The sequence below is a fragment of the Brevundimonas aurifodinae genome, assembly GCF_040195595.1.
GTDB lineage: Bacteria > Pseudomonadota > Alphaproteobacteria > Caulobacterales > Caulobacteraceae > Brevundimonas > Brevundimonas aurifodinae.
In genome coordinates, this window is record NZ_JBEGDD010000006.1 from 55,668 (window position 1) to 167,315 (window position 111,648).

Consider the following 111,648-nt stretch of genomic DNA (forward strand, 5'->3'; position numbering starts at 1 on the left):
AACGGGTCGATCCGCGCGCGGTCAACAAGCGGGCGCTGGAGGGGCTGGCCAAATCGGGGGCCTTTGACAGCATCCACGCCAACCGTCGCCAGCTGTTCGAACAGGCCGACGTCTTGATGGCCTATTGCCAGAGCGTGGCGGCCGAGCGGGCCTCCTCGCAGGTCAGCCTGTTCGGCGCGGACCAGGCCAGCGCGGCGCGGCCCCGGCTGAAGGCGGTCGAACCCTGGGTCGGACCCGAGCGGCTGGACCACGAACTGTCGGCCGTCGGCTTCTATCTGTCCGGCCACCCGCTGGAGGACATGGAGGGGGCGCTGCGCCGGAAGCGCGTGACCTTCGCCGCCGAGGCGGTGCAGCGGGCCGAGCAGGGCGACACCGCCTTCCTGATGGCCGGGGTGGTTCGTCGTCGTCAGGAGCGGGCGAGCGCCAAGACCGGCGAGAAGTTCGCCTTCTGCGCCTTCTCCGACCCGACCGGCGAGTTCGAATGCCTGGTCGGAGCCGACCTGTTGAGGACCAGCCGCGAGATGCTGGAGGTCGGGGCGGCGCTCTTGGTGCGTGTCCGGGCCAAGTCGGCGGACGGTGAGGTCCGGTTCTTCGCCGACGAGATCCGGCCGCTGGACACCGTGGTCGATGACTCGGTGGCCGAGCTGCGCGTCCACGTCTCCTCGCGCGGCACGGACCCGGCGGCGATCCAGGCGCGGCTGTCGCGGGCCGAGGCGAAGGGCAAGGGCGGCGAGATCACCCTGGTCGCCTCGCTGGACGGCCGGCGAGAGATCGAACTGAGGCTGCCCGGCCGCTATCGGCTGGATGGCGCGTTGAGGGGCGCGCTGAAGTCCGCGCCGGGCGTGCTGATGCTGGAGGATGCCTGAGCGTCGCCGACGGCACGCCTTGGACGATGAGCCGTCTCCGGGAACCCAGGCCCGTTCTCGCCAGTTGGATCAGGGCTTGAAGGGAGAGCCACCATGCTGAGAACACTATTCGTCGGTGCCGCCTGCGCCGCCCTGCTGGCCGGATGCAATCAGGCCGAGGATCAGGACCCCGTGAACGCCGTGCAGGACGCCGCCTCGGCTCCCGTCGGCCAGATGTCGGCCGCGACCATGGGCGCGAACACCGTCGGCGGCTATGTGCCCAACGCCGCCATGGGCGACATGTACGAAATTCAGGCCGCCGAGATCGCCATGGAGCGGACCCAGAACGCTCAGGTGCGCGAACTGGCCCAGATGATCATGACGGACCACCGCGCGGCCAGCGAGAAGATGACAGCCCTCGCGCCCCAGGCCGCGCCGAACGTCACCCTGCCGACCGAACTGGACGAGCGACGCCAGGGCCTGATCGACAACCTGCGTACCGCCGACGCCGCGGCCTTCGACCAGGTCTATCTGGATCAGCAGGTCGCCGCCCACCAGGAGGCGCTGACGCTCCACCGCGGATTCGCCGACAACACCGACGCGCCGCAACTGGCCACCCACGCCCGCGAGGTGGTGCCCAAGATCGAGATGCATCTGGAACGCGCCCGCGCGCTGCAAGAGGCGATGTAGACCGCGACTCCAGCGGAAAACAGCCGGCGAGGCCACGGGCGACCGTGGCCTCGCTTGCGTTCGGGCCCGATCCGGCGTAAGGCGCGCCCCACTTCACACGCGAGGCGTGGCGCGGTTCGGGGAGACATCCCGGATCGCTCCGTTCCGAGGGGCTCAGCAGGGTCCTATTAGCGCCCGCGGCGGATCAATCGGATAAAGGACTGAACACAGATGGCTCTGCCTGAATTCTCCATGCGCACCCTGCTCGAAGCCGGCGCGCACTTCGGCCACCAGACGCACCGGTGGAACCCGAAGATGGAGCGCTACATCTTCGGATCGCGCTCGAACATCCACATCATCGACCTGTCGCAGACGATGCCGCTGTTCCACCAGGCGTTGGTGGCCGTGCGCGAAGTCGCCGCCAAGGGCGGTCGCGTGCTGTTCGTCGGCACCAAGCGCCAGGCCGCCGAGCCGGTCGCCGAGGCCGCCAAGCGCTGCGCCCAGTATTACATGAACAACCGCTGGCTGGGTGGAACGCTGACCAACTGGAAGACCGTTTCGGGCTCGATCGCCCGTCTGCGCGAGCTGGAAGGCATTCTGGAGCGCGGCGGCGAAGGCCGGGTCAAGAAGGAACTGGTCAACCTGGCCCGAGAGAAGGACAAGCTGGAACTGTCGCTGGGCGGCATCCGGGACATGGGCTCGATCCCCGACATCATGTTCGTGATCGACACCAACAAGGAGGCGATCGCCATCCTTGAGGCCCGCAAGCTGAACATCCCGATCATCGCCATCCTGGACACCAACTCCGATCCCGACGGCATCACCTATCCGATCCCGGGCAACGACGACGCCGCGCGCGCCATCCAGACCTATTGCGACCTGATCGCCGACGCGGTTCTGGACGGTCTCGCCGCCGGCGCCTCGGCCCAGGGCATCGACCTTGGGGCCATGGAGAACCCGGAAGAGCCGATGCTGCGCGAAGCCTCCGCTCCGGTCGCGGCCGACGCCGCTCCGGTCGCGGCCGACGCCGCTCCGGCGGGCGCCGAGGCCGTGGCCGAGGAAATGCTGGCCGCCTCGGGCGAAGAGGCTCCGGCCGTCGAAGAGACCGAACAGGCCAACGCCTGATCCTCTCCCTCCCCCGACGGGGGAGGGCAGGCGCGCAGCGCCGGGTGGGGGCGGCAAGGCGATACACAGGCGATCTGAGTCTGGCTTGCCTTGCCCGCCCCACCCGGTCTCCCCCCGGATCAAGTCCGGGGTCCGACCACCCTCCCCCGAGGGGGAGGGAGAATGGCGGAGTTGACCTGTCGAGAAACTGACATCAGGCCGGGCTAACCCCCGGCCTCAACCGCATCGAATACCCCAGGAGACCAGAAATGGCCGAGATCACCGCCGCCCTCGTCATGGAACTGCGCGCCAAGTCCGGCGTCGGCATGATGGACTGCAAGAAGGCGCTGCAGGAAACCGACGGCGACATCAACGCCGCCATCGACTGGCTGCGCGCCAAGGGCCTGTCCAAGGCCGCCAAGAAGGCCGACCGCGTCGCCGCCGAGGGCCTGGTCGCCGTCGCGTCCAAGGAAGTCGGAGCCGGCGAAGTCGGCGCCGCCATCGAGTTCAATGCCGAGACCGACTTCGTCGCGCGCAACGACCTGTTCCAGAACGCCGCCAAGTCGTTCGCCCAGCTGGGTCTGGAGCACCACACCGTCGAGGCCCTGCACGGCGCCGAGCTGGAGAACGGCAAGACCGTTCAGGACGAAGTGACCCAGATGATCGCCACCATCGGCGAGAACATGCAGCTGCGCCGCGCCGCCCGCCTGTCGGTCGACGAGGGCGTGGTCGCCTCCTACGTCCACAACGCGGTTTCGCCGGGCGTCGGCCGCATCGGCGTGCTGGTCGCCCTGCACGGCGGCGGCGACAAGGCCGCGCTGCGCGAGCTGGGCCGCAAGATCGCCATGCACGTCGCCGCGACCGCCCCGCTGTCGCTGAACACCGACGACCTGGACCCCGCCGCGATCGAGAAGGAGCGTCAGGTCCTGACCGAGAAGGCCAAGGAAGAAGGCCGTCCCGAGAACATGATCGACAAGATCGTGTCCGGTCAGATCGCCAAGTTCCAGAAGGACGTGGTTCTGACCAAACAGCCGTTCGTCATGAACCCGGACGTGACCATCGAGCAGCTGGTCGCCGACACCGGCAAGGAACTGGGCGCGCCCGGTCTGCATCTGGCCGGCTTCGTCCGGCTGGCGCTGGGCGAGGGCGTGGAGAAGGTCGAAGGACCGGACTTCGCAGCGGAAGTCGCCTCGATGATGGCCCCGCAACCCTGATCCGACCTCGGACGGAATACAAAGGGGCCGGCGAGCGATCGCCGGCCCCTTTCGCTTTTGAATTGCAGCCAAGTCGGTCTCGGGCCAAATGCCCGCCTGATTGTTTGTCCGGGGGCTTTTTCTTGATCCGTCTTCTCGCCGCTGTTTCCGCCGCCGCCGTCCTGATGGCGGGACCCGTCCAGGCCCAGGAGGTCGATCGGGCCGCCGTCAACCGGATCGTCGACCAGGGCTTCAACCATTCCGAGGTCATGCAGACCGCCGCCCATCTGACCGACCGGATCGGGGGCCGCATGACCAACTCGCCGCAGATGCGCGAGACCGAACGCTGGGCGCAGGAACGCTTTCGCGACTGGGGCCTGTCGAACGTTCGCACCGAAGGCTTCGAGTTCGGACGCGGCTGGTCGATCGTGCAATCGAGCGCCCGCATGACGAGCCCGCGTCCGATCGCTCTCAGGGCCATCCCGGTGGCCTGGACACCCGGCACGAACGGGACGGTGTCGGGCGAGGTCATCCTGGCCCCCATGGCGACGCCGGGTGATCTGGAGAAATGGCGCGGCAAGCTGGCGGGCAAGATCGTCCTGATCTCGGCCCCGACCGTGGCCCCGGATCCGACCGAGCCGGCGTTCCGACGCCTGACCGACGCGGAGCTGGCCGAGCGCAACGTCTATGGACAGCCGACACATAATCATGCGGCGACCGAACGCGGCGTGCAGAGCAGTTCGCGCGACGACTTCCCGCTGCGGCTGGACGCCTTCCTGGCCGAGGAGGGGGCACTGGGCTGGATCCGGATGGCGTACCGGGACGGCGGCCTGGTGCACGGCGCGGGCTATACACACCACGTCGGACGCACGCCGACCCTGCCGGGCATGGAGATCGCGGCCGAGGACTATCGCCGCCTCGTGCGGCTGTCCATCGCGGGGACGGCCCCGACCGTGGAGATGATGAGCGAGGTTCGTTTCCACGATGAGGACATCAACGCCTACAACGTGCTGGCCGACATCCCCGGCACGGACCGGTCGGGCGAATACGTCATGGCCGGCGCCCATTTCGACAGCTGGGTGGCGGCCGACGGGGCCGTCGACAACGCGGCGGGCACGGCCGTGGTCATGGAGGCGGCGCGCATCCTGCGGACGCTGAACGTCCGGCCCAAGCGCACCATTCGCTTCGCCCTGTGGAACGGCGAGGAGCAGGGGCTGTTCGGCTCGCTGGCCTATGTCGACCGGCACCTGGCCACGCGCGCCCCGCTGGAAGACCCGGCCCTGGCCGCCCTGCCCAACAACCGCACCTGGCGCGCCCGCTGGCCGATCCAGCCGCGCGAGGGCTATTCGGACCTGGTCGCCTATTTCAATCTCGACAACGGATCGGGCCGGATTCGCGGCATCAACGCCGAGGGCAATCTGGCCGCCGTGCCGGTGCTGGAAGACTGGCTGGAGCCGTTCGCCAGCATGGGGGCGACGACGGTGTCGCCGCGCTCGGCCGGCGGGACCGACCACGTCTATCTGCAGACCGTCGGCGTTCCGGGCTTCCAGTTCATTCAGGACCCGCTGGATTACAGCAGCCGGCTGCATCACAGCTCGCTCGACAGCTATGACCATCTGAAGCCCGAGGACCTGCGTCAGGCGGCGGTCATCCTGGCCAGTGTGCTGTTGAGCGCGGCCAACAGCGACGAGCCCCTGCCGCGAATGCCGCTGCCGACCCGTCCGACCGACACCGATCCCTTCCCGTTCCCGGGCGGAAACTGATGCCTCGCCCCGGCGCGGATCATCCAAATGCGTGATCGGCGCGTTCGGCTTTGAAGCCGGACGCGCCCTTCGTCTATGATGGCCCGCCCGATTCCGCTTTGAGACCGAGACAGCCATGCCCGCCGACAGCCCCTCCACGCGTTACAAGAAGGTGCTGCTGAAGGTGTCGGGCGAGGTCCTGATGGGGGATCAAGGCTATGGCATCGACATGAACACGGTCGACACCGTGGCCGCCGCCATCGCCCGCGTGATCGAGAGCGGCGTGCAGGTCTGCCTCGTGATCGGCGGCGGCAACATCTTTCGCGGCCTGTCGACCGCGGCCGCGGGGATGGAGCGGGCCAGCGCCGACTATATGGGCATGCTGGCCACGGTCATGAACGCCCTGGCCATGCAGAACGCTCTGGAAAAGATCGGCGTCGATACGCGGGTGCAGAGCGCCATCCCCATGGCCGCGATCGCCGAGCCCTATATCCGCAGGCGGGCCGTGCGCCATCTGGAGAAGGGGCGGGTGGTGATCTTCGCCGCCGGCACCGGCAACCCGTATTTCACGACCGACACCGCCGCCGCCCTGCGCGCCGCCGAGATGGGCTGCGACGCCCTGCTGAAGGGGACCTCGGTCGATGGCGTCTATTCGGCCGATCCCAAGAAGGACACGTCCGCGACCCGCTATGACACCCTGACCTATCAGGACGTGCTGAGCCGCGATCTGCGCGTCATGGACGCTTCGGCCATCGCCCTGATGCGCGAGTCGAAGATCCCGATCGTGGTCTTCTCGATCCGGGAGGAAGATTCGCTGCGCAAGGTGCTGAACGGCGAGGGGACCTTCACCATCATCGGCGATGCGCCCGCCGCCGCCGCCTGATAAGCCATAAGAAACGAACCGGAGACCCTGCCATGGCCAAGCCTGACCTGAAGACCTATCGCGACCGCATGGACAAGGCCGTCGACGCCCTGAAGGAGGAGTTCAGCGGCCTTCGCACCGGGCGCGCCAACGCCGGCCTGCTGGATCCGGTGCAGGTCCAGGCCTATGGCTCGACCTCGCCGTTGAACGCCGTGGCCGCCATCAGCGTGCCCGAGCCGCGCATGATCTCGGTCAGTGTCTGGGACAAGGGAATGGTGTCGGCGGTCGAAAAGGCCATTCGCAACGCCAACCTGGGGCTGAACCCTATCGTCGACGGCCAGACGCTGCGTATCCCGGTGCCACCCCTGACCGAGGAGCGTCGCAAGGATCTGGCCAAGCTGGCCGGCAAATACTCCGAGCAGCAGAAGATCGCCGTCCGCAACGTGCGCCGCGACGCCAACGACGACCTGAAGAAGGCCGAGAAGGCGGGCGATATCAGCCAGGACGAGCAGAAAAAGATGGAAACCGAGGTCCAGAAGGACACCGATGCGGCCATCAAGCGTATCGACGAAGCCTTGAAGACCAAGGAAGTTGAAATCATGCAGGTCTGAGCCGGGCTCGGACGCTGCGACAGGACTGGACAGACGGATGACGGCCCATCCCGTCGGCCTGCCGGACCCGGATGCGGGCCCCCGGCATGTCGCCCTGATCATGGACGGCAATGGGCGGTGGGCCGAGGCCCGCGCTCTGCCTCGGGCCATGGGTCATCGCGAGGGCGTCCAGGCCCTGAAGCGAACGGTGCAGGCCGCCCCGGATTTCGGCATCGAGTGCCTGACGGTCTTCGGCTTTTCCACCGAGAACTGGCGTCGGCCGGCCGAGGAGGTCTCGGACCTGATGGGGCTGGTCCGGTCCTATGTCGCCTCGGACCTGAACCGGCTGGAACGCGAGGGCGTGCGCGTCCGGGTCCTGGGCCGCCGCACGGGCCTGCCCGCCGACATCGCGGCCATCGTGGAGCGGGCCGAGCGGACCACGGCGCACAACAGCCGTTTCCTGCTGCAGGTGGCCTTCAACTACGGCGGTCGGGCCGACATCGTCGACGCGGCCCAGAGGTACGTCGATCAACTGCTGGCCGGGCAGGCGACGGGTCCGCTGGACGAGGCGGCGCTGGGCGCGGGCCTGTCGACGGCGGGAGGACCGCCGGTCGATCTGATCGTGCGCACCTCGGGCGAGCAGCGACTGTCGAACTTCCTGTTGTGGGAAGCGGCCTATGCCGAGTTGGTCTATCAGAACGTGCTGTGGCCCGATTACGGAGCCGAGGCCCTGGGCGACGCCGTGCGGCAGTTCCGGCAGCGGGACCGGCGCTTCGGCGCGATCGCGGCCCGGCCGGTGCTCGCGGCCGGCTGATGGTGTCTTTGCGCAATCTGGGCATTCGGGCGGCGTCGGCCCTGGTTCTGGCACCCCTGGCGGTGCTGGCCATCTGGGCGGGCAGCCTGTGGTTCCTGGCCATCATCCTGGCGGCTATCGTGCTGCTGGCGCGCGAATGGGCGGCGATGAGCGCGCCGGGACGGCGGGACCTGATCACCGGCGCAGTGGCCGTGGCCATCATGGCGGCGACCGTCACGGCCCATACGGGCGAGATGTCACCGGCGCTGGTGGTGCTGGTGTTCGGCGCGGCGGCGGTGGCCCTGTATGCCCGCAGGCTGGGCCTCGAAGGCGTCGACGCGGCCTATGGCGTGCTCTATCTCGGCTGGCCCGCCATCGTGCTGATCTGGCTGCGGGACGGCGATTCCGGCATCGGGCTGAGCTGGACGATCATGGTCTTCGTGGTGGCCTGGTCGTCCGACGTCATGGCCTTCCTGGTCGGCAGCGTCATCGGCGGTCCCAGGCTGTGGCCCCGCTACTCGCCCAACAAGACCTGGTCGGGGTTCGTCGGCGGCCTGATCGCCGGGTCGGCGGCCGGATGGCTGGTGGCCAGTTTCCTGCCGTTGGGCCTGTCCAGTCCGCTGTGGGGCGTTGCGCTGGGACTGGCCGGGGCCCTGGCGACCATGGCGGGCGACCTGTGGGAATCGGCCCTGAAGCGGCGTTTCGGGGTCAAGGACGCGGGCGGGCTGATCCCGGGGCACGGCGGCTTGCTGGATCGGGTCGATGGGTTGATGTTCGCCGCCGTCGTCATCGCGGCGGGGCGATTGGGAGCCATGATGCTGGACGGACCCGCATGATCGAGAAGCGCATCACAGTGCTGGGCTCGACCGGCTCGGTCGGGACCTCGACGCTGGACCTGATGGATCAGGCCGAAGCGGCGGGCACGGGACGGTTCCAGGTCGTGGCCCTGACGGGCGGGGCCAACATCGCCCGGCTGGCCGAGCAGGCGCGGCGCTGGCGACCGGCGGTGGCCGTGACGGCCGACGGGACGCGGCTGAACGAACTGACCGAGGCGCTGGCGGGCACGGGCATCGCGACGGTGGCGGGCGAGGCGGCCATCACCGAGGCGGCGACGCGGCCGACGGATCTGGTCATGGCCGCCATCGTGGGTGCGGCCGGGCTGAAGTCCGCCTGGGCGGCAGCGGCGACCGGCGCGACCCTGGCCCTCGCCAACAAGGAAAGCCTGGTCTGCTGCGGCTCCAGCCTGATCGGGCGGGTCACGGCGGCGGGCGGGCGGCTGATCCCGGTCGATTCCGAGCACTCGGCCATCTTCCAGGTGTTTCCGGCCGCCGCGCCCGAACAGGTCGCGCGGCTGGTACTGACGGCCTCCGGCGGTCCCTTCCGCCAGACCTCGCGCGAGGCCATGGCGGTCATGACGCCGGAACAGGCCGTCGCCCACCCCAACTGGAGCATGGGGGCCAAGATCAGCGTCGACAGCGCCACCATGGCCAACAAGGGCCTGGAGATGATCGAGGCGGCCTATCTGTTCGGCATGCCGGCCGGGAAGATCGACGTGGTCGTCCACCCGGAATCCATCATCCACAGCCTGGTCGAGTTCGTCGACGGTTCGACCCTGGCCCAGATGGGGCCGCCGGACATGAAGACGCCGATCGCCTGCGCCCTGGCCTGGCCTGACCGGATGGCCTGGCCCGCGCCCCGTCTGGACCTGGCGGCGCTGGGCCGGCTGACGTTCGAGGCCCCAGATCCGGTTCGGTTCCCGGCGTTGCGGCTGGCGCGCGAGGCGCTGGAGGCCGGCAAGGGCGCGCCGACCGTGTTCAACGCCGCCAACGAGGTTGGGGCGCTGGCGTTTCTTGACCGCCGTCTGGGCTTTCTCAATATTGCCGCAGTCGTCGCCGAAACGCTGGATCGGATGACGGCGACGGGGGCGGTTTCTCACGCGGGCGATGGCTGCGAGGGGGCTCTGGCGCTGGACGCCGAGGCCCGGCGCGTCGCGTCCGGCATCGTCCAGACCCTGGCCCTCGCCGCCTGACGGCGACGGTCCTGACGGAAACGGAGACGTGGACGACGCATGCTGGACGCCCTGACCCAGGTCCTGATCTACATCGTGCCCTTCCTGCTGGTGCTGACGGTGATCGTCACCATCCACGAACTGGGCCATTTCTGGGTCGCGCGGGCGTTTGGCGTGAAGGTCGACCGGTTCGCCATCGGCTTCGGCAAGGCGATCTTCAGCAAGACCGACAGGCACGGCATCGAGTGGCGCGTCGGCTGGATGCCGTTGGGCGGATATGTGAAGTTCTCGGGCGACATGGACGCCTCTAGCGTGCCTGACAGCCGAGGGCTGGATACACTGAAGCGCGAGATCGTGGCCCGGGACGGGGTCGGGGCCGAACGCGACTATTTCCATTTCAAGCCCGTCTGGCAGCGGATGCTGATCGTGGCGGCGGGGCCGTTCGCCAACTTCGTGCTGGCGATCGCCATCTTCACGGTGCTGTTCTCGCTGGTCGGCGTGGAACTGCGTCCGGCCCGGGTGGCCGAGGTCACGCCCGGATCGCCCGCAGCGGCGGCCGGCTTCCTGCCGGGCGATCTGATCACCGGCCTGGATGGGCGCGACATTTCCGATGCCGGCGAGGTGACCCGCAAGGTCAGCCTGTCGAGCGGCGATCCCGTCAGATTCACCGTCGAGCGTCAGGGCCGCCAGATCGAACTGGTCGCGACCCCGGTGCGCCAGGTGCAGGACGACCCGATCGCCGGTCGTGTCACGGTCGGCCGGATCGGCCTGGCCCTGGCCTCGTCGCGGGCGGAAGCGCGCCAGGTCCGCTACAACCCGATCCAGGCCGTCGGCCAGGGGTTCCGCGAAACCGGGGACATCCTGGGCACCACCCTGACCTATCTGGGACGCATCTTCACCGGCCGCGAGAGCGGCGATCAGCTGAGCGGACCGCTGGGCATCGCCAAGGCGTCGGGGGCCCTGACCAACGCCGCCGTCGCGGCCAATCCGGACCCGGTGGCCACGACGATCAACCTGCTTCTGACCCTCACCAGCTTCGCCGCCATACTTTCGATCGGAATCGGCTTTCTAAACCTGTTGCCCATCCCGGTTCTGGATGGCGGTCACCTGGTTTTCTACGCCTATGAGGCTGTGGCGAAGAAACCAGTCGCGGCCGCGGTTCAGGAGGCGGGGTATCGGGTCGGTCTTGCTTTGCTGGCGGGTTTGATGTTGTTCGCGACCTGGAACGACCTGCAAAAGTTGAACCTGTTCCAATTCCTCGGCGGGCTCGTCAGTTGAGCCAGCGCCAGCCCCCGATGGTTTCCCGAATGATCCTGACCGACACCCGCGACGCGACGACACCGGACGCCCGAGCCCTGCGTCGGACCTGTGCCGTGACCGCCAGCCTGTTGGCCCTGATGGCGGCCGCGCCCGCCCTGGCCCAGACCGCGCCCGCGCCGGATGTCCAGCCAGGCCAGATCGCTCCGTCTCAGGAGATCCCGGACGAGACGGGCGTCGTCAATCGCATCCTGGTCCAGGGCAATCAGCGCATCGATCAGACGACGGTTCTGTCCTATCTGCCGATCCAGCCGGGCGACACGATCGATCCGGTCATCCTGGACGTGGCCATCCGCACCCTGACCCGGACCCAGCTGTTCGCCGACGTCCAGATCGGCCTGGAGGCGGACGGCGACCTGGTCGTCAACATCGTCGAGAACCCGATCATCAACCAGGTCGTGTTCGAGGGGAACGGCGCTATCACCGAGGACAAGCTGCGCGAGGAGGTGACCATCTCGCCGCGCGGCATCTATACCCGCGCCCGCGTCCAGGAGGACGTCGGCTCGATCATCGAGCTTTATCGCCTGTCCGGCCGCATCTCGGCGACGGTGACGCCCAAGCTGGTGCAGCTGGACCAGAACCGTGTCGACGTCATCTTCGAGATCGACGAAGGCCCCGAGACCGGCGTTCGCGCCATCACCTTCCTGGGCAACCAGGCGTTCTCGGACAGCGAGCTGCGCGAGGTCATGGTGACCAAACAGTCGCAGTGGTGGCGGCTGTTCACCAAGAACGACAATTACGACCCGAACCGGCTGGATTACGACCGGGAGCAACTGCGCACCTTCTATACCAACCGGGGCTATTACGATTTCCGGATCATCTCGGCGGTGGCCGAGCTGGCGCCGGACGACAGCGCCTTCGGCATCACCCTGACCCTCGACGAAGGCGACCGCTACAATTTCGGCGAGATCAACGTCGTCACCGAGAATGACCGGCTGAACACCGACCTCTTGGAGGCCCTGCTGCCGATCCGCACGGGCCAGCTGTACGAGAGCGACAAGATCGAGAGCGCGGTCGACACGCTGACGTTCGCCGCCGGGTCCGCCGGCTATGCCTTTGTCGACATCAATCCGACCTATCGCCCTAACCCTGAAACCGACACTGTCGACGTCACGTTCAACATCGCCGAGGGCCAGAGGGTCTATGTCGAGCGGATCAATGTCGTCGGCAACACCCGCACCATCGATCCTGTCATCCGCCGGGAGCTGATGCTGACCGAGGGCGACGCCTTCAACCGCGCCCTGCTGGAGCGGTCGCGGAACAATCTGCGCGCGCTGGGCTACTTCAAGGACGTCACGATCGAGGAGACGCAGGGCGAGGCCCCCGACCGGTCGATCGTCAACGTCACCGTCGAGGAACAGCCGACCGGCGAACTGTCGGTCGGCGCCGGCTTCAGCTCGGTCGACAGCTTCGTCGTCAACCTGGGGATCACGGAGCGGAACTTCCGAGGTCGTGGCCAGAACGTGGTCGCCAGGGTCGAATGGGGCTCGCTGCGCCAGCAGATCGACTTCCGCTTCACCGAGCCCCGTTTCCTCGGCCGGGATATCGGCGCGGGCTTCGATCTTTTCCACTCGCGCTACGACTTCCAGGACGAATCTTCGTTCGACTATCGTTCGACCGGCGCTGGTCTGCGTCTGACCTATCCGCTGAACGGCTACAGCCGCCTGTCGACGCGCTACTTCATCAAGGACGACGAGATCATCGTCCCGCAGGGTTTCTGCTCGGGCCTGGGCGGCGGATCGCGCGCCCTTTGCGAGCAGGTTGGATCGTCCCTCAACTCTTCGGTCGGCTACACTCTGCTGATCGATCGCCGCAACGACCCGATCCGGCCCACGCGGGGATGGACGGGCTCGCTGCGCCAGGACTTCGCCGGTCTGGGCGGCGACGTGAACTATGTGAAGACCGAGGTCGACGTGACGGCCTACTACGGCATCACGCCCAGCTGGATCGTGTCGGTGACCGGGTCTTCGGGCTATGTCAGCGGCTGGAACGGCGACGCGGTGCGGATCAACGACCGCTTCTTCAAGGGCGGCAACTCGTTCCGCGGGTTCGAGAACGCGGGCATGGGGCCGCGTGACCTGAACACCAACGACGCCCTCGGGGGCAATTTCTATGCCGTCGCCAGCGCCGAGCTGACCCTGCCGAACGGCCTGCCCGAGGAATACGGCATCCGCACCTCGCTGTTCGCCGACGTCGGCACCCTGGGTGTGCTGGACAATCGTTTCACGCTGAACAGCAACGGTCTGCCCGACCCGACCATCGCCGACGACCTGTCGCTGCGCGCCTCGGCCGGTCTCAGCGTTCACTGGCGTTCGCCGATGGGGCCGATCCGTTTCGACTTCAGCAAGATCCTCAGCCAAGAGGACTATGATCGCACCGAGACCTTCCGCTTCTCGACTTCAACCCAGTTCTAAACGGGGGGCCGATCCGGTCCCGCAAAAGGTATCCAGAATGAAACTCCTCGCCATCGGCGCCGCCGCCTTCGTCACCCTCGTCGCCTCCACCGTCGCGCCCTCGATCGCGACCGCGCAGACGCAGGGCCCGCAGAATCCGGGTCCGGTCATCCCCGGCGTCTGCGTCTATTTCAACCAGCGTCTGCTGGCCCAGTCGACCGTCGGCCAGGCCGTCCAGACGCGCATGGAACAGCTCGCCACCGAGGTTCAGGGCGAACTGGCTCCCTATGCCACCAATATCCAGTCAGAGCTCACCCGGCTGCAGAACGGCGGCGCGGCCGTGACCGACGCCGACCGTCAGGCGCTCCAGGCCCGCATCCAGGAGGCCCAGCAACTGGAGCAGACCCGTGAGGCCGAGTTGCGCTATACGCTTTCCGAGCAGCGCCGCCTGATCTCCGAGGCGGTCGAGCCGATCCTGGTCGCCGTCTATCAGGAGCGCGGCTGCGGCATCCTGCTGGACCGCGAGAGCGTGTTCATCGTCAACCCGGCCATGGACGTGACGGACGTCACCATCCAGCGCCTGAACACCGCCCTGCCGACCCTCAGCTTCAACCGCCTGCCGGTCCCGGCGCAGACCGCGCAGTAAGGGGTGGGCGTGTCGCCCGACCCCCGCTTCTTCGATACGCTGAGCCCGCTCAGCGTCGCCGACCTCGCGGCCCTGACGGGTGGCGAGGTCGTTCGCGATTCCGGGCAGAGCATCGCCCGGGTCGCGCCCCTGTCCGTCGCGGGGCCGCACGCCGTCGGTTTCCTGGGCGACCGCAAGTTCGTCGATGCCCTGAGAGCGACCCGTGCCGGATGCGTGCTCGTGCCGGCCGGTGCCGTCAACGCCGCCCCGGCGGGATGCTCGGTGATAACGACCCGCACGCCCCAGGCGGCCTGGGCCGCGGCGTCGGTCGCGCTTCACCGCCCGGTGCGGCTGGACCCGATCAGCGCGGCGGCCGCGTGTGAGGACGAGACCGTCAGGCTCGCGCCGGGCGTGGTGATCGGCCAGGACGCCCGGATCGGGCGAGGCACGGAGATCGGCGCGAACACCGTCATCGGTCCTGGCGTCCAGATCGGTCGCGATTGCGTCGTGGGACCGAATGTCTCGATCGGATACGCCCTGATCGGGGACAGGGTGAAACTGTATGCCGGAGTGCGGATCGGCGAGGCCGGGTTCGGTGCCGCCGGCGGCGTGGCCGGACCCGTGGATGTGCCGCAGCTGGGCCGGGTGATCCTGCAGGACGGCGTGACTGTGGGAGCCAACACCTGCATCGATCGCGGCGCATTCGATGACACCGTCATCGGCGAGAACACCAAGATCGATAATCTGGTCATGATCGCCCACAACTGCGTCATCGGCAGGAACTGCCTGATCGCGGGACACGCGGGGATTTCGGGCTCGGTCGTCGTGGGCGACGGCGTGATCTTCGGCGGGAAGGCCGGGGTGGGCGACCACATCAGGATCGGCGAGGGCGCGCGTGTCGCGGCGGGGGCGGGGGTCCTGGCCGACATTCCGGCCGGCGAAACCTGGTCCGGCTATCCGGCGAAACCCATCCGCCAGTTCTTGCGCGAGACCATCTGGGTCTCCAGACAGGTGGCGAGAAAGGGAGCGCGGACGGATGACTGAGGCCAGCGTGGCACAACCGGGAACGGCGATCGACTATGCCGAGGTGATGCGACGGCTGCCGCACCGCTATCCCTTCCTGCTGGTCGACAAGGCCGAGGATTTCGTGGTCAACACCTCGATCACCGGCATCAAGAACGTCAGCCACAACGAGCCCTTCTTTCCCGGTCATTTCCCCATCGACCCGGTCATGCCGGGCGTCCTGATCGTCGAGGCCATGGCCCAGACCGGGGCGCTGCTGATGTCCAAGACGCTGGACGTCGCCGTGGCCGACAAGGTCATCATGTTCATGTCCATCGACGGCGTCCGCTTCAGAAAGCCCGCGCGGCCGGGGGATCAGCTGCGCATGCACGTCGTCGTCACGCGCGCTCGCGGCGACGCCTTCAAGTTCAGGGGCGAGACCTTCATCGACGGCAAGCTGGCCGCCGAGGCCGAGTTCATGGCCATGGCCGTGACGGTCGAACAGCCCGTGACGCCGTGAGCCAAATCCACCCCACCGCCATCGTCGATCCGTCGGCCTGGATTGCGGCCGATGTCGTGATCGGGCCCTGGTGCACGGTCGGGCCTGGCGTCGCCCTGGCCGAGGGCGTGCATCTGGTCAGCCATGTCGTGATCCAGCAGGACACGAGCGTCGGGGCGCGGACCGTGATCCACCCCTTCGCCGTCATCGGCGGCGACCCCCAGCACAACGGCTACAAGGGCGAACCCGTCCGGCTGGAGATCGGATCGGACAATTCGATCCGCGAGCACGCCACCTTCAACCGGGGCACGCCGCCCCATGCTGGAGGAGGAGGGGGGACCGGCGTCACGCGGGTGGGGTCGAATGGCCTGTTCATGACGGGAGCGCACGTCGGCCATGACGCCGTGGTCGGCGACAACGTCGTGATGGCCAACCAGGCGACCTTGGGCGGCCATGCGCGGATCGGGGACAAGGTCTTCCTGGGCGGACTGTGCGCCGTGCATCAGAACGGCCGGGTGGGGCAGGGGGCGATCGTCGGCGGTCTGGCGGCCGTGACGCGCGACGTCATTCCCTACGGCTCGGCCTGGGGCAACCACGCGCGGCTGCACGGGCTGAACCTGATCGGGCTGAAGCGGAAGGGATACGGCAAGGACGCCGTGCGACGGCTGCTGGCGGCCTATCGGGACCTGTTCGAGGGGCCGGGCGTGTTCGCTGACCGGCTGTCAAAGGTCGAGATCGAATACGGCGATCTGATCGAGATCATGGAGATCGTCGCCTTCATTCGTGAGAGTTCAAAACGGCCCCTGTGCCTGCCGGAGGCGTGACCGTGCCCGACCGGGGCCGGCTGGGGCTGATCGCGGGCGGCGGGGCCCTGCCGCTGGCCATCGCGGCGCGGTGCGAGGCCGAGGGACGGCCGGTGTTCGTGGTGCGGCTGACGTCCTTCGCCGATCCGCATCTGGCGCGATATCCGGGGATCGAGGCGGGCATGGCCGAGATCGGGCGCGTGTTGTCGGCCCTGAAGAAGGCCGGATGCGCGGCGGTGTGCTTCGCCGGGACCGTCAACCGGCCGGATTTCAAGGCGCTGAAGCCCGATCTGAAGGGCGCGACGGTGCTGCCCGGCATCATCGCGGCGGCGACGAAGGGCGACGACGCCCTGCTGAGGAAGATCCTGTCGGTATTCGAGGCCGAGGGCTACGCCATCGAGGGGGCCGACGACATCCTGGGCGGCGAGACCCTGCCGGCCGGGGCGCTCGGCCGGGTGACGCCTACGGCGGATCAGCTGGCGGACCTGAGGAAGGCGCTGCACGTCGCGGAAAAGGCCGGGGAACTGGATATCGGCCAGGGCGCGGTCGTGTGCGACGGCCTGGTCCTGGCGGTCGAGGCGCAGGAGGGGACCGACGCCATGCTGGCCCGCGTCGCCGGTCTGCCCGCCGATCTGCGCGGTTCGGCGGGGACGCTGAAAGGCGCGCTCGGCAAGGCGCCCAAGCCTATCCAGGACCTGCGGGTCGACATGCCGGTGATGGGCGCGCGAACGGTTGAGATGGCTGCGGCGGCCGGGCTGGCGGGCATCGGCGGGGTGGCGGAGCGGCTGATCCTGATCGACCGGGCGGCGATCATCGAAGCGGCGGACCGGCTGGGTCTGTTCGTCTGGGGCGAAGCGCGGCCGTGATCGGCTTGAACCGCAGTCGTAGTGGCTTGACCCTCTCTTGCCGCTCGTCCCTGCGAAAGCGGGGACCCAGTCCTGTCCGCGCCCCGATTTGGGCCACTCACCAGGATCTTTCGCCATACCGGCCTGCCTCGCAAAAGCACTGGGTCCCCGCTTTCGCGGGGATGAGCGGAAGAAAAACGGGTCGTGGCGCCGGAGGCCGATCGTGAAGATCCTGCTCGTTGCGGCGGAAGCGTCTGGAGATGCTCTTGGCGCAGGCTTGGCCAAGGCCTTGAAAGGTCAACAGCCAGACATTGCCTTGGTCGGCATCGGCGGGCCCAAGATGGCGGCCGAGGGCATCGTCAGCCCCTTCGACATCGCCGAGCTGTCGGTGCTGGGCTGGATCGAGGGCCTGCGCGCCTATGGCCGGGTCAAGGCGCGGGTGGCGGACACCGTGGCGTTCGCTGTGCGCGAGCGGCCGGACGCGGTCGTCCTGATCGACAGCTGGGGCTTCACCATCCGTGTGGCCAAGGCGATCCGGGCGGTTCTGCCGGACATCACGCTGATCAAATACGTCGGCCCCCAGGTCTGGGCGTCGCGGCCGGGGCGGGCGAAGACGCTGGCGGGGTCGGTCGATCACCTGCTGGCGCTGTACGCCTTCGACGCGCCCTGGTTCGAGAAGGAGGGCCTGCCGACGACGGTGGTGGGGTCCCAGGCCCTGCACGTCGACATGAGCGGGGCCGATCCGGCCGCCTTCCGCCGCACGCGAGGCATCGCGGCGGACGCGCCTCTGCTGCTGGTCCTGCCCGGCAGCCGGCCCAGCGAAATCCGGCTGATGACGCCCGTCTATGAGGCCGCGGTGGCTCAGGCGAAAGCCGGGCGGCCGGGGCTGGAGGTGGCGGTCGTCGCGGCCGGCACGGTGGCCGAGGACGTCGCCGCCCGCGTCGCCGCCTGGCCGTTCCGGGCGCACCTGGTTTCGGAGGCAGACAAGTACGCGGCCATGAAGGCGGCGACCGTGGCCCTGGCGACGTCCGGCACGGTCTCGACCGAGCTGGCCCTGGCGGGCGCGCCCATGGTCATCGGCTACCGCTTCCAGCCGCTCAGCTATGCGATCATGAAGCCCTTTTTCACCGGCAGATACGCGACCCTGTTCAATCATGCGGCGGACGCGGAGATCGCCAAGGAGCTGATCCAGACCGAGGCGACGCCGGAGCGGTTCGCCGCCGAGGTCGCGCGGCTGCTGGACGACCCGGCGGCGCGGGCCGATCAGGCGGCGCGCCAGACGGCGGCGCTGGACCGGATGGGGCGCGAGGGGCGCGACCCGTCGGAGATCGCGGCGGAGGCGGTCATCGAAACCCTCTCCCAGAGGGAGAGGGCCTGAGGCTCGGAGAGCGAAGCGATTCGCAAGCCGAAAGGGTGAGGGGTTGCTGTGCGAGTCGGTGAGTGCAGAACCCCTCACCCTTTCGCGCCAGGACGACGGTTTCGCCGCCGTGCGCTCAAGCCCTCTCCCTATGGGAGAGGGAGTTATCCCCGCTGCTGGATCGGAACGTAATCCCGCTCGGTCGGACCCGTGTACAGCTGCCTCGGGCGGCCGATCTTCTGCGACGGATCGGCCATCATTTCTTGCCACTGGGCGATCCAGCCGACGGTGCGGGCCAGCGAGAACAGCACAGTGAACATCGAGGTCGGGAAGCCCATCGCAGACAGGGTGATGCCCGAATAGAAGTCGACGTTCGGGAACAGCTTGCGCTCGATGAAATACTCGTCGTTCAGGGCGATGCGCTCCAGCTCCTTGGCGACCTGGAACAGGGGATCGTTGGGGTCGCCGACGGCGGCCAGCACCTCGTCGGCGCTCTCCTTCATCACCTTGGCGCGGGGGTCGTAGTTCTTGTAGACCCGGTGGCCGAAGCCCATCAGCTTGTATTTCTTGGCCTTCACGCCCTCGATGAACTCCGGGATCTTGTCCGGAGTGCCGATCTCCTTGAGCATGTTCAACGCCTCCTCGTTGGCGCCCCCGTGCGAGGGGCCCCACAGGCAGGCGATGCCTGCGGCGATACAGGCGAAGGGGTTGGCGCCCGACGACCCCGCCAGACGCACCGTCGAGGTCGAGGCGTTCTGCTCGTGGTCGGCGTGCAGGATGAAGATGCGGTCCATGGCCTTGGCCAGCACCGGATTGACCTCATAGTCCTCGGCCGGGACGGCGAAGCACATCCGCAGGAAGTTCTCGGAGTAGCTCAGCTCGTTCCGGGGCGTCACGAAGGGCTGGCCGATGTGATACTTGTAGGCGCGCGCGGCGATGGTCGGCATCTTGGCGATCAGGCGGATGGCCGAGATCTCGCGCTGGCGGGCGTCGTGGATGTCCAGGCTGTCGTGATAGAAGGCCGACAGGGCGCCGACCGTGCCGACCATGATGGCCATCGGGTGGGCGTCGCGGCGGAACCCCTCGAAGAAGCGATCGAACTGCGAATGCAGCATGGTGTGCCGCGTGACGATATTCTCGAACGCCGCGAACTCCGACGCGGTCGGCAGTTCTCCGTGCAGCAACAGGTGGCAGACCTCGAGGAAGCTGGACTTCGACGCCAGCTGGTCGATCGGATAGCCGCGGTGGAGCAGGGTGCCGACGTCGCCGTCGATATAGGTCAGGGCGCTCTCGCAGGCCGCCGTGGAGGTGAAGCCGGGGTCGAATGTGAAGGCGTCGGTGGCCGCGTACATCTTGCGGATGTCGATGACGTTCGGGCCAGTCGATCCGGCCATGACCGGCAGTTCGACCGACGTGTCGCCATAGGTCAGGGTCGCCGTTCCGGCGGACTTCGGAGCTTCGGTCATGAGGGCCCTTTTTCGGTTTGCGGCGGCTCGATCAAGGCCGAGCCACGAGGGTTATGGACGTTCACTTAGTCTGTTGCAGCGCATCATCCAAGCGCCCCAGCGCCTCTTCGCGCCCGAGCGCCGAAAGGATGCGGGCGATGTCGGGCGACACGAGCCCCCCGGTCAGGGCGGCGCGCATGGGGGGTCCGATCTTGCCGAAGCCGACGCCCTCTTCCTCTGCGAAGGCCTTGAGCTCGGCCTCAAGGGCGAAGACGTCCCACGACTGGAACAGGGCGAGCCGCGCGCGCAGGCGGGCCACTCGCTCGGCTGTCTCGCCGGACAGCATGGCGCGCGCCTTGTCGTCCAGCGCCAGCGGGCGGCGAGCGAGAACGAAGGCCGTCTGGTCGGCCAGCTCGACCAAGGTCCTGGCGCGGTCCTTCACGAAGGGAATGGCCTGCTGAAGCCGAGCCTCATCGCCCTCGTTCAGGTCGCGGCCGGCGGCCAGGTGGGCGTCGAGCGTCAGCTGGGCCAGGCGGTCGTCGGCGGCGAGGCGCAGCCAGTGGGCGTTGACGTGGGCCAGCTTGTCGAAGTCCAGCCGGGCCGGGGCCTTGCCGATGGCCGACAGGTCGAACCATTCCCGCGCCTGGTCATCTGAGAACAGCTCCTCGTCGCCCTTGGCCCAGCCCAGGCGCGCCAGATAGTTGCGCATCCCCTCCGGCAGATAGCCCATGGCGGCGTACTCGTGGACGGCCTGGGCGCCGTGGCGCTTGCTGAGCTTGGCACCGTCCGGGCCGTGGATCAGGGGGATGTGGGCGAAGACCGGGCGCGACCAACCCAGGGCGTCATAGATCAGGCTCTGGCGCGCGGCGTTGTTCAGGTGGTCGTCGCCCCGGATGACGTGGGTCACGCCCATGTCGTGGTCGTCGACGACCACGGCGAGATTGTAGGTGGGCGCGCCGTCTGACCTCAGGATCACGAGGTCGTCCAGCGAGGAGCTGTCCCAGCGAACCGTGCCCTGGACGGCGTCCTCGACCACCACGGCGGTATCGAGCGGCCGGCGGAAGCGCACCGTGTGGCGCTTCGACAGATCATCGACCGTCGGCTCGCGATCGCGCCAGGGCGAGACGAAGTCGCGGCCCTCGGATTTGGCCGCATCGCGAAGGGCACCGGTCTCCTCGGCGGAGAGAAAATCGCGATAGGCGTGGCCGGTCTCCAGCAGCTGATCGATCACCTCGCGGTGACGATCGGCGCGGGCGAACTGGAAGACGGGATTCTCGTCGGCGAACAGCTCCAGCCAGGACAGGCCGTCGAAGATCGCCTTGACCGCTTCGTCGGTGGACCGCTCGCGGTCGGTGTCCTCGACGCGGACCAGGAACTTGCCACCCCGACCCTTCGCGTAGAGGTAGTTGAACAACGCCGTTCTTGCGCCTCCTATGTGGAGGGAGCCGGTGGGCGAGGGGGCGAAGCGGGTGACGACCTGGGGGGAGGCTGAAGGCATGGGAAGGGGGTCCGATGGGGCCGCCCTTATACCGCCCGACGCCGCGAATCCCAGCCCGGGCGACCGCATCCGCGCCGGGCTGAGGACCGAGGTCGTCGCCCAGACCCTGCGCTGGCGGCTGTGGGCCCCTGTCGCGTTCGGCGGGGGTGCCGCGATCTATTTCGCCCTGAAGACCGAGCCGCCGCTGTGGCCGCTGGTGCTGGCGGCGGGGCTGGCGACGGCGGTGTGGCTGGGCGCGAAGGGACGCGGGGCGGGGCGGGCGGTGACACTGCCGCTGATGCTGGTGGCCTGTCTGGCGCTGGGGCTGGCGGTGGCCAAGGCGCGGACCGAGCGGGTCACGGCGCCGATCGCCCCGGCCATGGCCGAACCGACGACGGTCGAGGGTTGGGTCATGGACGTCGACAGCCCCGGCGACCGGGGTCACCGGGTGGTGATCGCGCCGGTCCGCGTCCGGGGGCTGGAGCCCGAGGCGACGCCGATCCGGCTGAGAGCCACGGTGCGAGGCGAGCCGCCGCGGCCGGGCGACGCGATCCGCCTGTTCGCCATCGTCAATCCGCCGCCGCCGCCGGCCAGCCCCGGGGCCTATGACTTCGGGCGCAACGCATTCTTCCTCGGCATGGGCGGGACGGCGTTCGGACTGGGGCCGACGCGCGAGGCGGTGCTGCCCGAGCCGCCGTGGCCGATCCGCCTGGCGATGCGGGTCAACTCTGTGCGCTTCGCCCTGGCCGAGCGGATCGTGGCGCGTCTGGGGGAGCGGACGGGCGGGATCGCGGCGGCCATGGTGACCGGGCACGAGACCTGGATCGCGCGCGCGGACCTGGACGCCATGCGCGACAGCGGTCTGGCGCATATCCTGTCGATCTCGGGCCTGCACATGGCGATCGTCGGTGGCTTCGTCTTCTTCGCGGTGCGGCTGGGCGTCGCCGCCTGGCCGTGGCTGGCGCTGAGGGTCTCGGGCAAGAAGGTGGCGGCGGTGGCTGGCCTGATCGCGGTCTGGAGCTACCTCGTGCTGTCGGGCGCGCCAGCCCCGGCGCAGAGGGCGGCGATCACGGCGTCGGTGGCCTTCGTCGCCATGCTGCTGGACCGGCCGGCGGTCACGATGCACGCCCTGGCGGTCGCGGCGATGATCGTGCTGGCGCTGCAGCCCGAGGCCATCGTGACGCCGGGGTTCCAGATGTCGTTCGCGGCGACCGCGGCCCTGGTCGCCCTGGCCGAGGCCTGGCCGCCCCGCGCCAGCGGCATGGGCGTGCCCTGGCCGATCGCGGCGGTTCAGGGAGCGGGGCACTGGCTGACGATCGCTGTGACGGCGAGCCTGGTCGCGGGGGCGGCGACGGGGCCGTTCGCGATCCAGCATTTCAACCGAGCGGCCGTCTATGGGCTGGTGGCCAATCTGGCGACCTCGCCGATCGCGGACTTCGTGATGATGCCGGCCCTGGCCCTGGGGGCGGTGTTGGAGCCGCTCGGGCTGGGCGGGCCGTTCCTGTGGGTCGCGGGCAAGGGGGTGGAGGCGATGCTGGCCATCGGCCACTGGACGGCAAGCCTGCCGGGCGCGGTGCGGACGGTGGCCAGCGCGCCGGACTACGTCCTGCCGATCGCTTTCGTGGGCGTGCTGTTCCTGTGTCTTTGGAAAGGGCGGCTACGATGGCTGGGGCTGCCGTTCGCCTGCGCGGTGCTGTTGTGGCCGAGGGCGGAGACGCCCACGCTGTGGATCGGGGACGCGGGCACGAACGCTGCCTGGAGCGAGGGGGATCAGGCCGTGGTCGTGCGGCCGGGGGTGCGCGAGTTCGCGGCCGACCTGTGGTCGCGACGGCGGGGGCTGGAGCTGACGCCGAGGCCGGAGGACGGCTGGGTCTGTCGGCGGACGTCCTGCGTGCCCGAGACCGCGACGGCTCCGGTGGCGCTGTGGTGGGGCCGGACCGAGCCGTCAGCGGCCCAGATGGCGGACCTGTGCCTGTCGGCCGAGGTGGTCAGCGTACGGGCCGTCGTGACAGGCTTGCCGGAGGCCTGCGCGTCACGGCTGGTGCTGGACGGCGTGGACTATGCCCGCGGCGGAGCGGTCGAGCTGTGGCGCGGCGACGACGGCTGGCGGGCGGTCTGGGCGGCCGATGTGCGGGGCGACCGGCCGTGGAGCCGGATCGGCGATCCGGATGGGGAGGGGTGAGCGGCCATCAACGCCGTCATCCTCGGACTTGATCCGAGGATCGGAATGTCCGCAGCACCGCAACTTGGAGCGGTCCCGAGACCTCACCTCACTCTTTCGACCGAGCGGCTCGACGTCCGGTCCTCGGATCAAGTCCGAGGATGACGGGGATTGATGAGGCGGGTCAGTGATACCGCCGGATGAGGCCCACCAGCTTGCCCTGGACCTCGATCTGGTCGGGGCCGAAGATGCGGGTCTCGTAGTTGCGGTTGGCGGGTTCCAGCGCGATGGAGCCGCCCTTCTTGCGCAGGCGCTTCAGCGTCGCCTCTTCGCCCTCGACCAGGGCGACGACGATTTCGCCGGATGACGCCGTGTCGGACTTCTTGATGACGACCAGGTCGCCGTCGAGGATGCCCGCCTCGATCATCGAATCGCCCTCGATCTCGAGCATGTAGTGCTCGCCCGCGCCCAGCATGGCCTCCGGCACCGAATAGCGACCGTTGTCGCCCTGGAGCGCGGCGATGGGGGCGCCGGCGGCGATCTTGCCGACCAGGACCAGTTCGCGGGTGTCGTTGGCGGGCTCGGCGGGCTGACTGCGTCCACCGCCCTCGATGACCGCCGGGGTGAAGCCGGCGCGGCCGCGCGGGGCACCCGCCGTGGCCTGTTCGGGCAGCTTCATGACCTCCAGGGCCCGGGCGCGGTGGGCGAGGCGGCGGATGAAGCCGCGCTCCTCCAGCGCCGTGATCAGGCGGTGGATGCCCGACTTGGACGCCAGATCCAGCGCCTCCTTCATCTCGTCGAACGAGGGGGAGACGCCGGTCTCCTTGATCCGCTCATGGATGAACATGAGGAGTTCGTGCTGCTTCTTGGTGAGCATGGCGGAGAGCCTTCAGAACAAGTCGTGAACCGTTGTCGATGTTCTGTAAGTGTTCTTGCCTAATGTCAACTTAACGGGAAACGGGCTCCAGAAGCGCCTCGGTCGCGGCCTCCACGTCGGCCTGACGCATCAGGCTTTCGCCCACCAGGATCGCGCTCGCGCCCGCCTCGGCGACCGCGGCCACGTCGGCGGGGGTGAAGATGCCGCTCTCGGCGACCAGCAAGGCGTTCGGCGGAGCCAGGTGGGCCATGCGGGCGGTGGTGGTCAGGTCGACCTCGAAGGTCCGCAGCGACCGGTTGTTGACCCCGATCAACTCGCCGCCCAGCGACGCGGCGCGGGCCATCTCGGCGTCGTCGTGGGTCTCGATCAGGGCGTCCATGCCGAATCGGCCGGCTTCGGCCAGCAGATCGGCGGCGAGCCCGTCATCGACCATCGACAGGATGATCAGGACGCAGTCGGCGCCCAGCGTCCGGCTCTCGGCCACCTGCCAGGGATCGACCAGGAAGTCCTTACGAAGGCAGGGGAGGGCGACGGCGGCGCGGGCGGCGACCAGATAGGCATCGTCGCCCTGGAAGCTGGGCCCGTCGGTCAGGATCGACAGGCAGGCGGCGCCGCCCCCCTCATAGGCGCGGGCCAGCGCCGGTGGGTCGAAGTCGGCGCGGATCAGGCCCTTGGACGGGCTCGCCTTCTTGACCTCGGCGATCAGGGCGGGGCGGCCGGGCTCAGCGCGCTTTCGCAGGGCGGCGGTGAAGCCGCGCGGCATGCCGGCGACGAGCGCCTCGGACTCGATCTCGGCGAAGGGGCGGGCGCGTTTGCGGGCGGCGACGTCCTCGCGTTTGTAGGCGGCGATCTGTTCGAGGATGTCGGTCATGCCTCGGTGGCCTCGGCAGGGGCGGAGGTGATGCGGGCCAGGGTCTCCAGCGAACGGGCGGCCGAGCCGTCGTCGATGGCGCGGGCGGCGAGGGTCACGCCGTCCTTCAGATCGGCGGCGCGGTCGGCGACGACCAGAGCAGCAGCGGCGTTAAGCAGGACGACGTCGCGATAGGGGCCGGGGGCGCCGGCCAGCAGGGCGCGAAGAGCCGCGGCGTTCTCCTCGGCGTCGCCGCCGCGCAGGTCGGCGAGGGCGGCACGGGGCAGGCCGGCGTCCTCGGGCGTGATCTGGAAGCGGCGGACGGCGCCGTCCTTCCATTCGGCCACCTCGGTCGGGCCGGTGGTGGTGAGCTCGTCCAGACCCTGGCCGTGGACGGTCCAGGCGCGGGTCGCGCCCAGCCGGCCCAGCACCTCAACGAGCGGCTCCAGCAGGCGGGGGTCATAGACGCCCATGACCTGGCGGCGCGCGCCCGCCGGGTTGGACAGCGGACCCAGCAGGTTGAACACGGTGCGGAACCCGATCTCGGCCCGGATCGGCGTCACATGGCGCATGGCCCCGTGATAGGCGGGGGCGAAGAGGAAGCAGATGCCCGCTTCGTCCAGCGCCTGTTTCTGGCGCTCGGCCGGGGCCATGAGGTCAACGCCGAGCGCCGCCAGCACATCGGACGACCCGGACTTGGAGCTCAGCGCCCGGTTGCCGTGCTTGGCGACCTTGAGGCCCGCGCCGGCCAGAACCAGCGCGGCGGCCGTCGAGATGTTGAAGGTGTGGGCCCCGTCGCCGCCGGTGCCGCAGGTGTCGATGACGTCGTGCGGCGTCTCGAACGGGGCGGCGGCCGAGCGCATGGCGCGGGCGAAGGCGGCGATCTCGGGCACGGTCTCGCCCCGGATGCGCAGGGCCGTGACGGCGGCTGCGACCTGGGCGGGCGTGGGCTCGCCGCGCAGGCAGGCGGCGAAGAAGTCGCCGGCCTCGGCCTCGGTCAGGACCGCGCCGTCGACCAGCTTGGCCAGCAGGGGCTTGATCGTGTCGCTCACCTTAGTTGCCGCTCATCCCCGCGAACGCGGGGACCCAGTTCTGAAATGAGGCACAGTGTCCGGGATGAGCCAGCGAGCGCGGTCGGTGACAGCCATCGCCCAAAGCACTGGGTCCCCGCTTTCGCGGGGATGAGCGGAGAAGGGAGGTCATACGACCGCCAGACGCCGCACGTTGGCCAGGTCCAGGAAGTTGGCGATCAGGTCGTGGCCGTGTTCGGTAGCGATCGATTCGGGGTGGAACTGGACGCCGTGGATGGGGCGGTCGTGATGCTGGACGCCCATGATCTCGCCGTCTTCGGTCCAGGCGGTGACGTCCAGCGTGTTGGGCAGGGTCGCGCGGCTGACCGCCAGGCTGTGATAGCGGGTGGCGGTGAAGGGGCTGGGCAGGCCCTTGAACAGGCCGAGACCGTCGTGGGTGATCGGCGAGGTCTTGCCGTGCATCAGGGTCTTGGCGCGGATGACGTCGCCGCCGAAGGCCTGGCCGATGGCCTGATGGCCCAGGCAGACGCCCAGGATCGGCATGTCGTCGGGCGCGGTCATCAGTATGGGCAGGCAAATGCCCGCCTGATCCGGGGCGCAGGGGCCGGGCGACAGTAGGATGGCCTCGGGCTTCAGCGCCCAGGCCTCTTCGACCGTCAGGTCGTCATTGCGGATGACATGCGTCTCCGCGCCCAGCTCCGCGAGGTAGTGGACGAGGTTGTAGGTGAAGCTGTCGTAGTTATCGACGACGAGGATCATGACAGGGCTTCTAGGCTGTGGCTGGCGCATCGCCAAGCGAGGAGGGGCGGCAACCTTCGGTTAACCGAATGGGCGTGAGGTCGCAGCGTTCAAGCTGGAGACCCCGACATGGCCGACGCCCTGGTCCAGATCGAAGCCGCCCGAGGCCACCTCGGCACCCCGACGCGCAAGTCGAGCGCCCTGGCCCTGCTGGGCGCTGCCGCCTTGGCCGCCACCGCGACGGTGCTTCTGGCCGGCGTGATCGTGCTTGGACCGGGCGTCGTGATCGAGGATCCGACGGCGATCGAAGGTTAAGCGGAGCACGCGATCCCTTCTCCCCTTGCGGGAGAAGGTGGCACGCGAAGCGTGACGGATGAGGGGTGAAACTCGGTCCAGCCGATGAGCGTCCGACCGATCAGCGAATCCGTCTCGTCGTACCCCTCATCCGGCCCTCCGGGCCACCTTCTCCCGCAAGGGGAGAAGGAGCGCCTCCGAGGCAGCCGGCTCGAACCTAGACCAACTGACCGCACACGAAGGCCGTCTCACCCGCTTCCAGCAGACCCGCCAGCACATCCTCGGCGTCCGCCGGCGAGACGATCAGGATGAAGCCGACGCCACAGTTGAAGGTACGGCGCATCTCGTGGTCGCTGATGCCGCCGGTCTCGGCCAGCCAGCGGAACACGGGCGGAAGCGGCCAGGCGTCCCAGTCGAAGGACGCCGTCAGGTGATCGGCCAGGCAGCGGGGCGGGTTCTCGATCAGGCCACCGCCGGTGATGTGGGCCGCGCCCTTGATCTTGCCGGCCTTCATCAGGGGCAGGACCGACTTCACATAGATGCGGGTCGGTTCCATCAGGGCCTGGGCCAGGGACCGGTCGGTCGCGAAGGGCGCGTCATCGCCCCACGACAGGCCAGACCGCTCCACCACCTTGCGGATCAGGGAATAGCCGTTCGAGTGGGGTCCCGACGAGGCCAGGCCGATGATCAGGTCGCCGGTGTTCTGCAGGTCCAGCCGGGGCAGGGCGTGGCCGCGTTCCAGCGCGCCGACCGAAAAGCCGGCCAGATCATAGTCGCCGCCGGAATACATGCCGGGCATCTCGGCCGTCTCGCCGCCCACCAGGGCGCACCCGGCCTGGCGGCAGCCGTCGGCGATGCCGGACACGACGCGCCGCGCGGCGTCGATCTCAAGCCTGCCGGTCGCATAGTAGTCCAGGAACAGCAGGGGCTCCGCGCCTTGCGCCAGCAGATCGTTGACGCACATGGCGACCAGGTCGATGCCGACGCCGTCATGGCGGCCGGTCTCGATGGCGATCTTCAGCTTGGTGCCGACGCCGTCGGTGGTGGTGACGATCAGGGGATCGACGAAGCCCGCCGCCTTGAGGTCGAACAGGGCCCCGAAGCCGCCCAGCGACGGCTCAGAACCCGGGCGGGCGGTGGATTTCGCCAGGGGCTTGATGTGCTCGATCAGCATGTCGCCGGCGTCGATGTCGACACCCGCATCGGCATAGGTCAGGCCGTTCTGGATGGAATCAGAAGTGTCGCTCATCGCTCACGGGCCTGAAAACGGTGCGGAAAAAAGGCCGGGGCTATTGCCACGACGCGGTCGCGGGGGGCTATAGCATTTCAATGACGCCGATCACCACCAATGACGCGCTGGCTGAGTTCTGTTCGGCGGTTCGCAACGCTCCCTTCATCGCGGTCGATACCGAGTTCATGCGGGAGACGACCTACTGGCCCAAGCTGTGCCTGATCCAGGCCGCGACGGCCGATCACGAGGCGATCATCGATCCGCAGGCCGAGGGGCTGGACCTGGGGCCGTTCCTGAACATCCTGCGCGACCCGGCGGTGGTCAAGGTGTTCCATGCCGCGCGCCAGGACACCGAAATCTTCGTCAAGCTGGGGGCGATGCCCAAGCCGATGTTCGACACCCAGGTGGCGGCGATGGCGGCCGGCTTCGGCGACCAGGTCGCCTATGATTCGCTGGTGCGGCAGATGCTGCGCATCGACCTGGACAAGGGCAGCCGCTTCACCGACTGGTCGCGGAGGCCACTGTCGGACGCGCAGCTGCACTATGCGATGGGTGACGTGACCCATCTGGCGGCCCTGTATCCCAAGCTGCGCGACCGGCTGCTGAAGGAGGGCCGGCTGGACTGGGTGATGTCGGAGATGGAGGATCTGGTCGATCCCGACCTCTACGACACCGATCCGGAGAAGGCCTGGAAACGGCTGAAGCCCAAGAAATACAACGCGAAATATCTGGCGGCCTTCAAGGCGACGGCGGTCTGGCGCGAACAGGCGGCCCAGGACAGGGACCAGCCTCGGGGTCGTATCCTGAAGGACGAGGCCATCGACGAGGTCGCCACCCAGGCCCCGACCGACATCGAGGCCTTCAACCGGCTGCGCTCCGTGCCCAAGGGGTTCGGCGGCTCGCGCCTGGGGCTGGAGCTGATCGAGGTGCTAAAACGGGTCATGGCCGACCCTGAGGCCCATGCGCCCAAGATGGATCGGCCAGCGCACAACCAGCCGGCACCGCCTTCTGTGGTCGAGTTGTTGAAGGTGCTTCTGAAGGCCAAGAGCGACAATGCGGGCGTGGCCTCCAAGCTGATCGCCAATGTGGCCGATCTGGAGAAGATCGCCCTGTCCGACGCCGCCGACGTGGATGCGCTCAAGGGCTGGCGCCGCCAGCTCTTCGGCGAGGACGCGCTGAAGCTGAAGCGCGGCGAGATCGCGCTGGTGCTAAACGGGGCGCGGGTCGAGGTCGTCGAGATCGAGTAGTCGCCCGTCTGGCGGATTAAATCTCGAGCTTCAGCCCCAGCGCCTCGGCCAGCGCCTTGGCCCGGCGCTTCGTCTGTTCGCCCAGCAGGACGTCGGCATAGCCGGGCGCGGCGGTCAGGCGCAGAAGCCCGTTCTCGACCCCCACGGCGGCATTGGCCAGCAATTGCGGAGAGCGGCCCGACAGGTCGCAACCCAGACGCAGAGCCAGCCCCATGGCCCGGGCCCCCGCGCGGGCCTCCTCGCCCAGAAGACGCTCCACGGCAGCCGCGTCCGGGGTCGCGGCCCCGCCGCCGTAGCGGGCGTTCAGGGCACAGGCCAGCCAGACGCGCTCGGCATGGGTCTGGCCCGGAATGGGCGCGCGCAGGACCTGGTCGAACACCAGATCGACGCGGTGATCGGGGTGCAGCCGGGCCCCCAGGTCGGCGAGCCGGCAGGCGGCGGCGGCCAGAACCGGGTCGCGCTCCGGGCCGAAACTGACGGGCAGGGCGGCGATGACCTGAGACAGCCAGGCCTCCAGCGCCACCGGCAGGCCGGGCGAAATGCCCTGGCGCGCGCCCAGCGCCGCGCAGCCCGCGATCAGGGGATCGACCGGGCTCTCGTCGCGATCCAGCGTCTCGTACAGCAGGCCTTCGCGCAGCCCCCAGGCGGAAAACACGATGCTCTTGACCCCCAGGGCCTCGATCAACCCGTCCAGCACCAGGGCGGCATAGGGCAGGGTCTCGGCGCGGCGCTTGGACACCCCGGGCAGGCGATCCAGCGAGGCCTTCGACTGCTGGGCCACGAACCGGGCGACGTCGCGAGCGTCCCCGGCCGTCATGGCGTACTGATGGACGATCCGCAGGGGATAGCCGCTGATCTCCATGTGCAACTGGGCCAGTGACCGCCAGCCGCCGCCGACCGCGTGGAGTTCCTGGGTGGAGAACCGCGCGGCGACGGGCTTCAGCCGTTCGGCGATCTTGGCGCGCAGGCGGTCGGCGTCGAAACCCCTGGGGTCGGCGAGGCTGAAGGGACCAAGCGGCAGGGTGACGCCGGCCTCGGGGCGGCCCTGACCGATGCGGATCAGCTCCAGGCTGGAGCCGCCCATGTCGGCGGCCAGGCCCTGGGCGCGGGGATCGCCGGCGACGACGCCGAGGGCGGCATAGAGCGCCTCCTCCTCTCCGGTCAGGACGCGGACGCGCAGGCCGGTCTCGGCGGCGACGCGATCGCAGAAGCTGGGTCCGTCCTCGGCCTCGCGCACCGCCGCGGTGGCGGCGACGAAGACATAGGCGGGCTTGACCCCGTCCAGAACGGCCGCGAACCGACGAAGGGCGGTCATCGCCAGGGCCACCCCGGGCTCCGACAGCCGTCGGGTCTCGGGCAGGTCGCGGCCCAGGCCGGCCAGCACTTTTTCGTTGAACACGGTCCAGATGGCCCGGCCTTCCAGCCGGTACAGGACCATCCGCACGGAGTTCGAGCCGATGTCGACGACGGCGGCCTCGCGCGGGGCGGGGTAGGGCTCGCTCACGCGCGCAAACTCATTTGCCGGGCCGTTCGTAGCGCAGCCGACCGGGCAGGGTCTTCACCTTGCGGCCCCGGCCCGACAGGCTGGGGTTGGTCATGAAATACTGGTGCGCCGAGAAGGGCCGCGCCGGATCGATCGGCGTGACCCGGGTGTAGTCGCCGTCCGGGCCCAGGACCCAGCTCTGGGCGTCGTCCTTGAGGTTGGCGACCATGATCTGATCCAGGATCTGGTCGTGGACGGTGGCGTTGGTGACGGGGGTCATGACCTCGACGCGGCGGTTCAGGTTGCGGGTCATCCAGTCGGCCGAGGAGATATAGACCTTGGCCCTGTCATGCGGCAGGTCGCGCCCGTTGGCGAAACAGATGATGCGGCTGTGTTCCAGGAATCGGCCGACGATCGACTTGACCCGGATGTTCTCCGAAAGGCCCGGAACGCCCGGACGCAGGCAGCAGATCCCGCGCACCACCAGTTCGATACGCACGCCCCACTGGCTGGCGCGGTACAGGGCGTCGATGATCTCGGGGTCGACCAGGGCGTTCAGCTTGACCCAGATGGCGGCGGGCCGGCCCTTGGCGGCGGCGGACATCTCCTTGCCGATCAGTTCGATCAGCGTCGACTTCATGTTGAGCGGCGAGACGACCAGCGCCTCGAGGTCCTCCGGCTGCGCATAGCCGGTGATGTAGTTGAACACGCGCGAGGCGTCGCGGGCCAAAACGGGATCGGAGCTGAACAGGCTGAGGTCAGTGTAGATCCTGGCCGTGATCGGATGATAGTTGCCCGTGCCGAAGTGGCAGTAGGTCTTCAGCCCGTCGCCCTCGCGCCGTACGACGACGCTCAGCTTGGCGTGGGTCTTGTACTCCACGAAGCCGAAGACGACGTGGACGCCCGCCCGCTCCATGGCCCGCGCCCAGCGCAGATTGGCCTCCTCGTCGAAACGAGCCTTCAGCTCGACCAGGGCGACCACGTTCTTGCCGTTCTCGGCCGCCTCGATCAAGGCGGCGACGATCGGGCTGTCCTTGGAGGTGCGGTACAGCGTCTGCTTGATGGCGATGACGTTGGGGTCGCGCGCGGCCTGGCGCAGGAACTGCACCACCACGTCGAAGCTCTCGAATGGGTGGTGGATCAGGATGTCCTTCTCGCGCACGGCGGCGAAGACGTCACCGCCCTGGTCGCGGACTCGCTCGGGATAGCGCGGCTCATAGCCGGGGAACTTCAGGTCCGGATGGCCGGGCGGGATCAGCTCGGACAGCTGGGCCAGGCCCAGCATGCCGTCGACCAGCACCACGTCCTGGGGCGCGGCGGCCAGCTCTCCGACGATGAAGTCGCGCAGGTCGTCGGGCATCGAGGCCTCGATCTTGACCCGGACGACCGAGCCCAGGCGACGCTGCTTCAGCGCCTCCTCAAACTCCATGACCAGGTCCTCGGCCTCTTCCTCGATCTCGATGTCCGAGTCGCGGATCAGGCGCAGCACGCCTTTCTCCAGCACCTCGTGGCCGGGGAACAGGTGCTCGATGAACAGCAGGAGCACGGCCTCCAGCGTCACGAACCGGCGGCGCCCCTTCACCGAGCGGCCGTCGCCCGGCAGCTCCCAGAAGCGGCGGACCTGGGTCGGGACGGGGACCAGGGCATAGAGGGTCTTGTTGTCGCGCTGACGCCGCAGTTTCAGCGCCAGCGAGAAGCCGAGGTTCGGCAGGAATGGAAAGGGATGGGCCGGGTCGATGGCCAGGGGCGTCAGGACGGCGAACAGCTGGTTCAGGAACTCCGGCTCCAGCCTGTCGCGGTCGGTCTTGGTGATCTTGGCCGGCCGCACGACCTCGATGCCGGCGGTGGTCAGCTCGTTCCTGAGCTGGCGCCACCGCTTCTGCTGCTCGGCCATCAGCTCGCCGGCGGCGACATTGACCTTTTCCAACTGCTCCGCGGCGGTCAGACCGTCGGCGGACAGGGTGCGGACCCGCTCGCGCACCTGGCCCTTCAGCCCGGCGACGCGGGTCATGAAGAACTCGTCCAGATTGTTGGCCGAGATGGACAGGAAGCGCAGGCGTTCCAGAAGGGGGTGAACCGGGTTGGCGGCTTCTTCCAGCACCCGGGCGTTGAACTTCAGCCAGCTGATCTCGCGGTTGAAGAAGCGCTCGGGCGAGGCCATCAGCGCCTCGTCCAGGTGCAGCTGGGGCGCGCGAGAGGAGGGGACCTCCTCTCCGGTCGTGGCGTCGGCGATGGCGGCGTCGGACATGGGCTGGTTGTGAGGCCGCTCTGTTACGGCTGCAACCCTTCCGGCGGCTCTTCGAACAGATCGGCGCTGGCCCCGAGGACCTGGCGGGCCAGGGCGCGGGTCACGGGCCGGTGTTCGGCGTCCAGCCGCTCGACGACATCAGCCGCCGCCGCCGCCGATCGGTCGATGCGCAGGACCAGGTAATCGATGACCCCGTCCGCCGGGGTGATGCTGCGCTCGGCGAAGCGGGCGGCGAGGATGGCCGACAGGACCGCGTCGTCCGGCGCCTCCATGGCCAGGACCCGGACGGCGTCCAGGCGGCTGCGCAGGTCCGGCACGGCCACCTGCCAGCGGCGGGGCGAGGGCCGCGACACCATCAGCAGGGCCCCGCCGTCCTGCTGGGCCAGGTTGATGAGGTGAAACAGGGTCTCGTCGTCGGCGTCCTGGGCGATGTCCAGCAGGACGGGCCGGCCCTCCAGCTCCAGAGGGTCGGCGAGCGCCGCTTCGGAGCCGTTCAGGGGCACCGCCCCGACGCGCTCGGCCCACAGGGCGGCGAGGTGGCTCTTGCCGCAGCCGGCGGGGCCGCACAGGGCCATGACGCGGCCGGTGTCGTTGGGCCAGGCCGACAGGGCGTCGAACGCAAAGGCGTTCGAGCCGGAGCGCACGAAGGCGCTGGCGCTGGTCGGCACATCCCGGGTGAGCGGGAGCCGGAGCTGGTCCTGAGAGGAACGCTTGGCGGACATGTTGCACAGCATAGCAGATGACCGTGACTGTCCGGGCGCGGTTCCTTTGTCCGCCGTGGACAGACGATCGGTGTTGTGGATGCCGTGAAATCCCTCCCTACGGGGAGGATTGCGAATCCTTGACTTTCGGGGCCTCGGATGCGCCTTACGCCGCTTCTCCCGGTCCGCTGTTTCGCAGCCGTTTCACAGACGAATTCCGCCCATGCACGCCTATCGCTCCCACACCTGCGGCGCCCTCCGTTCCACGGACGCGGGTGCCAATGTCCGCCTGTCGGGTTGGGTGCATCGCAAGCGCGATCACGGCGGCCTCTTGTTCATCGACCTGCGCGACCACTACGGCCTGACCCAACTGGTGCTGCACCCCGAGACGCCGGGCTTCGAGATCGTCGAGCGGCTGCGCGCCGAGAGCGTGATCCGCATCGACGGCGAAGTGGTTCTGCGCGAGGCGGGGACGGTCAACGCCACCCTGCCGACCGGCGAGGTCGAGGTGCGGGTCAAGGCGGTCGAAGTCCTGTCGGAAGCCGCCGAATTGCCTCTGCCGGTCTTCGGCGAGCCGGAGTATCCGGAGGAGATCCGGCTCAAGCACCGCTACCTCGATCTGCGCCGCGAGACCCTGCACAAGAACATCGTCCTGCGTTCGCGGGTGATTTCGTCGATCCGTCGCCGGATGGTCGATCAGGGCTTCCTGGAATACCAGACGCCGATCCTCACGGCTTCAAGCCCCGAGGGCGCCCGCGACTTCCTGGTGCCGTCGCGCCTGCATCCCGGCAAGTTCTACGCCCTGCCGCAGGCCCCGCAGCAGTTCAAGCAGCTGCTGATGGTCTCGGGCTTCGACCGCTATTTCCAGATCGCACCCTGCTTCCGCGACGAGGACCTGCGCGCCGACCGGTCGCTGGAGTTCTATCAGCTCGACGTCGAGATGAGCTTCGTCACCCAGGAGGACGTGTTCGCCGCGATCGAGCCCGTCATGCACGGCGTGTTCGAGGAGTTCGCCGACGGCAAGCGGGTCGATCCCTATCCCTTCGTCCGCATCCCCTATCGTGAGAGCATCGCCAAATACGGCACCGACAAGCCGGACCTGCGCAATCCCATCGAGATGCAGGACGTGTCCGACCACTTCCGCGACGGCGGGTTCGGCCTGTTCGCCAAGATTCTGGGCGCGGACGCCAGGAACGCCGTGTGGGGCATCCCCGCGCCCAAGGGTGGGTCGCGCGCCTTCTGCGACCGCATGAACAGCTGGGCCCAGGGCGAGGGCCAGCCGGGTCTCGGCTATATCTTCTGGTCCGAGGATCAGGGCGGCTGGGGCGGGCCGATCGCCAAGAACCTGGGCCCCGAGGCCACCGACGGCCTGATGAAGGCGCTGGGGATGGGCCAGGGCGACGCCGCCTTCTTCGCGGCCGGCGACCCGGCGGTGTTCTCCAAGTTCGCCGCCAACGCCCGAATCAAGCTGGGCCAGGACCTGAACCTGATCGCCGACGACGCCTTCCGCTTCTGCTGGATCGTCGACTTCCCGATGTTCGAATGGTCGGACGAGGAGAAGAAGGTCGATTTCAGCCACAACCCCTTCTCCATGCCGCAGGGCGAGCTGGAGGCGCTGACGACGAAGGACCCGCTGGACGTCCTGGCCTATCAGTACGACATCGTCTGCAACGGCTATGAGCTGTGCTCGGGCGCGATCCGGAACCACAAGGCCGAGATCATGCTCAAGGCCTTCGAGATCGCGGGCTACGATCCCTCGGTGGTCGAGGAACAGTTCGGCGGCATGTTGAACGCCTTCCGCTATGGGGCACCGCCGCACGGGGGCCTGGCCCCGGGCATCGACCGGATCGTCATGCTGCTGGCCGGCCAGACGGCCATCCGCGAGGTGATCGCCTTCCCGTTGAACCAGCAGGGCGAGGACCTGCTGATGAACGCCCCCACCGAGGCGGCCGAGCGTCAGCTGAAGGACGTCCACATCCGCACGGCCCCGCCGATCAAGGTCTGAGGCGTAAAATTGAGCCGTCATCCTCGGATCAAGTCCGAGGATGACGGAACGGGACGCCGGGCCCGGCCGTCAGTTGGCGTCGGCGATGACGATGTTGCGCCGGGGCTGGGGCGGGGCGGGCGGCGCCGGCGGGCGGGGCGCACGGACGATGATCCGGGTGCAGGCGCGGGCGCTGAGACGGCCGGGAAGGCGGGTTGAGCTGTCGCCACAGGCCGTGGAAATCTGGGCCTGGGTCAGGCCGGTGGCGCGCGACAGGTCGGCGCCCCGGATATCGGCCCGGTTCAGCGACGCTCCGCTGAAGTTGGCGCGGGCGAAGCTGGCGCCTGACAGACGAGCCCCGTCCATCTCGGCGTTGGCGAAACTGGCCGAGCCGAAGTCGCCGCCCGCCATATTGGCCGCGTTCATCTGGGCGTCGGAGAAGTTGGCGTTGCGCGCGCTGACGTTGGCGAGGGTGGTGCCGAACAGCTCGGCCCCCGACAGGTTGGCGCGGGTCAGGACGGCGGCGTTCATATTGGCCCCGACAAGCTCGGCGCCCGACAGATTGGCCTCCGACAGATCGGCGCGCGAGAAGTTGGACCCTTGCGCCTCGGCCCCGCTCAGGACCGCGCCGCTGAACAGGGAGGCGGTGAAGTTGGAGCCCTGGATTTCAGCCCCGTGCAGGTCGGCGCGGGTGAAGTCCGAGGACGAGAAGTTCGATCCGACCAGCTCTGCCCCGCGCAGATTGGCCCCGACCAGGGTGGCCGAAACGAAGGTCGCGCCGGTGAAGGTCGCGCCCGACAGGTTGCGTCCCGACAGCTCGCAGCGATTGCACGAGCCGCCCAGCGAGACCATGCGGGCGACGTCGCGGTCCTGGAACTCGAACTGCATTTCGGCCGAGCTCGAGCCTGCGCCGAGCAGGGCCCCCACGGAGGCCGTGGCGGCGAACAGGTTGCGAAGGAGGCGGCGGGACTGGGTCACGGTCTCTAGATGACGCCTGATGGCGGAAAACCCTACTTAAATCGCGGTAAGGTCGGAGGCGTTCAGCAGGCCGGGATGGACAGGCCGTGCGGCAGCACGGTGGAGGCGTCGCCGCAGGCGCCGTTCAGCTGGCGCTGGGTCAGTCCGGTGGCCCGGGCCAGGCGGGCGCCGGACAGGTTCGCCCCGGTCAGGGTCGCCCCGGCGAAGCTGGAGCCATCCAGATAGGCCCCGACCCAGCTGGAGTTGGTCAGATCGGCGCGGGCGAAGTTCGACGACGAGAAGACGCCCCCATAGGCCTCGACATCGCGCAGGTCGGCCCCGGTGAAGCGGGTGCGATTCATGACGGCCAGGCTGAGATCGGCCTGACGCACGCGCGCGCCCGACAGGTTCAGGCCGTTGGCTTCCAGCCCCGAGAACTCGCCCTGGAACAGGTTGCAGCCGGCGCAGGACGCGCCACCCCTTACCCGGGCGATCTGGCCGGCGTTCTGGGCCTGGGCGGGCAGGGCGGCGAGGAGGGCGGCACCCAAGGTGGAGGCGACGGCGAATGACTTCATGGCGGGCTCCGGAATCGACTCGCTCCAAGCAAGAATCGCGCCGCTCACCCCTGCATCGACGGGGCCACGCCGCAGGCGTCGCAGACGAAGGCCCCGCCGCGCTGCTGCAGGGTGAAATCGCCGCAGGCGGGGCAGGCGTCGGCGTCAGTGGTCCGGGGCGGCGACGGCTCCGGCTCGATGCGGCGGGCGAAGGGCAGGATGACGAGGTTGTCGGGCGCGGCACCCCGGGCGAAGCCGCGCGAGATGAAGTGCGACGCCGGCACCAGCTCGTCGGCCTGACCGCCGCCCAGGCCATCGGCGTCCAGAGGCTCGGCGTCGGCATTGGCCAGTTCGTGGCGACCGAGATAGGACACGCCCAGCTCGCGGAAGATGTAGTCCAGGATCGAGGTCGCCGAGCCGATCGAATCGTTGCCGGTCACCCGCCCTGCCGGCTCGAAGCGGGTGAAGACGAAGGCGTCCACGAACTCGTCCAGCGGCACGCCGTACTGAAGCCCGATCGAGATGGCGATGGCGAAGTTGTTCATCAGGCTGCGGAAAGCGGCCCCTTCCTTGTGCATGTCGATGAAGATCTCGCCGAGCTCTCCGTCGTCGTACTCGCCGGTGTGAACATAGACCTTGTGGCCGCCGACGGCCGCCTTCTGGATGTAGCCTTTTCGGCGATCCGGCAGTTTGCGCCGGGTCCGGTCGCGTTCGACGACGCGTTCGACGACGGTCTCGATCGTGCGGGACGGGGCGGGGTCCGGGGTTCGGCGCGCCTCGGACTCCGGCAGGACCAGGACCGGCTGGGAGGGCGGCGCGGTGGGAACGAGGGTGATCGGCCCGGTACCCACGGCTTTGGCGTCGCGGATCAGGTCTTCGACCTCGGCGGCGGTGGAGGTCCAGGGCAGGATCGTTATCGTGGGCAGGGGCGCGTCGCCGAAGCGGGCGAAGGCGAGCCACAGCTCCGTCTCGACGGCGGCGGGGTCTGACAACAGATCGCCGAGAGCCTCGGGCGCCTGAGGCCAGTCGGACAGGTCAGAGTGGCCGAAGACATGCGCGCGCGCGGCGTCCAGAGCGTCGACGGGGGCCAGGGCGGCGAGCAGGGCGGGGGCGTCGGTCGTTTCGGGGTCGAGGCCCAGAACGTCTCGGATGAAGCCGGCGTCCAGAACCGGCGGAGCGAAGGCGTCGTCCAGCGTCTGGACGATGGCGAGGGCGCGTTCGACGGCCTCCAGCTCCGCGTCCGTGAAGCCGAGGCCGCGCAGCCGGTCGTGGTCGAGGCCGGGCGCCCCGACGAGGGTCCGGCGGCCAAGGACCCAGCGTTCGGCGTCCTCCGGATCGCCGCCCTTGGCCGCGATCACCGCATGGATCGCGCAATGCAGCCGGCGCGTGGTCTCGCCGCCCTCCGTCTGGGCGACCTGCCGGGTCGTCAGGGCCCCCAGACCGAGGCGCAGGGTGGTCTCCGGACCGGGGGGGGTCACGGCGATCCGACCATGACGCCGCCCCGAGCGACCCGCGGCGGTCCGCGCCGCCTCGAGGGCGTTCCGCGCCCGACCCCCGAGGCCATCTTCGGCCAAGGATGACAGGCGAGCGTCCGTCTGCGCGTCCAGGCGGGAAGAGACGCCCGGCCAGATCGGGGTGGGATGGAGGGCCACGGCCAGTTCGCTGGAGGTCTGGGCGGCGGTGGCGGCCATCAGGGCGACGAGGGCCGTCATCTCCTCGGCCGCCTCCAGCCCCCGCCCGGCGGACAGGAAGCCCTCGAGCACGCCCTCGAGCCACAGATTGATCGGGCGGGCGGTATGGCGGCGCACGGCCGAAGCCCCGTCGGCGGAGAACCCGGAGGCGAGCTCGATCTCGAGCGCGGTGGTCCAGAGCCTGGACAGTGACTCAAGAGCCGAGACGGCGTCGCCGCCGAGGCCGCAAAGCGCCGGCCAGGACAGGGCGGCGGACGGGGCGTCGGCTGCCTCCGCCAGGGCCTCGGCCGTGTCGGGGTCGAAGGCGAGCGTCAACGGCCCCGCGAGCGCGGCGCGAATGGCGGCGTCGATCTCGGCCTGGCCTGCGTCAGGCCTCAGAACCGCCAGGCGGGTCGGTCGTTCCGGCTGGGCGTCGGGCGCGGCGAAGGTCTCGCCGGCCATGGCGCGCAGGATCGCGGCATCGTCAGCGCCGGCCTGACGCGCGGCCAGGGCGGCGCGGGCGAGGGCCGGATTGGCGGCTGGATCGGTACAATCGGCGGCCGGACCCTGGCAGCGCGCCACGGCGTCGGCAACGGCGTTCAGCGTGGCGCACAGGCGACCGAGCGAGGACGCGGCGAAGCGTTCGCCCTGAACGGCGCGCGTTTCGACCTCGAACGCCGCGCGGGCCAGATCGTCTTGCAGATCGGCGACAGGGCTGTGAGGCACGGCCGGGATCAGGTCGTCGGCGATCGGATGGACGCGGGCCCCCACCAGGCGGACCGGACCGGGAGCCGCCAGCCCGAGCAGAACGGATGCGGTCAGATCGTCGGCGAAGGCGCGTGCGTCCTTCTCGCCGGCGAACACGCCCATGGCCCGGCCCCAGGCAGCCAGGCGATGGGACCAGCGGTCCACGGCACCATCCAGAACCGGCGAGGGCATGGGCGGTGCTCCGTCGCCGAGCCGGGGCAGGTCCCTGGGAAGCGCAGCCGCCCAGTCCAGCCAGGCCTCGATCCGGGCATCCGTCCAGCCGGACGGAACGACGACGGTGACGTGGCCGCCCGGACGCTCGACCACGCGCCGCTCCAGCCGGAGGTCGCGAGGGAGGTCGGAAAAGCGGGGCGTGAAGCGCATACGCTGGGCTCGGGGTGCGGTTTCCTGATTCTATGCCCCGGTGATGGCGGGTCGCAATAGATATGGGGAGGAAGCGCGGGGTTACCCCCAAGATGTTGATCAAAGAGCCGTCGCGCGCGCGCTGGACGCGAGGCCTCCTGGTTTCTATGATCGCGGACAGTGGCCCGGCCTCTCCCGCCGGCGGATTTCTCGGACGGAACAGCCAGTGCTGGGCAGGATCTTCGGTTGGACCTCGGGCGCGACGCTCGGGACGTTCTTCACCATCGCCAAGCGCGGCGAACTGATCGGCTCCGACGAGCACGGGAACCGCTATTACCAGTCGCGCGACAACACCAGCTATGACGGTCGCCGTCGCCGCTGGGTCATCTACAACGGCTATGCCGATGCGTCGAAGGTGACACCGGACTGGCACGGATGGCTGCACTACACCTTCGACGAGCCGCCAACCGAGGCCCCCCTGCCGCGCCGCCGGTGGGAGAAGGATCACCGTCCGAACATGACCGGCACGCCCCTGGCCTGGCGTCCGCCGGGCTCGCTCGCGGCCGAGGGCGTGCGGCCCGCCGCCGTGGGCGACTACGAAGCCTGGAAGCCGGAATGAGCCGGACCCGTCTGCTGACCGTCGGCGCGGCGGCCGTGGCCCTGACGATCGCGGGCGGCGTCGTGGCGGGCGGGATGCAGGACGCTCCAGCCCAGGACGCGACGCCCGCCGCCGATCCGATCGCCGAGGCCCTGCGTGAGGACGCGAACGCCGACTCCGCGCCCGCCGGGGACCCCGCTCCGGCCAATCCTGTGGCGATCATACCCGCCGCGCCCAGCATCGAGACCGCCGCGCTCGAGGAAGAGGTCGCCGGGGAAGACGAGGAGACGGCGACCGACGAAGAGGACGACGAGGAGGGCGAGACCGATGAGGAGAAGGCCGAGCGCCTGGCTCCCGAGACGCCCACCCCGCGCCAGCGCCGCCGCGTGGCCATCGTCGAGGCCATCGACAAGATCACCGCCGAGAGCATGCGGTTCGAGGTCGAGGTCGGCGGTCGGCCGGTGCGGTTCAACCAATCGCTGATCTTCACCGCCCGCGCCTGCGAAGTCGCCGCCGAGAACGAACTGGTCGCGGACTCGATCGCCTATCTGGAGGTGACGCTGCAGCCGCGCGGGACGGTCCGGGCCGAGCCGCGCCAAATTTTCCGAGGCTGGATGTACGCCTCGACGCCGGCGCTGAGCGGGTTGCAGCACCCGATCTATGACGCCTGGGTCGTGGGCTGCAAGGAATAGGCGACGGCCTCGGTGCCCGTCAGCGGGCGTGACAGGGCGGTCGGACCGGGGCGGGCCTTCAGAGCGGCCTCCAGCATGCGCAGATAGACGACCTGCGGCGTCTCGATCAGGCCGAACTGATCGAGGTGCGGCGTGCGGAACTGGGCGTCCAGCAGGCGCCAGCCGCCGAGCTTCAGTCTCGCGACCAGATGGACCAGGGCAACCTTGGACGCGTCCGTGGCGCGGCTGAACATGCTCTCGCCGAAGAAGGCTGCGCCGAGGGTGACTCCATACAGGCCGCCGACGAGGGCCTCGTCTCGCCAGCACTCGATCGAATGGGCGCGGCCGAGCGCGTGGAGTTCCAGATAGAGCCGCCGGATGGGTCCGTTGATCCAGGTGTCCTCGCGGCCTGGGGCCGGTGAGGCGCAGGCGTCGATGACAGCCCCGAAGGCGGTGTCGACGCGGATGGCGAACGGCTCGCCACGGACGGTGCGGCGCAGGCGGGTGGGGATCCGGAAGGCGTCCAGCGGGATGATCCCGCGCATCTCGGGCTCGACCAGGAAGACGCGGGGGTCGTCGCGCGCCTCGCCCATGGGGAAGATGCCGCGGGCGTAGCAGCCGAGGAGGTCGTGGGCGGTGAAGGTAGGCGTCATCCTTCTCCCCCTGAGGGAGAAGGTGGCAGCCGGAGGCTGACGGATGAGGGGTGGAACTCGGTCTGCGAGATGGGGGCTATCCGAACAGGCGCGTACGCGTCGACATACCCCTCATCCGGCCCTCCGGGCCACCTTCTCCCGCAAGGGGAGAAGGGATCAGCCCGCCCGCTTCTTGGCCCACTGTTCCAGCCAGTGGATGTCGTAGTCGCCGGTCAGGATGTCGGGCTCGGCCAGCAGGCGCTGGAACAGGGGGATGGTCGTGTCGATGCCGCCGATGACCATCTCGTTCAGGCTGCGCTTCAGCCGGGCGATGCATTCCGGCCGGTCGCGACCGTGGACGATCAGCTTGCCGATCAGGCTGTCGTAGTAGGGCGGGATCGAATAGCCGGCGTAGATGGCGCTGTCCAAACGCACGCCAAGCCCGCCGGGCGCGTGGAAGTCGGTGACGGTACCCGGCGAGGGTGCGAAGGTCTCGGAGTTCTCGGCATTGATCCGGACCTCGATGGCGTGGCCTTCGAAGTGGATGTCTTCCTGGGTGAAGGACAGGGGCAGGCCCGCGGCGATGCGGATCTGTTCGCGCACCAGGTCGACGCCGGTGATGGCCTCGGTGACCGGGTGTTCGACCTGCAGGCGGGTGTTCATCTCGATGAAGAAGAACTGGCCGTCCTCCCACAGGAACTCGATGGTGCCGACGCCGAGGTAGCCGATCTTGCCGATGGCCTTGTTCACGACCTCGCCGATCTGGACGCGTTCGGCGGCAGACAGGGCGGGCGAGGGGGCCTCTTCCAGCACCTTCTGGTGGCGGCGCTGAAGGGAGCAGTCGCGCTCGCCCAGGTGGACGACGTTGCCGTGGCTGTCGGCCACGACCTGGATCTCGATGTGACGAGGCTTCTGGAGGTAGCGTTCCATATAGACTGCGCCGTTACCGAAGGCGGCTTTCGCTTCGGTCTGGGCGGTCTGGACGGCCTCGACCAGGTCGTCGGCGGTCAGGGCCACCTTCATGCCGCGCCCGCCGCCGCCGGCCGCCGCCTTGACGATCAGGGGAAAGCCGATGTCCTTCGAGGCCGCGATGGCCTCCTCGACGGTCTCGACCTCACCCGCCGAGCCGGGGACGCAGGGGATGCCGGCTTCCAGCACCGTCTGTTTGGCGGTGATCTTGTCGCCCATGACGCGGATGTGCTCCGGCGTCGGGCCAATGAAGGTCATGCCATGGGCATTCACGATCTCGGCGAAGCGGGCGTTCTCGGACAGGAAACCGTAGCCCGGGTGGATGGCCTGGGCCCCGGTGATCTCGGCCGCCGCGATGATCGAGGGGATGTTCAGATAGGATTTGGCGGCCGGGGCCGGGCCGATGCAGACGCTCTCGTCGGCCAGCCGCACCCACATGGCACCGCGATCGGCCTCGGAATGCACGGCGACGGTGGAGATACCCATCTCCTTGCACGCGCGGTGGATGCGCAGCGCGATCTCGCCGCGGTTGGCGATCAGGACCTTGGTGAACATGGCGGCCTCAGGCCTCGACGAGGACGACGAGGGCCTCACCGAACTCCACCGGCTGGGCGTCGCCGACCAGGATCTCCTGAACCACGCCGTCGCGCGGGGCCTGGATCGGGTTCATGGTCTTCATGGCCTCGATGATCAGCAGGGTCTGGCCCTTCTTGACCTTGTCGCCGGCCGCGACGAACGGATCGGCCTCGGGCGAGGGCTGCAGATAGACGGTGCCGACCATGGGCGACTTCACCTGTTCGCCCGACTTGGCGACGATCGTGGCGGGGTCCGACGGCATTGAGGCGGGCGCTGCCGGTGCGGGCGCGGCGGCCGGAGCCGGGGCGTGAGCGGCCGGCGGGGCGGCGTAGTGCATGACCGGGGCGGCCGTGACCTCGCGCGCGACGCGGATGCGCAGATCGCCGCGCTCGACCTCGATCTCGGTCAGGCTGGTGTCGTTGAGGATGTCGGCCAGCTGCCGCACCAGGGCCGCGTCGATGACCTCGGTCGGTTCGTTCTTCAGCGTCTTGTCGGTCGCCATGGAAAGCGTCGCCTTGTGATCGGGGTTCAACGGGCCGGCCGGGCGCTGCGTTCCCGCGCCAGCCGGAGAGCGGCCTGGACCGCCAGTTCATAGGAGTGGGCGCCGAAGCCCGAGACGATGCCGGTCGCCGCCAGGGAGACATAGCTGTGGGCCCGGAAATCCTCGCGCGCGGCGGGGTTGGACAGATGGCATTCGACGACCGGGATGGTCAGGGCCTTCAGCGCGTCCAAGAGGGCGATGGAGGTGTGACCGTAGCCGGCGGGGTTGAGGACGAGGGCGGACGCCTCGGTCCGCGCCTCCTGCACCCAGTCGATCAACTCGCCCTCGCGATTCGACTGACGGAAGACAACGGTTGCGCCTTCGGCCGCCCGCTCGCAGATCGCCTGGACGTCGGCCAGGGTCTCGCGCCCGTAGATGTGCGGCTCTCGCACCCCCAGGAGGTTGAGGTTGGGCCCGTTCAGGACGTAGAGGACGGGGGTTTCGGGCATTCGCTCCGGACGGCAGTGGCGGCGCTGTGAAGCGCGGCCTTTTAGCGGAACCGGGCGCGGCGTCAAAGCGGACGACCGCGCCGGTATGGACGGATTGACGTAGCGGCATGCGCATCCAAGTCAACGGAGATACGCGAGAGGTCGCCGCCCGGACGGTGTCGGCCCTGGTGGAAGAGCTGGGTTTCGACGTGCGCAAGGTCGCCGTGGAGCGCAACCTGGCCATTGTGCCGCGCTCGCTGCACGCCACGACCGCGCTGGAGGACGGGGACCGGATCGAGCTGGTCCAGTTCGTCGGCGGAGGGTGAGGGCCGGTTGGACTCGGGCGGTACCGGGTGCAACGAGTGCAAATGCTGCCGTTCAGCTTTATGTAAGCTATGCAAGATACTGATTGGTATGAATTGTTAGTGACTGACGCGTTCGGTCCTTGAGCTCCACCGAAGCCTTTCCATGCACTCCGTCATCCTCGGACTTGATCCGAGGATCGGATGTTCAGCAGCGAATTGCTGGCGATTGGCGCATCGACATGGCGGCACTTCCGACGCGTCTCGCCGCGGTTGGTCCGATCCTCGGATCAAGTCCGAGGATGACGGCAGGGGGGTGAGCAAGGCGAAGATGATCCCGGTCCAGGCGGGCGTCGCTTGCACCGGCAATGGGCGCGAACGGTTTCGTCCGGCTGTCCAAGCGCCTAAGTAGGGCCCATGAACGCGCCCTTCGCTCCGCCCGCCGTCGAGACCGCCGCTGACACCTGGACCGTCGCCGGGCGGACCTTCACCTCGCGCCTGATCGTCGGGACCGGCAAGTACAAGGATTACGCCCAGAACGCCGCCGCCGCAGAGGCCGCGGGGGCCGAGATCGTGACCGTGGCCGTGCGGCGGGTGAACCTGACCGATCCCAGCCAGCCCATGCTGGTCGATCATGTGAAGCCCGACCGATTTACCTTCCTGCCCAACACCGCCGGGTGCTTCACCGGCGAGGACGCGGTGCGGACGCTGCGGCTGGCGCGCGAGGCGGGGGGGTGGGACCTGGTCAAGCTGGAGGTGCTGTCGAACACGGCGCACCTGTATCCCGACATGGTCGAAACGCTGCGGGCGCTCGATCTGCTCATCAAGGACGGCTTCCAGGTCATGGTCTACTGCACCGACGACGTCGTCATGTGCCGCAGGCTGGAGGAGGCAGGAGCGGCGGCGATCATGCCGGCGGCGGCGCCGATCGGCTCGGGCCTGGGGCTGCAGAACCGGGTCAATATCCGACTGATCGTCGAACAGGCCAAGGTGCCGGTGCTGGTGGACGCGGGCGTCGGCACGCCGTCGGACGCCACCTTGGCGATGGAGCTGGGCTGCGACGCCGTGCTGATGAACACGGCCATCGCCGAGGCGAAGGATCCGATCCTGATGGCCTCGGCCATGAAACATGCGGTGATCGCCGGGCGTCAGGGCTATCTGGCCGGGCGGATGGCCAGGCGCATGTATGCCGATCCGTCGTCGCCGCTGGCGGGCCTGATCTGAGGCTCTTGGCGGCCTGAGCGGTCTGCCGCATGGTGTCGCCGGGCGGGAGACGACCGATGCGATCACGATTTCTGGCGTTCACGGCGGCGGCGATCTGTCTGAGCGCGCCGGCGGCGGTGGCGGACGCGTCGCAGGCGGCCGCCGATGCGGCGGCCAGCGCGGCCCTGATCCAGAACCCGCGGGGTTGCGGCACCGTCGGATCGGTGCTGGACGCGGCCTCGGCCACTGACATGGTGATGGTCGACGGCTTCGGTGAGGCCTCTTGGGCCGTCGATACGACCAACCCGGAGGCCCAGGCCTGGTTCGACCACGGCGTGCGGCTGCGCTGGGCGTTCGAGCACAAGGAATCGGTGCGGGCTTTCCGCCGGGCGCAGGCGCTGGACCCGAACTGTGGTCTGTGCGCCTGGGGCGAGGCCTGGGCGCTGGGGCCGAACCTGAACGGCGGCGGCAACGACGACGCCTCGATGAACGAGGGGCGGCGGCTGGCGCAGATGGCGCGGAGGAAGGCGCGGGACGCCACCCCGGTGCAGCGGCGCATGATCGACGCGATGATCCAGCGATACTCCGGATTCAAATCCAGCCGCGCCGTCCGTTTCGCCCGATCCATGGACCGGATCGCGGCGGATCACGCCGATGATCCGATGATCGTCGCCGTCACGGCGGACGCCTGGATGCTGAAAGCCGACGAGTGGTGGGACGAGGACGGTCAGGCCAAGGACCCCGGCATCACCCGCGCCATGAACCTGCTGGAGGCGTCGCTGGAACGCACGCCGAACGATCCGGGCACCATCCACCTGTATATCCATCTGACCGAGTGGTCGGACGATCCTCACAAGGCCATCCCCTATGGCGAGCGGCTGGCGGCCCTGACGCCGGGGGCCAGCCACCTGGTGCACATGCCGTCGCACACCTTCTATCGGGTGGGGCGCTATCGCGACGCGATGACGTCCAACGTCAACGCGGTGGCGCTGGATCAGCGGTACGATGAACTGGCCCGGCCTCCGGGCGGGGTGCCGGGGATGGCCCTGCATGCCCACAACGTCCATTTCGGCATGGGCGGGGCCTTGATGGCGGGCGGAGCCGAGGCGGGGCTGCTGCTGGGGCAGCGGTTCCTGGCGACCTATCCGGACATTCCGGCCGACAACGCCTGGCGTCAGATGATGGCCCACAACGCCTATGCCATCCACGGTCGGTTCGGGCCGGCGGAGCAGGTGGCGGCGCTGGTCGAGCCGCCCGAGGACCGGCCGATGCTGCGGGCCAGTTGGCGCTATGCCCGGGGCGAGGCTGCGGCGCGTGCGGGCGACGCCCGGGCCGCGCGCGCCGAAGCCGAGGCGATCCGGGCGATCCGCGACGGCGGGACCATCGGCGGTGGGCGGGGCAATGACGGCAACGACTTCGTCGAGGTGTTCCAGCGCGTGCTGGAAGGTCGGGCGGCCATGATCGAGGGGAATCCGGCGGCGGCGATGGTGGCTTTCGGCCGGGCGGCCGAGATCCAGGGCTCGGGGCCCGAGGGGGGCGATCCCCCGGTGATCTGGTATCCGACGCGCCGCAGCCTGGCGGCGGCCATGCTGGCGAGCGGCGACGCGGCGGGGGCCAGGGCCAAGATCGAGGAACTGCTGATCGACTGGCCGATGGATCCCTACAGCCTGTGGGTGCTCGCCGAGGCAGAGACGGCGCTGGGCAATGCCGAGGCCGCCGAGGCGGCGCGGGCTAGGGCGCGAGTGGAATGGATCGGCGGGGCGATGACGCTGGGGCTGGCTTAGGCGAAATCTTCTCCCTCCCCCTTGGGGGAGAGCAGGTCGCGAAGCGACCGGGTGGGGAGGGCCAGGCGATCCATGGCGATGTCGGAGTCTGGCTCACCCGGCCGCCCCCACCCGGTCTCCGCTGCGCTTCGACCACCCTCCCCTCGGGGGAGGGAGAAGGACGCTACCTCGCCTTCGCCGCCTCGATCGCGGCGGAGACCTCCACCGGGTTGATCGTCGAGGTGGTGCGACCGTTGATGAGGAAGGTCGGGGTGCCGACCAGACCGAGGGTCTGGCCGGTGCCGTTGATGTCGGCGATCAGGGCGTCGGTCTCGGGCGAGGCCATGGCGGCCCGGGCGCGGGCCAGGTCGACGCCGTTCTCGGTCAGAATCCGATCGACCGCCGCCGGGTCCAGCGCGGCCTCGGCCATCAGGGCCTGGTGGACGGGCAGGTAGCGACCCTGCGCATGGGCGGCGAGGGCGGCGCGGGCGGCGTATTGCGACGTCGTATCGTCGCCCCGGTCCAGAATCGGCCATTCCTTGAAGACGAAGCGGACATCAGGATGGCTGCGGATCAGGGCCAGATAGTCCTCCGACACCGCCTTGCACCCGGGGCAGCGGTAGTCGAAGAACTCGATGACCGTGACCTTGGCGTCAGCGGGGCCAACGGCCGGATCGCGGGGGTCAGGGGCCAGAAGGGACGCGTTGGCGGCGACGGTGGCGTTGATCGTCTCGACGCGGTTGGTCTCCTCGGCCGCCTGACGGGCCTGGACGGCCTCGTCCAGAACCTGGGGATTGGCGACCAGATAGGCGCGGACCTTCTCGCCGAAGCCGCCGCCTGTCGCATAGGGCGCGATCGAAAGGCCCAGGGCCAGGACCGAGATCGCCACGGCCAGGGCGCCGCCCCGGCCTGAGCCGAAGAAGGCGAGGGGGTCACGCGCGGGCGGAGGCGTCGGGGCGTCGGGGTCGGTCATTCGGCTCTCGGAAGGGAAGGTGGATCAGGCGCCGGGGGGCAGGATCGCGGGGCCGCGTTCGCGACGGCGCTCCTCGCGGGCGTCCAGATCGTCGATGTCGTCCATGGTGGCGCCGGACGCCAGGACGATGTCCATGGCGCGCCGCCATTCGATGGAGCCACGAGGCAGCATGTCGCGGGCGCGCAGGGCGAACTGGGTGGCCTGTTCCTCGCCGCCCGCCGCGAAATAGAGCTCGGCCGAGGCCAGACGCGCCTCGCCCTCCTTGCCCTGGCTGGAATAGGCCTGGGACAACAGCCGCCAGGCCAGGGTGTTGTCGCCCTCGCGCGCCGTGGCGGTCTTCAGGTGATCGACGGCCTCGTCCAGCCGGGTCGCGTCATTGGTCTCTATCAGGGCGTGGGCGAGGTTGATGCGGAGCAGGGGGGCGTCGGGCAGGAACTCGACAGCGCGGCGGTGGGCGGCGATGGCCTCTTCCGGGCGGCCTTCCTCGAACAGGATCTGGCCCCTCAGTTCCCAGAGATAGGGATTGTCCTGATCCTCGGCGATCAGGGCGTCCGTAGCGTCCAGCGCGCGCTGGGTCTGGCCGTCGCGATACCAGGCGATGGCCCTGGCATAGCGGGCCGGGAAGGAGGTGTCGGTCTCCAGATAGGTCCGCAGCGTCTGGGTCGGCGGGTTCATGAAGGCCTGGATCTTGGCGCGGATCAGGGCGTGCTGGGCCATGCGTTCCGGGCTGTCGACCTGGTCATAGTTGGACATGGCCTCGACGGGGCGTCGCAGGGCCTCGATGCGCTGGCCCGACAGCGGGTGGCTGCGGAAATAGGGATAGCGGCGGGCGTCGGAGAAGACTTCCTGGCTGCGGAAATTCTCGAAGAAGGACACCAGGCCCCGACCGGACTCGCCGGCGGCCTCGAGGCCGCGCGCGGCGGTGATATCGGCCTCGCCCTCCTGGCTCTGGAGATAGCGCAGGGCGCCCAGGGTGCCGAAATACTGGCCAGACCCCAGCAGGGCCGCTCCGGCACCCGGCTCTCCCGCCAGGATGGCGAGGGCACCCAGGGCCATGGACATGATCATCGGCTGCATGCCGGCACCCTGGGCCCCGTCGCGCAGGGTGTGACGGTTCTTGATGTGACCGGCCTCGTGCGCGATGACCCCCAGCAGCTGGTTGGGGTCTTCGGTCCGCAGGATCAGGCCGGTGTTGATGCCCATGATCCGCCCGCGCGTTGCGAAGGCGTTCAGGTCATTGTCGGCCACCAGCAGGACCTCGACTTCCGCCGGATCCAGCCCCATGGCGACGAAGACCGGGTCGGACCAGTCGCGGATGATGCCCTCGATCTCGGTGTCGCGGATCGTGGATTGGGCCGCGGCGGGGCCGGCCGTCGCCGCGAGGACGACGGCCATGACCGCAGCGACGGCCCCGGCGAGGGGTCGAAAGGCGACACGGGTCTGCCGGATCATGGCCAACTCCTGCGAACGACGCCCCCGCCTGTGATGCCTAGCCTAGGACCGATCGGTCACAGACGCCACCACCCGCGCTTGGGTTTGGGCGGGGGTGCGGTGATCTGCGCCGGATCGTTGGCGATGATCTCGGCCAGGTCAGGTACCGGGGCGGGCTCGGGAGCCGGCTCGAGCGCGGGCTCTGGCGCGACCTCGGTCTCGACCGGGGATGGGGCCTCGGCCTGAACCGCTTCGGGCTCGATCGCTTCGACGGCCGGTTCGGACGCGACTTCGGCGACGACAGTCTCGGCTTCGATCGAAGCCTCTTCGACCGGGGCGTCGGTCGCGGCGGCCGTCTTGCGGCGGACCCGGCGGCGCTGGGGCTGCGGCGCGATGTCCGGCGTCGGCTCGACGGCGACCGCGGTGTCATCCGCGGGCGCGGCTTCGGAGGCGGCTTCGGCGATCTCGGCCTGATCCGCGCCTTCGCCACCGACGCGGTCGCCGCCGCGACCCCGGCCGCGACGGCGGCGACGACGGCCACCCTCGCGTTCGCCCTGACCTTCGGCGTCCGAGCGTTCGAACGATCGGGGCTGGCGGTCCTCGCCGATAGCGGCCTCGGCCGCCGGCTCGGCGCGCGGTTGCGGGTTCAGCGGGTCGAACCAGACATAGGGGTCTTCCAGCGACGGCGTGCGGCCGCGCACCCAGAAGAAGGTCGACGACCCTTCGGTCTCGCCCTCCTCGCGCATGCGCCGACCGCCGCGACGGCCCCGACGGCGACGGCGACCATCGGCGTCCTCGTCGTCGCCGGAGACGCCCGGGATCTCGGCGTCGGCGGCCACGGGCGCGGCCTCCTCGTCGCGACGACCGCCCCGACGGCGGCGTCCCCGACCGCGACGGCCGTCGCCGTCCGGACGCTCGGCGCGCTCGGCCCGCTCGCGCGGCTCGTCGTCATCGGCGTCTTCGCGATCGAGCTGATCCTCGTCCTCGTCGTCGCCGAGGAAGAGGTCGTCGTCGAAGTCTTCCTCGTCGTCATAGGCGGCGTCGTCGAAGTCGTCGTCGAGGTCGGCCAGCGACAGGGTGGTCTCCGGCGGGCTGAAGTCCTCGTTGGTCTCGGTGCGCTCGATGGCGCTTTCGCCCTGACCCAGCCGGTCGTCGATCTGGATGACGACGGCCAGGCCGCGCGTCTGGAGCAGGTGCTGCAGGTAATCGCGCTTGTGGTTCAGGATGTAGAGCGCGACGGCCGAAGAGACCTTCAGGTTGATCGACCCGGCACCGTTCTTGCCGGCCTCGATGTCGACGGCGCGCAGGACCATCAGGGCGGCGCTCTCGGCGGAGCGGACGCGGCCGGCACCGGCGCAGTGCGGGCAGACCTCGGTGGCGCCCTCGATGACGCCGAGGCGTCGACGCTGGCGGCTGATCTCCATCAGGCCGAAGCCCGAGATGCGGCCCATCTGGATGCGCGCCCGGTCGCGCGACAGCTCGTCCTTCAGGATGCGTTCGACGGTCCGGTTGTTCTTGGACTCGTCCATGTCGATGAAGTCGATGACGATCAGACCGGCCAGGTCGCGCAGGCGCAGCTGGCGCGCGGCCTCTGCGGCGGCTTCGCAGTTGGTCTTGAAGGCCGTGGCCTCGACGTTGCGTTCCTTGGTGGCGCGGCCGGAGTTGACGTCGATGGCGACGAGGGCCTCGGTCTGGTTGATGACCAGATAGCCGCCGGACTTCAGCGGCACGACCGGCTGGTGGATCTGGGTCAGCAGCTCCTCGATGCCGTTGGCGGCGAACAGGGGCTTGGAGCCCTGGTACAGATGCACCTTCTTGGACTGCGACGGCATCAGCACGCGCATGAAGTCGCGCGCCTCCTTGAAGCCCTCGATACCCTCGACCTGGATGCCGTCGAAATCCTTGTCGAACATGTCGCGCACGGCGCGGCGGACCAGGTTCTCTTCCTCATAGATCAGCGAGGGGGCGTGGGAGGCGAGGGTCGTCTCGCGGATCGTCTCCCACAGGCGCAGCAGATACTCGTAGTCGCGCTTGATCTCGGCCTTGGTGCGCTTGGCGCCGGCGGTGCGGATGATCAGGCCCATGCCGCGCGGCACGTCCAGGGCGGCGGCGGCGGCCTTGAGGCGCTTCCTGTCCGTGGCCTGGGTGATCTTGCGGCTGATGCCGCCGCCCTTGCCGGTGTTGGGCATGAGCACGCAGTAGCGACCGGCCAGCGACAACCATGTGGTCAGGGCCGCGCCCTTGCCGCCGCGCTCGTCCTTGACGACCTGCACCAGCAGGATCTGGCGGCGCTTGATGACGTCCTGAATCTTGTAGCGGCGCATCAGGCGACGCTTCAGGCGCTCCTCTTCGGCCAGGCCGCCTTCGGATTCGCCGTCGTCGGATTCGCGGGCGGACTCATCGTCCTGATCGTCCTCGGCCGAATGGGCCTCGGCCATGATCGCGTCGCGGTCCGCCGCCGGGATCTGGTAGTAGTCCGGGTGGATCTCGTTGAAGGCCAGAAAGCCGTGGCGATTGCCGCCGTACTCGACGAAGGCGGCCTGCAGGCTGGGCTCTACGCGGGTGACCTTGGCGAGGTAGATATTGCCGCGCAGCTGGCGCTTGGTCTTCGACTCGAAGTCGAATTCCTCAACCTGGCGGCCGTCCACGATGGCGACGCGGGTTTCTTCCGCGTGCGCCGCATCGATAAGCATGGTCTTTGACATTGAAGGTTTCTCTCTGGCGCGCTCGGCCGGCCCGTGAGGGGGCATCAGCGGCTCGCCGAATGGGGGAGGGGGCGTCGGCGCGCGTCAGCCCCGCGTCCTGGCCTTGGCCGAGAACGGCGACCGGCCCGGCCCAGGAACATCCTGAAGCGGCTGGCGGTCGGGGGGTGACGAAGGCGTATGAGCCCATGGGTTATGGTCGGTCCTGGAGCCCTCTGCGCCACGAGGCGGGGTGAGGCTCCGGTTCGGGGGCCCGGCTCCGTCGATCCTCGGGCATTGCCGAAGGGGTCTCGAAAGGCGGGAAGTCAGCGCCGCGCCGGCACCGCGCCGACCCGATGAACCGGCGGCGCGATCGTTCGCGGACGGACGCAAGCATAGGCATGGTTGGTGTGAATGAAAAGGCGCGCATGTTTGTCGGGCGCGCTTAACCCAATCCACACGACGATCCGGCAGGATGATCCCAACAATAAAGGTGGGTCGCCGTCAGAATGCCGCGTCCGATACGTTTCAACCTGTCCGCCTGGTCTCTGCGCGAGTGGGGCCTGACCCTGCTGGCGCTGGGCGTGCTGGCGGCCGTCCTGGCGATCGCGAGTCACGGCCGCGCGACGGGCGTGACCGGCGATGTGCGCGGCGTGCGCTTCGGCGGTGACGCGGCGCGTACCCGGGTCGTCATCGATCTGGACCGCTCGGCGCGCGGCGAGGTCGTCGACGCGGGCGGGAGCGGCCAGGTTGTCCTGACCCTGTCGGGTGTCGGAGCCGGTCGTGGTGTCGACGGGCAGGGCAGGGGCCTGGTCAGGGACTGGCGGGTCAGCGCGTCCGGCACGGCCTCGCGCGTCCAACTGGGCCTGTCACGCACCGCGCGGATCGAGCGGCGTTTCCTGCTGCCGCCGGGCGACGGCGTGTCTCACTATCGCTATGTCATCGATATCGCCTCGACCGGCGGCGCGGTCACGGCCCCGCCTCGCCAGCCCCCCCGCGCGACGCCGCGCCGCGCCGAACGGCCCCTGGTCGTGATCGACGCCGGCCACGGCGGCCGTGATCCCGGCGCGACCGGGCAGGAACGATCCGAGAGCGAGATCACCCTGGCCGCCGCCCTGGCGCTGAGGGACGAGTTGAACCGCACCGGTCGCTACCGGGTCATGCTGACACGCGACAGCAACGTCTATGTTGGCCTGAACCAGAGGGTCCGGATCGCGCGTCAGGCGGACGCGGATCTGTTCATCTCGCTGCATGCCGATGCGGGCGCCGATCCGGCCACGCGGGGCGCCAGCGTCTATACCTTGTCCGAACAGGGGGCGTCGCGCGCCGTGCGCGAGGTCACGCGGTCCGAGGACTGGCACCGCGACCTGCACCTGCCCGGTCGCGATCCGTCGGTCGACCGTATCCTGCTGGACATGACCCAGAGGGCGACCCAGAACCGCTCGGCCCAGTTCGCGCGGGTGCTGCTGACCCATCTGGAGGCGGCCGACCATCCGCTGCTGCGCCGGAGCCATCGCGACGCCGGTCTGGCGGTGCTGCTGGCCCCCGACGTGCCCGCCGTGCTGCTGGAAATGGGCTTCATCACCAATCCGGACGACGAGCGCGCCCTGGCCGACAGCCGCCGACGTCAGCGCCTGATGCGCGCGGTGGCGGAAGGCATCGACCGCTATTTCAGCCAGCCGGCCGCCGGAACGATGATCGCCGGAATGCCCGGCAGGGCCGGCTGACCCGACAGACCGTTTCCGGCCTTTCCGGCGGACCCGGCGCGGGCTAAACCCAACACGGGCGTCAGTCGGAGAGTCCCTGAAGTGAAGGTTGCCGAGCGTTGGTTCGTGATGGCGGGGGTGGCCCTGCTGGGCGCGATCGCGCTCGCCGGGCTGCTGGTGGCCATCTATGCGGCGTGGCTGTTGCACGACCTGCCCGATGCGTCCGAACTGGCCGACTATCGTCCTCCGACCGCGACGCGGGTCTATGCCGGCGACGGCACCCTGATCGGCGAGTTCTCGGACGAGCGGCGCATCTATGTGCCCTATGAGCAGATCCCGACCAGCCTGGTGCAGGCGTTTCTGGCCGCCGAGGATCGCAGCTTCTTCCAGCACGGCGGCATCGACGTGTCGGGCCTGGGCCGTGCCATGTTCAAGAACGTCTTCAACGTCCTGACCGGGCGTCGGCTCGAGGGCGGATCGACGATCACCCAGCAGGTGGCCAAGAACGTCCTGCTGACCAATGAATCGACCATCGGCCGCAAGCTGAAGGAAGCCATCCTGTCCAGCCGGCTGGAGGCGACCCTGTCCAAGGAGCAGATTCTCGAACTCTATTTGAACGAGATCTTCCTGGGGTATCGCAGCTACGGCGTGGCGTCTGCGGCGTTCAACTATTTCGGCAAATCGCTTCAGGACCTGACGCCCGAAGAGGCGGCGTTTCTGGCGGCTCTACCCAAGGGTCCGAACAACTATCACCCCAAGCGCCACCCTGAAGCGGCCAAGGGTCGCCGCGACTGGGTCCTGGGTGAGATGCTGCAGAATCGGTTCCTGACCCAGGCGGCCTATCAGACGGCGGTCTCCGCGCCGCTCACGACGCGCGAGGCCCCGCGCCGGGCCGAGTATCAGGACGCCGATTTCTTCGTCGAGGAGGCGCGCCGCATCGCGCGGGCGAACCCCGACTTCGGCGAGCAGCTGAACGCCGGTGGCTTCTACATGCGCACGACGCTCGATCCGTCGCTGCAGACAACGGCGCGCGACGCCCTGATGCGCGGGCTGGAGAACTATGACCGTCGTCATGGCTGGCGGGGTGCCTGGGGGACGACGGACTTCGCGCCGGGCTGGCAGGCGGTCGCTTTGCGCGAACAGGCCCCGCCGGAACGCCGCGAATGGCGCGCCGCCGCCGTCGAGAGCGTCTCGGGCAACACCGTTCGTGTCCGCACGGCCCGCGACGACGCGACCGGCGCCCTGATCGCCGCCGACGTCGCCTGGGCCAACGCCAACCGGCCGCTCCAGCGTGGCGACCTGATCTTCGTGGAGCCGAGGAACGGCCAGTTCGCGCTGAAGCAGGTGCCCGCCGTGAACGGGGCCCTGGTCGCCATCGAACCCCAGTCCGGGCGGGTGCTGGCCATGGTGGGGGGGTATTCCTTCGCCCTGTCGAGCTTCAACCGGGCGACCCAGGCGTTTCGTCAGCCCGGTTCGGCTTTCAAGCCCTTCGTCTATGCCGCCGCGCTGGAAGGGGACTTTACCCCGGCCTCGATCGTCATCGACGGGCCGATCAGCTTCGCAGGCGGGCCGGGCGGGCGCCGCTGGACGCCCGAGAATTACAGTCGGCGCTACTATGGCCCCCAGACGCTGAGACGCGGGCTGGAGCTGTCGCGCAACGTCATGACGGTGCGCCTGGCCAATTCGATCGGCATGGACAAGGTCGTCGACCTGTCGCGGCGCATGGGCGTGGCCGAGAATCTGCAGCCAAACCTGTCGGTGTCGCTGGGGGCGGGCGAGGTGTCGGCCTTCGACATGACGGCCGCCTACGCCGCCTTCGTCAACGGCGGACGGCGGATCGATCCCTATCTGATCGAATATGTCCAGGACCGCGACGGCGAGACCATCTACCGGGCCGATCAGCGTCGGTGCCGGGATTGCGGTCGAGCCTTCACCGGCCAGGCCTCGCCCATGCTGGAACCGCGCGGCACCCAGGTGATCGACCCGATCACCGCCTATCAGATCAGCTCGATGCTGGAGGGCGTGGTTCAGCGCGGCACGGCGGCCAGCGCGCGGGGTCTGGGCGACTGGGTCGGCGGCAAGACCGGCACGACCAACGAATATCGCTCAGCCTGGTTCGTCGGCTTCACCACGGACATCGTGGTGGGCATCTACATCGGCTTCGACGACAATCGTCCCCTGGGATATGGAGAGACGGGGACGACAGCCGCCGTGCCGGTCTTCATCGACTTCATGGAGGACGCCCTCAGAGAGCGGCCGGCGCGGCCGTTCGTGCGTCCGCGCGGGGCCGTGTTCCGCACCGTGCGTGGGATCGAGGAGGCCTTCCGCCCCGGCACGGAGCGTCGCCGCGAGGAGGAGCAGGAGGATCGGGGTCCCGTGACCCCGACCGGTCCGCAGAACTACAACGACGTGATCCGGCGCGAGCAGGAAGCCGCCGCGGCCGCCGCCGCCGCGCCTCCGCCACAGGCGCCGCCGCCGCGGAAGCAGGAACCGGCGGACGATCTGGACGGGTTGTTCTAAGGGTCGAGGGACGAGGGGCGAGGGCCGGGAAAGTGACGATTCGTCGTCGCCGGTCCGCGGGTAGCCACATTCGACCCTCGACCCTCGACCCTCGACGCTTTATGTCCGCCCCTCACTTTGGACTCGCGGAGTTTGCGATGAGACCGGATGTCGAGGCCATGAAGGCCGACATCGAGCAGAGCGTCGCTCTGCTCAGGAGGCGTCTTTGACTGGGATGTCGCCCTACGAAAGCTGGATGAGCTGAACGCCCGGGTCGAGGACCCGACCCTGTGGGATAGACCCGACGAGGCCCAGGCGGTCAGCCGGGATCGCTCGCGCCTGGAAGCCCAGATCAACGCCGTCAAGGAGATGGAGCGTGAGCTGGAGGACGGCGTCATGCTGTCCGAGATGGCCGACGAGGAAGGCGACGAGGCCACCCTGGAAGAGGCGCGCGCCCAGCTGAAGGCCATCAAGGACCGTGCCGCGCGGGCCGAGCTGGAGGCGCTGCTGTCGGGCGAGGCGGACGGCAACGACGCCTATCTGGAGGTCAACTCCGGTGCCGGCGGCACCGAGTCCAACGACTGGGCCGGCATGCTGCTGCGGATGTATTCGCGCTGGGCCAAGGCGCATGGCTATGAGGTCGAGATCGAGGCCGAGGAATCCGGCGAGCAGGCCGGGATCAAGTCGGCGACCATCCAGATCAAGGGGCCCAACGCCTATGGCTGGCTGAAGTCCGAGTCCGGCGTCCATCGCCTGGTGCGGATCAGCCCTTATGACGCGGCGGCCAAGCGGCACACCAGCTTCGCCTCGATCGGCGTGTCGCCGGTGGTGGACGACACCATCGAGATCGACATCAACCCTTCGGATGTGCGCACCGACACCTATCGCGCGTCCGGAGCCGGTGGTCAGCACATCAACAAGACCGATTCGGCCGTGCGTCTGACGCATATCCCGACCAACACCGTCGTGGCCTGTCAGGCGGGCCGGTCGCAGCACCAGAACCGCGAACAGGCGTGGAAGATGCTGCGGGCGCGGCTGTACGAGCTGGAACTGCAGAAGCGCGAGGCGGCGGCCCAGGCGTTGGCGGACGCCAAGACCGACATCGGCTGGGGCCACCAGATCCGGTCCTACGTTCTGCAGCCCTATCAGATGGTCAAGGACCTGCGGACGGAGGTCGAGACCTCGGACACCGACGGGGTGCTGAACGGCGACCTGGATCGGTTCATGGGCGCGGCCCTGGCGCAAAGGGTCGGCGAGACGCGTGGGTCGACGGTGGAGTGACGGGTTCCTTCTCCCCTTGCGGGAGAAGGTGGCCCGAAGGGCCGGATGAGGGGGCTGTGTCATCAGACCGGGACGCGAGACGTCGCCCCCTTTTGGCTGGAGTGTTTCACCCCTCACCCGATCGCGCGAGAACGACGGGCTGCGCCCGCCGTGCGCGATCTCCCTCTCCCGCAAGGGGAGAGGGGACGGGTCAGATCGTCTTCATCTCGATGGTCTGGGGCGCTTCGGCCGCCGGAGCGGGCGCAGGCGCAGGAGCCTCGACCGGGGCGGGACGCGGCGCAGGGGCGACGGGGGCCGGGGCCTCGCGACGGCTTTGCAGGACGCGACCCTGGAAATAGGCACCGATGTCGATCGACAGCTGTTCGGCGGTGATGTCGCCGTCGACATAGGCGGTCGAGACCAGCTTGACCTGCTTGCCCGAGACCGCGCCGACGACGCGGCCGCGAACCTCGAGGTAGTCGGCGGTGACATTGCCTTCGATGGCGCCGGTCTCGCCGACGATCAGGCGGCCGACGCGGACGTCGCCCTTGATCGAGCCGTCGACCTGAAGGTCGCCGGCGCCCGAGACATGGCCTTCGAACTGCAGGTCCGACGACAGGGTCGACAGGCCGCGCGACGAGGCGACCGGCGAGGGCGCCGGCGCCGGGGCGGGGGCGCGTCCGGTATTGGACGACGGCAGGTCCGGCAGCGGCGGGATCGGGATCGCGCTGGAGGGGCGATCAGGCGTGACGGGGGGTTTGGCTTTATTGAACAAGGGTGTCTCCGGCTCTCATGAAGCGGGCGGGATTCTGGGGTCGTCCGTCCATCCAGACTTCGTAGTGCAGATGCACGCCGGTCGAGCGACCGGTCGTGCCCATGGCGCCGATCCGCTGGGTCAGCGCGACGCGCTGGCCCGGACGGACGGCCACGGAGTTCAGATGGGCGTAGCGGGTCTTGAAGCCTCGGCCATGGTCTATCTCAACGGTGTTGCCATAGCCTGAACGAACGCCGGCGAAAGACACGATCCCGGGAGCGGTGGCATAGATGGGCGTGTTCAGCGGCGCGGCAAAGTCCTGGCCCTGGTGAACGGCGGGGCGGCCGTTGAAGGGATCGAAGCGAACACCGAACCCCGAGGTGGTGCGCGCCTCGGTGGGACGGTCGAACGGCAGGCCCTCGGCGGCGTCGGCGAGACGGCGCATATCGGTCAGGTTGTCGGCGGCGTGACGGATGCGGACCGCGAAAGGCTCGTCCACATCCAGGATCGTCGCCAGGGCCTCGGGGTCGTTGGCTTCGACCAGCGGGCCGCCCAGGGCCGAGCCCGAGGCGGCATAGGCGGCGGGATTGAGGCCCGCGAGGCGGAAGGCGAGGCGGAGGCGTTCGGCGCGCGTCTGGGCGAAGTCGCCGGCCCGTTCGATCAGCCGCTCCTGGTCCATGCGGACCGCGACGATGCGCTGGACGGGCCCTGCGGCGCCTTCCGTGGGTATCGGCGCAGGGGCCATGACGGTCTCGGCGCCCTCGACGCCCCGGAACATGCCCATGACGTTCGACAGGGCGGCGTGACGGCGCTCGACCATCTGGGCCATTTCGTCCAGGCCGCCCGTCGTGGCCGACATGCGGACCACAGCGGTCTCCAGACGGGCCTGGAGATCGGCGTTGAGACGCTCCGAAGCGGCGCGGGCCCGAACGATCTCGTCGTCGGCGCTGCGCGAGACCACCATGTCGAAGAGAAAGCCGCCGGAGGCCACCAGGGTCCAGGCCGCGGCCACGGCGGCGACACCTGCCATCATCATCTGCCGGCCGCTGGTCAGAACATATCCGCGCGTCTCGCCGTGCTGGCGCAGATAAACGTGACGCTCGGGAAACCAGCGGTCGATCAAAGATCGACTGACCGTTCCCTGTTCTTCAGTCATGTAACACGCCCCCATGCACGAGCAGCGTTATCCGTGAACTGTTGCCGCTCGGCAATACCGTTCACGCAATCTTAACCACGTTGCCCGCGGGCTTTCGCCTCAACGAATCTGAACGGAGTCAAAGTTCGCCTCTCGGGCGATCTGTTACATCTGTCGGTTTCAACAACTGGACTGTCGAAACCATCCGCGACCGGACGAGCGTGCTTCACAGGGCCTGAGCGGCGGCCAGGACGTCCTCGGCGTGGCCCTTGACCGAGACCTTGCGCCAGACGCGGCGGACGACGCCCGCGCCGTCGATCAGGAAGGTGGCGCGCTCGATGCCCATATAGGTCTTGCCGTACATGCTCTTCTCGACCCAGACGCCGTAGGCCTCGGTCACGCCGGTCTCCTCGTCCGAGGCAAGTGTGACCTTGAGGTCGTATTTGGCCTTGAACCTGTCGAGCTTCTTCACCGGGTCCTTTGACACGCCGATGACGGTCACGCCGGCCTGGGCGAAGGCCTCGGCGTGCTCGGTGAAGTCCCTGGCCTCGTTGGTGCAGCCGGGCGTGTCGGCCTTGGGATAGAAGTAGAGGACGGTGGGACCCGAGAGGGACGCGCGACCGCCGCCGTCGGCGGGCATGTCGAACGCGGGGGCCTTGGAGCCTTCGGTGATCTCGGTCATGTCTTCCTCCTGCCGCTCATCCCGGCGAAAGCCGGGACCCAGTCCTTTCGCGAGACGGTCTCGGACCGGCAACGCGACCTATCGCCACCACGGATCGCCCAAAGCACTGGGTCCCCGCTTTCGCGGGGATGAGCGGATTAAATGGGGCGAACCAGCTTGATCGGTCCACTTTTTCCAATCTGCACCACGAACGCACCCGCATTGGGATCGACCTGTTCCCGCGCGAATGCTTGTTTTGGATTGTTCACCGGCACACCGTTGATCCGAACCCCACCGCCAGTGATTTTGAGGGCCGCTTGTTTGATCGACGGGACGAGCCCAGATGCCTTGAGTAGGGCCTCTGCGCGTCTTTCCGAGAATGGCTTGCCGTCATTGCGGGCGATCTCGTCTTCGGTGCCAGCCCACAGAAGATCGATTGGCGCGCCATCAACGATCTGCTCGCCAGCCTGAACTCGTTCGGCGCGGTTGCGAGCATCCTGAGCCGCCTCCACCCCATGCAGCATCGTCGTGGCGGCGTCGGCGAGGGCCTTCTTGGCCTCGTTGATCTCGGCGCCTTGCAGGGCCTCAAATCGGGCGATCTCGTCCAGCGGCAGGTCGGTGAACAGGCGCATGAAGCGGCCGACGTCGGCGTCTTCGGCGTTCCGCCAGAACTGCCAGTAGTCGAAGGGCGACAGCTGGTCGGCGTTGAGCCACACCGCCCCTTGCGCCGTCTTGCCCATCTTGCCGCCCGAGGCCGTGGTCAGCAGCGGCGTGGTCAGGCCGAAGGCGGCCTTCTGGTCAACGCGGCGGACCAGGTCGACGCCGGAGACGATGTTGCCCCACTGATCCGAGCCGCCCATCTGCAGGGTGACGTTGCGCGCGCGGTTCAGCTCCAGGAAATCCACCGACTGCATCAGCATGTAGTTGAACTCGAGAAAGGTCATCGGCTGCTCGCGCTCCAGCCGCAGCTTGACCGAGTCGAAGGCCAGCATGCGGTTGATCGTGAACTGGGTGCCGAAGTCGCGCAGGAACTGGATGTAGCCATAGCCGGACAGCCAGTCGTCGTTGTTGACCATGACAGCGTCCGTCGGGCCGTCTCCGAAGGTCAGGAATTTCTCGAACACCGTGCGGATCGAGGCCAGGTTCGAGGCGATGGTTTCGTCGGTCAGTTGGGGCCGCGAGGTGTCCTTGCCCGTAGGATCGCCCACCTTGGTCGTGGCCCCGCCCATCAGAACGACGGGCTTGTGGCCGGTCTGCTGCAGGCGGCGCAGCATCATGATCTGGATCAGACTGCCGACATGCAGGCTGGGCGCGGTCGCGTCGAAGCCGATGTAGCCTGAGACCACGCCGGCTTTCGCCACCGCGTCGAGCTCCGCTGGATGGGTGATCTGGTGGATGTAGCCGCGCGCTTGGAGCGTCTGCAGAAATTCGGACTGGAAAGAAGGGTCGGTCATCGTTCAGGCGGGCTTGGCTTTGGGAGGAGGGCGGGCTGTAGCATGTCCCAAGGACCGGGGCGAAGGGGCTGTTGGTGAGAGTCCGGCGATCGAGTGGGAGTGACTCTCACTTCTCTCATGGCCAGTGGATGCGCGCCGACCGGCGGAACGATCCGACTGTAACCGCCGCCTACGTCAGGATCGGACGCATCCCCTCGCTTGGCCATCGAGGCTCAGCGTGGCAGTCAGGCGGAATGTTCGAGCCAACCGACAGTCCGACGATGCTGGAAGTCCGGCTGAAGCCGCACCCGGCGTCGCCCGAGAGCCCGATCGACAGCCTGACGGTCCTGTTCGAGCGCGACGGGCTGGCGCTTTGGCTGCGTTTCATCGCCGAGGGTCAGATGCCGGAGGTGGTCTGGCCCGGACCGGCGGAGCCGGGGCGCGCCGACGACCTGTGGCGGCACAGCTGCTTCGAGGCCTTCGTTCAGACCGACGACGGCTATGTGGAATACAATCTGTCGCCTTCCGGTCAGTGGGCGACCTATCGGTTCGATTCCCCGCGTCAGGGGATGCGGAACGCCCTGGAGGTCGCGACGCCGGGGGAACTGGATCTCGCCTGGGACATGCTGGCGCTGGAGACGCGGATCGAACTGCCGAACGGCGCGACGCGGCTCGGGTTGTCCGCCGTGATCGAGGCCATCGACGGCTCCTTCTCCTACTGGGCCCTGGCCCATCCGTCGGATAAGCCCGACTTCCATCATCCCGACAGCTTCGTCCTGGACCTGCCATGACCTTCGGCATCGACCGCCTGCTCGCCGAACCGGCCCTGCTGGACCCGCTGAAGGGGCGCAGGGTGGCGCTGCTGGCGCATCCCGCGTCGGTGACGGCGGACCTGACGCACTCCATCGACGCCCTGATGGCGGCGGGCGTGCGGATCAGCGCCGCCTTCGGGCCCCAGCACGGGATGAAGGGCGACCTGCAGGACAATATGATGGAGAGCCCGGACGAGACCGATCCGGTCCACGGCTTTCCGGTGTTCAGCCTGTATGGCGAGGTGCGTCGGCCGACCGGCCAGATGCTGTCGACGTTCGACGTCATCCTGGTGGACCTGCAGGACCTGGGGTGTCGCATCTACACCTTCGTGACGACGCTGCTCTATGTGCTCGAAGCTGCCGCCGAGACGGGCAAGACGGTCTGGGTGCTGGACCGGCCCAACCCCGCCGGACGGCCGGTCGAGGGGACGACGCTGGTGGCGGGCTGGGAGAGCTTCGTCGGGGCCGGGCCCATGCCGATGCGGCACGGACTGACCCTGGGCGAGATGGGCCACTGGTTCATCGACCACTTCAAGCTGGACGTCGATTATCGCGTCATCGAGATGCAGGGTTACGACCCCGAGGCTGGGCCGGGGTTCGGCTGGCCGTTGAACCAGCGCGCCTGGATCAACCCCAGCCCCAACGCGCCGAACCTGTCGATGGCGCGGGCCTATCCCGGCACGGTGATGCTGGAGGGGGCGACCCTGTCGGAAGGGCGGGGCACGACCCGGCCGCTGGAGCTGTTCGGAGCCCCCGATATCGACGCCAAGGCCGTGATCGCCGAGATGCAGGCCTTCGCGCCCGACTGGGTCCGAGGCTGCGCCCTGAGACCGATGTGGTTCCAGCCAACCTTCCACAAGCATGTCGGCCAGCTGTGTTCCGGCGTTCAGATCCACGTCGAGGATCCGCATTACGATCACGCCGCCTTCCGGCCCTGGCGACTGCAGGCGGCCGGGTTCAAGGCGATCCGGCGGCTCTATCCCGATTACGACCTGTGGCGGGACTTTCCGTACGAGTACGCCTTTGGAAAGCTGCCGATCGACGTGATCAACGGGGGGCCGGCGCTGCGGGAATGGGTCGATGACGCGGCCGCGCAGCCGGGCGACCTGGACGCCATCGCGGGCCGGGACGAGGCCGCGTGGATCGAGGCTAGGCGGCCGTTCCTGATCTACTGAGGGATCAGAACCGGCGCGCCAGACCGACGCCGAACTCGATGTCCGGGGCGTCGTCGTTCAGTCCGAAGTTGAGCCCGAAATCCAGCTGGGCGTCGGGCAGGGACGGCGGGCTCCAGACGGCGATGAGGTCGAGGGTGGACGGCGTCGTTGAGCCCAGCGGGTCGTCGTCATGGCTGATCCAGACCTCGGCCCCCAGGGTCCAGTCGCCGAAGCCCCGGTCGGTGCCGATCACCAGGCTGTAGGCGGCGTGCGAACCCTCGCCGTCCGCGTCGCGGATCGCTTCGATGAAGGGCGAGACGCCCAGACTCCACTCAGAGCCGGTGTCGAAGGCCATGGGCAGGGCGACGCCGGCCTCGATGCCGCTGGCGCGGACCTCGTCGTCGCCGGTCGGGACCGTGCCGAACACGGTGACGGCCATGCCGAAGGGTTCGCCGTCGGGGTTGATGAGGCTGTGGCGCATGGCCAGGAACAGGTCGCCGATGCCCTCGGCGGTGCCGGCCAGACCGGTAGCGCGGTCGGTCGCCTCCTCGCGCGTGGCAAGGGACACGCCGGCCTGCACCTCTGTGCGCGGACCGACCCCGTAGCGGACGGTGACCGAGCCGGCGGCCCATCCCTCGACGCGGGTCGCGTCATCCTCCTGCTCGAAGCCGTCGAACAGGCCGACCTCGATCTGGATCACGCCGGGGTCGATGACGCAGGTCGAGTCGCCCTTGCCCGGCCGGTCGGGGCAGAAGGGGCGAAGATCGCGTTCCTGGGCCGCCACGCCGCCCGCGATGAGCGATGCCGCCAGCGCGAGCGCGCCGATGCGAAGTGCCATGGTCTTCCCCCTGATTCCCGAAGGCATCCTAGGGGCTAAGGTGGGCGAGGGAAGCGGCCGTCAGACGCCGTCAGGCCGGCTCGGCCTCGAGCCGCTTGTCCAGATAGGCCCCGACGCGGGTCTCGACCGCGCCGATGTGGTCCTGCCAGAAGTGGGTCGCGCCTTCTTCCAGCTCGTAGTCGATGACGATGCCCTTCTGGGTGCGCAGCTTGTTGACCACGCGCTCGACCTCGACCGGCGGGACGATGGTGTCGGCCGTGCCGTGCAGGAACAGGCCGGACGCCGGGCAGGGGGCCAGGAAGCTGAAGTCGTACATGTTGGACGGCGGCGAGACCGAGATGAAGCCGTCGGTCTCGGGCCGGCGCATCAACAGCTGCATGCCGATGTAGGCGCCGAACTGATAGCCGGCGACCCAGGTCTGGGTCGCGGCGGGGTTGTTGGACTGGAGCCAGTCCAGGGCCGTGGCCGCGTCGGCCAGTTCGCCGATGCCGGAGTCGAACTCGCCCTGGGACTTGCCGACGCCGCGCGAATTGTAGCGCAGGGTGGCGAAGCCGCGCTTCTGGAACAGCTGATAGAGGGTCACGGCGACCGGATTGTTCATGTGCCCACCCGCCTTGGGGTGGGGATGCAGGATCAGGGCGATGGGGGCGTTGGCGCGTTTGCCGGGGGAATAGCGGCCCTCGATGCGGCCGGAGGCGCCGGGCAGGATGACTTCAGGCATGGGGCTCTGGAATCCGTTCAACTGTCATTTCGCGGCCCTGAAATACTTGACCGCCGGGGTAGGACTTTCTAAGTCCAACCTGCGCCGGGCCGCCTCGCGAAGCGGCGGGTCATAGCACAGGACCCCTGAAAAGCGCGCGGTTTTTGAAGGACGACGATGCGCCTGTCGACCAAGGGACGATACGCCGTGATGGCGATGGCCGACCTGGCCCGGAACGGGCGAGGCGAGGCCGGTCAGGCGCGCGCCGTGTCCCTGGCCGAGATCGCCACGCGGCAGGAAATTTCATTGAGTTACCTCGAACAGCTGTTCGCGCGGCTGAGAAAAAGCGGCCTGGTTCAGAGCGTCCGCGGTCCGGGCGGTGGCTATCGCCTGGCCAAGACGGCGGGCGAGACCGTGGTGTCCGAGATCGTCCTGGCGGTCGATGAGCCGATCCGCGCGACGCGGTGCGCGGCCCATTCCTCGCCGCGCGGCTGTATGATGGCCGGCGAACGCTGCATCACCCACAATCTTTGGGAGGACCTGGGCGACGAGATCCATCGCTATCTGTCCAGCGTGTCGCTGGAGGACGTGGTTCTGAACCGGACGCGGCGGGCGCCGACCGTCGCCGATGTCGGGGTGGCGGCATGAGCCCGGTCTATCTGGACTACAACGCCTCGGCCCTGGTGCGGCCGGAGGTGCAGGCGGCGATGGCCGAGGCCCTGGCCGACAACGGCAATCCGTCGGCGGTCCATGCGGCCGGACGGCGGGCGCGGGCGCGGGTCGAGACGGCGCGGGCGCGGGTGGCCGATCTGGTCGGGGCGGATGCGCAGTCCGTGGTGTTTTCCTCAGGCGGGACGGAGTCCAATGCCCAGGCGATCGCCAGCGCGATCGCGGCGGGGTGCGAACGGCTGATCGTCTGCGCCTCCGAGCATCCTTGCGTCGCTGAGGCGGCCAAGGCGTCGGGCAAGCCGGTCAAGGTGCTGCCGGTCGATGGGCGCGGCGTGATCGACCTGGGCAAGCTGTCCAAGCTGCTGGCCGCGCCCGGCAAGGCGGTTGTCGCGATCCATCATGCCAACAACGAGAGCGGCGTGATCCAGCCGATCCGCGAGGCCGCGACCCTGGTGCGCGAGGCCGGCGGCTGGCTGCACGTCGACGCCATCCAGTCGGCGGGCAAGATTCCGGTGTCGATCGCGGGGCTGAAGGCCGATACCCTGACGCTTTCGGCGCACAAGCTGGGCGGACCGCAGGGCGTGGGCGCGCTGGTGCTGGGCGAAGGCCGGTCGGCGGTGCAGATCGTGCGGGGCGCCGGGCAGGAGCGGGGCCTGAGGGCCGGCACGGAGAACGTGCCGGGCATCCACGGCTTCGGCGTCGCGGCGGACTGCGCAGCGCGGGATCTGCCGACGGCGGAGGCCCATGCCGTCTGGCGCGATGCGGCCGAGGCGGCGGTCGAGAAGGCCGGGGCGACGATTATCGGCAAGGGCGCGCCGCGTCTGCCCAACACCCTGTTCCTGTCCGTGCCGGACTGGGAGAGCCCGCAGGCCCTGATCGTGCTGGATCTGGAGGGCGTCATGGTCTCGGCCGGCAGCGCCTGTTCGTCCGGCAAGACCAAGCCGAGCCGGACGATCGTGGCCATGGGGCGGATGGATCTGGCGACCGGAGGTGTGCGCGTCTCGGGCGGCTGGAGCACGACGAAAGACGATTGGTCGCGCTTCTCTGCGGCGTGGACGACCGCATATGCCCGGTACCGCGCCCGTCAGTCCGCGCGTGTAAAGGAAACCGCCTAAGTCATGGCCGCCGTTCAGGAAACCATCGACGCCGTCGCCGCGCTGGAGAAGTACGAGCACGGCTTCACCTCGGACATCGAGACGGAATACGCCCCGCGCGGGCTGAACGCCGACATCGTTCGCTTCATCTCCGAGAAGAAGGGCGAGCCGGAGTGGATGCTGGAGTGGCGCCTGGCCGCCTATGAGCGCTGGCTGGCGATGGAGGAGCCGACCTGGTCGTCGGTGAAATACACGCCGGTCGATTATCAGGAGCTGTTCTACTACGCCGCGCCCAAGAAGAAGGACGGGCCCAAGTCGCTGGACGAGGTCGATCCGGAAATTCTGGAAATCTACAAGAAGCTGGGCATCCCGCTGAAGGAGCAGGAGGTCCTGGCGGGCGTCGAGGGCGCCCCGCGCTATGCGGTGGACGCCGTGTTCGACAGCGTCAGCGTGGTCACAACCTTCAAGGCCGAGCTGGCCAAGGTCGGCGTGATTTTCATGCCGATTTCCGAGGCCTTGCGGGAATATCCGGATCTGGTGCGCCAATATCTGGGATCGGTGGTGCCGGTCTCCGACAACTATTTCGCGGCGCTGAACAGCGCGGTCTTCAGCGATGGATCCTTCGTCTACATCCCTCCGGGCGTGAAGTGCCCGATGGAACTGTCGACCTATTTCCGCATCAATGCGAGCCAGACGGGCCAGTTCGAACGCACCCTGATCATCGCCGACAAGGGCAGCTACGTCTCCTACCTGGAAGGCTGCACGGCCCCGATGCGCGACGAGAACCAGCTGCACGCGGCGGTGGTCGAGCTGGTCGCGCTGGACGACGCCGAGGTCAAATATTCGACGGTCCAGAACTGGTACCCCGGCGACGCCGAGGGCAAGGGCGGCATCTACAACTTCGTCACCAAGCGCGCCGACTGCCGGGGCGACCGGTCGAAGGTGTCATGGACCCAGGTCGAGACCGGCTCGGCCGTGACCTGGAAATACCCCTCCTGCGTTCTGCGCGGTGAAGAGAGCTCGGGCGAATTCTATTCCATCGCCATCACCAATGGACATCAGCAGGCCGACACCGGCACCAAGATGATCCACCTGGGCAAGAACTCGAAGTCGCGGATCATCGCCAAGGCGGTGTCGGCGGGACGGTCGGACTCGACCTATCGCGGGCTGGTGTCGGTGCATCCCAAGGCGACCGGGGTGAGGAACTTCACCCAGTGCGACAGCCTGCTGATCGGGGGCGACTGCGGGTCGCACACCGTGCCCTATATCGAGGCCCGCAACGGCTCGGCCCAGCTGGAGCACGAGGCGACGACGACCCGCCTGTCCGACGACCAGCTGTTCTACGCCCAGCAGCGCGGACTGTCGCAGGAGGAGGCGGTGGCCCTGCTGGTCAACGGCTTCGTCCGCGATGTGATGCAGAAGCTGCCGATGGAGTTCGCCGTCGAGGCGCAGAAGCTGGTGGCGATCTCGCTCGAGGGGAGCGTGGGGTGAGCGATCCGTTTGAAACCGCGATGGCAGCGGCAGAAGCGAAAGAGGCTGCCGTGCAAGCCTCGATAGACGCACGCAAAGCAGAAGAGGCGGCGAAAGAGCGGACGAAACACGCTGCACTCGAAGAACGGCTAGCCCACCTTAAATCGGTCGTTCTTCAAAAGGAGTCAGCTATCGCAGCGCGCGGCTTCAGCGTCACAGAGTCCATCGATAAGCAGCGCTTCAGCTACGGACTTTTGTTGAGCGGTGGTCGGAAGCGCATCGAAGTCGATCTCAAGGCTCCAGACGCTTACCGCCTTCACGTCTATTGGCACGGTGTCCGCGACGATGACGGTTGGCAGGTCGTGATCAAGAGCGAAGATGCTGCCACCACGGATGAGGTGATGGCCATCCTTGGCGAGTGGCTCATCACCTACGGACAAACCGAGATTAAATGACCATCTCCAACCTCCACGTCTCCTTCGGCGACAAGCCGATCCTCAAGGGGCTGACGCTCGACGTCCCGGCCGGCGAGGTGCGCGCGATCATCGGGTCGAAGGGCGAGGGCAGGGCGATGCTGTGGTATGCTCACCTCTGGAGGTCGCGATGAGCGCATTGCCGAAGCCACACACCCGGCTCCTGACCATCGAGGTCGAGGACGACATCGCGCAGCGGTTCAAGGATGCGGCGGATGAACGCGGCATTTCGCTGTCTGAACTGATGGTCGGCTTCACGGAGTGGGAACTGACACAGCAGGACTCGATGACGGCTGAGCCTTTCACGGCCGAACAGATCGCTGAGATCGAGGAAAGTCTTGCTCAGATCGAGCGGGGCGAGACGGTCAGCAACGAGGAGGTCTTCGCCAAGCTGAAGGAGCGGTATCCCGATCAGACCGGGCGGGAGATCATCGAGGAGGCCATCAAGGCCTACGCTGAACTGTCGAGCTATGCCGTCGACATGGTCGTGGTCGAAGAGGACGCCAGGGCTCTGATGGCTGCAGGGATCGCGGACATGGAAAGCGGCAACGAGATCGATCAGGAGGAGCTCTTCGCACGCTGGCAGGCGAAGTACGGGTGAGACCTGTCAGATGGACCGTCGCCGCACTCCGCTCAGCCGAGAGCTATCTCGACTATCTGGCCGAGCAGAATGCGTCAGCGGCGCGACGCGCCAGTCTCGAGATCAGGGCCGTCAGCCGCCAACTGACCTATGTGCTGACGCCGGGGCGGCCGTCCGTCCGCTGGGACGGTTTTCGAGAGTTCACCTTGCGGCGATGGAAGAAGCTGATCGTCTTCAAGATTCTGCCCGACCGCATCTCGGTCGTCGCCTTCTACGACATGCGTCAGGACCTCGACGCCTTGCCTCCTCCTTTTGAATGAAACCCATGCTCTCCATCTCCAACCTCCACGTTTCCATCGGCGACAAGCCGATCCTCAAGGGGCTGACGCTCGACGTTCCGGCGGGCGAGGTGCACGCCATAATGGGGCCGAACGGGGCGGGCAAGTCGACGCTGGGCTATGCCCTGTCGGGGCGACCCGGCTACGAGACGGTCGAGGGGTCGGTCGAATGGCGGGGCGAGAGCCTGCTGGACCTCGACCCGGCGGCGCGGGCGGCCAAGGGCGTGTTCCTCTCGTTCCAGTATCCGATCGAGATTCCTGGCGTGCCGGCCCTGACGTTCGTGCGGACGGCGCTGAATGCGCAGAAGCGGGCGCGCGGCGAGGAGGAGGTGTCGGCGCCGGCGTTCCTGAAGATGGTCCGGGCGGCGTCGGCGGCGCTGAAGATGGATTTCGACATGCTGAAGCGGCCGCTGAACGTCGGCTTTTCCGGCGGCGAGAAGAAGCGGATGGAGATCCTGCAGATGGCGCTGTTGGAGCCGTCGCTGCTGATTCTGGACGAGACCGATTCCGGCCTCGACATCGACGCCTTGCGGATCGTGTCGGAGGGGGTGAATGCGCTGCGGTCGCCGGACCGCGCGATGCTGGTGATCACCCACTATCAGCGGCTGCTGGACTACATCAAACCCGACCGGGTGCATGTGCTGGCGGCGGGGCGGATCGTGGCCTCAGGCGGGCCGGAGCTGGCGCACCAGCTGGAGGCGGAAGGGTACGACAAGTATCTGCCGGTCGCGGCATGAACCGCTCAATCCTCACCCGCATCGCGGGGGAGGAGACGATGAGCGCCGTCGATCTGCGCGACCCTTCGACCTTCCCGTCGCGGCGGGTCGAGGCGTGGAAATACACCGACCTGGCCCGCGTGCTGCGCCAGACGCCGCCGCCGTCTCCGGCCGTCGAGATCGCGCTCGGCGGGCCGTTCGCGGACCTGGGCGGAGAGGAGATCGCCTTCGCCAATGGCCGGGCGGTCGGGGCCGACGCCTTCGTCGCCTCGGGCGAGCAGACGCTGCGGCTGAGGTTCGTATCGGACGCGACGGGCACGGGGCACGGCGCCTCGGTACGGATCGCGGTCAAGCCGGGCGCGAAGCTGACGCTGCTGGAAAGCCATGAGGGCGCGGGCGCAGGGTATGTCGCCAACTATCGGATCGATCTCGATGTTCCGGCCGGGGCCGAGGTCACGCGGGTCGTCCTGATCGACGAGCCGGCGGACGCGATCTCGGTTTCGGTGGCGCATGTGAAGACGGCACCCGGCGCGGTCTATCGTCAGACGACGATCACGAGCGGCGCGAAGCTGCAGCGGCAGGAAACCCACCTGGCCCATGGCGGGGAGGCGACCGAGGTGACGCTGGACGGCCTCTACGCCCTGTCCGGCGAGCGCCACACCGATCTGACCAGCGTCGTGCGCCACGGCGGCCTGAACGGCCTCACCTCTCAGCTGACCAAGGGCGTCGTCCGCGACACCGCGCGCGGCGTGTTCCAGGGCAAGATCGTGGTCGAGCGCGGGGCCGATGGCACCGATGCGCGGATGGGGCACCATGCGCTCATTCTCGGCGAGCGGGCCGAGGTGGACGCGAAGCCGGAGCTGGAAATCTATGCCGACGACGTTCAGTGCGCGCACGGCAATACGGTCGGCAATCTGGACGAGAGCGCCCTGTTCTACATGCAGCAGCGCGGCATTCCGGCGGAAGAGGCGCGGGCCCTGCTGACCCAGGCGTTCCTGTTCGAGGTGATCGATCGCATCGCGCACGAAGGCGCGAGAGAGGTGGTGAGGTCATGGCTGACGGCTCGGCTGTAAATCGCTTCGACCCCTATGCCGCCCGCGCCCAGTTCCCGATCCTGTCGCGGACGGTGAACGGCAAGCCGCTGGTCTATCTGGACTCGGCCGCCTCGGCGCAGAAGCCGCGCGCGGTGATCGACGCCCTGACGGCGGCGATGGAGGGGTCCTATGCCAACGTCCATCGCGGCTTGCACACCCTGGCCAATGAGACGACCGAGGCGTTCGAACAGGCGAGGGAGACCGTCGCCCGGTTCCTGAACGCCGAGAGTCCGGACCAGATCGTCTGGACCAAGGGCGGGACCGAGGCCTTCAATCTGGTCGCGGCCGGTCTGGCGCAAAGCCTCAAGGCCGGCGACGAGATCGTCACGACCCAGATGGAGCACCACGCCAACATCGTGCCCTGGGCCATGCTGAGGGACCGGTTCGGCGTCGTGCTGAAATGGGCACCGGTGCTGGACGACGGATCGCTGGACATGGTGGCCCTGGCCGACCTGATCGGACCGAGGACCAGGCTGGTCGCGGTGACCCATATGTCGAACGTGCTGGGCACGGTGAACGACGTCCGCGTCGTCGCCGATCTGGCGCATGCGGCGGGCGCTCTGCTGCTGGTCGACGGGTGCCAGGGGGCGGTGCATTGCAGCCCGGACGTTCAGGCGCTGGACTGCGACTTCTACGTCTTCACCGGCCACAAGCTGTATGGCCCCACGGGCATAGGCGGGATGTACGGCAAGCGCGCCGCGCTGGAGGCTCTGCCGCCCTATCAGGGCGGGGGCGAGATGATCGCGACCGTGACCGAGGACGCGGTGACCTATGCCCCCATTCCGCACCGGTTCGAGGCGGGGACGCCGCCGATCCTGGAGGCGATCGGTCTGGGGGTCGCGCTGGAATGGTTCATGGGCTTCGACCGCCAGGCGATCGCGGCGCATGAGATGGCGGTCTATGACCACGCCGTGGCGCGGCTGTCGGGGCTGAACTGGCTGAGGATCATCGGCGAGGCACCCGGCAAGGGGGCAATCCTGACCTTCACGGTCGAGGGGGCCCATGCCCATGACGTGGCCCAGGTGATGGACCGATATGGCGTGGCCGTGCGGGCCGGACTGCACTGCGCCGAGCCTTTGTCGCGCCGATTTGGACTGACTTCGAGCGCGCGGGCCAGTTTCGCCCTATATAACACCGTGGAAGACGCGGACGCCTTCGCGGACGCCCTCATCAAGGCTCGGGAATTCTTCGTGTGAGCGAGACGGACGAAAAGATCACCACCAGCGAGACCTTCGCCGAGACCTGGGCGGAGCCGCAGGCGGCTGCGATGGATCAGGCCGAGATCGACCGGCTGACCGACGACCTGATCGCGGCGCTTAAGACGGTGTTCGACCCGGAGATCCCGGTCGACGTCTATGAATTGGGCCTGATCTACAAGGTCGACCTGTCGGACGATCGCGATGTCCTGATCGACATGACCCTGACGGCGCCCGGCTGTCCGGTGGCCGGCGAAATGCCGGGCTGGATCGAGGACGCGGTGAAAAAGGTCGAGGGCGTGCGCTCGGCCCGTGCCAACCTGGTGTTCGAGCCGCCATGGGATCCGTCCAAGATGAGCGATGAGGCCAAGCTCGCCCTGAACATGTTCTGATGACGCACGCTGTTTTCACATCGTCGTCCTCGGACTTGATCCGAGGACCGGATCGTCCTCACGCAAGACAGGAGTCAGGTCGCGTTGGCTGCACCGCGTCCTCCGTCTTCGTACGAGCCGCTGGAAATCCGATCCTCGGGTCAAGCCCGAGGATGACGAACGGGGTGGTGCAATGACCGACCTGCAGACCACAGACCGCCCCCGCCGCCCGCGCCCCAAGGTCGTCACCCTGACCGAGGCCGCGGCGGCGCGCGTGCGCGAGATCATGGAGGGGGCCGACAAGCCCTATGTCGCCCTGCGCGTCGGGGTGAAGAACGGCGGCTGCGCGGGGCAGGAATACACCTTCGCCTATGCCGAGACGATCGAGCCGATGGACGAGCTGGTCGAGGACAAGGGCGTGACCATCCTGATCGAGCCCAAGGCCATCCTGTTCCTGATCGGGTCGGAGATCGACTACGAGACGACCAAGCTGGCGTCCAAGTTCGTGTTCCGCAATCCGAACCAGACCGACGCCTGCGGGTGCGGCGAGAGCGTGACCATCATCCCCGCAGCGGCGCTCGAGACCGACTGACATGATCCGGCTGGAAGGCGTGACCAAGCGCTATCGCAGCGCCGCGGGCGAGCGCGTGGCGCTGGACGCCATCGACCTGACGGTGGGCCGGGGCCAGGTGTTCGGCGTGGTCGGGCGCTCGGGCGCGGGCAAGTCGACGCTGGTCCGAACCATCAACCGCCTGGAAACGCCGAACGCGGGCAAGGTCTTCGTCGGCGATCAGGAGATCACGGCGCTGAAGCCCGCCGCCCTGCGCGCGGCACGGCGGCGGATCGGGATGATCTTCCAGCATTTCAACCTGCTGAACGCCAAGACCATAGAAGAGAACGTGGCCTTCCCGCTTCGGCTGGAGGGGCGGCCGGACGTGGAGGTTCGAGCGAGGACGACCGAGCTGCTGGCGCGGCTGGGGTTGGCTGAGCATGCGAAGAAGCATCCGGCCCAGCTGTCGGGCGGGCAGAAGCAGAGGGTGGGTATCGCGCGGGCGCTCGCCTGCGGGCCCGAGGTCCTGCTGTGCGACGAGGCGACCAGCGCGCTGGACCCCGAGACGACGGACGAGATCCTGAGCCTGCTGGACGAGCTGAACCGCGAACTGGGCCTGACCATCGTGCTGATCACCCACCAGATGGAGGTGGTCCGCCGCGTCTGCGACCGGGTCGCGGTGTTGAAGGACGGGCGCGTGGTGGAGGAGGGGGCGACGGCCGACGTCTTCCTGCATCCGAAGTCGCCCGTGACCCGATCCATGCTGGCGGAAGGCGAGGGGGGCGAGAGCTTCGACGCCTCCATCGTGCCGGTCGGCGGGCGGCTGGCGAAGCTGACGTTCCGGGGCACGGCGACCTATGAGCCCGAACTGAGCCGCGTCGCGCGGTCCGTCGGCGTGGATTATTCGATCCTGTCGGGACGGATCAGCCGCATCCGGGGCGAGCCCTATGGCCAGATGGTCGTGGCCTTCACCGGCGGCGACGCCGAGGCCGCGGTGGCGCGGCTGAGCGAACGGGGCGTGGTGGTGGAGGCGGTGTCGTGAGCCTCCTGTTCGTCGTTCAATCCAGTCTCGTCATCCTCGGGCTTGACCCGAGGATCGGACGCTCAGCGGACTGTGCTTTGGTTCCGTCGCACGAGCAGACGGACAATCCGGTCCTCGGGTCAAGCCCGAGGATGACGGAGTAAGGGTATGGAGTTCTTCCAGAACGTCGATTGGCCCGAGATCGCGCGGGCCACGCGCGACACCCTGCTGATGCTCGGCGGGTCGATGGCCCTGACCGTGCTGTTCGGCATCCCGCTGGGCGTGCTGCTGTATCTGTCCGGCAAGGGGCGACTGGCGGCCAATCCGGTGCTGAACGGGGTGTTGTCGCTGATCGTCAACATCCTGAGGTCCGTGCCCTTCATCATCCTGCTGATCGTCATGCTGCCGTTGACGGTGATCCTGGTCGGGACGTCGCTGGGCGTGGCCGGGGCGATCCCGCCGCTGGTGGTCGGAGCCGCGCCCTTCTACGCGCGCCTGGTCGAGACGGCGCTGCGGGAGGTCGACAAGGGCGTGGTCGAAGCCACCCAGGCCATGGGCGGCTCGACGTTCCAGATCGTGACCCGGGCCCTGCTGCCGGAGGCCATGTCGGGGATCGTCGCAGGCGCGACGGTCACGGCGATCGCCCTGGTCAGCTATACGGCCATGGCGGGCGTGGTGGGCGCGGGCGGTCTCGGCGACCTGGCTGTGCGGTTCGGCTATCAGCGGTTCCAGACCGACGTCATGGTCGTGACCGTAGTTTTGCTGCTGGTGCTCGTACAAATTCTGCAGATGCTCGGCGACGCCCTGGTCGCTAGGGTCTCGCACCGCTGATGTCCTAGCTCAAAGGCCCGCCCATGCTTCGCCGCTCGCTCCTGATCGCCGCCGCTTCGATGATTCTCGCCGCCTGCGGGCAGGGGGCCGAGAAGGCCGACGGCACGGGGCCGCTGGTCGTGGGCGCGACGGCCGTCCCCCACGCGGAAATCCTGGAGTTCCTGGCTCCGTCTCTGGCCGAGGCCGGGACGCCGATCGAGGTGCGGGTGTTCAACGACTACGTCCAGCCCAATACCCAGCTGGTCGAGGGCGGGCTGGACGCCAACTACTTCCAGACCAAGCCCTATCTGGACGAGTTCAACGCGGCGCGCGGCGCCACCCTGGTGACTGTGGCCGGCATCCACGTCGAGCCGCTGGGGGCCTACTCGCGGCGGTTCCAGACGCTGGCGGCCCTGCCGGACGGGGCCGATGTGGCCATTCCCAACGATGCGTCGTCGGTTGGGCGCTCGTTGATCCTGCTGCAGACGGCGGGACTGATCCGGCTGGCGGACCCGACGAACCCGTCTCAGAGTCTGCGCGACATCACCGAGAACCCCAAGAACCTGCGCTTCCGCGAGCTGGAATCCGCGACCCTGCCGCGCGTGCTGGACCAGGTCGACATGGCCGTCATCAACACGAACTACGCCCTGGATGCCGGGCTGAACCCGCGCGAGGACGCGCTGACGATCGAGGGCGGCGACAGTCCCTATGTGAACTATCTGGTCACCCGCGCGGAGAACCAGAACGACCCGCGCGTTCAGGCGCTGGCCACGGCGCTGCGCAGTCAGGCGGTCAAGGACTTCATCGCCGAAAAGTATGATGGCGCGGTGATCCCGGCGAACTGACCGCCTGATGTCCCGGGCAAGAGCGCCGGCCTAGCCGACCATGGCTTCCAGGCAGGCGGCCTTCTTGGCCTCGAGCGCGGGATCGCTGACCGCGTCGACCGAGGGTCTCAGGGCCGCAACGGTTTCCGCCTCGTCGCTGGCGCAGACGGCCTGGGGCGACAGACGCTGACGGGCGGGCTCGAGCACCCGCAGGGTGGCGGTGGCGTCGGCGGCCAGGGCGGCCTTCAGCACCCCGTCCAGGGAGTCTGCGCTCGGTCCGGTGACTCCGGGCTCCAGGGCGGCGGCGACGCCCAGCCATGCCGGGTCTGCGGAGGCGATGCCTGACATGACCGTATTCCAGCGGGACCGGGGCTGGTCGGAGCCAAGTTCCTCGATCGCGCCCGCCGGGCCGTTCAGCCCGACCAGATTGATCACCTCCTCCGCCGTCACGGCCGCGCCGCCTGACCAATAGTCCTGAACCTCGGCGACATAGGCCTGGCTGATCGGCGATGGCGCAGCCGGCGCGGCGGGCTCGATCGAAGCGGCGGGCTCCTCCGGCTGGGAGCAGGCGGCGGCGATGGCGGCAATGGCGACGATGGACAGGCGACGGATCATGGACGGGTCTCTTGCGACGACGACCCGTGGTCTGCCGGGCCGGACATAAAGGTCCAGCCTTGCCGGACCCCACCGGGCAGTTCTATCCCCGCTTCATGACACCGACACTGTATGGCATCCCCAACTGCGACACGGTCAAGAAGGCCCGGACCTGGCTGGACCAGAACGGCCGCGCCTTTGTCTTTCACGACTACAAGAAGGCTGGCATCGACCGGCCGACGCTGGAGGGCTGGGTCCAGACCCATGGCTGGGAGACGGTGCTGAACCGTGCCGGCACCACCTTCCGCGCCCTGCCCGAGGCCGACCGCGCCGGGCTGGACGCCGACAAGGCCATCGCCCTGATGCTGGTCCAGCCCTCGATGATCAAGCGGCCGGTGCTCGACCTGGGCGTTCGCACGGTCGTCGGATTCAAGCCGGAGATCTATGCTGTGGCTTTCGGCTAGCCTTGGACGTCGGTGTCCGGCCGGTCGTGGCCGTCGGCGCGCTCGGTGATCCAGCTACCCTCCCTGTCCTCATATTCGATGTAGGCCGTCTGATCGGCGACCCGCTGTTCGCGGCTGGCTGCGACGGCGGCGGCGCGCGCGGCGTCGTGATTGGGGAAGGTCTCCGAGAAGGTGTCGCCGACCTTGTAGGCCCAGCCGCCGTCGTGCTCGACGATGCGATAGGTGACGTGGCTCATCGGGGCGCTCCTGAAGGGATGTTTCTCAGTCATAGATCGCACGTTCCGCCCCGCCGTGCACCCGCGAGCGACGGTGGGGCGCAGGCGCTCGCCTATCGGATCGCGCGCAGACGCCCGGCCTCGGCCAACTGCTGCATCCGGGGGGCGGGCAGGGCGCGGTAGGCGAGGCGGCGCATCTCGGCCCGGCAGACCGAGACTTCACCCAGCCGATCGGGCGTGACGATCTCTATGCGGTCGCGGCAATAGTCGCGGCTGGCGGCATGGACGCGGCGGACGAACTCGTCCTGGCCGCTGTCGCGGGTGAAATCCAGATCGCCGATGGCGACACGCATTTCGGGCGCGGGGGCGGCCGCCTGGGCGGGGGACGAGGCCACAAGGGTGGTGGCCAGGATCAGGGACGGGGACATAAGGAAACTCCGATGACTATGGGCGGGATCGCCAATGCGTCAGAGCCGCCCGCCGTCGTCGCCGGATGCGAAGCGTCGCATTAAGTTTCGTCCATCCACGACGGGCGTCGCCTTACGAAGAATTCATGTGCATCCGCGCATCCGCCGGGGCCCGTCGCCGCCTCTTGTGGTCATGAGGCCCGGGCATCAGGCTCGCGCCGTCAGGACAAACGAGGGGACCACCCATGGAAGACTTCATTCCGATCTTCGCCATCTTCGCCGTGTTCGGCACCATCACGGCCATCATCGTCGGCCCCACCTATTTCAAATCGCGCGAGCGCCGCGAGATGCAGGCGACCGTTCGCGCCGCCATCGACAAGGGTCAGCCCCTGCCGCCCGAGGTCATCGAGGCCCTGAGCACCGAGGCGAGCAAGGGCGTTCCCAGCCGCACCCGCGACATCCGCCGGGGCATCATCTGGCTGGCGGTCGGTATTGGCATGGCGGCGTTCAGCCTCGTCAACGAGACCCTGGGACACCATGGCGACGACTGGAGCGACGGCCCCAACTTCGACGGCAGCCTGCTGGGCCTGTCGGCGATCCCGATCACGATCGGCCTGGCCTTCATCGTTTTGAGCTTCTTCAACAAGAACAAGGACTGAGCCGCGGCTGGCCAAATCTCTCAGAAGAGTTGGGGGAATATCTGTCATGGCCCAGTCCCTATTGGCCAAATCGCTGAAGGATCGGCACGACGTGGAGCTGGCGGCCCTGGCGGCCGCCGGCGGCCGGCGCGAGTTCGGCGAGCTGGCGCGTCGCCACGGCTCCGCGGTGCGCGGCCTGCTGCGGCGGATGGGGGCGCAACCCTCGGAAGCCGATGACGTGGCCCAGGACGCCTTCCTGCAGGCGTTCGAGAAATGCGCCGAGTTCCGGGGCGAGGGTACCTTCGCCGCCTGGGTCAAGCGCATCGCCGCGCGCCTGTATCTGAAGCGCAAGGCCAGGAACGCCCGCTATGTCGCCGAGCTGGAGCCCGAACAGGCCGAAGGCGTGGCGGCTCCGGACACGGCGGGTCACGTCGACCTGGACGAGGCGCTGAAAAGCCTCAGCGAAGTCGAGCGTCTGTGTGTCTCCCTGTGTCACGGCGCGGGGCTGTCTCATCCCGAGATCGCCTCCGCCATGAATCTGCCGCTTGGAACGGTGAAGTCTCATGTCAAACGTGGTCTGGATAAACTCCGCGCCCGGCTTTCGCCGGATGGGGAACGATCGGGGAGGGCGGCCCATGTCTTCTGACGAATTCGATCCGATGATCGAGCGGCTGTTCGCCCGCTCGCCGCAGATGGCCGACGCCCCGCTGTTCGCGGCGGGCGTGGAGGCCAAACTCCAGTCGTCCAGCCGGGTCCGGACCGTCGCCCTGACGGTCGCGGGTCTGATCGGGGGCGTCATCGCCGTGCGCGAATCGACCAATGTCAGCTTCACCCTGTCCGACGCCCAGGCCCCCGTGGCCGGTCGCGCCATCGGCCAGGGCATCCAGAGCGCCAGCCTGAACGTTCAGGAAGCGGTCGGCTCGGGCCTGGCGCAGTTCGGTCTGGCCGATCTGTCGCTTGGGTCGATGGGCGGGATGCAGCTGTTCTGGCTGGCCGCCGGGGCGTTGATCGCGCTCGCCGCCGCGGGCGTGATGAAGTTGTCCCAGGAGGTCTGATCGTGTCGAGGGGGTTCTTTCCCTCTCCGCTCATCCCCGCTTTCGCGGGGATGAGCGGAAATGATAGAAGACCCGGCTGATCGGCAGCCGAGTATTGAATCATGTCCAAGCAGACGAACGATGCCACACGTCGGTTGGCCGCCCCCGACATCATGAAGCGGAAAGGCGGGGAGCCGATCGTCTGCCTGACCGCCTATGACGCGCCCACGGCCGCGCTTCTGGACGATCATTGCGACCTGCTGCTGGTCGGCGACAGCGTCGGCATGGTGGTGCACGGCCTGCCCAACACCGTGGGCGTCACGCTGGAGATGATGATCCTGCACGGGCAAGCGGTCATGCGCGGGTCCCGCCGGGCCATGGTCGTCATCGACATGCCGTTCGGCAGCTATGAGGGCGGCAAGGAAATCGCCTATGAGAACTGCGCGCGGGTGATGAAGGAGACCGGGGCGCAGGCGGTGAAACTGGAGAGCGGACCCACCGTGCCCCAGACCATCGAATATCTGGTCCAGCGCGGTATTCCGGTGATGGGCCACGTTGGCTTGCGTCCCCAGGCGGTGCTGACCGAGGGGGCGTTCAAGGCCAAGGGCAAGACCGACGACGAGCGCCTGCGCGTCATCGCCGAGGCCGAGGCCACCGCCGACGCGGGCGCCTTCGCCATCGTGGTCGAGGGCACGGCCGAGCCGGTCGCGGCCGAGATCACCCGATCCATCGACAAGCCGACCATCGGCATCGGGGCCTCGGCCGCCTGCGACGGCCAGATTCTGGTGACGCCCGACATGCTGGGCCTGTTCGACTGGACGCCAAAATTCGTGCGTCGCTACGCCGACCTGAGGGGCGAGATCGACCGGGCGGTCGCGGGCTATGCCGCCGATGTTCGCGCCCGCCGTTTTCCTGCCGAAGTCGAGACCTACTTCTCGAAAAAGCCCGCCGCGACCTGAGGTCCGTCTTCCTGACGGACAGCGTTGCGGGCGCGGGGTCGAACCTCTAGGGTCCGCGCCGATTGGCTTTTCAGCGTTTTTTCCGGGGCGGCGTTTCACGTGACTGATGTCTTCGAAGAGGTCGAGGAGGAGATTCGCTCCGAACGCCTCAAGCGCCTCGCGCGCCAGTGGCTGCCCATCGTCGGCGGCATCCTCGCCGTCGCCCTGATCGCGGCCCTGGCCTGGTGGGGCTGGCAGGCGATGCAGACCGGCCGCGCCCATGACGCCTCGGTCGCCTATCAGCGCGGGCTCGAGGCCCTGCAGACCGGCAATCAGGCGGGGGCCGAGAGCGCCTTCACCGAAGCCGCCGAAAAGGGCAATGGCGCCTACAAGGCCCTGGCCCTGCAGCAGCGCGCCGGCATCGCCGTCGCCGCCAACCGCATCCCCGACGCCATCGCCCTGTTCGATCAAGCGGCAGACGCCGCGGGCGATCCGATTCTGGCCGACCCGGCCCGGTTCAAGGCGGCGTTGCTGGTAATGGACACCGGCACGCTGGACGAGATCGAGACCCGGCTGGAGCCCCTGACCGAGGAGGGCCGTCCGATGCGCCCCTTCGCCCAGGAGGCCCTGGGTCTGGCGCGCCTCCAGTTTGGCCAGCCCGCCGAGGCGCGCGAGCTGTTCACCCTGCTGACCCTCGGCCAGGACGTGCCCGAAGCCGTGCGCCAGCGCGCCCAGGCGGCCATCGGCCTGATCGACAGCGAGACGGCCGCCGGCATCGCTGCCATCGTCGCCGCCCAGCAGGTCAACCCGCCAGCGCCGGTTCTGCAAGGTCCGCCCGTCGGCGAAACGGCCCCGGCTCAGGCCCCGGCCGAGGCGCCTGCCCCGTGAGTTTCGAGACCGGAGTTCGGATGACGACCGTGACGCGCGCCTTAAAGATCGTGGCCGTGGTCGGCCTGGCGGCCGCCCTGGCCTCCTGCGCCTCGGCGCGCCGCATCCTGCCGTTCGGCCTGGGCCAGGACGACGCCCCCCAGGCGACGGCCAGCGCGGGGGACCGGGTCTCGATCCTGTCGTTCGAGCAGTCGCTGACGCCGTCCGCAGCCCTGTCGGGACGTGACTTCTTCCTGCCCGGCCCGGTGTCCCGGACGGCCTGGCCGATGGCCGGCGGCACGCCCGAGAACCTGGTCGAGCACAGTATCGCGGCCCCGAGCTTCGAGGTCGCCTGGCGTCGCGGCATCGGTCGCGGTTCCAGCCGCACGACGCAGGTCATGGCCCCGCCGGTCGCGGCGGACGGCCGAATCTACGCCATGGACGGCGACTCGACCGTGACGGCCGTGGACGCCACCTCTGGCGAGGTGGTCTGGCGCCAGAATATCAAGCCGGACGGGCGCGAAGCCTCGGGCGGCGCGGCGGTGTTCGGCCTGCCGGTCCCGTTCGTCAGTTCGGGTGGTGGCGCGCTGGAAGGCGGCTTCGGCGGCGGTCTGGCGGTCGCGGGCAATCGCCTGTTCGTGGCCTCGGGTTATCGCACCATGTCGGCGCTGGACGCCGCGACGGGCGATGTCGTGTGGAGCCAGAACGTGGACGTGCCTCTGCGCGGCGCCCCCACGGTCGCGGCCAACCGGATCTATGTCGTCGATGTCGACAACCAGATCATCGCCTTCAATGCCGAGACGGGGGCCCAGGAGTGGTCCTATCGCGGCATCGCCGAACCGGCTCGGGTGATGCGGGCGTCCAGCCCGGCGGTCAGCGGCGACACGGTGATCGCGCCCTTCTCGTCCGGCGAGGTCGTGGCTCTGCGCGCTTCCAACGGCCAACCGGTCTGGACCCAGGTGCTGTCGCGCACCAGCCGCACCAGCGCCCTGTCCGAGATCCGTGACGTCGCCGGTCGCCCCGTCATTTCGCGTGGCTTCGTCTATGCCGTCGGTCACTCGGGCGTCATGCAGGCCATGGACCTGCGGACCGGTCAGCCGCGCTGGTCCGTGCCGATCGCGGGCGTCAACGCGCCGCTGCCGGCCGGAGACGTCGTTTATGTCGTGTCCAAGTCCGGTGAACTCACCGTGGTCAATCGCGACACGGGCGCCGTCTACTGGACCCGGGACCTCAACGAGGGCCGTGTACGTCAGGAGGGTGGGTTCTTCGGTCTCGGCGACCGCACGGTCAGGCCGGAGTGGTCGGGCCCAGTCCTGGCCTCCAACCGGCTGGTGCTGGTCAACTCCGACGGCGAGGCGGTGGCGTTCGACCCCAAGACCGGAGCCGAGACCGCGACGATCCGACTGGGCGGCGCGGCCTATCTGGCGCCGATCGCCTACAACGGGGCGCTCTATGTCCTGACCGACGAAGGCGATCTGGTCAGCATTCGCTGACGACCCCACCAAACTGCGTTAGAAGGCCGGCATGGCATTGAAGGTCGCCATCGTCGGCCGCCCCAACGTGGGCAAGTCGACCCTGTTCAACAGGCTGGTGGGCAAGCGCCTGGCCCTTGTCGACGATCGCCCGGGCGTGACCCGCGACCGTCGCTATGCCGACGGCAACATCGGCGACATGGACCTGACGCTGATCGACACGGCGGGGTACGAGGACGTCACCGACGAGAGCCTCGAGGCCCGGATGCGCGAGCAGACCGAGGCCGCGATCGAGGACGCCGACCTTATCCTGTTCATGATGGACGCGCGCGAAGGCGTGACCTCGCTGGACCGCATCTTCGCAGACCGTCTGAGGAAGCAGCACAAGCCGGTCATCATCCTGGCCAACAAGGCCGAAAGCCGGGAATCCGGCGGCGGCGTCGGCGAAGCGCACGCGCTGGGCTTCGGCGAGCCGGTGGCCATCTCCGCCGAGCACGGCGAAGGCATGGCGGACCTGTATCAGGCCATCCGCGAAGCTTCGGTCGACATCTTCATCGAAGAGGTGGACGAGCCGGACAAGCCGATCCGCATCGCCATCATCGGCCGTCCGAACGCCGGCAAATCGACCCTGGTCAACCGCCTGATCGGCGAGGATCGCCTGCTGGTCGGGCCCGAGGCCGGGATCACCCGCGACTCGATCTCGGTCGACTGGGAATACGAGGGCCGCAACATCCGTCTGGTCGACACGGCCGGGATGCGCAGGAAGGCCCGCGTTCAGGAAAAGCTGGAGAAGCTGTCGGTCGCCGACACCATCCGCGCCATCACCTTCGCCGAGGTGGTCGTTCTGGTGATGGACAAGGACAACGCCTTCGACGTCCAGGACCTGCAGTTGGCCGATCTGGTCGAGCGCGAGGGCCGGGCCCTGGTCTATGTCGCCGCCAAATGGGATCTGGAAGAGGAACCCCAGGCCAAGCTGGCCGAACTGAGCCGCATGGCCGAGGACAAGCTGCCCCAGCTGAAGGGATCGCCGTTCGTGGCCCTGTCGTCCCACTCCGGGCGCGGCATCGAGCGGCTGATGCCCGCCATCCTGAAGGCGCACGACACCTGGTCGGTCAAGGTCAAGACCAAGGACCTGAACGACTGGCTGGCTCTGGCCACCCAGCGGCACCCGCCGCCCGCCGTCGACGGCAAGCGGATCAAGACGAAGTACATGGCGCAGACCAAGGCCCGGCCGCCGACCTTCGTGCTGTTCGCCAGCCGGGGCGGGGCCCTGCCGGACCACTACATCCGTTACCTGACCAATTCGCTGCGCGAGAGCTTCGATCTGCCGGGCGTGCCCCTGCGGCTGACCATCAAGGGCGGCTCGGAGAACCCCTATGCGGCCGGCGGCGCCAAGTCCGGGCCCGAGCGCTACAAGGGCGACGCCAAGACCGCGCCGCGAAAGGTCCGCAAGAAGGACGAGGAAGAGAGCCGCCTGCCCGGCAAGGCGCTGGAGCAGAAGAAGACGCGCGTGGCCAAACCGCGTGTCATCGGGGCGGTGAAATCCAGCGCGTCGAAGAAGGCCGGGTCCTCGGTCGCGATCCAGAAGGGCGCGCGCGGGGGGGCCCGTCAGGTCAGCCGCTCCGGCCGCGTCCGCACGGGCCAGAAACACGCGCCAAAGAAATAGGCGGCCCTACTCCGGGATGTCGCGGAAGTTTCCGTAGCGACCGCTGTGGGCCAGGTTGCCGAATTTGGTCGTATCGGAATCGAAGCTCAGCTTGACGATGCCGATCGGGCCATGCCGCTGCTTGCCGATGACGACCTCGGCGACGCCGCGCAGCAGGTCCATCTCCTCCTGCCACTTCAGATGCTCTTCGGAGCCCTCGCGCGGTTCGGCCCGTTCCTTGTAGTAGCTCTCGCGGTAGACGAACATAACGCAGTCGGCGTCCTGCTCGATCGATCCGGACTCGCGCAGGTCCGACAGCTGGGGCCGCTTGTCCTCGCGGTTCTCCACCTGACGCGACAGCTGCGACAGGGCGACGATCGGAACGTTCAGCTCCTTGGCCAGGGCCTTCAGGCCGCCGGTGATCTCCGACACCTCCTGCACCCGGTTCTTCTGGCCGTTGCCCTCGCCCACGGTGATCAGCTGCAGGTAGTCGACGATGATCAGATCGAGCCCCTGTTCAGCGCGTTTCAGGCGGCGCGCGCGGGCGGCGAGCTTGGAGATCGCCAGGCCGCCGGTGGCGTCGATGTAGAGAGGGCTCTCGCCGATCTCGATAGCGGCGTCGCGCACCTTGCCGAAGTCGGCGGCGTCGATCTCGCCCTTCCTCAGCCGATCGGACGAGACGCCCGATGCGTCGGCCAGGATCCGCATCGCCAGCTGTTCGGCGCTCATTTCCAGGCTGAAGAAGGCGACGACCCCGCCCGAAACCGTCTTTCGCCCGTCCGGCGTCGGCTCCCAGCGATAGTTGCGGGCCACGTTGAAGGCGATGTTGGTCGCCAGCGCCGTCTTGCCCATCGACGGACGGCCCGCGAGGATCAAGAGGTCGGAAGGATAGAGGCCGCCCAGCTTCTGATCCAGGTCGTCCAGATGGGTGGCCAGGCCCGCCAGCTTGCCGTCACGCTGATAGGCCTCTCCGGCCATCTGGACGGCGCCGGCCAGCGCCGTCGAGAAGCTGACGAAGCCGGAGGAGGGGGCCCCGGTCTCAGCCAGCGAATACAGCGTCAGCTCCGCCTGTTCGATCTGTTCGATGGCGGGCGTCTCGGGATCGGGCGCCTCCTTGATGATGTCGCCGCCGATACGGATCAGGTCGCGACGCAGCGCCAGGTCATAGACGACGCGCGCATAGTCCGGGGCGTTCGCCCCGGGCGGGGCGCGGTCCATCAGGTCGGCGAGATAGCGCAGGCCGCCGAACTCGGCGAAGGCCGGGTCCTGCTTGAACCTTTCCATCAGGATCGTCGGCTCGGCCAGCAGGCCCTGGCGGATGTGATCCTCGATCGCGTCGTACAGGCGCTGGTGGAAGGGCTCGTAGAAATGCGAGCCGCGCAGCCTATCGGACAGTCTTTCGAAGACCGCGTTGTCGAACATCAGCGCGCCCAGCAGCGCCTGCTCGGCCTCCAGGTTGTGAGGCAGGGACGGGATCGAGACGGTGTCGGCGGAGATGGGGGCGTAGGCGTTCATCGGGTTAACGCTTACCTGTCGCAGCCCCCTGCGACAGTCCCGGACGCACCCTTGGCCGGGGATCGAATCGGTCGTGCTGTGGACCGCTGGAAAATCCCTAGGCGGATCAGTTGCGGAGGCGCGTCAGGCCGCCGGGCAGGGATAGCGGGACGCCAGCCAGCCGCGGATCCCGTCCGTCGGGGTCATCTGACGGCGGCGGGTTTGGGGAATGGCGTTCAGGTAATCCAATAGCTGGCGCGGGTTCATCTGGATGCGCTCGGGCGGGCAGGCAGGCGGGGTTCGGCCGGCCGCGCGGGCGGTGCGGACTTCGATGCTGACGGCGGACATGGAGGCGTTGAACTCCCGCACCAGTCTTCGGGCGTCCGAGCGGATGGCCGAGGTCGGGTTCAGCGGAATGCGATTCGCCTCGGTGACGAAGGTGTCCAGGGTCCGCGTCTGCGCGCTCGCCGATACGGCGCACGCGAGCAGGGACGCCGTCGCGACGGCGGCAAGAATGAGTTTCATGGGTCCCCCGGGGTTCTGACCCGACCTTTGCAGCGGCGCACCACGGCGAATCCAAGGCGCGACCATGAAAACGGCGCGAGGATCGCTCCCCGCGCCGTCGTCAGTCGGTTGTTCGCCTGGTCAGAAGCTGTAGCTCAGGCGGCCGTAAACGAAGCGCCCGTTGAAGCCGTAGGGCGAGAACTGCGGGAAGCCGACCGATCCCGTAGGCGGGTTCAGGTTCGCCGGGGTGAAGTTCGGATATTCGTCGAACAGGTTGTTCACGCCGAACGCGGCGGTCACGCCGATCGGGAACTCATAGCGGCCTTCCACATCGACCAGGGTGTCGTCGCCGGTCTCATAGTCCAGGGCGGACGCGTTGTTGGCGATCAGCACGCTGTCGTAATAGGTCGCCCGCGCCGTGGCGGAGAAGTCGCCCAGGGACCAGTCCACCGAACCGACGATCTTGGACGACGGCGTCCCTTCCTCGAAGGCGAGGATGTTGGACCGGTCGAACAGGAAGTTCGGCGAGACGGGGATCGACACGACCGGCACGCCCGGCACCGAGTCGACCGAGGTGTCGTTGAAGTTCCCGGCCAGCGTCAGGTCGAAGCGGCCCGCGGTGTCGGTGTCGAGCCGATAGCGGCCGACGATGTCGATGCCCTGGGTGGTCGTCTCCAGGCCGTTGGTGAAGAAGCGGGCCGAGGACACGCCCAGAGGCTGGATGATGCCCAGGACCGCCGCGGTGGTCGCCGCCGACTGGCTGGGGCGGGTCGGGCCGAGGTTCTCGGACAGGATGATCCGGTCCTCGATCTCGATCTGATAGGCGTCGATGGTCAGCTCGAACGGCCCGCTGCGGAAGACGGCTCCCAGCGAGTAGTTGACCGACTCTTCCGGCTCCAGGTCCCGGGCCCCCAGGGCGATCGACACCGGATCGTCGACGCGGAAAGTGCCCGACTGGATCAGGTTGGTCACCGGCACGCCGCCCACGACCGTCGTGACCAGATTGGTCGCGATGTAGCTGAAGTACTGCTGCTGGAGCGCCGGGGCCCGGAAGCCGGTCGAGACCGCGCCACGCAGGGCGAAGGCCGGCGAGAAGTCATAGCGCGCCGAGACCTTGCCGGTCAGGGTGTCGCCGAAGTCGCTGTAGTCCTCGTAGCGCGCGGCCACGCCGAACGTCAGGGCCTCGGTCAGATTGCCCTCGATGTCGACATAGGCCCCGATGTTGCTGCGATCGCGCTGGGTCGCGTTGGCAGGGCTGAACCCGGGGAAGCCTTGGGAACCGCCCGTCGCGCTGCTTCCCGGCACACGGATGTAGGACGCCTGCTGGCCCGCGGTCTGCTGGAAGTCCTCGTTGCGGTACTCCACGCCGAAGGCGAGGTTGACCGGCTCGGCCAGGCCGATGTCGAGGGGGCGGACGCCATCGACGGCGAAGGTCGCCTGTTCGTACACCAGCCCCCCGGCGCGGAAGCTGCGGAGCGAGGCCGCGCCGAAAGAGGCGTTGATGGAGTTCTCGACCCGGTAATCCAGGGCGTTGCGACCCCAGCTGGCCGAGATATCCCAGTCAATACCCCAGGCCGGACCGCGGAAGCCGCCAAACAGGTTGTAGTCGTTGATGTGGGTCTCGATCAGCGGCAGGAAGCCGTTGGGGTAGACCGACAGCACGTTGTTGGAATTGTTGAAGGCGCGCGCCGTCGCCGCCGACGAGCTGTCCTTGTCCACCACGCCGCCGAAAGCATAGACCTCCCAGCCCGCATCGAGCGGGTTGCCGAGGTTGAACCACAAGGAGCGCGACTCGACCTCGGGATCGCCGAAGCGACCCAGGACCGTCGTGGTCGAGCCGGTCGGCGTGGCGGCGGGCGTGGCATAGTCGGATCGGTTGGTCGGATCGCGCCGCTGCAACTCGCCCGAGAGGGTCAGGAAGCCGTCGTCGTAGAACGGAAGGCCGATCCAGCCGGCGACCGAGACCTGCTCGCCGTCGCTCCGGCTGTGCGAGCCTCGCGCTGTGTCGAAATCGGTTTCATAGCGGCCGTAGTTCACGGTGACGTTCCCGCCACTGTTCGCTTCGCGCAGGCGCAGGTTCACGACGCCGGCGATGGCGTCGGAACCATACTGCGCCGAGGCACCGTCACGCAGCACCTCGACCGAGCCGAGTGTCACCGACGGAATGGTGTTCAGGTCGAAGGCGGCGGCGCCACGACCCAGGCTTCCGTTGACATTGACCAGGGCGCTGATGTGGCCGCGCTGGCCGTTGATCAGCACGAGGGTCTGATCAGGCGCGAGGCCACGCAGGGTGGCGGGGCGAACGTGGTCCGAGCCGTCCGAAATGGCCGGGCGCGGGAAATTGATCGAGGGCGCAGAGGCGGACAGTGCGGCGGCCAGTTCGGTGCCTGTGCCCTGGCGGGTCAGGACCTCGCCAGAGATCACGTCGACCGGCGCGATGGTGTCCAGCCGCGTCCGGCCGACGGTGCGGGTGCCGGTGACGACGATCTCGTCGACCGTGGTCGCGTCGTCCTGGGGCGCGCTCTGCGCGAAGGCGGGCGCGGCCATGCAACTGAGGGCGACCACCGAGGCGAAGCCGAGGAGGTGGGCGCGGGACGTTCTGTGGGTCATGTTCAATCCTGATGCCGTGAGCCAACGCACATGCGCTGGCGTGCCGTATGTCGGCCCCCAGCCGGAGCCGACGATTGGCGCGCGTTTGGCGACGCAAGAATCTTGCGTCCTGCGTCGCGGTCGCGCGTCCGATTGGAAGCTGTGTCGTCCGATGAGCATGCGCAAGCAAGCGACATGCGAACACGGCTCGTTCGTTGCATTTTTGACATAGTTCAGATCGAGCGCGCCGGCATCGGTGTCTCACCGGCCCGAGTGCCCGGACGCCCGGACATCGAAAAGGGCGCGCCCCGCTGGAGCGCGCCCTTCAAGATTTCGACGTGGCGGCCGAAGCCGTCGCGCGTCCCCGGATCAGGCCTCGGAGCCGAGACCGTCCTGCTGGCCGGCGCCGCCCTCGACCATGTCGCGGGCCTGTTCGGCGGCGGCGTTGCGATCTTCGTCGTAGGCCGACTTGATCACGTCCTCGCCCTTGGCCTGACGCTCGGCCTCGTCGGCCGAACGGGCGATGTTGATCTTGACCGTGGCCGAGACCTCGGCGTGCAGGCGCACGACGACTTCGTGGACGCCCAACGTCTTGATCGCGGTGTTGAGCGCGATCTGGCTGCGCTCGACCTTGCCGCCTTCGGCCTGGATGGCCTCGGAGACGTCGCGACCGGCGACCGATCCGTAGAGCTGACCGGTTTCGCCGGCCTGGCGGATCATGACGTAGGTCTGGCCGTCGATCTTGTCGGCGACCTTCTGGGCCTCGGCCTTGTTCTTCTCGTTGCGGGCCTCGATGGCGGCGCGGTCGAGTTCGAACTTCTCCAGGTTCTTGGAGGTGGCGCGAAGGGCCTTTTCCCGCGGCAGCAGGAAGTTGCGGGCGAAGCCGTCCTTGACGGTGACGACGTCGCCGATGGCGCCGAGGTTCTCGACGCGTTCGAGCAGAACGACCTTCATCTTACTTCACCACATAAGGCAGGAGGGCCAGATAGCGGGCGCGCTTGATGGCCTTGGCCAGTTCGCGCTGCTTGATCTGGGACACGGCGGTGATGCGCGAGGGCACGATCTTGCCGCGTTCGGAAATGTAACGCTGGAGCAGCTTGACGTCCTTGTAGTCGATCTTCGGCGCGCCTTCGCCCGAGAACGGGCAGGTCTTGCGACGACGATTGAAGGGACGACGGCCACCGCCGGAGGCGTTGACGGGTGTGCCGGGCGTGTTGCCCGAGGCGGATGCGGAATAGGTGTCGGACATATCTGTGATCCCTTCTTACGCGGCCACTTCGGCGTCTTCACGCGGCGTGCGCTCGCGATCGCGCTCACGCTCGCGCTCGCGGCGGGCCAAGAGCGGCGACAGCTCCAGGTCCAGCTCCTCGACGCGGACGGTCAGCCAGCGCAGAACGTCCTCATTGATGCCCAGCTGACGCTCGACCTCAGCCATGGCGGCGGGCGGGCAGTCGATGGCCAGCAGCGAATAGTGCGCCTTGCGGTTCTTCTTGACCCGATAGGTCAGGTTCCTGAGACCCCAGTACTCGATCTTGGCGACGGTGCCGCCGCCGGCCACGATCAGGTCCTTGATGGTGTCGTTCAGGGCTTCGGCCTGTTGCGCGCTGATATCCTGGCGCGACATGACCGTGTGCTCGTAAAGAGCCATAGAGCAGTCTCCCTTGTGGGGCGTCGGCGCGGACGGACCGGGTTAAAGTCCAAATCCACGATGGATCCCGAGGCGGCGGCCGGGAGGACTTCCCGAACCCTTTGGAGTTCCGCTCCGGGACCGAAGCCCTGGAAAGCGGGCGCATATAGGGGAAAAGGGGGCCAGTAGCAACCGGTGGGCCGTCCAGCTTGCCGAGGTCCTTCAACCGGCCTACCCCTCCGCGCTTCTGACAACCCTTTACGGACCCACTCATGACCCTCGCCCTCCTGTTCCCCGGCCAAGGCAGCCAGGCGGTCGGCATGGGGGCGGCGCTGGCCGACGCCTTCGCCTCGGCGCGCGAGGTGTTCGCCGAAGTGGATCAGTCGCTGGGGCAGGACCTGTCGGGCCTGATGCGGAACGGGCCCGAGGATCAGCTGACCCTGACCGAGAACGCCCAGCCGGCCCTGATGGCGGTGTCGCTGGCGGTGATTCGCGTGCTGGACAAGGAGTTCGGGGTCGGCTTGGACCGAGCGGGCTTCGTCGCCGGACATTCGCTGGGCGAGTATTCGGCGCTGGCGGCCGTGGGCGCGCTGTCGCTGAGCGACACGGCGCGTCTGCTGAAGCTGCGCGGTCAGGCCATGCAGCGGGCGGTGCCGGTCGGACAGGGGGCGATGGCCTCGCTGATCGGGCCCAAGACGGATCTGGCCCTGGCCGAGGCCGCCGCTGCGGCGGGTGCCGAAGTCGGGGTCTGCGTCGTGGCCAACGACAATAACAACGGCAATGTGGTCATCTCCGGCGAGAAGGCCGCTGTGGATCGCGCCATCGAGAAGGCCAAGGAACTTGGGGCGCGGGCGATCCCGCTGAACGTCTCGGCGCCCTTCCACTGTCCGCTGATGCAACCGGCCGCAGACGAGATGGCGACGGCCCTGGCAGCGGCGGCGCTGAATGCGCCGTTTGTGCCAGTGGTGGCCAACGTCACCGCTCGGCCCGAGCGGGACGCCGACACGATCCGCCGCCTGCTGGTCGAACAGGTCACGGGCCGGGTGCGCTGGCGCGAATCGATGGAATGGATGGCGACGCAGGGAGGCGTCACCCGCTTCGTCGAGATCGGCTCGGGCAAGGTGCTGACCGGCATGGCCAAGCGGATCGCGCCCGACGCCGAAAGCCTGGCGCTCAACACGCCCGAAGACATCGCGGCGTTTGCCGCCTCGCTGGCGCAGTAAGGAGAAAGCCATGTTCGACCTGACGGGCAAGACCGCCCTTGTGACCGGGGCCACCGGCGGCATCGGTGGTGCCATCGCCCGCGCTCTTCATGCTCAGGGCGCGACCGTCGTCCTGTCCGGCACGCGCGAGGCGGTGCTGGCCGAGATCGCCGGCGAACTGGGCGAGCGGGCCTTCGTCGCCGCCGCCAACCTGTCGGATGCCGCCTCGGTCGACGGTCTGGTGGGCCGGGCCGAAGAGGTCGCGGGCGCGCCGCTGGACATCCTGGTGGCCAACGCCGGGATCACCAGGGACGGCCTGCTGCTGCGCATGAAAGACGAGGATTTCCAGTCGGTGCTGACTGTCAATCTGGAGAGCTATTTCCGTCTGAGCCGCGCCGCGCTGAAGGGCATGATGAAACGCCGGGTCGGGCGGATCATCGGCATCACCTCCGTCGTCGGGGTGACCGGCAACGGCGGCCAGACCAACTACGCGGCGTCCAAGGCCGGCATGATCGGATTCTCCAAATCGCTGGCCCAGGAAGTCGGCAGCCGAGGCGTGACGGTCAACTGCATCGCCCCGGGTTTCATCGCTTCGCCCATGACCGACGTGCTGAACGAGCAGCAGCGCGAGGGCATCCTGAGGAACATCCCCGCCGGGCGCCTGGGCGAGGGACCGGAGATCGCTGCCGCCGCCGTCTATCTGGCCTCCGACGAGGCCGCCTACGTCACCGGGCAAACGCTGCACGTCAACGGCGGGATGGCGATGATCTGATGATCGTCCTTCGTTATCTGGCCACGATCCTCTGCGGCCCGCTGTTGCTGGTCGGAATCATCTGGGTGTTGCAGGGGCTGAATATCCTCCCCGGCAGTTTCATGACCGGCCAGATCATCTGGGCCATCTACGGCGCGCCGATGGCCCTGGCGGGGGCAGGCCTGCTTTGGTGGGTCAATCGCCGACCGACCGGGCTCAAGTAGCGCGACCGCGCGATAGCCCATCAACAGTCTATTTCCCCCCGCGAGGGGTGTGCTAAAGGCTCGGCAACCGGTTGGGTCATGCGGGCGTTGCCCCTTGCGCAAGCGGGGCCGTCGTGAGACGGCAGACAATCACTACGCCGCCCCGGGCGGCCCCATAAGGCAGAGACACCCATGTCCGACACCCTGGAACGCGTCCGCAAGATCGTCATCGACCACCTGGACGCCGATCCGGACAAGGTCACCGAAAAGGCCAGCTTCATCGACGACCTGGGCGCCGACTCGCTCGACAACGTCGAACTGGTCATGGCTTTCGAGGAAGAGTTCGACATCGAGATCCCCGACGACGCCGCCGAGCACATCCAGACCGTCGGCGACGCGGTCAAGTTCATCGACGAGAAGACCGCGGGCTGAACCGCGCTTCACTCGGCAGCCGATGGCCGCCCGGCGCTCCTAGCGGAGAGGCCCGGCGGCCATTACTGTTTCTGAATCACGCTTGAAGGTGCCGGAGGTCGAATCCATGCGTCGCGTCGTCGTCACCGGTCTCGGCCTTGTCACGCCCCTCGGCACGGGCGTCGAACACAGCTGGCAGGGGATCGTCGAAGGTCGCTCGGGCATTCGTCCGATCACCGCCTTCGATACCGAAGGCTTTGGCTGCACCATCGCGGGCGAGGTGCCCAGCGTGGATGGGCGCGGCGGCGGCGGAGCGGACGTGCCCGGCAGCTTCGATCCCGACGCCATCATGTCGCCGAAGGAGCGCAAGCGGGTCGACGACTTCATCCTGTTCGGCATCGCCGCAGCGGATGAGGCGCTAAACGACGCGAACTGGCATCCCGAGAGCGACGAGGACAAGGAACGCACCGGCGTCATGATGGGCGCCGGGATCGGCGGTCTGGGCCCCATCGCTGACAGCGCCCAGATACTGGCCGAGAGTGGCCCCCGGCGGATCAGCCCCTTCTTCATCCCCTCGGCCCTGATCAATCTGGTCTCGGGCCAGATTTCGATCCGGCATCAGTTGAAGGGCCCGAACCACGCGGTCGTGACGGCCTGCGCCTCGGGCGTCCACGCCATCGGCGACGCGGCCCGGATGATCGCCTTCGACGACGCCGACGTGATGGTGGCGGGTGGGGCCGAGAGTTCCATCGTGCCGATCGGCATCGCCGGCTTCCTGGCCTGCAAGGCCCTGTGCACCGCCTACAACGACACGCCGGAGAAGGCGTCGCGCCCCTATGACCGGGGCCACGCCGGCTTCGTCATGGGCGAGGGGGCGGGCGTCCTGGTCCTGGAGGAGTACGAGCACGCCAGGGCGCGCGGGGCCAAGATCTATGCCGAGGTGATCGGATACGGCATGAGTGGCGACGCCTATCATATCACCGCTCCGTCCGAGGACGGCGACGGGGCCTACCGGGCCATGAAGGCGGCCGTGAAGCGGGCGGGCATCGACGTGACCGACATCGACTACGTCAACGCCCACGGCACCTCGACCATGGCCGACTGGATCGAGTTGCGCGCGGTCGAGCGGCTGATGGGCAACCATGCCGGCCATGTCGCCATGTCCTCGACCAAGTCCATGACCGGCCATCTGCTGGGCGCGGCCGGTGCCATCGAGGCGGTGTTCAGCGTGTTGGCCATTCGCGACCAGATCGCCCCGCCCACGATCAATCTGGATGACCCGGAACACGAAACCGCCATCGACCTCGTGCCACACAAGGGTAAGCCCATGGAGATCGACGTGGCCATGTCCAACAGCTTCGGGTTCGGCGGCACCAACGCCTCCATCCTGTTCCGCAAGGTGGCCTGATGGCGTCCGGGGGGGCGCCGGGGGCGAAGAAGCGTCCCGGCCTGATCGCGGCTCTGCTGGCGGCCTCGGCGACGTTCAGCCTGTTCCTGATCGCGGCCCTGGCCTGGGCCTGGAGCGTCTACTATTCGCCGGGCCCGCCTGCGCGCGACGGGGAGGCGACCGTCGTCACCCTGCCCAGCGGATCGGGCGTCTCGGCCATCGCGGCGCGTCTGAAGAACGCCGGCGTCATTCGGTCGGTCGACATGTTCAGGGCCGCCGCGACCCTCACCGGGGCGGACCGGCGGCTGAGGGCGGGCGAGTACGAGGTGCCCAGCCGGGCGTCGCTGAAGACGGTCATCGGCCTGCTGACCGACGGCCGGGTCGTTCGCCACTTCGTGACCATCCCCGAGGGCTGGTCCTCGGCCCAGGCGGTCGACATCCTGAACGCCGAGCCGGTCCTGACCGGAACGATCGACGAAATCCCCGAAGAGGGGTCTCTATGGGCCGAGACCTATGAGGTCACGCGCGGCGAGACGCGCCAGGCCGTCGTCGCCCGCATGCAGCGTGCGGCCGAGGAGAACCTCGCCGAGCTGTGGGCGGCTCGGAGCCCCGACACCGTGGTCCGCACGCCCGAAGAGGCCGTGATCCTGGCTTCCATCGTCGAGAAGGAAACCGGCGTCGGGGCGGAGCGGCCGCGCGTCGCCGCCGTCTTCTCCAACCGCATCCGGCTGGGCATGCGGCTGGAGAGCGATCCGACCATCATCTACGGCATCACCCAGGGCCGGCCGCTGGGCCGCGGCATCCGGCGCTCGGAGCTGGAGCGGGACACAGGCTACAACACCTATCTGATCGACGGCCTGCCGCCGACGCCCATCGCCAATCCGGGACGCCAGTCGCTGGAGGCGGTGCTCAATCCTCCGCGCACGGACGACCTGTTCTTCGTCGCCGACGGCACGGGCGGCCACGCCTTCGCCCGGACCTATGAGGAGCATCTGAGGAACGTCGCCCGGTGGCGCGCGATCGAGGCGCAGCGCGCCGGAGCGCCGGCCGAGACGGTTCCCCCAAGCGTCGTTCCGAACGCGCCCATCGAGGCCGCGCCTGCGCCGGCCGGAGACGCCGTCATCACCATGCAGCCGCCCGGGGCCTTGCGTCCCGCGACGCCCGCGCGCACCACCGTGCCTTCCCCGACCCAGACCAGCCCTTCGGCCCAAGGTTAGAATGTCCAATGACCGCACGCCCCGCCGGGGCGTCCTCCTGATCGTCGCCAGCCCGTCCGGCGCCGGCAAGACCAGCCTGTGCCGCCGCCTGATGGCCGACCACGGGGGTCTGGAACTGTCCGTCTCGATGACCACGCGCGATATCCGCCCGGGCGAGGTGGCCGGCCGTGACTATCATTTCGTCGACCATGCCGCGTTTCAGCGCGGCATCGACGCCGACGCCTTCCTGGAATGGGCCGACGTCCACGGCAATCGCTATGGCAGCCCCCGCGCGCCGGTCGACAAGGCCTTGTCCGAGGGTAGGGACGTCCTGTTCGACATCGACTGGCAAGGGGCCCGCCAGATCGCCGAGAAATGCCCGGGCGACGCCGTGCGCGTCTTCATCCTGCCGCCCAGCCTGGAGGAGTTGCGCCGCCGCCTGGTGACCCGGTCGCAGGACGCCGACGAGGTCATCGAGCGGCGCATCAAGAACGCCAAGGGCGAGATCGAGCACTGCGCGGAGTTCGACTATGTCTTCGTCAACGACGACTTCGACCGGTCCTATGCCGAGCTGGCGCACATTTATCATGCCGAGCGCAGCCGCCGGTTCAGGAATACCTGGGTCGAGGCCTATCGCGAAGGGCTGCTGTCGGAAGACGTCTAACTCAGCCGGGTCTCGACCGATGGCGCGCCGGATGATGAATCGGCCGGCGGCAGGGTCTGCGAGCCGGAGGGCACCGGCTCGCTCGAGAGCTCGGCGATCAGGGTCTCCATTTCGGCGATCTCGCGAATCTGGGCGTCGATGATCCGATCGGCCAGGTCCCTGACGCGCGGATCCCGGATCTGGGCGCGACGCGAGGTCATCACCGCGATCGAATGATGAGGGATCATGGCCTTCATGTATGAGACGTCGTCGACCGTTCGCTGGCTGCGCACCAACGTCAGCGAACCGGCGAACACCACGGTGGCGGCGGCCAGAATGGCGATGTTCGCGCGGCGATTCGGGTACATCGAGAACATGTAACCCATCATGATCAGGGCCATCACCGCCCCCATCAGCAGGGCCATCCAGGCGCGCGTCTGGCTGAACCAGACGTGGTCCATGGCATAGGTGTTCAGGTACATCAGCCCGAACATCACCACCGTGGAGGTGGCGATCATCAGAGCGAAGCGAGGATAGGTCACGACGGTCTCTCCATAAGCGATGCGTGACCAACGCATCTCCGGAGGAACCGATCAGAGGGGCGGTCTGGCCGCGAACCAGGGTTCCATCCGGCGAAGCGCCTCCTCGATCTCGGGCGTCGAGACGGCGAAGCTGAAGCGCATGAAGCGGTGGCCCTCGACGGGGTCGAAGTCGACGCCGGGGGCCGTGGCGACGCCCGTGTCCCTCAGCAGGGCCTCGCAGAAGCCAACGCTGTCGTCGGTCAGATGGCCGATGTCGGCCCAGATGTAGAAGGCGCCGTCGGGCGGGGCGATGGTCTTCAGCCCCAGGCGCGGCATGGCCGCCAGCATCCGCTCGCGGTTGGCGCGATAGACGGCGATATGGCCCTCGAGCACCTCATCCTCGTCCATGGCCACCAGGCCCGCGTGCTGGCTCAGCGACGGCGGGGTCAGAAACAGGTTGCCGATATAGGCCCTGGCCGTCTCGATGTGGTGGCCGGGCACCAGCAGCCAGCCCAGCCGCCACCCCGCCATGCTCCAGTATTTCGAGAAGCTGTTGATGACCATGGCGTCCGGCGCGTGCGCCAGCATCGTCGGCTGGGGCCCGATATAGCTGAGGCCGTGATAGATCTCGTCCGAGATGATCTGAATATTCCGTATACGGCATATATCGGCGATGCGGGCCAGTTCCTCGTCGGCGATGACCGATCCGGTGGGGTTGGCGGGGCTGGCGACGATCAGCCCGGCCGGGGCGGGGTCCAGCGCCTCGATCGCCGCCGCCGTCAGCTGATAGTGCTCGGCCGGTCCGCAGGCGATCTCGACCGCCTGCATGTTCAGCCCCTTCACGACGTTGCGATAGGCGACGTAGCCGGGCCGGGCCATGGCGATCCGGTCGCCGGGCTGGAACCGCGACGACAGGGCCAGCACCAGGGCCGGTGAGGCGCCGCACGTCAGCAGCAGCCGGTCGGGGGTGACCTCGACGCCGTAGCGATCCTGATACAGCCGCGCGATCCGCGCCTTCAGCGGCGCGCTTTCCCAATAGCCCATGCCGTCTTGACCCAGCACCCGCTGCGCCTGTGCGATCGCGCGGGGAGGGGCTCCGGTCGAGGGTTGGCCGAACTCCATGTGGATAACGCTGCGTCCCTCCGCCTTCAGGGCGTGGGCCAGGCGGCTGATGACGATGGCGCGGAAGGGCTCGATGGCGGTGGTCATGCCCGGCTGTCTAGCGGTGGGCGGGCTGGAAGACGAGAGGCGGGCCGGCTATCGTCGCGGCATGCGTTTGATCTTCATCCATGGCACCGCCGCGGCGGGCAAGTTCACTGTCGGCCGCGAACTGGCTCGGCTGACGGGACTGCCCCTGTTTCACAACCACCTGGTGGTCGATGCCGTCACCGCTGTCTTTCCGTTCGGAACCGACCCGTTCATCCGTCTGCGCGAGAGCTTCTGGGTCCAGACGTTCGCCGAAGCGGCCAAGGCCGACCGTTCGCTGATCTTCACTTTCCAGCCGGAGCCGACGGTCTCGCCGGGCTTTCCCGATCAGGTGCGCGAGATCGTCGAGGGCCATGACGGCTCCCTGTTCATGGTCGCCCTCGATGTGTCCGCCGCCGCGCAGGAGCGACGGATCGGCGATCCGGGCCGAGCGAAATTCGGCAAGCTGGTATCACGGGATCTTCTGCGTGAGCTGCGGGAGAGCTTCGACGCCAGCATGGCGGCCATGCCGGCTCCCGACCTCAGGATTGACACCGAGTCCTGCGATCCGATCGACGCCGCCACACGCATCCGGGATATCGCCGGCCTCTGACAAAGGCTCTGACGATCAGGCTCGAGCCCGGCACCTGGCCTGTCCGCCTCAAGCCGTAATCCTGTTGCGCGTGTGCATGTTGAACCACGCCAGCGTCCGGTCCCAGGCCTGGGCGGCGGTGGTCGGGTTGTAGCGTTCCGGCGTCGCGTCATTGAAGAAGCCATGGACCGATGCGGGCCACAGGTGACCCTCGTGCGTCACGCCGTGCCGCTCGAGCTCGGCAATCTGGGCCGGATAGGCCTCGGCCAGGCGCGTATCCAGCGCCCCGTGGTGGATCAGGATGGCGGCGCGGATGGCGGGCACCAGCTCCGGCGGCGTGGCCCCGCCGTAGAAGGGCGCGGCGGCGGCGAGCTCGGTCCCCATCATGCCGGCGAGCAGGTTGGACTGGGCCCCGCCGAAGCAGAAGCCGGTCGCCGCGATCCGCCCGTTGCAGTCCGGCCGCGCCTTCAGCCAGCGCGCCGCCGCGATCAGATCTTGCGTCATCTTGTTCCGGTCCAGCGAGGCGAACAACTGGCCACCCTGATAGTCGTCGCCCGGATAGCCGCCGACGCTGGTCAGGGTGTCGGGCGCGAAGGCCATGAAGTTCGCCAGGGCGAAGCGGCGCGCCACGTCCTCGGTGTGCGGGTTCAGCCCCCGGTTCTCGTGGATCACGACGACGCCGGGCAGGCGGGCGGGCTCGGCGCTGCGCGAGTCCGCGCTGAACGGCCGGACCAGATAGCCCCGGATGAAGCCATATCCGTCCGGTGACGGCACGGTGACGTAGGAGGCGCGGATGCGTTCGTCCTCGCGCGCCACCTGCTGGCCCAGCGCATAGTTGGGCATCAGGGCTTCGACGATGACCGAGGCGGTCAGGCCCGCGACGGCATAGCGGCTGACGCCCCGGGCGAAGGCGCGGCGATCGATCTCGCCATGGATGAAGCGGGTGTAGAGGTCCACGGCTTCGGCCGGGATCTTCTTCTTGTCGTCGCTCATGTCCGCCCCCCGTTACGTCCCTCCTGCCGGAGACATTGGCAATCTGGATCAAGGCGCGGTTGGAAGCCACCGGTTCCAGCGCCGCAGGTCGCCGTCAGTCGTTCGGCTGTTCGTCATTCGAAGGGGGCTGCTGCATGGCCCAGGCCATCACATGATAGATCAGATGCTGCTCGATCGTGCCCTGGAACAGATGGGCCCAGGGCCCGGCCGCGCGCACCGCGACATCCTCGCCGCCATGGCTTGCCGAGCCGAGAGGCACCAAGGACTGTTGTCGGTACTCCAGCGACGTCGTGTCCGAGGCGCCGGGATCGGGACGGGCTCCGATGACGGCGCCCGGGCCGTTGGCGTATCCGAGGGTCGTGTAGGGGTGGCCGTCGCGGGCCTGGGCCTGACGTCCATCGACGTCCACCACCAGGCCCAGGATCGGATTCCCGCGCTGCGGATAGCCGGCCATGGTGAAGTTGTGGCTGTGATCGGCCGTGACGATCACCAAGGTGTCCGACAGATCGACCCGCGCCATCACGGCCGCGACGGCGCGGTCGAGCTCAACGGTCTCGCTGAGCGCCAGGGCAGCACCGCCCAGATGGTGGGCGTGATCGATCCGGCCCGCTTCGACCATGAGCACATAGCCGTCGTCGCCATCGAGAAGATCGATGGCCTTGAGCGTCATCTCCGTCAGCGAGGGCTCGCCTGCGGAGTCCTGATCGCGCAGCGCCTCGAACTCCATGTGATCGCGCTCGAACAGGCCCAGCACGGGACGCGCCGTGGCCAACTCGGCGAACTGGCCAGCGTTCCAGATATAGCGACCCTGCGGATGGCGGGCTCGCCATTCCTGTGTCAGGTCGCGACCGTCGTCCCTCAGGCCCCGGCTCTGCAAATCCTCCGGGTCGTATGCCGTGTCGGGCAGAAACTGCGCGCGGCCGCCGCCCAGAATGACGTCCAGGCCATCGCCGTGCGGCCACTCGACCATCTGACGGGCGATGTCGATGCACCCGGCCGCCCTGGCCTCGGCCGGCAGTTCGCTGCTGTTCTCCCAGTCGCGATTGGCGATATGGGCGAAGGCCGCGGCTGGCGTCGCGTGTGTGATGCGCGCCGTCGAGACGACGCCGGTTCGAAGACCCGCCGCCTCGGCCTGGGCGAAGATCGACACCACCTCGCGGCCTCTCGATCCTTCGCAGTCATTGAGCGCGACGGTCTGGTCCAGGCCGATGATGTCGTTGCGGGTCTTCACGCCTGCGACCATGGCCGTCGCCGTCGGCGCGGAGTCCGAAACCTGGGCGTCGTGCGAATAGGTCCGCACCAGGGCCGAGTAGGGCAGGCGGTCCATGGCGGTCCAGGTCGATTCGCCGTCGCGTCCGGCCCCCTGGCCCTGATGGATGCGCGCGGCCGTCAGGGTGCTGACGCCCATGCCGTCGCCGATGAACAGGATGATGTTTCGCGCCGGTCCGGTGACCGGCTGGGTCCGCAAGCGGGCCTCCAGGTCGGCCCGCGCCTCGACGAAATAGCTGTCGGCGGCCTGGGGCGGCTCTTGGGCGACGGAGGCATGGCCCGAGAGCCCGACGAGGGCGGTGGTCAGGACGGCGCGCATCAGCATGAGAAACTCCACTCTACGGGTGTCCGAGGGCTAGTCGCCGCCGATGACAGTTTCTTGCCGATCGGCATAGAAGCGGTCGGGACTCACATCCCCAGTGTCGCGGCCAGCCTCAGGAACCCCCCGATGTCGATCGTCTCGGCCCGCGCGTCGGGGTCGATCCCGGCGGCCTCGCACAGGGCTCCGCCGCCCAATGGTTTCAGACTCGAGCGGAGCATCTTGCGACGCTGGCCGAAGGCGGCGGCGGTGACCCGCTCCAGACGCTTTTGCAGCTCGGGCGGCGGACGGTCCGGGCGGGGAATCAGGTGCACGACGGCCGAGGCCACCTTTGGCGGCGGAGTGAAGGCGGCGGCGGGCAGATGCATCACGATCCTGGCGCTGGCCGTCGCCTGGGAGATCACGGCGAGGCGGCCATAGGCCTCGTCACCCGGCGCGGCCACGATCCTGTCCGCGACCTCCTTCTGGAACATCAGCGTCAGGGACAGGGGCGTCCACGGCCCCGTCAGCCATTTGATCAGCAGGGGCGTGCCGACGTTGTAGGGCAGGTTGGACACAAGATGCGCCGGGCCCTCGACCAGATCGGCCTCGCGGACCTTCAGCGCGTCGCCCTCGACGATCGCCAGCCGTCCGTCGCCGTCGTCGAGCTCGGACAGCAGGGGCAGGAAGCGGGGGTCCTTCTCGACCAGGACCAGCCGACCCAGATCGCTTTCCAGCAGGGCGCGGGTCAGGCCGCCAGGGCCGGGGCCGACCTCGATGACGGCGCGGCCCTCGAACGGGCCTGCCAACCGCACGATCTTTCGCGTCACGTTCAGGTCCAGCAGGAAATGCTGGCCGAAGCTCTTCCTGGCCAACAGGCCGTGGGCTTCCAGGGATTCGCGCAAGGTCGGGAGGTCGGTCACCGCGCCCTGTTAGCGGCTGGCGCGCGCCGCCGCCATCTCGGACGCCAGACAGATCGCGGCGATCAGGCTGTCGGGGCGGGCCACGCCCTTGCCCGCGATCTCGAAACCCGTGCCGTGGTCGGGCGAGGTGCGCACGATCGGCAGTCCCAGGGTGGCGTTCACCCCGCCCCAGAAGTCCAGTGTCTTGACCGGGATCAGGGCCTGGTCGTGATACAGGCAGATCGCCGCGTCGTAGGTGGCGCGCGCCTCGTCATGGAACATCGTGTCGGCCGGCAGAGGGTCGGTGATGGCGATGCCCTCGGCGCGCAGGGCCTCGGCGGCGGGCCGTAGCACCTCGATCTCCTGCAGGCCCAGCGCGCCGTTTTCGCCGGCATGTGGATTGAGGGCGGCCATCGCCAGGCGGGGACGGGCGATGCCGAAGTCGCGTCTCATGGCCTCGTGGACGACGCGCGCCGTTCGCTTGACCCGTTCGGCCGTGACCATCTCCGGCACCTGGTCCAGCGGGAGATGGATGGTGACCAGACAGGCCCGCAGATCCCGGGCGGTCAGCATCATGACCGGACCCCGCGTCCCATCGAGCGGCGCGTCGGCCGTCAGTTCGGCGATGAACTCGGTATGGCCGGGGAAGCGGAAGCCGGCGGCATAGAGCGGAGCCTTGGCGATCGGGGCCGTCACCAGGCCGGACGCGTCTCCTGACAGGCACAGGGCTACCGATTTCTCGATCCAGTCGGCGACGACACCGGCATTGCGGACATCCGGCGTTCCCGCCGTGACGGGCGCCGGCGCGGGATGATGCAGCACGGGCAGAGCTCTGCCGAAGCTCGTGGCCGCTTCGGATGGATGGTCGATCTCCGACACAGCGATGCCTTGGGCCGCCAACAGCCAGGCGTCGCCCACGACGAAGAACGGAGCTTCGGACCTCAGCGCGGTCCAGGCCTTGGCGACGACCTCGGGTCCGATCCCGGCGGGTTCGCCCAGGCTCAGGACCAGAGGGGCCCGCGACACGACCTACTTCAGTTCGATCAGGGCGTCGGCGCGAAGGTCGCGCAGATAGCGACGGGCCAGCATGGCCAGGTTCTGGTTCCGCAACCGCGCTTCGACTTCGTTATAGGTCGGCACCTCTGCGCCGCCGACGCGGCGTCCGCAGACCGCCACCAGGTGCAGGCCCAGCGGCGTGCGGATCGGGCTCGAGATGGTGCCGACTTCGGCCGACCGCGCGACCTGCTGGAACTGGGGCGCGAGGTTCGCCACATCGGCCTCGCCAAGATCCGAGCCGAGAAGACCGGCTTCCGACGACGTCCGCTGGATCAGGTTATCGCACGTCAGGCTGGGCTGCAGGGCCGTCAGTCGCTGGGTGGCCGCCGCCACGTCGGCCTCGGCGGCGGTTTCCGGCAGTTCGATCATGGCCTGCTTCAGGGCGACCAGGCTGGTCGCCGCGCCCGCGCGCTTGTCGCGCATGTAGATGATGTAGACGCCACCCTCGACAGGGATCGGACGCGACAGCTGGCCCGTGTCCAGGCTGTCGAGCGCGGCCTGCAGCGCGGGCTGGACGGTGCCCTGAACGATCCAGCCCGCGTCGCCGCCGCGTGCGGCGGACGGGGCGGCCGAGAACTGTCGCGCCACCGCCTGGAACGGCGCGCCCTGGACCATCTGGGCGACCAGTTGTTCGGCCCCGTTCAAGGCGGCCTGCTGGCCCCCGACGCGGGCGGCCTCGATGTAGATCTCGCCGATCAGATACTGGGGCTTGGACGCGGCCTCGGACAGCTGACGCAGGTTCTGCTCGACCTGGGCGCGGCTGACCCGCGCGCGGCTGTTGAAGCGGCCACCCACCAGCTGTCGCCAGCCGATCTCGGTCCGCAGCTGCTCGCGCAGCTGATCCGGGCGAATGCCGCCCTGGGCCAGGAAGCCGACGTATTGTTCGACCGTCGTCCCGGCGTCCTGCGCCATGGCCGCGATCTCCTGGTTCACCTCTTCGTCGGTGATGATCAGCTGCTCGAAGTTGGCGATCTCCTGGGCTTGTAGCCGCTCTTCGATCAAAGCCTGCAACGCCTGCTGCTGGATCGCGGGAATGTTCTCCTCGGTCGGCTGGACCTGGCTCATGGCGATGACGGTCAGCATGCGCTGCCGCAGATCGAAGCCGGTGATGATCTGGTCGTTGACGGTGGCGACGATCCCGTCCGCCAGCCGGAACTCGGGCGCCGGCGCAGTCGGGGCGACGGGGGCCTGCTCCGCGGCAGGGTCCAATGTGCCGGCCGCCTGCGCGGGCGCGACTCCGCCCGTCGTCGATTGGGCCACCGCAGAGCCGGCGACCAGCGCGGCCATCGCGACCCCGGTCGTAAAACGCATCAAACCCATGGTCAGTCCTGGTTCCTTCGAAGCCTCGCGGACCGGTTGCTCACCGGTCAGGCGCACGCCTTCACGCCTCATGCCTAACGCAGGCCATTCGATCCATAGCCTGACCCTCCAAAAGTGGCGAGGTTTAGACGGAAGAAGACGCCGTCGGACGGTCCGGTCGGTCGGACCCGGGTGTTGTCACGCCGATAGCCCACCTCAATGCGGAAACAGTCGTCGTCGAACAGCAGGCCGACCTCGGACCGGGTGATCAGGTCGCGCTCCAGGTCGGCGATGCCCGCGACCGTGATGCCCCAGTTGCCATAGACGAACTGCTGGGCCGCGACCTGGACGAACTCGTAGTTCCGGTTCAGCGGGCCATCCAGGGGATTGGATCGATCCAGAATATAGCTGACGGTCGCCAGGTTGCGGCGGCCCCAGCGTCCGTCGACTGCGGTCTCCGCGCGTCGCAGATCGCCCGATCCGTCGATCGTGGCGTGGCCCCAGCCGCGGATGCGATCGGACGGCTCGAACTCCGCCTGGACCACCCAGTCCGAGGTCTGTGCCGCCAGGCCGGTCGGGTCATAGAGACGGGTCGGATCATCCGGGATCGGCACGCGGAAACCGTCCTGCTCGGCGTCGCGCACGCTTCGCCCGATGAAGACGCTGGCGCTGCGGCTCTCGCCCCAGCGCAGGGTCGTGCGGACCCCCGCCGTCAGACGCACGCCTCCCTCCAGCAGGTCGTGACCCGGGAAGCGGTCGACACGGAACAGGGACGATCCGTCCAGCTCGATCGTTTCGGCGTCCTCGTTGGGGATGCGCGGGTCCAGGTCCGGATCGGTCGAGAGCGACAGCTGACCCATCGGTTCGACGATCAGGTCGGCCCCGTCCGCCAGCCTCCGGATCAGGGGATAGCTGACGTCCAGGCCCACCGTGGCGCGCTGGCGCGAGATCGTCTCGTTCTCGAGGCCCAGGATGGGCGGCAGGTCGTCGACAGAATAGACGTCGACCCGTCCGTCGACGAAGGGCTCGTAACGGATGCCGGCCGGAGAGATGAAGGCGCGCCGCCAGTCCAGCTGTCCGGAGATCCGGCGGCTGTCCACGCCGGGCAGGCCGGCGGTCGGCCCGGGCGGAATCACCTCGGGCCGCAGGACCGGGCTGCCGAAATAGCGTTCGCGATACAGCGACACCGCCGATCCGCGCAGACGCAGCCGCCCGCCCAGCACAGCCGTGTTCGGCTCCCATCGGGCGTCGATCAGGGGGGCCACCAGCGGCAGGGTGTCGTCGTCCTCGAACACGTTCAACGCGGGCGTCACCGGATCGAACCGCGACACCCTCAGCGACTGGATCGAGAAGGCGGCGACGGACAGATAGGACCGCTCGGTCTGGCGCTCGGCATAGAGCTGGCTGATCAGCCGACGCTGATCGCCATAGTACAGGCCATTGTCCTGATAGCGGTCCTGGACGTCGTAGCGGTCGAACAGGGTCTTGTCCGACGTGCGTTCGGCGGTGAAGCCCCAGCGCCAGGGTCCCGCCGGATCGAATCGGCCATAGCCGAGGAAATAGCTGCGGCTGGTCCTGTCGCCGAAGTCGACGTTTGACTCGGCGTCGCCGTCACCGTCCAGGTCGAAGTCGCCGAAGTTGCGGGCATAGGTCCCGCCACCGCGCAGGACGATTGTCCCGTCCGCGAACCGCCGGCGCCACTGCAGGTTCAGGAACGGTTCGACGCGGGTGTTGAACTGCGGACTGATCAGCCAGTCCTCGGATGGGGAGACGACGTGCAGATACGGCGTCTCCAACGACAGGCCCCGCCCGTCGTCGTAATTCACCGTCGGGACCAGGAAGCCCGAGGCCCGTTCGACCGTCGGATCCGGGTGCGCGAAAGCGGGCAGCCAGAACACCGGCACGCCGCCCAGCTTGAACACGGCGTTGCGATACAGAATCGCCCGCAACTCCTCGTCTTGAACGACCTTCTCGGCCTGGATCGACAGGCTGGGTTCCTTGGGGTTTCCCTCGGCGTCGCAGATCGGGCAGGGGGTGAAGATGGCGTAGTTCAGTTCGTTGACGTTCTCGCTGCGCCGCACCGCCGTCGCGGCCATCAGGCTGGCCCCGTTGGTCAGGCGCGTAGCGAAGTCCACCGCCACCCCGGCACGCAGGTCCTCGTCCAGTTCCAGATGGCTGGCGAACACCCGGTTGCCCTCTGGATCGGTCAACTCGACCTCGCCGTCCGCCGTGCCGATCCCCTGGCCGATGTCGAAGGTCAGGCTGCGGCCCAGGAGGGTGTTGCCCTGGTAGCGCGCGAAGACACGCTCGCTCTCGCCGGTGGCTGAAATGACGTCGCCGCTGCGTCCCGCGCGGTCGGCCTCGATGTAGATCGCGTCGGGGGCCAACCCGTCGGGGGCGGGACGGATGTCTGGCGCGCGCGGCGGGGCGGTCTGCGCCACCGCGACGGCGGGCAGACAGGCCAGCACGGCCGCCCCGGCCAGCAGCCGGGCGCGCAGGACGCTTTTGCCAGAGACGGAACCGCCGGACCGCATGGAAATGGATACCGCTCCTGATGGCCCCCGCCGGGGCCGGGCTTAGCCGTCTTCGGTATAGAACAGCAAGGTGAAGGCGGCGAGCGCCGTGAGGATCGCCGGCAGCCAGGCGGCGACCACCGGCGGCACGACCTCCGCCGATCCCATTGCGGCCGAGAACTGGTTCAGAAAGAAGAAGGCGAACCCGAGGACCACCGCCGAGACCGCCATCCGCGCCAGATCGCCCAGTCGCATCAGCCGCAGCGAGAACGCCGCCGCGAGGATGGTCATGGCCGCGAAGGTGAGAGGCGTGGACAGCAACTGCTGGAATCGCAGCTGATAGGCGGTCGACGAAAATCCCGCGTCCTCGATCCGCCGGATCTGGCCGGGCAGGGACCAGAAGGGCGTCGATTGCGGCCGGGCGAACCGCTCGAAGGCCTCTTCGTCCGCCAGGGCCGAGGGCAGGTCCAGGGTGGCATAGCGCATCGCGCGCTGGCCGGTCTGGGCACCCACTGCGTCGTAGAGGCGCCAACGTCCGGCCGACAGGCTGGCGGCCGGGGCGTCGATCCGCTCCGTGAAGGCCCGCCGGCCGTTGGGGTCGGTGGTGTAGATGAAGAAGGTCACGTCCAGCAGCCGGGCGTTGGCGCGGTCCTGCCGCCCGGCGCGGATGACCATCTGGCGCTGGCCCTCGCCCTCGCGCAGCCAGATCGCCTGTTGCTGTTCGTCGCCGCTCATGACGGAGCCCGAGATGCGCTGGCGCTCGCGCTGGAACAGGCCGTCGCCCGAGGCCGCGAGGGGGCCGAACACCGTCACCGTCAGGACCCCGGCGACCAGGGCCGCGCCGGCCGCCGGCAGTACGAAACGCCAGGCCGAGACCCCCGCCGCCCGCATGGCCACCAGCTCCGAGCGACGGTTCATGCTGACGAAGGCGGACAAGGTGCCGAACAGGAAGACGAACGGCAGCAGCTGAACGATGACCGCCGGGCTCTTGACGAGCATCAGGCCCAGAATGCGGAACGCCGAAAGATCGGTGTCCGAGCCCAGGCCGCGCGAGATCTCCACGAAGTCGATCAGCATCACCAGGGCGGAGATCACCCCGAGCGCCACCGCCAGGGATCGGGCCAGCTGGACCAGCACATAGCGTTCGATCCGACCCAGCCGCAGGGCGCTCAACACATGCCGGGGCGCGGCGGCGAATGACCCGAGCGCGGTCATGCGAACCGAGCCTTCAACGACGACAGCGACCAACTGTTCGCTCGCCGTGGCTTGAGGGCGCGGAACAGCAGCCGCAGCGACAGGGCGGTCGCGGCGATCGGGAGGATGTACTGGAACACGTTCAGCCAGCCGTTCCAGGCGCTGGCCGCCACCACGGCGTAGCCGACGATCCGGACCAGCAGGAAGGCGGCCGAGGCCCTGGCGATGCGGCCGCTGTATCCCGTCCGGCTGAACGCTCCGCCAAGGATCGCCGTCACCGCCATGGCCATGGCGGTGAGCGCATAGAGCGGCGAGGACAGGCGAGCATGGGCCTCGGCCAGCAGCTCGCCCCGCGATCCGGCGGTCTCGATTAGTTGCGGCGTCGGCGAGAACAGTTGACCCATCCACAGGTCGGCCGGTTTGTAGCGGACTGCCTCGGTGTCGGTCACATACTGTCCCAGAGGAAAAACGTAGCCGTCGAACGACAGTTGCTGCAGCACACCGGCCGAGCTGTACTGCTGCCACGACCCCGCGCGCATGGTCAGCACCGGTTGGCCATCGACCCGGCCGAAACGCGCTTCGGACGCGTCCCAGGTCGTGACCTCTTCACCGTCCTGGATGTGGATGAACAGGTTCTTCAGCAGGCCGTTCTGCTGAATCTCCTGGACATAGACCGTCAGCCCGTTCGGGCCCTGGACGAAGCGCCCCTCCTCGACCAGCAGGGCGGCCAGGTCGGTGCGAATCTCGAAGGCCTGCTCGCGCGACGCTCTCTGGGCCCAGGGCTGGACCACCACATTGGTGACAAGCATCACCAGGGCCACGGCGGCGGCCAGGCGCGCGGCCGGTTCGATCATGCGCCAACGCGTCATGCCGCTGGCATAGGCGGCGGTCAGTTCCTGCTCGCGCTGAAGCCGGGTCAGGGCGATCAGGGCGCCGACGAACAGGCCGATCGGCAGGATCACCGCGAACAACTGCGGCACCGCCAGCAGGGTCAGCTTCAGCATCACCCAGACGCTCTGGCCGCGTTCGACGATGACCTCCAGCTGATCCAGGCTCTGGCTGAGGATGCCGATTCCAGCCAGCGATCCGCACGCGCCCAGGACGGGCAGCGTGATCTGGCGGAAAAGGTAGCGCTGAATCAGGGTCATGCGGGCGATGGAAATCACCCGGTTGCGGGCGCGGACGTGGCGGCGCATCTAATACACGCGCTGGCCAGCCGCCGACAATGGCGGCTATAGCTAAGCTTCACAGTATCAACGACCGGGCCACACCCGGCTGGAGTCCGCTTTTTCCCATGCAGATCGATTTCGTCGCCGACGCCCACCGCTCGGGTGCTCTCGCCATTCTGGTTCATGACGGCCGCGTTCTGGCCGGTGCGGGAGGCGACCACGACGCGGCGACCTCCGGCGGACTGACCAGGGCCATGGGCACCAGCCGCTTCACCGGCGGCACCAACTCGACCACCGTCGTGGCCGCCCCCTCCGGCCTGACGGCCGATCTGGTGGTGCTGAGCGGGGCGGGAGACGCGGCCAAGTTCGACGACCTGGCGCTGGAGACCGCCGTCGGGGCGGCCTATCACGCGGTCAAGCTGTCGGGGCTGGAAGCGCTGACCATTGACCTGGCGCACCTGTCGGCCGAACAGGCCGCGCGGGCGGCCTTCGCGGTTCGTCTGGCTGCCTATCGGTTCGACAAATACCGGACCAAGGAAAAGCCGGACAAGATCCCGTCGATCAAGACCGTCCACATCGTCACCAAGGACCCGGCGGCCGCGGAGGCCGCGCTGGAGCCGCTGAACGCCGTCGCCGACGCAGTCTATTTTTCGCGCGATCTGGTCGCCGAGCCCGCCAACGTCCTGTATCCGGCCGAGTTCGCCCGCCGGGTCAAGGAGCTGGAACGCCTCGGCCTGACCGTCGA

The 111,648-nt window shown here is 68.5% G+C and carries 109 protein-coding genes (2 of these 109 running past the window's edge); 64 read left to right on the plus strand and 45 right to left on the minus strand.

Annotated features, from left to right (window positions below; genetic code table 11):
* From dnaE to lpxB, 18 genes are all read left to right on the plus strand, one after another.
* Positions 1–866 carry the final stretch of a DNA polymerase III subunit alpha gene (gene dnaE, locus ABN401_RS08455; RefSeq protein WP_432763538.1) on the plus strand. 2,587 nt of this gene lie to the left of the window's left edge, so only the last 866 of its 3,453 coding nucleotides appear in the window; its start codon lies off the left edge, out of view; the stop codon is at positions 864–866.
* Between the two features lie 93 nt (positions 867–959).
* Positions 960–1,535 (plus strand): DUF4142 domain-containing protein, encoded by a 576-nt coding sequence (locus ABN401_RS08460; RefSeq protein ID WP_349684402.1) that lies wholly within the window; start codon positions 960–962, stop codon positions 1,533–1,535.
* A 210-nt stretch (positions 1,536–1,745) separates the two neighbouring features.
* A complete protein-coding gene (gene rpsB / locus ABN401_RS08465) occupies positions 1,746–2,639 on the plus strand; it encodes a 30S ribosomal protein S2 (RefSeq protein WP_349684403.1) in 894 nt (297 codons plus the stop codon).
* A 248-nt stretch (positions 2,640–2,887) separates the two neighbouring features.
* On the plus strand, positions 2,888–3,832 hold the full coding sequence (gene tsf / locus ABN401_RS08470; protein WP_349684404.1) for a translation elongation factor Ts: 945 nt from the start codon (positions 2,888–2,890) through the stop codon (positions 3,830–3,832).
* Between the two features lie 122 nt (positions 3,833–3,954).
* Positions 3,955–5,574 (plus strand): M20/M25/M40 family metallo-hydrolase, encoded by a 1,620-nt coding sequence (locus ABN401_RS08475; protein WP_349684405.1) that lies wholly within the window; start codon positions 3,955–3,957, stop codon positions 5,572–5,574.
* 115 nt (positions 5,575–5,689) lie between these two features.
* Positions 5,690–6,436 carry a UMP kinase gene (gene pyrH, locus ABN401_RS08480; RefSeq protein ID WP_349684406.1) on the plus strand — a complete coding sequence of 249 codons (747 nt, stop codon included), beginning with the start codon at positions 5,690–5,692 and terminating at the stop codon, positions 6,434–6,436.
* A gap of 32 nt (positions 6,437–6,468) precedes the next feature.
* The gene (gene frr / locus ABN401_RS08485; protein WP_349684407.1) at positions 6,469–7,026 is read left to right on the plus strand and encodes a ribosome recycling factor; all 558 of its coding nucleotides are present in this window, start codon (positions 6,469–6,471) and stop codon (positions 7,024–7,026) included.
* A gap of 37 nt (positions 7,027–7,063) precedes the next feature.
* Positions 7,064–7,819 (plus strand): polyprenyl diphosphate synthase, encoded by a 756-nt coding sequence (gene uppS, locus ABN401_RS08490; protein ID WP_349684408.1) that lies wholly within the window; start codon positions 7,064–7,066, stop codon positions 7,817–7,819.
* Entirely contained in the window at positions 7,819–8,634 is an 816-nt protein-coding gene (locus ABN401_RS08495) for a phosphatidate cytidylyltransferase (protein ID WP_349684409.1), read from the plus strand. The genes uppS and ABN401_RS08495 overlap by 1 nt, the downstream gene beginning before the upstream one ends.
* Complete coding sequence (dxr, locus tag ABN401_RS08500) at positions 8,631–9,827, plus strand: 1-deoxy-D-xylulose-5-phosphate reductoisomerase (RefSeq protein WP_349684410.1); 1,197 nt, start codon at positions 8,631–8,633, stop codon at positions 9,825–9,827. Before ABN401_RS08495 ends, dxr begins: the two co-directional genes overlap by 4 nt.
* 39 nt (positions 9,828–9,866) lie before the next feature.
* Positions 9,867–11,084 (plus strand): M50 family metallopeptidase, encoded by a 1,218-nt coding sequence (locus ABN401_RS08505; RefSeq protein ID WP_349684411.1) that lies wholly within the window; start codon positions 9,867–9,869, stop codon positions 11,082–11,084.
* Positions 11,085–11,113: 29 nt separating this feature from the next.
* Complete coding sequence (gene bamA, locus ABN401_RS08510) at positions 11,114–13,537, plus strand: outer membrane protein assembly factor BamA (protein WP_432763539.1); 2,424 nt, start codon at positions 11,114–11,116, stop codon at positions 13,535–13,537.
* A gap of 37 nt (positions 13,538–13,574) precedes the next feature.
* Positions 13,575–14,162, plus strand: coding sequence for an OmpH/Skp family outer membrane protein (locus ABN401_RS08515; RefSeq protein WP_349684412.1), 588 nt, complete (start codon positions 13,575–13,577; stop codon positions 14,160–14,162).
* A 9-nt stretch (positions 14,163–14,171) separates the two neighbouring features.
* Positions 14,172–15,185: a UDP-3-O-(3-hydroxymyristoyl)glucosamine N-acyltransferase gene (lpxD, locus tag ABN401_RS08520; RefSeq protein ID WP_349684413.1), complete on the plus strand. Its 1,014-nt coding sequence runs from the start codon at positions 14,172–14,174 to the stop codon at positions 15,183–15,185.
* Positions 15,178–15,663, plus strand: a complete 486-nt coding sequence (gene fabZ, locus ABN401_RS08525; RefSeq protein WP_349684414.1) for a 3-hydroxyacyl-ACP dehydratase FabZ — start codon at positions 15,178–15,180, stop codon at positions 15,661–15,663. Before lpxD ends, fabZ begins: the two co-directional genes overlap by 8 nt.
* The gene (gene lpxA, locus ABN401_RS08530) at positions 15,660–16,466 is read left to right on the plus strand and encodes an acyl-ACP--UDP-N-acetylglucosamine O-acyltransferase (protein WP_349684415.1); all 807 of its coding nucleotides are present in this window, start codon (positions 15,660–15,662) and stop codon (positions 16,464–16,466) included. Before fabZ ends, lpxA begins: the two co-directional genes overlap by 4 nt.
* A complete protein-coding gene (lpxI, locus tag ABN401_RS08535) occupies positions 16,463–17,311 on the plus strand; it encodes a UDP-2,3-diacylglucosamine diphosphatase (RefSeq protein ID WP_432763540.1) in 849 nt (282 codons plus the stop codon). The genes lpxA and lpxI overlap by 4 nt, the downstream gene beginning before the upstream one ends.
* Positions 17,312–17,513: 202 nt before the next feature.
* The gene (lpxB, locus tag ABN401_RS08540) at positions 17,514–18,668 is read left to right on the plus strand and encodes a lipid-A-disaccharide synthase (protein ID WP_349684416.1); all 1,155 of its coding nucleotides are present in this window, start codon (positions 17,514–17,516) and stop codon (positions 18,666–18,668) included.
* Positions 18,669–18,811: 143 nt separating this feature from the next.
* Here the strand turns inward: lpxB and gltA are convergent, their stop codons facing one another.
* Positions 18,812–20,113, minus strand: a complete 1,302-nt coding sequence (gltA, locus tag ABN401_RS08545) for a citrate synthase (protein WP_349684417.1) — start codon at positions 20,111–20,113, stop codon at positions 18,812–18,814.
* A 61-nt stretch (positions 20,114–20,174) separates the two neighbouring features.
* Positions 20,175–21,590 carry a glutamate--tRNA ligase gene (gene gltX, locus ABN401_RS08550; RefSeq protein ID WP_349684418.1) on the minus strand — a complete coding sequence of 472 codons (1,416 nt, stop codon included), beginning with the start codon at positions 21,588–21,590 and terminating at the stop codon, positions 20,175–20,177.
* Here gltX and ABN401_RS08555 point away from each other — a divergent pair.
* Positions 21,589–23,751: a ComEC/Rec2 family competence protein gene (locus ABN401_RS08555; protein WP_349684419.1), complete on the plus strand. Its 2,163-nt coding sequence runs from the start codon at positions 21,589–21,591 to the stop codon at positions 23,749–23,751. The genes gltX and ABN401_RS08555 overlap by 2 nt on opposite strands.
* A gap of 163 nt (positions 23,752–23,914) precedes the next feature.
* On the opposite strand, the gene lexA is transcribed toward ABN401_RS08555, so the two are convergent.
* The 4 genes from lexA to ABN401_RS08575 form a co-directional block, all read right to left on the minus strand.
* A complete protein-coding gene (gene lexA, locus ABN401_RS08560) occupies positions 23,915–24,607 on the minus strand; it encodes a transcriptional repressor LexA (RefSeq protein ID WP_349684420.1) in 693 nt (230 codons plus the stop codon).
* 70 nt (positions 24,608–24,677) lie between these two features.
* On the minus strand, positions 24,678–25,478 hold the full coding sequence (trpC, locus tag ABN401_RS08565) for an indole-3-glycerol phosphate synthase TrpC (protein ID WP_349684421.1): 801 nt from the start codon (positions 25,476–25,478) through the stop codon (positions 24,678–24,680).
* Positions 25,475–26,509, minus strand: coding sequence for an anthranilate phosphoribosyltransferase (trpD, locus tag ABN401_RS08570; protein ID WP_349684422.1), 1,035 nt, complete (start codon positions 26,507–26,509; stop codon positions 25,475–25,477). The genes trpC and trpD overlap by 4 nt, the downstream gene beginning before the upstream one ends.
* Before the next feature lie 147 nt (positions 26,510–26,656).
* A complete protein-coding gene (locus ABN401_RS08575) occupies positions 26,657–27,247 on the minus strand; it encodes an anthranilate synthase component II (protein WP_349684423.1) in 591 nt (196 codons plus the stop codon).
* Between the two features lie 108 nt (positions 27,248–27,355).
* Between ABN401_RS08575 and ABN401_RS08580 the strand changes: the two genes are divergently transcribed.
* Positions 27,356–27,541 (plus strand): peptidoglycan-binding protein, encoded by a 186-nt coding sequence (locus ABN401_RS08580; RefSeq protein WP_349684424.1) that lies wholly within the window; start codon positions 27,356–27,358, stop codon positions 27,539–27,541.
* A 196-nt stretch (positions 27,542–27,737) separates the two neighbouring features.
* Here ABN401_RS08580 and purM read toward each other — a convergent pair whose 3' ends face one another.
* Positions 27,738–28,769, minus strand: coding sequence for a phosphoribosylformylglycinamidine cyclo-ligase (gene purM / locus ABN401_RS08585; protein ID WP_349684425.1), 1,032 nt, complete (start codon positions 28,767–28,769; stop codon positions 27,738–27,740).
* A gap of 80 nt (positions 28,770–28,849) precedes the next feature.
* Between purM and rnd the strand changes: the two genes are divergently transcribed.
* Positions 28,850–29,998, plus strand: a complete 1,149-nt coding sequence (gene rnd, locus ABN401_RS08590) for a ribonuclease D (protein WP_349684426.1) — start codon at positions 28,850–28,852, stop codon at positions 29,996–29,998.
* Positions 29,999–30,014: 16 nt separating this feature from the next.
* Here the strand turns inward: rnd and ABN401_RS08595 are convergent, their stop codons facing one another.
* The 3 genes from ABN401_RS08595 to ABN401_RS08605 form a co-directional block, all read right to left on the minus strand.
* Complete coding sequence (locus tag ABN401_RS08595) at positions 30,015–31,436, minus strand: Ppx/GppA phosphatase family protein (RefSeq protein WP_349684590.1); 1,422 nt, start codon at positions 31,434–31,436, stop codon at positions 30,015–30,017.
* Between the two features lie 76 nt (positions 31,437–31,512).
* Positions 31,513–33,729: an RNA degradosome polyphosphate kinase gene (locus ABN401_RS08600; RefSeq protein WP_349684427.1), complete on the minus strand. Its 2,217-nt coding sequence runs from the start codon at positions 33,727–33,729 to the stop codon at positions 31,513–31,515.
* Positions 33,730–33,752: 23 nt separating this feature from the next.
* Positions 33,753–34,451, minus strand: coding sequence for a P-loop NTPase family protein (locus tag ABN401_RS08605; protein WP_349684428.1), 699 nt, complete (start codon positions 34,449–34,451; stop codon positions 33,753–33,755).
* A 193-nt stretch (positions 34,452–34,644) separates the two neighbouring features.
* Here ABN401_RS08605 and aspS point away from each other — a divergent pair, with 193 nt between their 5' ends.
* The gene (gene aspS / locus ABN401_RS08610; protein ID WP_349684591.1) at positions 34,645–36,435 is read left to right on the plus strand and encodes an aspartate--tRNA ligase; all 1,791 of its coding nucleotides are present in this window, start codon (positions 34,645–34,647) and stop codon (positions 36,433–36,435) included.
* Between the two features lie 69 nt (positions 36,436–36,504).
* Here the strand turns inward: aspS and ABN401_RS08615 are convergent, their stop codons facing one another.
* The 3 genes from ABN401_RS08615 to ABN401_RS08625 form a co-directional block, all read right to left on the minus strand.
* Positions 36,505–37,392: a pentapeptide repeat-containing protein gene (locus ABN401_RS08615; RefSeq protein WP_349684429.1), complete on the minus strand. Its 888-nt coding sequence runs from the start codon at positions 37,390–37,392 to the stop codon at positions 36,505–36,507.
* 62 nt (positions 37,393–37,454) lie between these two features.
* A complete protein-coding gene (locus ABN401_RS08620) occupies positions 37,455–37,946 on the minus strand; it encodes a pentapeptide repeat-containing protein (RefSeq protein ID WP_349684430.1) in 492 nt (163 codons plus the stop codon).
* Positions 37,947–37,990: 44 nt separating this feature from the next.
* Positions 37,991–40,726: a TSCPD domain-containing protein gene (locus ABN401_RS08625; RefSeq protein ID WP_349684431.1), complete on the minus strand. Its 2,736-nt coding sequence runs from the start codon at positions 40,724–40,726 to the stop codon at positions 37,991–37,993.
* 205 nt (positions 40,727–40,931) lie between these two features.
* Here ABN401_RS08625 and ABN401_RS08630 point away from each other — a divergent pair, with 205 nt between their 5' ends.
* The gene (locus tag ABN401_RS08630) at positions 40,932–41,324 is read left to right on the plus strand and encodes an NADH:ubiquinone oxidoreductase subunit NDUFA12 (protein ID WP_349684432.1); all 393 of its coding nucleotides are present in this window, start codon (positions 40,932–40,934) and stop codon (positions 41,322–41,324) included.
* Positions 41,321–41,995 (plus strand): DUF2155 domain-containing protein, encoded by a 675-nt coding sequence (locus tag ABN401_RS08635; protein ID WP_349684433.1) that lies wholly within the window; start codon positions 41,321–41,323, stop codon positions 41,993–41,995. Before ABN401_RS08630 ends, ABN401_RS08635 begins: the two co-directional genes overlap by 4 nt.
* Here ABN401_RS08635 and aat read toward each other — a convergent pair.
* The 4 genes from aat to ABN401_RS08655 form a co-directional block, all read right to left on the minus strand.
* Positions 41,962–42,627 carry a leucyl/phenylalanyl-tRNA--protein transferase gene (gene aat, locus ABN401_RS08640; RefSeq protein WP_349684434.1) on the minus strand — a complete coding sequence of 222 codons (666 nt, stop codon included), beginning with the start codon at positions 42,625–42,627 and terminating at the stop codon, positions 41,962–41,964. The genes ABN401_RS08635 and aat overlap by 34 nt on opposite strands.
* 156 nt (positions 42,628–42,783) lie before the next feature.
* Positions 42,784–44,130, minus strand: a complete 1,347-nt coding sequence (accC, locus tag ABN401_RS08645; RefSeq protein WP_349684435.1) for an acetyl-CoA carboxylase biotin carboxylase subunit — start codon at positions 44,128–44,130, stop codon at positions 42,784–42,786.
* Positions 44,131–44,137: 7 nt separating this feature from the next.
* On the minus strand, positions 44,138–44,653 hold the full coding sequence (gene accB, locus ABN401_RS08650; protein WP_349684436.1) for an acetyl-CoA carboxylase biotin carboxyl carrier protein: 516 nt from the start codon (positions 44,651–44,653) through the stop codon (positions 44,138–44,140).
* Between the two features lie 26 nt (positions 44,654–44,679).
* Positions 44,680–45,141, minus strand: a complete 462-nt coding sequence (locus ABN401_RS08655; protein WP_349684437.1) for a type II 3-dehydroquinate dehydratase — start codon at positions 45,139–45,141, stop codon at positions 44,680–44,682.
* Positions 45,142–45,248: 107 nt separating this feature from the next.
* On the opposite strand from ABN401_RS08655, the gene thiS reads away from it, so the two are divergent.
* From thiS to ABN401_RS08670, 3 genes are all read left to right on the plus strand, one after another.
* The gene (gene thiS, locus ABN401_RS08660) at positions 45,249–45,446 is read left to right on the plus strand and encodes a sulfur carrier protein ThiS (RefSeq protein WP_349684438.1); all 198 of its coding nucleotides are present in this window, start codon (positions 45,249–45,251) and stop codon (positions 45,444–45,446) included.
* Between the two features lie 393 nt (positions 45,447–45,839).
* The gene (locus tag ABN401_RS08665) at positions 45,840–46,646 is read left to right on the plus strand and encodes a thiazole synthase (protein ID WP_349684439.1); all 807 of its coding nucleotides are present in this window, start codon (positions 45,840–45,842) and stop codon (positions 46,644–46,646) included.
* A 56-nt stretch (positions 46,647–46,702) separates the two neighbouring features.
* Positions 46,703–48,409, plus strand: a complete 1,707-nt coding sequence (locus ABN401_RS08670; protein WP_349684440.1) for a tetratricopeptide repeat protein — start codon at positions 46,703–46,705, stop codon at positions 48,407–48,409.
* A 163-nt stretch (positions 48,410–48,572) separates the two neighbouring features.
* Here ABN401_RS08670 and ABN401_RS08675 read toward each other — a convergent pair whose 3' ends face one another.
* Genes ABN401_RS08675 through ABN401_RS08685 form a run of 3 tightly spaced genes read right to left on the minus strand, consistent with a single transcriptional unit; the run spans position 48,573 to position 53,497 of the window.
* Positions 48,573–49,361: a DsbA family protein gene (locus tag ABN401_RS08675; RefSeq protein WP_349684441.1), complete on the minus strand. Its 789-nt coding sequence runs from the start codon at positions 49,359–49,361 to the stop codon at positions 48,573–48,575.
* A 24-nt stretch (positions 49,362–49,385) separates the two neighbouring features.
* Complete coding sequence (locus ABN401_RS08680) at positions 49,386–50,813, minus strand: M48 family metalloprotease (protein ID WP_349684442.1); 1,428 nt, start codon at positions 50,811–50,813, stop codon at positions 49,386–49,388.
* Positions 50,814–50,869: 56 nt separating this feature from the next.
* Positions 50,870–53,497: an Rne/Rng family ribonuclease gene (locus ABN401_RS08685; protein WP_349684443.1), complete on the minus strand. Its 2,628-nt coding sequence runs from the start codon at positions 53,495–53,497 to the stop codon at positions 50,870–50,872.
* Between the two features lie 485 nt (positions 53,498–53,982).
* On the opposite strand from ABN401_RS08685, the gene ABN401_RS08690 reads away from it, so the two are divergent.
* From ABN401_RS08690 to prfB, 3 genes are all read left to right on the plus strand, one after another.
* The gene (locus tag ABN401_RS08690; RefSeq protein WP_349684444.1) at positions 53,983–55,200 is read left to right on the plus strand and encodes an N-acetylmuramoyl-L-alanine amidase family protein; all 1,218 of its coding nucleotides are present in this window, start codon (positions 53,983–53,985) and stop codon (positions 55,198–55,200) included.
* A 108-nt stretch (positions 55,201–55,308) separates the two neighbouring features.
* Positions 55,309–57,699 (plus strand): penicillin-binding protein 1A, encoded by a 2,391-nt coding sequence (locus ABN401_RS08695; RefSeq protein ID WP_349684592.1) that lies wholly within the window; start codon positions 55,309–55,311, stop codon positions 57,697–57,699.
* A gap of 137 nt (positions 57,700–57,836) precedes the next feature.
* A protein-coding gene (gene prfB / locus ABN401_RS08700) for a peptide chain release factor 2 (protein WP_349684445.1) occupies positions 57,837–58,959 on the plus strand; the annotation gives its coding sequence in 2 pieces (ribosomal slippage) (positions 57,837–57,905 and positions 57,907–58,959; 1,122 coding nt in all).
* Positions 58,960–59,149: 190 nt separating this feature from the next.
* On the opposite strand, the gene ABN401_RS08705 is transcribed toward prfB, so the two are convergent.
* The 4 genes from ABN401_RS08705 to tyrS all read right to left on the minus strand — a co-directional run bounded on the left by ABN401_RS08705 (position 59,150) and on the right by tyrS (position 62,942).
* Complete coding sequence (locus tag ABN401_RS08705) at positions 59,150–59,713, minus strand: bactofilin family protein (RefSeq protein WP_349684446.1); 564 nt, start codon at positions 59,711–59,713, stop codon at positions 59,150–59,152.
* The gene (locus ABN401_RS08710) at positions 59,703–60,848 is read right to left on the minus strand and encodes a M23 family metallopeptidase (RefSeq protein WP_349684447.1); all 1,146 of its coding nucleotides are present in this window, start codon (positions 60,846–60,848) and stop codon (positions 59,703–59,705) included. The genes ABN401_RS08705 and ABN401_RS08710 overlap by 11 nt, the downstream gene beginning before the upstream one ends.
* Positions 60,849–61,053: 205 nt before the next feature.
* Complete coding sequence (locus ABN401_RS08715; RefSeq protein ID WP_349684448.1) at positions 61,054–61,509, minus strand: peroxiredoxin; 456 nt, start codon at positions 61,507–61,509, stop codon at positions 61,054–61,056.
* A gap of 137 nt (positions 61,510–61,646) precedes the next feature.
* Positions 61,647–62,942: a tyrosine--tRNA ligase gene (gene tyrS, locus ABN401_RS08720; protein WP_349684449.1), complete on the minus strand. Its 1,296-nt coding sequence runs from the start codon at positions 62,940–62,942 to the stop codon at positions 61,647–61,649.
* Between the two features lie 233 nt (positions 62,943–63,175).
* Here tyrS and ABN401_RS08725 point away from each other — a divergent pair, with 233 nt between their 5' ends.
* Together ABN401_RS08725 and ABN401_RS08730 are read left to right on the plus strand one after the other, a co-directional pair.
* A complete protein-coding gene (locus tag ABN401_RS08725; protein WP_349684450.1) occupies positions 63,176–63,712 on the plus strand; it encodes a DOMON-like domain-containing protein in 537 nt (178 codons plus the stop codon).
* The gene (locus ABN401_RS08730) at positions 63,709–64,908 is read left to right on the plus strand and encodes an exo-beta-N-acetylmuramidase NamZ family protein (RefSeq protein ID WP_349684451.1); all 1,200 of its coding nucleotides are present in this window, start codon (positions 63,709–63,711) and stop codon (positions 64,906–64,908) included. Before ABN401_RS08725 ends, ABN401_RS08730 begins: the two co-directional genes overlap by 4 nt.
* Positions 64,909–64,912: 4 nt before the next feature.
* On the opposite strand, the gene ABN401_RS08735 is transcribed toward ABN401_RS08730, so the two are convergent.
* Positions 64,913–65,725, minus strand: a complete 813-nt coding sequence (locus ABN401_RS08735; RefSeq protein ID WP_349684452.1) for a transporter — start codon at positions 65,723–65,725, stop codon at positions 64,913–64,915.
* 70 nt (positions 65,726–65,795) lie between these two features.
* Complete coding sequence (locus ABN401_RS08740) at positions 65,796–66,446, minus strand: alpha/beta hydrolase (RefSeq protein WP_349684453.1); 651 nt, start codon at positions 66,444–66,446, stop codon at positions 65,796–65,798.
* Between the two features lie 156 nt (positions 66,447–66,602).
* Here ABN401_RS08740 and ABN401_RS08745 point away from each other — a divergent pair, with 156 nt between their 5' ends.
* From ABN401_RS08745 to ABN401_RS08815, 15 genes are all read left to right on the plus strand, one after another.
* Positions 66,603–67,073 (plus strand): Rrf2 family transcriptional regulator, encoded by a 471-nt coding sequence (locus tag ABN401_RS08745; protein ID WP_349684454.1) that lies wholly within the window; start codon positions 66,603–66,605, stop codon positions 67,071–67,073.
* Positions 67,070–68,209 (plus strand): cysteine desulfurase family protein, encoded by a 1,140-nt coding sequence (locus tag ABN401_RS08750; protein ID WP_349684455.1) that lies wholly within the window; start codon positions 67,070–67,072, stop codon positions 68,207–68,209. The genes ABN401_RS08745 and ABN401_RS08750 overlap by 4 nt, the downstream gene beginning before the upstream one ends.
* Before the next feature lie 3 nt (positions 68,210–68,212).
* Positions 68,213–69,679 carry a Fe-S cluster assembly protein SufB gene (gene sufB, locus ABN401_RS08755; protein ID WP_349684456.1) on the plus strand — a complete coding sequence of 489 codons (1,467 nt, stop codon included), beginning with the start codon at positions 68,213–68,215 and terminating at the stop codon, positions 69,677–69,679.
* Entirely contained in the window at positions 69,676–70,113 is a 438-nt protein-coding gene (locus ABN401_RS08760; RefSeq protein ID WP_349684457.1) for a hypothetical protein, read from the plus strand. Before sufB ends, ABN401_RS08760 begins: the two co-directional genes overlap by 4 nt.
* The gene (locus ABN401_RS08765; RefSeq protein WP_432763541.1) at positions 70,110–70,265 is read left to right on the plus strand and encodes a hypothetical protein; all 156 of its coding nucleotides are present in this window, start codon (positions 70,110–70,112) and stop codon (positions 70,263–70,265) included. Before ABN401_RS08760 ends, ABN401_RS08765 begins: the two co-directional genes overlap by 4 nt.
* A complete protein-coding gene (locus ABN401_RS08770; RefSeq protein ID WP_349684458.1) occupies positions 70,262–70,732 on the plus strand; it encodes a hypothetical protein in 471 nt (156 codons plus the stop codon). The genes ABN401_RS08765 and ABN401_RS08770 overlap by 4 nt, the downstream gene beginning before the upstream one ends.
* Positions 70,729–71,031 carry a type II toxin-antitoxin system RelE/ParE family toxin gene (locus ABN401_RS08775; protein ID WP_349684459.1) on the plus strand — a complete coding sequence of 101 codons (303 nt, stop codon included), beginning with the start codon at positions 70,729–70,731 and terminating at the stop codon, positions 71,029–71,031. The genes ABN401_RS08770 and ABN401_RS08775 overlap by 4 nt, the downstream gene beginning before the upstream one ends.
* A 5-nt stretch (positions 71,032–71,036) precedes the next feature.
* Positions 71,037–71,786 (plus strand): Fe-S cluster assembly ATPase SufC, encoded by a 750-nt coding sequence (sufC, locus tag ABN401_RS08780; RefSeq protein WP_349684460.1) that lies wholly within the window; start codon positions 71,037–71,039, stop codon positions 71,784–71,786.
* A gap of 38 nt (positions 71,787–71,824) precedes the next feature.
* Entirely contained in the window at positions 71,825–72,838 is a 1,014-nt protein-coding gene (gene sufD / locus ABN401_RS08785; RefSeq protein ID WP_349684461.1) for a Fe-S cluster assembly protein SufD, read from the plus strand.
* Positions 72,817–74,055, plus strand: coding sequence for a cysteine desulfurase (locus tag ABN401_RS08790; RefSeq protein ID WP_349684462.1), 1,239 nt, complete (start codon positions 72,817–72,819; stop codon positions 74,053–74,055). Before sufD ends, ABN401_RS08790 begins: the two co-directional genes overlap by 22 nt.
* Positions 74,056–74,126: 71 nt before the next feature.
* The gene (locus ABN401_RS08795; RefSeq protein ID WP_432763543.1) at positions 74,127–74,447 is read left to right on the plus strand and encodes an SUF system Fe-S cluster assembly protein; all 321 of its coding nucleotides are present in this window, start codon (positions 74,127–74,129) and stop codon (positions 74,445–74,447) included.
* A 172-nt stretch (positions 74,448–74,619) separates the two neighbouring features.
* Positions 74,620–75,018 (plus strand): HesB/IscA family protein, encoded by a 399-nt coding sequence (locus ABN401_RS08800; protein ID WP_349684464.1) that lies wholly within the window; start codon positions 74,620–74,622, stop codon positions 75,016–75,018.
* A 1-nt stretch (position 75,019) separates the two neighbouring features.
* Positions 75,020–76,018 carry a methionine ABC transporter ATP-binding protein gene (locus tag ABN401_RS08805; protein WP_349684465.1) on the plus strand — a complete coding sequence of 333 codons (999 nt, stop codon included), beginning with the start codon at positions 75,020–75,022 and terminating at the stop codon, positions 76,016–76,018.
* Between the two features lie 147 nt (positions 76,019–76,165).
* The gene (locus ABN401_RS08810; protein WP_349684466.1) at positions 76,166–76,828 is read left to right on the plus strand and encodes a methionine ABC transporter permease; all 663 of its coding nucleotides are present in this window, start codon (positions 76,166–76,168) and stop codon (positions 76,826–76,828) included.
* Between the two features lie 23 nt (positions 76,829–76,851).
* Positions 76,852–77,652 (plus strand): MetQ/NlpA family ABC transporter substrate-binding protein, encoded by an 801-nt coding sequence (locus ABN401_RS08815; protein ID WP_349684467.1) that lies wholly within the window; start codon positions 76,852–76,854, stop codon positions 77,650–77,652.
* Positions 77,653–77,682: 30 nt separating this feature from the next.
* Here the strand turns inward: ABN401_RS08815 and ABN401_RS08820 are convergent, their stop codons facing one another.
* Positions 77,683–78,246: a hypothetical protein gene (locus ABN401_RS08820; protein WP_349684468.1), complete on the minus strand. Its 564-nt coding sequence runs from the start codon at positions 78,244–78,246 to the stop codon at positions 77,683–77,685.
* Between the two features lie 95 nt (positions 78,247–78,341).
* Between ABN401_RS08820 and ABN401_RS08825 the strand changes: the two genes are divergently transcribed.
* Positions 78,342–78,689: an arsenate reductase gene (locus tag ABN401_RS08825; RefSeq protein WP_349684593.1), complete on the plus strand. Its 348-nt coding sequence runs from the start codon at positions 78,342–78,344 to the stop codon at positions 78,687–78,689.
* On the opposite strand, the gene ABN401_RS08830 is transcribed toward ABN401_RS08825, so the two are convergent.
* Both ABN401_RS08830 and ABN401_RS08835 read right to left on the minus strand, forming a co-directional pair.
* The gene (locus ABN401_RS08830; protein ID WP_349684469.1) at positions 78,686–78,925 is read right to left on the minus strand and encodes a DUF2188 domain-containing protein; all 240 of its coding nucleotides are present in this window, start codon (positions 78,923–78,925) and stop codon (positions 78,686–78,688) included. The genes ABN401_RS08825 and ABN401_RS08830 overlap by 4 nt on opposite strands.
* 92 nt (positions 78,926–79,017) lie before the next feature.
* Entirely contained in the window at positions 79,018–79,332 is a 315-nt protein-coding gene (locus ABN401_RS08835) for a UrcA family protein (protein ID WP_349684470.1), read from the minus strand.
* A 224-nt stretch (positions 79,333–79,556) separates the two neighbouring features.
* Here ABN401_RS08835 and ABN401_RS08840 point away from each other — a divergent pair, with 224 nt between their 5' ends.
* The 7 genes from ABN401_RS08840 (at position 79,557) to der (ending at position 85,926) form a co-directional block, all read left to right on the plus strand.
* Positions 79,557–79,970 carry a DUF6249 domain-containing protein gene (locus ABN401_RS08840; RefSeq protein WP_349684471.1) on the plus strand — a complete coding sequence of 138 codons (414 nt, stop codon included), beginning with the start codon at positions 79,557–79,559 and terminating at the stop codon, positions 79,968–79,970.
* Between the two features lie 46 nt (positions 79,971–80,016).
* Positions 80,017–80,595, plus strand: a complete 579-nt coding sequence (locus tag ABN401_RS08845) for an RNA polymerase sigma factor (RefSeq protein WP_349684472.1) — start codon at positions 80,017–80,019, stop codon at positions 80,593–80,595.
* Entirely contained in the window at positions 80,585–81,004 is a 420-nt protein-coding gene (locus ABN401_RS08850; RefSeq protein WP_349684473.1) for a hypothetical protein, read from the plus strand. The genes ABN401_RS08845 and ABN401_RS08850 overlap by 11 nt, the downstream gene beginning before the upstream one ends.
* Positions 81,005–81,105: 101 nt before the next feature.
* On the plus strand, positions 81,106–81,942 hold the full coding sequence (panB, locus tag ABN401_RS08855; protein WP_349684474.1) for a 3-methyl-2-oxobutanoate hydroxymethyltransferase: 837 nt from the start codon (positions 81,106–81,108) through the stop codon (positions 81,940–81,942).
* A 99-nt stretch (positions 81,943–82,041) separates the two neighbouring features.
* Positions 82,042–82,809, plus strand: a complete 768-nt coding sequence (locus tag ABN401_RS08860) for a tetratricopeptide repeat protein (protein WP_349684475.1) — start codon at positions 82,042–82,044, stop codon at positions 82,807–82,809.
* Between the two features lie 20 nt (positions 82,810–82,829).
* On the plus strand, positions 82,830–84,281 hold the full coding sequence (locus tag ABN401_RS08865) for a PQQ-like beta-propeller repeat protein (RefSeq protein ID WP_349684476.1): 1,452 nt from the start codon (positions 82,830–82,832) through the stop codon (positions 84,279–84,281).
* 31 nt (positions 84,282–84,312) lie between these two features.
* Positions 84,313–85,926, plus strand: a complete 1,614-nt coding sequence (gene der, locus ABN401_RS08870) for a ribosome biogenesis GTPase Der (protein WP_349684477.1) — start codon at positions 84,313–84,315, stop codon at positions 85,924–85,926.
* 6 nt (positions 85,927–85,932) lie between these two features.
* Here the strand turns inward: der and ABN401_RS08875 are convergent, their stop codons facing one another.
* The 6 genes from ABN401_RS08875 to rpsF form a co-directional block, all read right to left on the minus strand.
* On the minus strand, positions 85,933–87,420 hold the full coding sequence (locus tag ABN401_RS08875; protein ID WP_349684478.1) for a replicative DNA helicase: 1,488 nt from the start codon (positions 87,418–87,420) through the stop codon (positions 85,933–85,935).
* A gap of 123 nt (positions 87,421–87,543) precedes the next feature.
* Positions 87,544–87,924: a hypothetical protein gene (locus ABN401_RS08880; RefSeq protein ID WP_349684479.1), complete on the minus strand. Its 381-nt coding sequence runs from the start codon at positions 87,922–87,924 to the stop codon at positions 87,544–87,546.
* Between the two features lie 120 nt (positions 87,925–88,044).
* Positions 88,045–90,513, minus strand: coding sequence for a TonB-dependent receptor plug domain-containing protein (locus tag ABN401_RS08885; protein ID WP_349684480.1), 2,469 nt, complete (start codon positions 90,511–90,513; stop codon positions 88,045–88,047).
* Between the two features lie 348 nt (positions 90,514–90,861).
* A complete protein-coding gene (gene rplI, locus ABN401_RS08890) occupies positions 90,862–91,446 on the minus strand; it encodes a 50S ribosomal protein L9 (RefSeq protein ID WP_349684481.1) in 585 nt (194 codons plus the stop codon).
* A gap of 1 nt (position 91,447) precedes the next feature.
* Complete coding sequence (rpsR, locus tag ABN401_RS08895) at positions 91,448–91,741, minus strand: 30S ribosomal protein S18 (RefSeq protein WP_349684482.1); 294 nt, start codon at positions 91,739–91,741, stop codon at positions 91,448–91,450.
* Positions 91,742–91,756: 15 nt separating this feature from the next.
* Positions 91,757–92,140: a 30S ribosomal protein S6 gene (gene rpsF, locus ABN401_RS08900; RefSeq protein WP_349684483.1), complete on the minus strand. Its 384-nt coding sequence runs from the start codon at positions 92,138–92,140 to the stop codon at positions 91,757–91,759.
* 251 nt (positions 92,141–92,391) lie between these two features.
* Between rpsF and fabD the strand changes: the two genes are divergently transcribed.
* The 7 genes from fabD (at position 92,392) to gmk (ending at position 97,933) form a co-directional block, all read left to right on the plus strand.
* Entirely contained in the window at positions 92,392–93,342 is a 951-nt protein-coding gene (fabD, locus tag ABN401_RS08905) for an ACP S-malonyltransferase (protein ID WP_349684484.1), read from the plus strand.
* Positions 93,343–93,352: 10 nt separating this feature from the next.
* On the plus strand, positions 93,353–94,093 hold the full coding sequence (gene fabG / locus ABN401_RS08910) for a 3-oxoacyl-[acyl-carrier-protein] reductase (RefSeq protein ID WP_349684485.1): 741 nt from the start codon (positions 93,353–93,355) through the stop codon (positions 94,091–94,093).
* On the plus strand, positions 94,093–94,296 hold the full coding sequence (locus ABN401_RS08915; protein WP_349684486.1) for a hypothetical protein: 204 nt from the start codon (positions 94,093–94,095) through the stop codon (positions 94,294–94,296). Before fabG ends, ABN401_RS08915 begins: the two co-directional genes overlap by 1 nt.
* Positions 94,297–94,467: 171 nt before the next feature.
* The gene (locus ABN401_RS08920; protein WP_021697838.1) at positions 94,468–94,707 is read left to right on the plus strand and encodes an acyl carrier protein; all 240 of its coding nucleotides are present in this window, start codon (positions 94,468–94,470) and stop codon (positions 94,705–94,707) included.
* Between the two features lie 106 nt (positions 94,708–94,813).
* Complete coding sequence (gene fabF, locus ABN401_RS08925) at positions 94,814–96,094, plus strand: beta-ketoacyl-ACP synthase II (protein ID WP_349684487.1); 1,281 nt, start codon at positions 94,814–94,816, stop codon at positions 96,092–96,094.
* Positions 96,094–97,290, plus strand: a complete 1,197-nt coding sequence (gene mltG / locus ABN401_RS08930; RefSeq protein ID WP_349684488.1) for an endolytic transglycosylase MltG — start codon at positions 96,094–96,096, stop codon at positions 97,288–97,290. Before fabF ends, mltG begins: the two co-directional genes overlap by 1 nt.
* A 1-nt stretch (position 97,291) precedes the next feature.
* Entirely contained in the window at positions 97,292–97,933 is a 642-nt protein-coding gene (gene gmk / locus ABN401_RS08935) for a guanylate kinase (protein WP_349684489.1), read from the plus strand.
* Here the strand turns inward: gmk and ABN401_RS08940 are convergent.
* On the minus strand, positions 97,930–98,454 hold the full coding sequence (locus ABN401_RS08940; RefSeq protein WP_349684490.1) for a DUF305 domain-containing protein: 525 nt from the start codon (positions 98,452–98,454) through the stop codon (positions 97,930–97,932). The genes gmk and ABN401_RS08940 overlap by 4 nt on opposite strands.
* A gap of 51 nt (positions 98,455–98,505) precedes the next feature.
* Positions 98,506–99,642 (minus strand): pyridoxal phosphate-dependent aminotransferase, encoded by a 1,137-nt coding sequence (locus tag ABN401_RS08945; protein ID WP_349684491.1) that lies wholly within the window; start codon positions 99,640–99,642, stop codon positions 98,506–98,508.
* On the opposite strand from ABN401_RS08945, the gene ABN401_RS08950 reads away from it, so the two are divergent.
* The gene (locus ABN401_RS08950; RefSeq protein ID WP_349684492.1) at positions 99,629–100,231 is read left to right on the plus strand and encodes a P-loop nucleotide/nucleoside kinase family protein; all 603 of its coding nucleotides are present in this window, start codon (positions 99,629–99,631) and stop codon (positions 100,229–100,231) included. The genes ABN401_RS08945 and ABN401_RS08950 overlap by 14 nt on opposite strands.
* Positions 100,232–100,279: 48 nt before the next feature.
* On the opposite strand, the gene ABN401_RS08955 is transcribed toward ABN401_RS08950, so the two are convergent.
* From ABN401_RS08955 to ABN401_RS08990, 8 genes are all read right to left on the minus strand, one after another.
* Complete coding sequence (locus ABN401_RS08955) at positions 100,280–101,203, minus strand: dienelactone hydrolase family protein (RefSeq protein WP_349684493.1); 924 nt, start codon at positions 101,201–101,203, stop codon at positions 100,280–100,282.
* Positions 101,204–101,297: 94 nt separating this feature from the next.
* Positions 101,298–102,797, minus strand: coding sequence for an alkaline phosphatase family protein (locus ABN401_RS08960; protein WP_349684494.1), 1,500 nt, complete (start codon positions 102,795–102,797; stop codon positions 101,298–101,300).
* 83 nt (positions 102,798–102,880) lie between these two features.
* Positions 102,881–103,693 (minus strand): 16S rRNA (adenine(1518)-N(6)/adenine(1519)-N(6))-dimethyltransferase RsmA, encoded by an 813-nt coding sequence (gene rsmA, locus ABN401_RS08965; RefSeq protein WP_349684495.1) that lies wholly within the window; start codon positions 103,691–103,693, stop codon positions 102,881–102,883.
* A 9-nt stretch (positions 103,694–103,702) separates the two neighbouring features.
* The gene (pdxA, locus tag ABN401_RS08970) at positions 103,703–104,698 is read right to left on the minus strand and encodes a 4-hydroxythreonine-4-phosphate dehydrogenase PdxA (RefSeq protein ID WP_349684496.1); all 996 of its coding nucleotides are present in this window, start codon (positions 104,696–104,698) and stop codon (positions 103,703–103,705) included.
* A 3-nt stretch (positions 104,699–104,701) separates the two neighbouring features.
* Complete coding sequence (locus ABN401_RS08975) at positions 104,702–106,039, minus strand: peptidylprolyl isomerase (RefSeq protein WP_349684497.1); 1,338 nt, start codon at positions 106,037–106,039, stop codon at positions 104,702–104,704.
* Between the two features lie 83 nt (positions 106,040–106,122).
* Positions 106,123–108,561 (minus strand): LPS-assembly protein LptD, encoded by a 2,439-nt coding sequence (locus ABN401_RS08980; RefSeq protein WP_349684498.1) that lies wholly within the window; start codon positions 108,559–108,561, stop codon positions 106,123–106,125.
* Between the two features lie 42 nt (positions 108,562–108,603).
* Positions 108,604–109,755 (minus strand): LPS export ABC transporter permease LptG, encoded by a 1,152-nt coding sequence (gene lptG / locus ABN401_RS08985; protein WP_349684499.1) that lies wholly within the window; start codon positions 109,753–109,755, stop codon positions 108,604–108,606.
* Entirely contained in the window at positions 109,752–110,930 is a 1,179-nt protein-coding gene (locus ABN401_RS08990; RefSeq protein WP_349684500.1) for an LptF/LptG family permease, read from the minus strand. Before ABN401_RS08990 ends, lptG begins: the two co-directional genes overlap by 4 nt.
* A 98-nt stretch (positions 110,931–111,028) precedes the next feature.
* Here ABN401_RS08990 and ABN401_RS08995 point away from each other — a divergent pair, with 98 nt between their 5' ends.
* Positions 111,029–111,648, plus strand: the 5' portion of a protein-coding gene (locus ABN401_RS08995) for a leucyl aminopeptidase (protein ID WP_349684501.1). The gene runs 853 nt beyond the window's last position; only the first 620 of its 1,473 coding nucleotides appear in the window; it begins with the start codon at positions 111,029–111,031; its stop codon lies off the right edge, out of view.

What these genes read in the sequence shown, in the direction of transcription:
- ABN401_RS08715 (WP_349684448.1), bottom strand. Translation starts at nt 61,509, where the DNA reads ATGACCGAGATCACCGAAGGCTCCAAGGCCCCCGCGTTCGACATGCCC.
- ABN401_RS08685 (WP_349684443.1), bottom strand. Translation starts at nt 53,497, where the DNA reads ATGTCAAAGACCATGCTTATCGATGCGGCGCACGCGGAAGAAACCCGC.
- ABN401_RS08695 (WP_349684592.1), top strand. Translation starts at nt 55,309, where the DNA reads ATGGCGGGGGTGGCCCTGCTGGGCGCGATCGCGCTCGCCGGGCTGCTG.
- ABN401_RS08880 (WP_349684479.1), bottom strand. Translation starts at nt 87,924, where the DNA reads ATGAAACTCATTCTTGCCGCCGTCGCGACGGCGTCCCTGCTCGCGTGC.
- ABN401_RS08635 (WP_349684433.1), top strand. Translation starts at nt 41,321, where the DNA reads ATGAGCCGGACCCGTCTGCTGACCGTCGGCGCGGCGGCCGTGGCCCTG.
- accB (WP_349684436.1), bottom strand. Translation starts at nt 44,653, where the DNA reads ATGGCGACCGACAAGACGCTGAAGAACGAACCGACCGAGGTCATCGAC.
- ABN401_RS08980 (WP_349684498.1), bottom strand. Translation starts at nt 108,561, where the DNA reads ATGCGGTCCGGCGGTTCCGTCTCTGGCAAAAGCGTCCTGCGCGCCCGG.
- ABN401_RS08750 (WP_349684455.1), top strand. Translation starts at nt 67,070, where the DNA reads ATGAGCCCGGTCTATCTGGACTACAACGCCTCGGCCCTGGTGCGGCCG.
- ABN401_RS08820 (WP_349684468.1), bottom strand. Translation starts at nt 78,246, where the DNA reads ATGATCCGTCGCCTGTCCATCGTCGCCATTGCCGCCATCGCCGCCGCC.
- ABN401_RS08460 (WP_349684402.1), top strand. Translation starts at nt 960, where the DNA reads ATGCTGAGAACACTATTCGTCGGTGCCGCCTGCGCCGCCCTGCTGGCC.
- aat (WP_349684434.1), bottom strand. Translation starts at nt 42,627, where the DNA reads ATGACGCCTACCTTCACCGCCCACGACCTCCTCGGCTGCTACGCCCGC.
- ABN401_RS08605 (WP_349684428.1), bottom strand. Translation starts at nt 34,451, where the DNA reads ATGTCCGCCAAGCGTTCCTCTCAGGACCAGCTCCGGCTCCCGCTCACC.
- ABN401_RS08810 (WP_349684466.1), top strand. Translation starts at nt 76,166, where the DNA reads ATGGAGTTCTTCCAGAACGTCGATTGGCCCGAGATCGCGCGGGCCACG.
- ABN401_RS08495 (WP_349684409.1), top strand. Translation starts at nt 7,819, where the DNA reads ATGGTGTCTTTGCGCAATCTGGGCATTCGGGCGGCGTCGGCCCTGGTT.
- ABN401_RS08595 (WP_349684590.1), bottom strand. Translation starts at nt 31,436, where the DNA reads ATGGTCCTGTACCGGCTGGAAGGCCGGGCCATCTGGACCGTGTTCAAC.
- panB (WP_349684474.1), top strand. Translation starts at nt 81,106, where the DNA reads ATGTCCAAGCAGACGAACGATGCCACACGTCGGTTGGCCGCCCCCGAC.
- ABN401_RS08575 (WP_349684423.1), bottom strand. Translation starts at nt 27,247, where the DNA reads ATGATCCTCGTCGTCGATAACTACGACAGCTTCACCTACAACCTCGTC.
- fabD (WP_349684484.1), top strand. Translation starts at nt 92,392, where the DNA reads ATGACCCTCGCCCTCCTGTTCCCCGGCCAAGGCAGCCAGGCGGTCGGC.
- accC (WP_349684435.1), bottom strand. Translation starts at nt 44,130, where the DNA reads ATGTTCACCAAGGTCCTGATCGCCAACCGCGGCGAGATCGCGCTGCGC.
- sufC (WP_349684460.1), top strand. Translation starts at nt 71,037, where the DNA reads ATGCTCTCCATCTCCAACCTCCACGTTTCCATCGGCGACAAGCCGATC.
- ABN401_RS08835 (WP_349684470.1), bottom strand. Translation starts at nt 79,332, where the DNA reads ATGTCCCCGTCCCTGATCCTGGCCACCACCCTTGTGGCCTCGTCCCCC.
- ABN401_RS08555 (WP_349684419.1), top strand. Translation starts at nt 21,589, where the DNA reads ATGGGAAGGGGGTCCGATGGGGCCGCCCTTATACCGCCCGACGCCGCG.
- gltA (WP_349684417.1), bottom strand. Translation starts at nt 20,113, where the DNA reads ATGACCGAAGCTCCGAAGTCCGCCGGAACGGCGACCCTGACCTATGGC.
- ABN401_RS08665 (WP_349684439.1), top strand. Translation starts at nt 45,840, where the DNA reads ATGAACGCGCCCTTCGCTCCGCCCGCCGTCGAGACCGCCGCTGACACC.
- ABN401_RS08765 (WP_432763541.1), top strand. Translation starts at nt 70,110, where the DNA reads ATGACCATCTCCAACCTCCACGTCTCCTTCGGCGACAAGCCGATCCTC.
- ABN401_RS08655 (WP_349684437.1), bottom strand. Translation starts at nt 45,141, where the DNA reads ATGCCCGAAACCCCCGTCCTCTACGTCCTGAACGGGCCCAACCTCAAC.
- ABN401_RS08865 (WP_349684476.1), top strand. Translation starts at nt 82,830, where the DNA reads ATGACGACCGTGACGCGCGCCTTAAAGATCGTGGCCGTGGTCGGCCTG.
- pyrH (WP_349684406.1), top strand. Translation starts at nt 5,690, where the DNA reads ATGCCCGCCGACAGCCCCTCCACGCGTTACAAGAAGGTGCTGCTGAAG.
- ABN401_RS08875 (WP_349684478.1), bottom strand. Translation starts at nt 87,420, where the DNA reads ATGAACGCCTACGCCCCCATCTCCGCCGACACCGTCTCGATCCCGTCC.
- ABN401_RS08770 (WP_349684458.1), top strand. Translation starts at nt 70,262, where the DNA reads ATGAGCGCATTGCCGAAGCCACACACCCGGCTCCTGACCATCGAGGTC.
- rplI (WP_349684481.1), bottom strand. Translation starts at nt 91,446, where the DNA reads ATGAAGGTCGTTCTGCTCGAACGCGTCGAGAACCTCGGCGCCATCGGC.
- ABN401_RS08795 (WP_432763543.1), top strand. Translation starts at nt 74,127, where the DNA reads ATGGATCAGGCCGAGATCGACCGGCTGACCGACGACCTGATCGCGGCG.
- ABN401_RS08800 (WP_349684464.1), top strand. Translation starts at nt 74,620, where the DNA reads ATGACCGACCTGCAGACCACAGACCGCCCCCGCCGCCCGCGCCCCAAG.
- ABN401_RS08850 (WP_349684473.1), top strand. Translation starts at nt 80,585, where the DNA reads ATGTCTTCTGACGAATTCGATCCGATGATCGAGCGGCTGTTCGCCCGC.
- ABN401_RS08975 (WP_349684497.1), bottom strand. Translation starts at nt 106,039, where the DNA reads ATGCGTTTTACGACCGGGGTCGCGATGGCCGCGCTGGTCGCCGGCTCT.
- lptG (WP_349684499.1), bottom strand. Translation starts at nt 109,755, where the DNA reads ATGACCGCGCTCGGGTCATTCGCCGCCGCGCCCCGGCATGTGTTGAGC.
- ABN401_RS08675 (WP_349684441.1), bottom strand. Translation starts at nt 49,361, where the DNA reads ATGACCGACCCCGACGCCCCGACGCCTCCGCCCGCGCGTGACCCCCTC.
- rpsF (WP_349684483.1), bottom strand. Translation starts at nt 92,140, where the DNA reads ATGGCTCTTTACGAGCACACGGTCATGTCGCGCCAGGATATCAGCGCG.
- ABN401_RS08815 (WP_349684467.1), top strand. Translation starts at nt 76,852, where the DNA reads ATGCTTCGCCGCTCGCTCCTGATCGCCGCCGCTTCGATGATTCTCGCC.
- rnd (WP_349684426.1), top strand. Translation starts at nt 28,850, where the DNA reads ATGACGCCGATCACCACCAATGACGCGCTGGCTGAGTTCTGTTCGGCG.
- ABN401_RS08600 (WP_349684427.1), bottom strand. Translation starts at nt 33,729, where the DNA reads ATGTCCGACGCCGCCATCGCCGACGCCACGACCGGAGAGGAGGTCCCC.
- tyrS (WP_349684449.1), bottom strand. Translation starts at nt 62,942, where the DNA reads ATGACCGACCCTTCTTTCCAGTCCGAATTTCTGCAGACGCTCCAAGCG.
- fabG (WP_349684485.1), top strand. Translation starts at nt 93,353, where the DNA reads ATGTTCGACCTGACGGGCAAGACCGCCCTTGTGACCGGGGCCACCGGC.
- gmk (WP_349684489.1), top strand. Translation starts at nt 97,292, where the DNA reads ATGTCCAATGACCGCACGCCCCGCCGGGGCGTCCTCCTGATCGTCGCC.
- ABN401_RS08990 (WP_349684500.1), bottom strand. Translation starts at nt 110,930, where the DNA reads ATGCGCCGCCACGTCCGCGCCCGCAACCGGGTGATTTCCATCGCCCGC.
- ABN401_RS08625 (WP_349684431.1), bottom strand. Translation starts at nt 40,726, where the DNA reads ATGCGCTTCACGCCCCGCTTTTCCGACCTCCCTCGCGACCTCCGGCTG.
- ABN401_RS08950 (WP_349684492.1), top strand. Translation starts at nt 99,629, where the DNA reads ATGGCGGTGGTCATGCCCGGCTGTCTAGCGGTGGGCGGGCTGGAAGAC.
- ABN401_RS08845 (WP_349684472.1), top strand. Translation starts at nt 80,017, where the DNA reads ATGGCCCAGTCCCTATTGGCCAAATCGCTGAAGGATCGGCACGACGTG.
- ABN401_RS08805 (WP_349684465.1), top strand. Translation starts at nt 75,020, where the DNA reads ATGATCCGGCTGGAAGGCGTGACCAAGCGCTATCGCAGCGCCGCGGGC.
- tsf (WP_349684404.1), top strand. Translation starts at nt 2,888, where the DNA reads ATGGCCGAGATCACCGCCGCCCTCGTCATGGAACTGCGCGCCAAGTCC.
- ABN401_RS08955 (WP_349684493.1), bottom strand. Translation starts at nt 101,203, where the DNA reads ATGAGCGACGACAAGAAGAAGATCCCGGCCGAAGCCGTGGACCTCTAC.
- ABN401_RS08620 (WP_349684430.1), bottom strand. Translation starts at nt 37,946, where the DNA reads ATGAAGTCATTCGCCGTCGCCTCCACCTTGGGTGCCGCCCTCCTCGCC.
- ABN401_RS08825 (WP_349684593.1), top strand. Translation starts at nt 78,342, where the DNA reads ATGACACCGACACTGTATGGCATCCCCAACTGCGACACGGTCAAGAAG.
- ABN401_RS08515 (WP_349684412.1), top strand. Translation starts at nt 13,575, where the DNA reads ATGAAACTCCTCGCCATCGGCGCCGCCGCCTTCGTCACCCTCGTCGCC.
- sufD (WP_349684461.1), top strand. Translation starts at nt 71,825, where the DNA reads ATGAGCGCCGTCGATCTGCGCGACCCTTCGACCTTCCCGTCGCGGCGG.
- ABN401_RS08680 (WP_349684442.1), bottom strand. Translation starts at nt 50,813, where the DNA reads ATGATCCGGCAGACCCGTGTCGCCTTTCGACCCCTCGCCGGGGCCGTC.
- ABN401_RS08960 (WP_349684494.1), bottom strand. Translation starts at nt 102,797, where the DNA reads ATGCTGATGCGCGCCGTCCTGACCACCGCCCTCGTCGGGCTCTCGGGC.
- dxr (WP_349684410.1), top strand. Translation starts at nt 8,631, where the DNA reads ATGATCGAGAAGCGCATCACAGTGCTGGGCTCGACCGGCTCGGTCGGG.
- ABN401_RS08790 (WP_349684462.1), top strand. Translation starts at nt 72,817, where the DNA reads ATGGCTGACGGCTCGGCTGTAAATCGCTTCGACCCCTATGCCGCCCGC.
- ABN401_RS08730 (WP_349684451.1), top strand. Translation starts at nt 63,709, where the DNA reads ATGACCTTCGGCATCGACCGCCTGCTCGCCGAACCGGCCCTGCTGGAC.
- trpC (WP_349684421.1), bottom strand. Translation starts at nt 25,478, where the DNA reads ATGACCGACATCCTCGAACAGATCGCCGCCTACAAACGCGAGGACGTC.
- lexA (WP_349684420.1), bottom strand. Translation starts at nt 24,607, where the DNA reads ATGCTCACCAAGAAGCAGCACGAACTCCTCATGTTCATCCATGAGCGG.
- bamA (WP_432763539.1), top strand. Translation starts at nt 11,114, where the DNA reads ATGATCCTGACCGACACCCGCGACGCGACGACACCGGACGCCCGAGCC.
- der (WP_349684477.1), top strand. Translation starts at nt 84,313, where the DNA reads ATGGCATTGAAGGTCGCCATCGTCGGCCGCCCCAACGTGGGCAAGTCG.
- rpsB (WP_349684403.1), top strand. Translation starts at nt 1,746, where the DNA reads ATGGCTCTGCCTGAATTCTCCATGCGCACCCTGCTCGAAGCCGGCGCG.
- ABN401_RS08740 (WP_349684453.1), bottom strand. Translation starts at nt 66,446, where the DNA reads ATGCCTGAAGTCATCCTGCCCGGCGCCTCCGGCCGCATCGAGGGCCGC.
- ABN401_RS08830 (WP_349684469.1), bottom strand. Translation starts at nt 78,925, where the DNA reads ATGAGCCACGTCACCTATCGCATCGTCGAGCACGACGGCGGCTGGGCC.
- rpsR (WP_349684482.1), bottom strand. Translation starts at nt 91,741, where the DNA reads ATGTCCGACACCTATTCCGCATCCGCCTCGGGCAACACGCCCGGCACA.
- ABN401_RS08885 (WP_349684480.1), bottom strand. Translation starts at nt 90,513, where the DNA reads ATGACCCACAGAACGTCCCGCGCCCACCTCCTCGGCTTCGCCTCGGTG.
- uppS (WP_349684408.1), top strand. Translation starts at nt 7,064, where the DNA reads ATGACGGCCCATCCCGTCGGCCTGCCGGACCCGGATGCGGGCCCCCGG.
- sufB (WP_349684456.1), top strand. Translation starts at nt 68,213, where the DNA reads ATGGCCGCCGTTCAGGAAACCATCGACGCCGTCGCCGCGCTGGAGAAG.
- gltX (WP_349684418.1), bottom strand. Translation starts at nt 21,590, where the DNA reads ATGCCTTCAGCCTCCCCCCAGGTCGTCACCCGCTTCGCCCCCTCGCCC.
- ABN401_RS08690 (WP_349684444.1), top strand. Translation starts at nt 53,983, where the DNA reads ATGCCGCGTCCGATACGTTTCAACCTGTCCGCCTGGTCTCTGCGCGAG.
- ABN401_RS08745 (WP_349684454.1), top strand. Translation starts at nt 66,603, where the DNA reads ATGCGCCTGTCGACCAAGGGACGATACGCCGTGATGGCGATGGCCGAC.
- ABN401_RS08735 (WP_349684452.1), bottom strand. Translation starts at nt 65,725, where the DNA reads ATGGCACTTCGCATCGGCGCGCTCGCGCTGGCGGCATCGCTCATCGCG.
- fabF (WP_349684487.1), top strand. Translation starts at nt 94,814, where the DNA reads ATGCGTCGCGTCGTCGTCACCGGTCTCGGCCTTGTCACGCCCCTCGGC.
- ABN401_RS08725 (WP_349684450.1), top strand. Translation starts at nt 63,176, where the DNA reads ATGTTCGAGCCAACCGACAGTCCGACGATGCTGGAAGTCCGGCTGAAG.
- mltG (WP_349684488.1), top strand. Translation starts at nt 96,094, where the DNA reads ATGGCGTCCGGGGGGGCGCCGGGGGCGAAGAAGCGTCCCGGCCTGATC.
- ABN401_RS08670 (WP_349684440.1), top strand. Translation starts at nt 46,703, where the DNA reads ATGCGATCACGATTTCTGGCGTTCACGGCGGCGGCGATCTGTCTGAGC.
- ABN401_RS08945 (WP_349684491.1), bottom strand. Translation starts at nt 99,642, where the DNA reads ATGACCACCGCCATCGAGCCCTTCCGCGCCATCGTCATCAGCCGCCTG.
- ABN401_RS08710 (WP_349684447.1), bottom strand. Translation starts at nt 60,848, where the DNA reads ATGACTGAAGAACAGGGAACGGTCAGTCGATCTTTGATCGACCGCTGG.
- ABN401_RS08580 (WP_349684424.1), top strand. Translation starts at nt 27,356, where the DNA reads ATGGCCGACGCCCTGGTCCAGATCGAAGCCGCCCGAGGCCACCTCGGC.
- ABN401_RS08840 (WP_349684471.1), top strand. Translation starts at nt 79,557, where the DNA reads ATGGAAGACTTCATTCCGATCTTCGCCATCTTCGCCGTGTTCGGCACC.
- ABN401_RS08915 (WP_349684486.1), top strand. Translation starts at nt 94,093, where the DNA reads ATGATCGTCCTTCGTTATCTGGCCACGATCCTCTGCGGCCCGCTGTTG.
- ABN401_RS08505 (WP_349684411.1), top strand. Translation starts at nt 9,867, where the DNA reads ATGCTGGACGCCCTGACCCAGGTCCTGATCTACATCGTGCCCTTCCTG.
- frr (WP_349684407.1), top strand. Translation starts at nt 6,469, where the DNA reads ATGGCCAAGCCTGACCTGAAGACCTATCGCGACCGCATGGACAAGGCC.
- thiS (WP_349684438.1), top strand. Translation starts at nt 45,249, where the DNA reads ATGCGCATCCAAGTCAACGGAGATACGCGAGAGGTCGCCGCCCGGACG.
- purM (WP_349684425.1), bottom strand. Translation starts at nt 28,769, where the DNA reads ATGAGCGACACTTCTGATTCCATCCAGAACGGCCTGACCTATGCCGAT.
- fabZ (WP_349684414.1), top strand. Translation starts at nt 15,178, where the DNA reads ATGACTGAGGCCAGCGTGGCACAACCGGGAACGGCGATCGACTATGCC.
- ABN401_RS08920 (WP_021697838.1), top strand. Translation starts at nt 94,468, where the DNA reads ATGTCCGACACCCTGGAACGCGTCCGCAAGATCGTCATCGACCACCTG.